Raw genomic sequence first — 115,343 nt, forward strand, 5'->3', positions numbered from 1 at the left:
GTGCTGAACGGCACCCAACAAATTTCTCTGAGATGTTTGCTAGTGGGCCAGTCCCCTGAGCCGATATTTCAAACACATAGAATGTGGTGGTCAGTTACTTGTGAGCATACCCGATTCGTTCAGGCAGCCTAATGGTAATAACACTACGTTCACCTTGGACCACGGGTTCAAGGGTTACAGCCTACGGCGGCATCTTGGAGACCTCTATCTAAGTTCTAAACATTAAGTGTTTTATAAATGCTTAATGTTTAGAATTTTTTTTATCTCTTTTTTATACCTCTTTATCCAATTTTTAACCTCTCTCTCTATTCTTACCTCTAAAGTGTGATAAATTGACTCGAGTGATATTTTTCTATTAACACCAACCATTTATTGATAGGCTAATAAATGACAAACGCCTCGCTTTTTCAACAAAGAGACCAAATCCGTAAAGTGGTTCGTCAAAAAAGGCGCTCACTCACCCCAGAGCAACAACAACTCGCCGCTCAACAACTCAGTGAACAGGTTCTTTCTCATCGCAAAATCAAAGATGCAAATACTATCGCTCTATTTCTCTCTTTTGATGGCGAAATTGATACAATACCGTTGATCTCACAATTATGGGGATTAAAAAAAACTGTTTGCCTACCTGTATTGCATCCTTTTCATCGTCACCAGTTACTCTTTTTGCGTTATACCACTGAAACTATTTTAGTCAGAAACCGCTTTAATATTTCAGAGCCACCATTAAATGTGAATGATGTTATTCCCATTACTGATATCGACATTATATTTACTCCTCTTGTTGCTTTTGATTCGTCAGGAGAACGACTAGGCATGGGAGGCGGTTTTTACGACAGAACATTAGAAAACTGGCAGCAAAAATCATTTTATCCAATGGGACTTGCACATACTTGCCAACAAGTAGAGCATCTTCCTGTAGCTGATTGGGATATACCATTACCTGAAATTATTACACCGGAAAAAATATGGCGTTTTTAATCTTAGGAATATATTCCTTTTAGTTATCTTTGTTTTTTTATATTAAAAATAAAATAAAAAATATTTAATACATCCCTTATGCACATAGTAATAAGAGGGATAAATTAAAAATGTCCAACAATAAAAATATAATAAAAAGTATTAACATCATTCTCATTTTAACAGGAAAGGAAACATTACCCTTAAAGTTAGAGCATAATAGCACCATAAAAGAATTAGAAAAAAAATATTCATTCAAGCTAAAAACAACAGAGATAAGGTTATTATTAAAAGAAAAAACAAATCAGCCAATTATTTTTTTAGATAAAAATAATAATTCTTTTGTTTTATTAAAAAACAATGAAAATAAACATCTAATATATAATATAGCAACTAAAAAAACAGAGGTATTAAACCATGAAAATCTAATCAAAAATTATATATCAAAATGCTACTTTCTTAAATTTAAAGAAAATAATCATTTTGATATTTCATGGTTTTATTCTGTTTTTTTAAAGTATAAAAGTACATTTAAAAATATTCTATTTTATTCATTAATTCTTCAATTATTAGCACTTGCATCCCCATTAGTTATGCAAGTTATTATGGATAAAGTAGTTATCCATCAGGCACTATCAACACTAGATGTTTTAATTATAGGATTAGTTTTTGTTGCTATTTCAGAAGGCGTATTAAAGGGCCTTAGAGAATATATTTATCATCATACAGCAAATAAAATTGATATGATGTTAAGCTTAAAGCTTACTCAACATCTATTTAAACTTCCTATTGGTTATTTTAAATCTCGTCAAACAGGAACTGTCGTAACAAGAATAAAAGAATTAGATATTGTTAGAGAATTTATTACTAACACACTATTAATCTTAGTTGTGGATTTTTCTTTTATATTTATTTTTATCTTTGCAATGTTCATTCTATCCTTTAAATTAACATTAATATTTCTTTCCACTATTCCTTGCTATTTTATCTTAGCCAAATTACTTGCACCTAGAATAGAACAAGCAGTTCAAAAGCTATATCAAAAATCGGCTATAAATACTGCTTTTTTAACTGAAAGCCTAAGTGGAATAGAAACTATAAAAAGTCTTTCTCTTGAACCTCGATTTACACAACAATGGAATAATCAAACGCATCAACTTACTAATGAAAATCTGAGGTTAAAGAAAATTGATAATATTTCTCATTATTTCATCACTTTTATCCATAAAATTACTACCGCTTTAATTTTATGGATAGGTGCTTATGAAGTTATTTCACTTTCAATGACAATAGGCCAGCTTATCGCCTTTAATATGTTACTTGGTCACTGCTTACAACCTCTTGGAAAAGCAATAGACATCTGGGGGAAATATATTAGAGTCAAAACTGCAATCTATAACTTACAAGATATTCTTAACATTCCTAAAGAACAAGCACAAACAACAGCGACAATACAATTAAAAGGCGAAATAATTTTTAATAGTGTTACTTTTTATTATAAAAATAATATGCCCCCTATTTTAAATAAAATTTCGCTTCATATTAAAAAAAATGAAATAGTAGCTATTATAGGTACATCAGGCTCTGGGAAAAGTACATTGGCCAAGATGATACCTAATCTTTATACACCACAATCAGGAAGTATTACAATTGATCATATTCCTATTTCACAACTTGATCCCGCAGTATTACGTCAGCAAATAGGTTACGTTTTACAAGAAAATTATTTATTTCATTTAAGTGTTTTTAACAATATTCGCTTATCTGTACCTAATGCCTCTTTAGAGAATGTTATTCATATTACTAAATTAGTCGGTGCTCATGAGTTTATTCTAAAGCTACCTTTTGGTTACGACACCATTATCGCAGAAGGAGGTGCATCATTATCTGGTGGACAGCGTCAACGTATTGCCATTGCAAGAGCTATTTTATCCAACCCTAAAATTTTAATTTTAGACGAAGCAACGAGTGCATTAGACGATGAATCTCAAGAAATTATTCAACAAAACACGCCTCTTATCGCTAAAGATAAAACAGTTTTAATTATTGCGCACCGTCTTTCAACAATTAAAAGCTGCCATCGAATTATTGTATTAAAAAAAGGCAAAATTATTGAAGAAGGAAAGCATGATGAACTAATAAAAAAACAAGGACATTACCAAAAAATTTGGCAACTTCAACAGGAAGGTTAATCATGAAATTAAACATTCGTTTCTTTAAAGAAATATTTTTAAAAAACAAAAAAAAGATGATAAATTATGATTTCTATCCAAATCATATTTCTATTATTGAAAAACCTTATTCTCCTTACATACGACATATTGCATTAACACTATCATTAAGTGTTATTATATTTATATTATGGTCTTATTTAGGAAAACTAGATATTCAAGCGCCAGCAACAGGAAAGTTGATTGTTTCGGGTTATTCTCAGCATATTCAAATTTATGAACATAGTCGTCTTGTCGCTATTCATGTAGAAAATGGACAATATGTTAATCAAGGAGCACCACTATTAACACTTGATATTTTGGGTATAGACGAGGAAATAAAAGGAATTGAAAATAAAATAAAAAATTTGTTAGCACTAAAAATTCGCTATCAAGCATTAAGTCAGAATACATCACCTCATTCTCTTTATCACTTTAATATATTGGATAAGCGTTCACAAAAAAATATTTTTTTAAGTTATAAAAAAGAGAAAGAAGAATATGAATCAAATATTAACCACATTAATTCAGATATAGAAATAAACCATAGAAATCAATCACACATCAAACAAGAACTATCATCACTAAATACATTAAAAATTAATATTGAAGAACGATTTAAAATTAGAACAACGCTCTACAATAAAAAAACAATCAGTAAAATGGAGTATTTAGAGAGCGAAAAAGAGCTACTTGATATAAATAAGCAAATAAAAACAAAATCATCAGAAATGACAATTTTAATTGGTCAAGAAAGACAACTTAATGAGTACTTAGAAAAAACAGAAAAACAAAAAGCATTAGAATGGCATGACAAATATAAACAATATGAAAGTGAAATAGTTATTTATAGACAAAATTTGAATCACTCTCAAAAACGTCAACAATTAAAATTTGTTCGCTCTCCAGTCGAAGGAACGGTTCAACAACTTTCAACTCATACATTGGGTGCTGTTTTACAACCCTCTCAAACTGTTATGGTTATTGTACCTAAAGAACAAAAGAATATTGCTGAAGTTAATATTCTTAATAAAGATATTGGTTTTATATATCCAGGGCAAAAAGCAATTATTAAACTAGATGCTTTTCCTTATACTCGATATGGCACAATTGAAGGAGAGATCATTAATATTGCTAAAGATTCTATTCAACATGAAGAGTTAGGCTTAGTTTACCCCGCTTTAATTGAGTTAAATAAACAATTCATTAATATAAATAATACTCAATATAAACTTACCGCTGGAATGTCTTTAGTTGCCGATATTATTATCGATCAACGCAGAATTATTGACTACTTACTGAGTCCTATTGAAGTGTATAAAAATGAATCTTTAAGAGAAAGATAATAGCAAATACAAAAAAATTAAAAATATAAAATAAACAGTCCATATAAAATAAACAAAACATAGAAAATTAGATATGAAAAAAGAGAATAAATATCACCAATCTATTCTAGATGGTTTGCTTTATGTTGCTAAAAAAAATAATGATAACTTTAATAAAAAACAAATTATGCATCTATTAGGCGAGAATAATAATTTAACTTATTGGAGCATTATTGAAGCTGCTGAATTTTTAAGCTTAAAGTGTGAGTTTTATTTATTTGATAGCGAAAATGATAAAGATATAACTAGCAATACACTTATAGAAATTAACAATTACTGGTATATTTTAAAAAAAAATAAAAATAATAAATTTATTATTACAGATCCTAAAAATGAAATAACCGAAGAGTTTATTATTAATGATAAAAAAATCTTTAACATATTAAAAACAATAAAAAAAGAAAAACAATTATTGACTAGATTTAATTTAAAATGGTTTATCCCTTCTTTATTAAGACAAAAAAACATATTATTATTAATATTTATCTTGTCCTGCTGCATTCAATTTTTTTCTTTAATTAGCCCTATTGTTTTTGAAAAATTTATTGATAAAGTATTAACAGGAAGGAACATTACCAATTTACATGTATTAGGATGTGTCTTGGTATTAATTGCGATCACAGAGCCTATTTATCTTCTTTTAAGAGATAAATTATATACTTTTGTTTCATGTAAATTAAATTCTGAGTTTTCAGGTAAGGCCTATCAACACCTTATTCGCCTTCCTAATCATTTTTTTAATCAACAACAATCTGGACAAATTATTTCTCGTCTTCAAGAATTAGCAAACATTCAGCAATTTATTACAGGCTCTGCATTTATGATGCTGCTTGATGTTATTTTTATTGTCATTTTTATTTCAGTTATGTTTTCTTATTCAACATTATTAACTTGGATAACATTAGGCTCGCTAGTTATTTATTTTTTTATTTGGTTTATTTTCGGCCCTATAATCCGCTATTGGACTGAAAAAGAATATAAAGCAAATTCAGATAACACTAGTTTATTAACTGAAGCGATTAATGGTATAGAAACAATTAAAATCACAGCGACAGAAAATTATTTTATTGAAAAATGGCAATATAGACTAGCTAATCATATTCTCTTTCGCTTTTCAGGTACTAAGAAAGCATTATTAGCGCAACAGCTCATTCTTACTATCCACAAAATCATGACTGCCATTATTTTATGGCATGGTGTGAAGTTAGTCATGGATATACAATTAACCATAGGAGAATTGATTGCCTTTAATATGTTTGCAGCACATATTACTCAACCTATTTTACGATTGGCTCAAGTTTGGCAAGATTTTCAACAAACGATTGTATCACTGCATCGAATTGGTGAAATTTTAAACTCACCAACGGAACACCAAAACCAAGGCTTAGCAACAATGCCTAGCATTGAAGGTGAAGTTATTTTTTCTCATGTTCGCTTTCGTTATTCCACCAATACTCCAGAGGTAATCGAAGATCTCTCATTATCAATTCCCGCAGGAAAATTTATTGGTATCACGGGGCCATCAGGCTCAGGAAAAAGTACTATCACTCGTTTAATTCAACGTTTTTATACACCACAGCACGGCCAAATTTATATTGATGGAATGGATCTCGCCATTGCAGATCCTCTATCTTTAAGACAAAGCATAAGTATTGTTTTACAAAATAGTTTTTTATTTAGTGGCTCTATTGCTGAAAATATTCGTTTAGCAAAACCTTATTGTTATGAAGAAGAGATATATAATGCAGCAAAACTAGCAGGTGCTTTAGATTTTATACAACAATTACCACAGCAATTTAATACTCAAGTAGGAGAAAGAGGAAGTAATTTGTCCGGTGGGCAACGTCAACGTATTGCATTAGCGAGAGCACTTTTAACTAATCCTCGTATTCTTATTCTAGATGAAGCGACATCAGCATTAGACTATGAATCTGAAGCCGAAATTCTAGCTAATCTACCTTTAATTTGTAAAAACAGAACCGTTATTAGTATTGCCCATCGCTTAAATACCTTATCACGTTCAGATTATATCTATGTTATAGAGAAAGGGCGAATACGAGAAGAAGGAACGCACTCAAATTTATTAAACAATCATGATCTCTATCGCCAATTATGGGATAAACAATTACGATAACTATTTGCTCTCAATTAAATTGAATATAACAACTAGAAAAAGGCTCAATAATTAAATTGAGCCTTTTTCTTATTAATTAACGCAAGCTATAAAAAAATAAAATTAATACAACATACGAGCACGAATAGTTCCCGGCAGTGCTTTAATTTTTTGTAACACTAATTCAGCTTGTGCTTTAGTTTGTGTTGTTATATCAATCACAACATAGCCAACATTACCCGATGTACGTAAATACTGCGCGGCAACGTTGATATTCTCTTCAGTAAAGACTTTATTAATGCTATTCATCATACCAGGACGGTTTTCATGAATATGCAGTAAACGGTTTACATCATCACCATGACTTGGTAATGAAACTTCAGGAAAATTAACTGCTGACAATGTAGAACCATTATCAGAGTATTTTGCTAGTTTACCCGCCACTTCATAACCAATATTCTCTTGTGCTTCTTGCGTTGAACCACCAATATGAGGCGTCAGAATTACATTATCAAATTGTATGAGTTCTGAAACAAAAGGATCATTTGGATCATTATTTGCACCCGGCTCTGATGGGAATACGTCAACGGCTGCACCCGATAAATGCTTAGATTCTAAAGCTTGAGCTAATGCCGGAATATCTACAACCGTACCGCGTGAAGCATTAATTAAAATAGAACCAGGCTTCATACGTTGAATTTCTTCATGACCAATCATGTTTTTTGTAGATGCGGTTTCTGGTACATGAAGGCTTACGATATCGCACATGTTTAGTAGCTCAGACAGGTGACGAATTTGTGTTGCATTACCTAAAGGTAGCTTGTTTTCGATATCATAAAAATAGACATCTAAACCAACACTCTCCGCTAGAATGCCTAACTGAGTGCCAATATGGCCATAACCAATGATACCTAGTTTTTTACCACGTGCTTCAAAACAACCTTTAGCTTGTTTATCCCAAACGCCGCGATGTGCTTTAGCATTTGCTTCTGGAATACGACGAAGTAAAAGTAATAACTCACCTAATACCATCTCAGCTACGGAACGAGTATTTGAGAATGGTGCATTAAAAACAGGAATACCGCGACGAGAAGCCGCATCTAAATCAACTTGGTTAGTCCCGATACAGAAACATCCAACAGCAACCAATTTTTCTGCTGCTGCAAAAATGTCTTCTGTTAAATGAGTACGAGAGCGAAGACCAACAAAACGAGCATCACGGATAGCTTCTTTTAATTCTTCGTCCGATAATGCACCTTTGTGATATTCAATATTGGTATAACCTGCCGCACGTAAATTTTCTACTGCACTTTGATGCACACCTTCCAATAGTAGAAACTTTATCTTTTCTTTTTCCAAAGATACTTTAACCATTTACCCTGCCCTATCGTTGTTACATTTATGAAAAACTCAATCCTGTTCCATCAACATAACAAAAATAGATTTTGTCGCAATACAACCGATTGCAACGATGGCAGAATAAGCGATAGATAAAGTGATTTTCTGCCGAGCAAAATGATTTTGACTAGGATAATGGCAGAATTTTAGGTAGCAATATAACTATCGTGTGATATATATCACTGTATTTAAGGTTTCTGAAATAATTTGAAAAAAATAGGTAGCTACTGCTACCTATTTTCTAAGGATTTACTTGATTGTTTTAACGCCTTGAGATGTTCCCATCAATACAATATCTGCACCACGATTAGCAAATAATCCTACAGTGACTACACCTGGGATGCTGTTTATTTTATTTTCTAACTCTATTGGATTAAGAATTGTTAAATTGTAAACGTCCAAAATGACATTACCATTGTCAGTAACAACATTTTCACGGTATTCAGGCAGGCCACCTAATTTAACTAATTCACGCGCAACAAAAGAGCGAGCCATTGGAATGACTTCAACAGGCAATGGGAATTTACCTAACACATCAACTTGTTTAGATTCATCAACGATACAGATAAAGGTTTTTGCTACACCAGCAATAATTTTTTCACGCGTTAATGCTGCGCCGCCGCCTTTAATCATTTGCATTTGATGGTTTATTTCATCAGCGCCATCAACATAAATATCTAAAGAGTCAACTTCATTACAATCAAAAACAGGAATGCCGTAGCTTTTCAGTTTTTCGGTTGATGCAACTGAACTTGAAACAGTACCTTCAATTTGACCTTTCATTGTTGCTAATGCATCAATAAAGTGTGAAGCCGTTGAACCAGTACCTACACCAACGATCATGCCGGGTTTTACATAATCAAGTGCTGCCCAACCTACCGCTTTTTTTAATTCATCCTGAGTCATTTAATAAAACCTTATTTATCACATTAATGGAATAAGAATAGCATATTGCATTGAAAACTAGCAGGAGACGTATCAAAAACTGAGAAGCAACATTTTAACTCATTACAACAAAAAATATGGCATAGTAGACAATAGAATATAAAATCTAAGAGAGTCTGTTAATGAAACGTCCTGATTATCGGGCACTACAAGCCCTTGATGCTGTCATTCGAGAGCGCGGTTTTGAACGAGCCGCGCAAAAGCTATGTATTACTCAATCTGCCGTTTCACAGCGTATCAAACAATTAGAAAATTTGTTTGGACAACCTTTACTTGTGCGTACCGTCCCACCTCAGCCTACAGAGCAAGGACAAAAATTATTAGCCCTATTACATCAAGTCGAATTGTTAGAAGAACAATGGTTAGGTGATGAAAACAGTGGTTCAACACCTCTTTTACTCTCTTTAGCGGTGAATGCGGATAGTTTAGCAACATGGTTGCTCCCAGCTTTACATCCTGTTTTAACGCAACTTCCGATTCGTTTAAATATTCAAGTTGAAGATGAAACCCGTACTCAGGAACGTTTAAGACGCGGTGAAGTTGTCGGCGCTATTAGTATCCAACCACAAGCATTACCGAGTTGTCTTGTGGATCAATTAGGAGCACTTGATTATTTATTTGTTGCCTCACCTGATTTCGCCCAACGCTATTTTGCCAATGGTGTAACCAAATCATCATTATTAAAAGCACCTGCGGTCGCTTTTGACCATCTTGATGATATGCATCAGGCCTTTTTACAACAAAATTTTGGCCTCTCCCCTGGCAGTGTTCCTTGCCACATCGTTAACTCTTCAGAAGCCTTTGTTCAATTAGCAAAACAGGGGTCAACTTGTTGTATGATCCCGCATTTGCAAATTTCAGATGAACTAAAAAATGGTGAACTCGTTGATTTAACACCGGGGCTTTGCCAACGCCGAATGCTCTATTGGCATCGTTTTGCACCAGAAAGTAGAACAATGAGAAAAGTGACTGATGCACTTATTGATTTTGGCCGTAAAGTATTAAAACAAGATGAAGAGTAAATAAATTTTATTTTATTCATAAAAAATGGGTTTCACTCGAGCAGGAAACCCATTTTTTTATCTATGGTTAACTATTATTTGTTAGGTTTCAATTCAAATACCACATCAACGTAGTCTTTAAACTCAATACTCTGTTGTTGATAAGTTTCTTGTACATCCGCAGGCGATTGTGCTTTTAATGCCATAGCATCCATTCGTACTTGTGCTATTGGATATGGCGTTGCTTCTGGTGCACGATAATTCACACTATAGACCGCGCCCAAATTTGCACCAAAACCCTTCGCCACTGAGCTTGCTTGTTCGATGGCATTTTTTATCGCAACTTCCCGTGCTTTTGTTTTGTATTGCTCTGGATTATTTACACCAAACTCAACATTATTAATCTCATTTAAACCAGCAGACAATGCGCCATCAAGCAGCGTGTTTAGTTGATCTAATTTTTTAATTTTTACATTAACTGTACGCGTTGCAGTGTAGCCATTAATCACTGAGCGTTCAGTTTTCTTATCATATTCATAATTTGGTTGAGTGCGGATATTTGCCGCATCAATATCCTCTTTCGCTACACCATTTTCTTTTAAGAAAGCAAAATATTTAGCAACGCGGTCATCAACTTGCTTTTTAGCCTGAGCGGCATCTTTTGCTCTTTCATTTACCTGAATATTTAATGTCGCCATATCAGGAGTCGCTTTAATAGTTGCATTACCCGATGTTGTAATATGTGGTCCTTCTGGCTCAGCTGCGGCTAGTGCAACTGAAGGTAATCCAACTGCCAACACGGATGCTAATACAATCGCTTTTAATTTCACAAGAACCTCCTGACAAGAGAATAAGTTACACCATCTTATGACGGATAAAATGAACATTAGCACATTTGTTGTAAAGATCTTTAAGATTGAAAGATAATTTTCCATCCCTGAGCTGCTAATTGCACAGCAATAAACCACATCACACAGCCAACAAAAAGATTAATAATGCGCTGAGATCGTGTTTTACTTAACACAGGTGAAAACCAAGCGGCTAATAATGCTAAAGCAAAAAACCAGCCAATCGATGCCATTATTGCCCCAAAAGTAAACCAGGGACGTAGTTCCGAGTTTAATTGACCACCAATACTGCCAATGACCACAAATGTATCGAGATAAACATGAGGATTAAGCCAAGTTACCGCCACTAAAGTGACAATTACACGCCAACGACTTTTTACCTGATTAGCCGTTTGAGTTAATTCAATTTCTTTTGAAAATGCCGTTTTAAATGCACTCCAGCCATACCACAATAAAAAAGCAACACCTCCCCACGTAATAATAAACATTAGGGTTTCAGATTGGCTGAGCAGTGCACTGCCGCCAAACACCCCAACTGTTATTAATACAACATCACTTAATGCGCATAAAAACGCACTCATCAAATGAAACTGTTTTTTGCTTCCTTGTTGCAAAACAAAGGCATTCTGGGCACCTATAGGTAAAATCATCGCAGCACTTAATATAAACCCCTGAAAAAAAGTCGTGAACATGCAAAATACCTTAATAATTATTCGTTTAATGTTTGCTGAATAATAAGTGGATTTTGGTATTAGAGGAAATGAATGATTCTTATTGATAATAAGAAAAACTAATAGGAATATTATTATTAGATATCACGAACAGCCAAGAATAATTAAGATGAAAGCACCAAGCTAATTAAAATAACAAAAGCAATGCTAAATATTGAAATCACATAAGGAAATATCAATAATAATGCCAATAAAAAGAATAATATCCGTAAGGATTTTTTAGGTGTTTGGCTTGAATACCAGATAAATACCAATACAAGAAAAAAAATGATATAGCTATTAATATGATTAAATATCGAAAATAAAAAATAAATAAAATCCACCATAACCCATAATCCTTTTTTTAGAGTGCTTTATTTTCTCCTTCTATTAAGATCTTATGATACAAAAAAGCCACGTTATTAACGTGGCTCTATCACATTTATTTTAGTGAGATTATTCTGCTTTAGCCGTCGCATTTTGTGGCTGATGCATATAGATATCCATTTGTGGGAATGGAATACCGATATTATGAGCATCTAATGTACGTTTAAAATCTTCCATTAAATCCCAATAAACAGGCCATGCATCACCATTTGTAGTCCAAACTCGTACCACAAAATTTAATGAAGAAGGTGCCATTTCATGAAGACGAATAGTCACACCTTTTTCATGCTGAATACGCTTATCTTTAGCAACAACATCGCCCAATACTTTCTTCACCGTATCAATATCAGCATCATAAGCGACGCCGACCATAATTTGTGTACGACGATCAGGCTCACGGCTTAAATTAATTACTTCACTGCTGATAATTTTGCTATTTGGAATAACAATAATGCGATCATCTGCTGAACGTAAGGTGGTTGAGAAAATCTGTACATCTTGAACCGTACCTTCTACAGCACCTATCATGACATATTCATCCGCCCGAATTGGACGGAAAATAACAATAAGCACGCCCGCTGCAAAGTTAGAAAGTGAACCTTGTAAAGCTAAACCAACCGCTAAACCAGCCGCACCTAATACCGCGATAACAGACGCAGTTTGTACACCTAATCGGCCTAATACTGCAATTAAAGTAAAAGCAATAACAGTATAACGCACTAATACAGACAAGAATGTTACTACCGTTGCATCGATATGACGCAACGTTAAGACTCTAGCAACACCTTTCCCAATCATTTTTGCCACAAACAAACCGACAAATAGGATCAGAAACGCTGCAATAATATTCACCGTATACTGAATAAAGAGGTCTTGATTTGCAACAAACCAACCTGTTGCTTCATCTAAACTACCCGGTAATTCATTCATTAGGCCACCTTTTTAAACTTAAAAACGTAATAACAAGAATAGCAATAGAGAGCATATTGTGGCAGATTTATTCTGAAAATATATAGTATTTGTTAATTTTTACTATTTTCCAGAATAAATAACCGATATTTTTGTAGCATTGTAGCAAAATCATCTAACCCACAAAATGAGATACTTTCGTTATCGTAATAGCTCATACCTTCTTCCATTTCATCAGTCTCAAAATGAAGAGTATTAGCTCTTATCATGATTTCTTCATCATCAATAAATAGGCTATATTCTTTTCCGATAAGCTCCCACTGCCTTTCGCTTCCTTTAACTGCATCCATCTCTTCCAAAATTTGGTCTATTTGGCTTATATCACCCTGAATTTCATCATTAAGCCAATAACCAATAGCTTCATGATCCATCGAAAAACGGGCAAAAATACCACCTGTTAAATCTCGCTGAAATTCATAATCCATGGTGTACGCCCCTTATTTAATTTATTTTTTTATAAAAAACATCTTATTCTTATTATGACAAAAATAATAACAAACGGGAGGTTTTATCCTCCCGTTTGTTCATATTAAATACGCTTAAAGCGAATAAATAAAAGTATTACACCGTTGTTTGAAAAATAACTTGGTCTGCTTTCTCTGTATATTGTTCTAGTTGATCAAAATTCAGATAACGATAAGTATCTTCAGCGGTTTCATCCACTTTATTCATAAAATCAAGGTATTCTTGTGGCTCTGGTAAACGACCTAATAAAGAGGCGACCGCAGCGAGTTCAGCAGAAGCTAAATACACGTTAGCGCCAGTACCTAAACGATTAGGGAAGTTACGTGTTGATGTAGAAACCACTGTTGCACCATCAGCAACACGCGCTTGGTTACCCATACATAATGAACAACCTGGTACTTCAATACGCGCACCACTCTTACCAAAGACGCTGTAATAGCCCTCTTCCGTTAATTGAGCCGCATCCATCTTAGTGGGTGGAGCTACCCATAAACGTGTTGGTAATTGACCTTTATGTTGATCTAACAGTTTCCCCGCAGCACGGAAGTGACCAATATTGGTCATACAAGAACCAATAAATACTTCATCAATTTTGCTATTTGCTACATCTGATAATAAACGCGCATCATCAGGATCATTGGGGGCACACAAAATTGGTTCTTTTATTTCATTTAAATCAATTTCGATAACTGCCGCATATTCTGCATCTGCATCAGCTTCTAATAACTGCGGATCGTTTAGCCAGTTTTCCATTGAAGTAATACGACGCTCGATAGTACGACGATCACCATAGCCTTCAGCAATCATCCATTTCAATAATGTTATGTTTGATTGTAAATATTCAATAATTGGAGCTTTATCTAACTTGATTGTACACCCAGCGGCAGAACGCTCCGCTGAAGCATCAGCTAATTCAAACGCTTGCTCTACTTTAAGCTCTGGCAGACCTTCAATTTCTAAAATACGTCCTGAGAAAATATTTTTCTTACCTTTTTTCTCAACTGTCAGTAAGCCGTCTTGGATAGCATAATAAGGAATAGCATGCACTAAATCACGTAATGTAACACCCGGCTGCATTTCGCCCTTAAAGCGTACCAGAACAGACTCTGGCATATCTAATGGCATTACCCCGGTTGCCGCAGCAAAAGCCACTAAACCAGAACCTGCTGGGAATGAGATACCAATAGGGAAACGAGTATGCGAGTCACCACCAGTACCCACGGTATCTGGTAATAACATACGGTTCAGCCATGAGTGAATAATGCCATCACCTGGGCGCAGAGAAACACCACCACGATTCATAATAAAATCAGGTAAGGTGTGATGTGTAGTCACATCCACGGGTTTTGGATAAGCTGCCGTATGACAAAATGATTGCATAACTAAATCAGCCGAGAAGCCAAGACACGCGAGATCTTTTAGTTCATCACGAGTCATTGGGCCGGTAGTATCTTGAGAACCAACCGAAGTCATTTTTGGCTCGCAATATTCGCCAGGGCGAATACCAGGGCGTCCACAAGCTCGACCAACCATTTTCTGCGCTAAAGAAAAACCACGGTTACTTGCTTCTACAGGTTTAGCATGGCGGAAAAGGGTACTTACTGGCAAACCTAATGATTCGCGTGCTTTAGACGTTAAACCACGACCAATAATCAGTGGAATACGGCCACCTGCACGAACTTCATCTACCAGCACATCGGTTTTCAGTTCAAAGTTTTCTAAGAGTTCATTCGTATTATGATCACGAATTTCCCCTTTGTATGGGTAAATATCAATCACATCACCCATATTTAATTTAGAAACATCAACCTCGATAGGTAATGCACCAGCATCTTCCATTGTATTAAAGAAGATAGGGGCAATTTTGCCACCTAGCACAACACCACCACCGCGTTTATTAGGAACGTAAGGAATATCATCCCCCATAAACCACAGCACTGAGTTAGTTGCGGACTTACGTGAAGAACCAGTACCAACAACATCACCGACATAAGCCAGAGGGAAGCCTTTTTTGTTTAACGCTTCAATTTGTTTGATTGGCCCGACATTACCCGGTTGATCAGGTTCGATACCTTCACGCGCATTTTTTAGCATTGCTAATGCATGTAATGGAATATCAGGTCGTGACCACGCATCTGGTGCTGGTGATAAGTCATCCGTGTTAGTTTCACCTGTTACTTTAAATACGGTAACAGTAATTTTTTCTGCTAATTCGGGGCGCTCTGTAAACCATTGCGCATCAGCCCAAGATTGCATAATTTGTTTAGCGTAGGTATTACCAGCTTTGGCTTTCTCTTCGACATCATAAAAGTTATCGAACATTAATAAAGTATGAGAAAGCGCTTTAGCCGCGATAGGCGCCAGTTTTTCATCATCCAGAGATTCAATTAAAGCATGAATATTATAGCCGCCTTGCATTGTACCTAATAATTCAACAGCTTTTTCTGGAGAGATAAGTGGTGATGAGGTTTCGCCTTTAGCAAGGGCTGTTAAAAAACCGGCTTTAACATAAGCAGCTTCATCAACACCAGGGGGAACGCGGTTAACAATAAGGTCTAGAAGGAACGCTTCTTCACCTTTAGGGGGATTTTTTAATAGCTCAACAAGTGCTGCTGTTTGTGTGGCATCGAGAGGTTTTGGAACGACACCTTCAGCTGCACGCTCTGCTACGTGCTTACGGTATTCTTCTAGCACGACTTTCTCCTCGCTTCTTTGTCATTTTGTATACCCGGCTGTCTGCACCCTATCTATTTTGGATGCCAGGTCAGAGGATCTTTTGCTCGCATAAAACTTAAGAGGTTGTGAAATTATGCCCAGCTAAGGGCTATCAGCATAGCAAATCTTCAACACGATGTTAATTCGTTCACATAAAAGTAACATTAATAAGATTCAAATATCTACTTATTCAGATTAAATCACTTAAACAAAATGTATAAGACGTATTTTTACCCAATTTTTTAGATAAAATACTATAAAGAATCTATGAAAATGAATAGAAATATACGATTTATGATAAAAATTATGCTTATGCTCGCAAAAATACCAATAATTGTATTAGTGTATGATGAAAATACACCTTTTATATAGATAGCAATGGCAATATATGCAATTAAAAAACATCTATTTAAGTCGGTAAAAATAAAAAATTTGATTTTAGAAAAAATAGATTAGGTATATTTAATAAAGAAAATAAAAACACCTTTATAATAAAGTATCTTATAGAATAAAAATAAAAATATTACTTTAAATTAATCAAATACATGGTTAAGAACAGTAGCGATTATAGATGTTCCTATTGCGACCAAAACCAAATCATTTCCTACAATCTTCCACTCATATCCTTGATAGTAAGGTAATTGATTTAACATATTTTGTGGAATGGTTTTTTTCATAATTCCAGGAGGAAGAGGCTTTCCTCGAACAAGATTTTTAGCAATTCCTGGTGGTAATGATTGATAACCAATAATATTATTTCTTACTGCTAAAGCTCTTGCCTCATTGTAGGTTAAAGAGACAGAAACAATACCATTACTATTAATTTTTATTTCAGATGAAAAACCATTGTCTTTGTTAAAAGATCTATCGTTATCACTTTGGTAATTTGATATTTTTTGATGACCTTTGCCATTTCCATTTCCATTTCCATTTCCATTTCCATTTCCATTTCCATGAGAAGGATTAGCTAAAGAATCTAAAGAAAATACCATCGTAAACAACAATAGAAAAAAACCGAAAAAAGATCGTTTGCGCATCATAGATATCATCCAAAGCTAAAAAGTTAATTTAAAATAGGAGAATCAGCGCCTAAGTACAACTTCTAATATTCCGATAATATGGCTGTTAAGCATATATAGCTAAAAAACATTTCATCTTATTTGAATGAATAAAAAAGAGCCAAGTTCCATCAAGAACTCAGCCCTTATTTTCAAACTACTTTAGTTATAAAGTCAGCTTATTTTTTCTTTTTCGCTTTTGGATTTGGCAGGTCAGTGATGCTACCTTCAAATACTTCCGCAGCCATACCGATTGATTCATACAGCGTTGGGTGAGCGTGGATAGTTAATGCGATATCTTCAGCATCACAACCCATTTCGATAGCCAGACCGATTTCACCTAACAATTCGCCACCGTTAGAACCGACAATTGCACCACCGATAACACGGTTAGATTCTTTGTCAAAAATCAGTTTAGTCATACCATCAGCGCAATCTGAAGCGATAGCACGGCCAGATGCCGCCCATGGGAAAGAGGCAACTTCATAGCTTACACCTTTCTCTTTTGCTTCTTTCTCTGTCATACCAACCCATGCAACTTCTGGTTCAGTATAAGCGATAGATGGAATAACTTTAGGATCGAAGTAATGTTTTTTGCCAGAGATAACTTCTGCTGCAACGTGACCTTCATGAACACCTTTGTGTGCCAGCATTGGTTGACCAACAATGTCACCGATAGCAAAGATGTGAGGTACATTTGTGCGCATTTGTTTATCAACATGGATAAAGCCGCGATCATCAACTTCAATACCCGCTTGACCCGCATCTAACAGTTTACCGTTAGGTACACGACCGATAGCAACTAAAACAGCATCATAACGTTGTGGTTCTGCTGGTGCTTTTTTGCCTTCCATCGTGACATAAATACCATCTTCTTTTGCTTCAACCGCAGTCACTTTGGTTTCTAGCATCAGGTTAAATTTCTTGCTGATACGTTTGGTAAATACTTTCACCACATCTTTATCAGCTGCTGGAATGACCTGATCAAACATTTCAACCACATCAATCTGAGAACCCAGAGCATGGTAAACAGTACCCATTTCCAGACCGATGATACCACCCCCCATGACCAGTAAACGCTCTGGTACATTTTTCAGTTCCAGCGCATCTGTTGAATCCCAAACGCGTGGGTCTTCATGTGGAATAAATGGTAATTCGATAGGACGAGAGCCTGCAGCAACGATAGCATTTTCAAACGTAATTGTTGTTGAGCCTTCAGCACCAGCAACAGATAAAGTATGAGAACCTGTAAATTTCGCTTCACCGTTAACAACAGTAACTTTACGGCCTTTGGCCATACCCGCTAAGCCACCCGTTAACTGAGAAATAACTTTGTCTTTCCAGATACGAATTTTATCGATATCTGTTTTTGGTGCACCAAAAACAACACCGTGTTCAGATAATGCTTTCGCTTCTTCGATAACTTTAGCAACGTGGAGTAACGCTTTAGAAGGGATACAACCCACGTTCAGACAAACACCACCCAGTGTAGAGTGACGTTCTACTAAAACTGTATCTAAACCTAAGTCAGCGCAACGGAACGCCGCGGAATAACCCGCAGGGCCTGCACCGAGAACCACTACCTGTGCTTTAATTTCAGTACTCATCGTGACCTCATTATTTATTTGTCCGGCGAGTCAGACGATAATCCATATTTAACACCGAGACTTACATACCGCATGCAGTTTACAGAAATGTTAATAAACTGAAAAGCGCTCTAACATGATGGATCTCACAACATACGATGTATGACTGTAAAATCCATCACTGCAATCAGAGAAACCGGCGCTAAGCACCGGTTTTAATGATTACATTACCAAACGACGTAAATCACTCATGTACTGATTAATCAGAGTGATGAATCGAGCACCATCAGCACCATCAATCACACGGTGATCGAAAGATAATGACATTGGTAAAATCAAGCGTGGTACGAATTCTTTACCGTTCCATACTGGTTTCATAGAAGAACGAGACAGCCCCATAATCGCAACTTCTGGTGCGTTTACGATAGGTGCAAAACCGGTTGTACCGATACCACCAAGGCTAGAAATGGTGAAACATCCGCCTTGCATATCAGCAGCAGTTAATTTACCTGCACGTGCTTTCTTAGAAACTTCTGCTAACTCATAAGACAGTTCGATAATGCCTTTTTTGTTAACATCTTTGAAAACAGGAACAACTAAACCATTTGGTGTATCTACAGCAATACCGATATTGATGTATTTTTTCAGGATCAGTTTCTGTCCATCTTCAGAGATAGAGCTATTAAAGCGTGGCATATCTGCCAATGCTTTTGCAGCTGCTTTCATCACGAAGACTAACGGCGTGATCTTAACATCTAGTTTTTTCTTCTCTGCTTCTTTATTTTGCTGTTTACGGAATTCTTCAACCTCAGTGATATCTGCTTCATCAAACAGATTAACGTGAGGGATCATTACCCAGTTACGGCTTAAGTTAGCACCAGAGATTTTCTGGATACGGCTTAATTCAACTTCTTCAATTTCACCAAACTTGCTGAAGTCAATTTTCGGCCAAGGCAACATACCTGGTAATCCGCCACCTGCATTTGCTGGCGCAGATTCAGCACGTTTAATTAATTCTTTCACGTAAGACTGAACATCTTCACGCAGAATACGACCTTTACGACCCGTACCTTTTACTTTCGCAAGGTTAACACCGAATTCACGTGCTAAGCGGCGAATAACAGGTGTTGCATGCACATAAGCATCGTTTTCAACGAATTCTTCTTTCGCGGCTGGTGCTGCTGCTTTTGCAGGTGCAGGAGTAGACGCAGCTGGCGCGGCTACTGGTGCTGGGGCTGCTTGAGCAACAGGTGCTGCACCGGCAACTTCAAAGGTCATAATCAGTGAGCCAGTTTTCACTTTATCGCCCACGGCAATTTTGATCTCTTTAACTACACCGGCAAATGGTGCAGGCACTTCCATAGAAGCTTTGTCACCTTCTACAGTGATCAGTGATTGTTCTTCAGAGATGGTATCACCTACTTTTACCATCACTTCCGTCACTTCAACTTCATCGCCACCGATATCAGGTACATTGACTTCTTTTACAGCAGACGCTGCTGGTGCAGATGCCGCAGGAGCAGGAGCCGCTGCTGAAGGCGCAGGTGCTGCTGCACCCGCAACTTCAAATACCATGATAAGAGAACCCGTGTTCACTTTATCACCTGTTGCGATTTTAATTTCTTTAACCACTCCAGCAAACGGTGCAGGGACTTCCATAGAGGCTTTGTCGCCTTCTACCGTAATCAGTGATTGTTCTTCAGCAACGCTGTCGCCTACTTTTACCATCACTTCGGTAACTTCAACTTCGTCGCCACCAATATCGGGTACATGTACTTCTTTTAATGCCGCCGCAGCAGCAGGAGCCGCTGCTGGTGCAGGTGCTGCTGCTTGAGCGGGTGCAGCTTGTGCTGAATCTTCTGCTTCAAAAATCATAATAAGAGAACCCGTCTGGACTTTATCGCCCACGGCAATTTTAATCTCTTTAACCACACCTGCTTGTGGTGATGGGACTTCCATAGAAGCTTTATCGCCTTCTACAGTGATTAAGGATTGCTCTTCCTCAATACGGTCGCCCACTTTCACCATCACTTCGGTAACTTCAACTTCATCAGCACCGATATCAGGGACTTTAATTTCAATAGACATTAACTTTACCTCTTACGCCAGACGTGGGTTTACTTTCTCAGGGTTGATGTTGTATTTATTGATTGCTTCTTCAACAATCTTCACATCAATCTCACCACGTTTAGCTAATTCACCTAATGCAGCAACAATCACATAAGAAGTATCAACTTCGAAGTGGTGACGCAGGTTTTCACGGCTATCAGAACGACCGAAACCATCTGTACCTAATACGCGGTAGTCATCAGCAGGAACATAAGTACGAACTTGTTCTGCAAACAGTTTCATATAGTCAGTAGAAGCAACCGCTGGTGCATCATTCATCACTTGAGCGATGTAAGGCACACGTGGCGTTTCAGATGGATGCAGCATATTCCAACGTTCACAATCTTGGCCATCACGAGCCAATTCAGTGAATGAGGTTACGCTATAAACATCAGAACCAATACCGTATTCAGCAGACAGGATTTGTGCAGCTTCACGTACATGGCGCAGAATAGAACCTGAACCCAGTAACTGTACTTTACCTTTCGCGCCTTCCAGTGATTCCAGTTTGTAGATACCTTTACGGATACCTTCTTCAACGCCTGCTGGCATTGCTGGCATATGGTAGTTTTCGTTCAGCGTTGTGATGTAGTAATAAACGTTTTCTTGTTTATCACCATACATACGTTCTAAACCATTTTGCATGATAACAGCAACTTCATAAGCGAATGCTGGATCATAAGAGATACAGTTAGGAATAGTCAGTGATTGAATATGGCTATGACCATCTTCGTGCTGTAGACCTTCACCGTTTAGTGTTGTACGACCAGAAGTACCGCCCACTAAGAAACCGCGTGCTTGTTGGTCACCTGCCGCCCAGCATAGGTCGCCAATACGTTGGAAACCAAACATTGAGTAGTAGATATAGAATGGGATCATTGGCAGATTGTTAGTGCTGTAAGATGTTGCAGCCGCTAACCAAGATGCGCCAGCACCCAGTTCGTTGATACCTTCTTGCAGAATTTGACCTTTAACGTCTTCTTTATAGTAAGCAACTTGCTCACGGTCTTGAGGCGTATATTGTTGGCCATTCGGGCTATAGATACCGATTTGACGGAACAGACCTTCCATACCAAAAGTACGCGCTTCATCCGCGATAATTGGTACTAAACGATCTTTAATTGATTTATTTTTTAACATTACGTTCAGTGCACGAACGAATGCAATAGTCGTAGAGATCTCTTTAGATTGCTCTTCCAGTAACTGGCTGAAATCTTCCAGTGTAGGGATATCCAGTTTTTCTTCAAAACGAGGACGACGAGCAGGCAGATAACCACCTAAATCCTGACGACGGGCATGCAGGTATTTATGTTCTTCAGAATCTTTATCAAAAGTGATATAAGGCAGGTCTTTGATTTGCTCATCTGCAACAGGAATGTTGAAACGATCACGGAAATGGTGAACGCCATCCATGTTCATTTTTTTCACTTGGTGAGCAATATTTTTACCTTCCGCCGTTTCACCCATACCATAACCTTTGATGGTTTGAGCTAAAATAACGGTTGGTTTGCCTTGAGTCTCTTTTGCTTTCTGGAATGCAGCAAAAACTTTCTTCGGATCGTGACCACCACGATTTAGTGCCCAAATCTCATCATCAGTCATATCTTTAACTAATGCAGCGGTTTCTGGGTAACGATTGAAGAAATGTTCACGAACGTAAGCACCGTCACGTGATTTAAATGTTTGGTAGTCACCATCCAGCGTTTCGTTCATTAACTGAACAAGCTTGCCTGAAGTGTCTTTGCGTAGCAGTTCGTCCCAACGGTCGCCCCACATCACTTTAATCACATTCCAGCCAGCACCTGCGAAGATGCCTTCTAGTTCATTAACAATTTTACCGTTACCAGTAACTGGGCCATCAAGACGCTGTAAGTTACAGTTAACAACGAAGCACAGGTTATCTAATTTTTCGCGTACTGCGATGGTGATTGCACCTTTAGATTCTGGCTCGTCCATTTCACCATCACCTAAGAACGCATACACAGTTTGTGCAGTTGTGTTTTTCAAGCCACGATGATTTAGATATTTCAGGAATTTAGCCTGATAAATAGCAGATAGCGGACCCAGACCCATAGAAACGGTTGGGAACTGCCAAAATTCTGGCATCAATTTAGGATGTGGGTAAGAAGATAAACCTTTACCACCAATCTCTTGACGGAAATTATTTAACTGTTCTTCAGTTAAACGCCCTTCTAAGAATGCACGAGCATAAATCCCTGGGGAGATGTGACCTTGGAAGTAAACTAAATCGCCGCCATCAGTTTCATTTTGAGCACGGAAGAAGTGGTTAAAGCAAACTTCATATAAAGTAGCAGAAGACTGGAATGATGCCATGTGTCCGCCGAGCTCTAAATCTTTTTTAGATGCACGCAGAACCATCATTACCGCATTCCAGCGAATAGCAGAACGGATACGACGCTCTAGCTCCAGATTGCCAGGGTAAGCGGGTTCATCTTCAACAGGAATAGTATTGATATAATCGCTATGAGCAGAGCCACCTAAAGCAATATTAAGTCCGCCATTACGGGCTTGTTTTAATACCTGATCAATCAGGAACTGCGCACGCTCAACACCTTCTTCACGGATGACCGAATCAATCGCTTGTAACCAATCGCGAGTTTCAATCGGATCCACGTCATTTTTCAGCATATCTGACATGGTGTATTCCTTATCTGTTATCTGTTTCTAATGGTTTTATGGGAGTCTATCTTCCCGTTATACCTATGGGATACGACGGGAAGATAGACCCTGCTGTTATTACCGCTACCCCTGAAAAATAGCAGGGAGATAGGTAGTACAGACTCAGCGGTCAGGATCTGTCCTACTAAAATAAATCAGGGTGTTGTTGGAGCCGGCGCAAAGAGCGCTCACGGCGAGTGTGTTCACGACTCATATCCAACAAAACATCCTCAATAAAGGCCAGATGGCGATGTGATGCTTCACGCGCAGCTTCTGGTTCTCTATTCATAATCGCCTGATAAATCTGTGTACGATGCTCACTTACAGCAATTAACATCTCTTTACGGGTATAAAGAAATTCAAAATTCTGGCGGATATTTTGCTCAAGCATGGGTACCATACAACGTAATAAATGAAGTAAAACAACGTTATGAGCAGCTTCCGTAACAATTAATTGGTATTGCAATACAGCTTCAGATTCAGCAGTTAAATCGCCTCTTTCATGGGCTTGAATAATCAAATCATGACTTGCTTTAATGCGAACAAGATCTTCATCAGTCCCTCGTAGCGCCGCATAATAAGCAGCAATGCCTTCAAGGGCATGACGAGTTTCTAATAGATCGAATTGAGATTCGGGATGTCCGCTGAGTAACTGGGCAAGAGGATCACTAAAGCTTTGCCAAAGGTTAAGTTGAACAAAAGTACCACCGCCTTGACGGCGCAGTAAAAAGCCTTTTGCTTCTAACTTTTGAATTGCTTCACGCAAAGAAGGGCGAGATACATCAAATTGTTTTGCCAGCTCACGCTCAGGCAGGAGTTTTTCTCCTGGGCGCAGAGTGCCTTCTAAAATAAGATGCTCAAGACGTTGTTCTATCACATCAGAAAGCTTAGGTTGGCGGATTTTAGTATAAGCCATATTGCTAGAAGCCATTATTGGATAACTATTACCTTAGTTATTGAGTTGTCAATTGGTAATACCAATTCAATGTAACGAGTAATAAAGTAACAAAGTATTCACTAACTGTCCATACAGTTGTTGAGCGAAATCATAAAAACCTGCAAAATTTAACAAATTATTTTAAAAATTCATCAAAATTGATAACTAGATCGCATAATATAAAAACGATAAAATTAATGATTTTTAACGTTTTTTAAACACATATTAAGTCAAGCTGAAGCGTAACAGCACTAGTATTTAGAATATAAATTCAATCTAAATGACTTTGCATTCAAAATAAGACCATTATTTTTCTAATAACGTTCGATAATAGGCCCAGTCAAAATGAGGTCCCGGATCTGTCTTTCTATTAGGAGCAACATCACTATGCCCTGTAATATTCTCTTTTATCTCTGGATAAAGTGAGATAAGTGCACAAGTCAGCCTAGCGAGCTTCTGATATTGCAACGAAGTAAAATCACAACTGTCTGTTCCTTCAAGCTCTATACCAATAGAAAAATCATTACATTTCTCTCTTCCTTTATATAAAGAAACACCCGCGTGCCACGCTCTATCAGTAAAAGGAACATATTGCACAACTTCCCCATCTCGTCGAATAAGGCAATGGGCAGAAACCCTTAGTTCACTAATCTCACTAAAGAAAGGGTGTTCAGTTTCAACAAGTGTATTGGTAAATAATTGGTCGATATAAGGTCCACCAAACTCACCAGGAGGTAAACTAATATTATGAACGATAAGTAAAGATGGAGTCTCGCCGTCGGGTCTTTTATCATGATTTGGTGATGGAACATGCCTTACTCCGACTAACCAACCTTGTTTAATTTCCACATTTATCCTCTTGATTGATGTTTACTTAGCTAAGTATTGATGATTTTTCTGGCTAACATTCGTCAATAAATGCGAATTTCCTCTCAATAATAATAGCTAATTCTGTATCACACCTTTTTCTTTGCGATATTTTACGCAAAGAAATACTTATCTATTCGTCAATAAAACACTTTTTTTTCATACTTCTGAAACCGACTTATTACGAAGGAACAGAATATGAACTCACCAAACTCTCACTCACTCAGTTATCACTCATCTGAGGTCGGTTTTACATTAATGGAGCTGATGATTGTCATCGCAATAATTTCAATTCTAAGCTCTGTTGCTATTCCCGCCTATCAAGGATATATACAAAAAGCAGCATTAACAGATGTCTTACAAACAATCTCACCTTATCGTTCAGCCGTGGAACTATGTCAATATGAAATGGGTCACTACAACACTTGTCAATCAGACTCCCCTTTTATGCCTAAGCAATTCCGCAGTCGTTATATTGATAATATCACTGTCGTTAATGGTGTCATTAGCACCAAAGGAAATGCTCAACTTAAAGGACTAACTATTATAATGGCACCGGAGAAAACAAGTACTCACTACTTAGCAGAATGGAAAACAACCTGCACTTCGAGCAATGAAATATTACAAAAACAGTGTACTGAAATACTCAAATCATATTAATACCTTCTTTATTACTTATTTTTTATACCGAAATAAAAATACAGTTACATTTTTTATTTAAAGTATCAGCACCTAGCCAATAGGGGTGATTAATGAATACAGCCCATACTGCAACAGAATTTATTGAACAATTATTACAAAAAAGTATTTCACAACGTGTTTCAGATTTACATTTTGAACCTCAAAGTGAGGGGTTTAGAATACGCGCAAGAATAGATAATCATTTATATCTATTTCCATCACCATCAAATAACTGTTCTGGTGAAATAATCACTCGTTTAAAAATACTTGCTGATTTAAATATTGCAGAAAAACGATTACCACAAGATGGACAATTTAATTGGTTTTATGATGAAAAATCTTATTCCATACGTATTGCAACATTACCTACACTTTATGGAGAAAAAGCCGTTTTACGATTAATAAATAATTTACAACAACCCGAACTAAATAAATTAGGTTTTCAGCCTGTGCATTTAGTTTTATTAAAAAAATATCTCACCTCACCACAAGGAATGATTTTAGTCACAGGTCCAACAGGAAGTGGAAAAACACTGACACTATATAGTTGTCTTCAATATTTAAATAAAGACAACCATAATATAAATAGCGTAGAAGATCCCATTGAATTACCGCTTGATGGCATCAATCAGACTCAAATTAGCGAAAAAGCAGGCATTACTTTTGCAACAATATTACGTGCATTATTACGCCAAGATCCCGATGTGATAATGGTGGGAGAAATAAGAGATCAACACACCGCTGAAATTGCAATTAAAGCAGCGCAAACAGGACATTTGGTATTATCTACACTTCATACTAACTCAACTCGTTCCACACTAATGAGGTTACATAACTTAGGTATTGCTGAAGACCTGATCTACAGTTGCGTAAATTTAATTATTTCGCAGCGATTAGTTCGCTGCTTATGCCAACATTGCAAAACTCGGTTGCCAGATAAACAAACCGTTCACTTAAGAGATAAAGTAATCTGTTTGCCTCATTGGCAAGCTAATGGTTGCCAATACTGTTTTTCAGGTTATATCGGCAGAACGGCTATTTATGATTGTCTTGAATTAGCAAAACAAAAAATACCTTCACCTTTTGCATTATTCAGTTCTGGTATTGAATTAATAAAACAAGGCATAACTTCGTTAGAGGAAGTTTATCAAGTTGTGGGGGATATTGAATGAAACTACAATATATCTACCAATATGATGCTTTCACTTACCAAGGAGAATACTGTTCAGGAAAACTCATAGCCACATCTAAACATGATGCGTTTATTAAAATGATGCAACAGCAAAAAACACCATTAAAAATTAAGTTATATAAAGCTATTTTATTAAAAGAAAGCGATAGCCAATATCGTATCCAACTACTAGAACAACTCTCTTTATTAATACATTCTGGTTTAGCACTATTACCTGCATTAACATTACTAAAAAATGAGTGTCGCTATCTTCATTGGCAATGTGTATTAGATGAGATTACTTATAATCTGGCTCAAGGTAGTACCTTTTCAAAACAGCTTTCTCTTTACCCTTTTTACTTTCCACCTTCATTAACTTATTTTATTTATATTGCTGAAGAGAGTGGAAAATTAGACGAAATTATAACATCACAAGCCTCTCAATTAAAAAGCCAAAAAGTACTTATCAATAAAACAAAAAAAGCTTTGAAATATCCCATTTTTTTAGTCTTTGTATTAATTATAACCACTACGATAATGCTACTTTATGTCCTTCCTGAATATCAATCATTATATAGCTCCTTTAATACTGACTTACCCTTAATCACATCTTTGCTTATTACTATATCTCAATGGATTATCAATAATAGCTTAATTATTATCAGCTTACTTATTTCTCTAATAATAAGTTATTACTGTGCACGAGTTTATTTTTTTTCATTTTATCTGGCAGAACAACAGTTACTTATTCGTACTCCCTATATAGGTATATTATTGAAGTACCATCAACTACAGCTTATTTTTCAAATATTGACGATCACACAACAAGCCGGGCTTCCATTATTAAAAGGATTAAACTTTATTACCGAACAACTTACCCATCCACTTTATCAACGCGCACTTTCTCAAATGATAGAACACGTTACTCAAGGAAAATCGTTAAGTTCATTTATGAAACATGAACCACTTTTCCCTCCAATTTGTCATCAATTTATTATTTCAGCAGAAAACTCAGGGCAACTACTCTTTTTTTGTCAAAAATTAAATGAGTGGTTTAATCATCAATTTGAAGAACGTCTAAATACACTAAATTCTTGGCTAGAACCTATATTAATGACAGTTATTGCTCTTATTGTTGGCACCCTAATTATTGCAATGTACCTTCCTATACTACAATTAGGTGATATTATAAGATAAACACAATGCTTATGAGCATTTAACAATATTATAACTTTTCATCTCGACTTATTGATTGTGGATAGTTCTGTTATCCTTCATGAGGTACAATTTCAGGGTAGCAGAAAATTACACATCACAATAACCGAATAAAACCCAAATATTGCGGGTATTATCTTGTGATAAAAACAAAATTAAGCTTTAGAATAACACCACGACGAGTAAATTTTCATTAATCAAAAATAGATAATTAGAATGACTTATACGGTTGCTCTTACAGGGGGAATTGGTAGCGGGAAAACCACCATTGCCAATGGATTTGCCTCTCTGGGTGTTCCTCTTGTTGATGCAGATATCATTGCCAGATTAGTGGTAGAACCCCATTCGCCCGGATTAACAGCAATACACCAGCATTTTGGGGAAACAATCCTACTACCCGATGGCACATTAAATCGTGCACTATTAAGGGATATTATTTTTAAACATAAAGAGGAAAAAGCATGGTTAAACCAGCTTCTTCACCCTCTAATACAGCAAGAGACACAAAAACAGATCCAACAAATCAAAGCACCCTATTTTATTTGGGTGGTTCCGTTACTTATTGAAAATAAACTGACTCACCTAGCAGATCGCGTTTTAGTTGTTGATGTGACTGAAGAAGAACAGATCACACGTACAATGCAACGTGACAACGTGAGTCGTGAACATGTACTTAATATTTTAACGGCACAAGCCAGCAGGCAAGAACGATTAGCCGCTGCTGATGACATTATTGATAATCATGATAATAATCAGAATATTACTGATGTGATTAAACAGCTTCATCAGCATTACTTAGAATTAGCTCACCAAGCGTTACAGGACAACTGCCATGAGTGATGACATCACAACAATCATCTTTGAACACCCTCTTAATGAAAAAATGCGTTCATGGCTTAGAATCGAAAATTCATTAACACAGATTAATAGCTATCATATTATTGATACTCTGCCTTCTGCGATGTCTTTTTTCCGTGCTATTTCAGAATTTATTGAAGTATTAGATCGTGGCGAAATTCGAGCTGAGCTATTAAAAGAACTAGAAAAACGACAAAAAAAATTACAACAATGGCTTTCATTTCCTAATGTCGATAAAGATATTGTTAGCCAAATAATTGAAGAACTTTCACAAAATGCTTCAATATTAAGTAAAGCTCCTCGTATTGGTCAGCATTTAAAACAAGATAAAATTATTAGTTTAGTCAAACAGCGTCTTAGTATTCCTGGTGGATGCTGTAGCTTTGATGTTCCCGCATTGCATTTATGGTTAAGTCTGCCTCAAACTGTTAGAGATGAAAAATTGCAAAACTGGATAATCGGCCTACAACCATTACAAAATGCATTAACTAGCTTACTCACACTTATTCGTCAATCTGATACCTTTAAGCCAGCACTTAGCCATCGTGGTTTTTACCAAGATAGCGCTGAAGACGCTGAGTTATTGCGATTAAAAGTGTTTATCGACCATCAGATTTACCCTCAAGTTTCGGGCCATAAAAACAGATATGCAGTTCGTTTTCTCCCTCTTGATAGCGAAAATGGCACTGTACCTCTAGAGCTACCTTTTGAGATAGCTTGTTGCTAACATTGTATTTATTAATTTTAGTAGCAATATATAGAACAAAAGAAATAGCCGATAGAATTCAGGAGAGATAATGAGCGAAGAATTAATTGTAAAATGCCCAACATGCCAGACAAACGTTGTTTGGAATGAAAACAGCCCTTATCGCCCTTTTTGTTGCAAGCGCTGTCAGTTAATTGATTTAGGTGAATGGGCAGATGAAGAAAAACGAATTCCAAGCCAAGGCGATATCAATGAAAGCGATGATTGGAGTGAGACGCCACCATCAGAGCAAGAGCCTAAATTATTTTAATCTAGAAAAAACAGCCACGACATAATGAGTGGCTGTTTTTATATAACAGAAAATAAACGCTTATTTCTGTAATAAAGCGACGATAGTGCGATTGGCAGGTGGAAAATCATCAGCATTTAAAGACACAATAGGTGCCCAACGCGACAACTGCCCTTCTTTTCCGTAAGGCTCATTTTTCCATTCTGTTACCAAGAAAAATGACAAAGTAATATGCCTATCTGGAAAATCATGCGCTACTGTATCAAGAAGGGTGCATTGTGTAACATCAATACCAATTTCTTCTTGTAATTCACGTAATAGCGCTTGTTCTGGTGTCTCGTTATCTTCTAATTTTCCACCTGGAAATTCCCAAAATCCTCCCATATGAGATTTCAAAGGACGCTGGGCAATAAAGACATTATTGTGTTTATCACAAATAACCCCCGCAGCAATATGTAGCTTTTTTTTATCCATCATCGACAACCTATTGAATAATACCGTATTTATAATATTTTACTTTATTATAACGTATATTCAATGGTGCTACTCTGGTTTTATTTTCCCTGATTTGAGTTCTTATTTAACGATAAATAGGCAGTAAATTAAATTGCGCCAGCGATTGACAAATAATACCAACAACACCAAAAGCAATAACTGCATAAATCAGCTTTTTACCACCCCATACTTTAAAGCCTGAGTTAGGAAACTTCTGTCGTGCTTTCAGTGCCATTACTGCCGGACAAATAATGGCCCATACACAAGCAGCAGTGCCTGCATACGCAATAGCAATTAAGAAACCATTAGGGAAAAATAGACATAATAGCAATGGAGGTGTAAAACAAAGCACACCTGATTTCAATCGCCCTGTTTTATTATCTTTAAATTTTAATGACGCTAAAATATAATCAAAAAGACCTATCGCGACACCTAAAAAAGAGCAAAAAACAGCACTAATAGAGAACCATAATAAAAATCCTTCAATATATTTACTATTTAATACCGTATAGAGTGAATCAATAAAGGCATCTAAGTTACCGCCTTTTTGGATAATAGTAATAAATTGTTCTCTCGGTAAATTACCCATAGTGCCAATCATCCAAAGTAAATAGATGACTAATGCTAACAAGCAACCAATGATACAACTCTTAACTACTTTTCTTTCGTTTTGATTATAAAGCTTATAAAGACTACAAACATTACCATGATATCCAAATGAGGTAATGGCATAAGGAATGATAATAAAAATAAAAGGATAAAGATATAATTGGCTTTTTCCTGCAAAAGTTGCACTAAATAATAAATCACCTTTTGCTTTAAAAAACAAACCCGAAAACGCTAATATAAATAATACTATCTTAATGAATAAGAAAATTGAGGTTAAACGGCTAGCACAAGCGCCACCCCACCATATTGTAGCACCAAGGGCTATCGTAAAAATAAAAAATATAGCTCTCAGATTAAAATTAATACCATATAACAGTGATGCTTCATAGATAATAGAACCCGCCGCAGAGATATAAGCATAGATCAATATATATAATACAAAGATCAATGAAGCATTGGCAATATAACAAGCCCACTTCGGTAATAACTCTTTGGATATATCAAAGTAATTTGTTCCTGCGCCATATTTAGAAATACATTCAAGAATATATATCCCCGAGTGGAACATAAAGAAACAAACAATAAACAATATAAATAGTGAGTTTATAAACCAAGCACCAGACATTATTGTTGGCAGGCTAAACATACCTGCACCTATCATAGCACCACCCAGAACAAATCCCCCTACAATAATTGAGGGTTCTTTATTTACTGAAGTATTTTCCATTATTTGTATCCCTTAAATATATAAGGATAGGGCTCTCGCATTGCACGAGAGCCATTATTTAATTGTGGATTATTACTTATTATTCGATAGGTTTTAATCTTGCAGTAAAGTGTCTTAATACAGGTGGTTCATATTCGAACTCTAGACCTTTAAGTGTTGCAAACTTCTCTTTTAACCCAATTAATGCATCAGCAATATAATCCATATGGTCATTGGTATAAACACGGCGTGCAATAGTTAAACGCATAAATTCCATATCAGCATGTTTTTGTTCACCCGTTGCAGGATCACGACCTAATAAGAATGAACCAATTTCTACCGCACGCACACCTGACTCCAGATAAAGTGCATTAATAACTGCTTGAGCAGGAAATTGATCACCCGGAATTTGCGGAACTAATTTTTTACAGTCAACGAAAACCGCATGCCCACCAGTAGGATATTGAATTGGAATACCCGCTTCACGTAAGCGATCACCTAAATACTTAACTTGACCAATACGATAGTGCAGATACTCTTCTTCAGTTCCTTCTTCTAAACCTTGTACCATTGCAGCCATATCACGACCAGCTAAACCACCATAGGTTACAAAGCCTTCCATGGGTACACAACGTTGTCTGGCTAAAGTAAATATCTCTTCATTATCACGAATAGCGACTAAACCACCGATATTTAATAATGGATCTTTTTTCGCTGACATTGTTAATGCATCAGCATATTTATACATATCAAAAATAACTTCTTTAATAGTGGCATTTTTATATTTAGGATCACGCGCTTTAATAAAATAAGCATTCTCACAAAAACGAGCTGAATCCATCACAACAAAAATACCGTGTTGTTTCGCTATTTCATAAACTTCTTTTAAATTACTCATAGAAACAGGCTGGCCGCCGGCACTATTACAAGTCACGGTTGATACAATAGCAACAATATTATCAGCACCGTGTTGTGCAATATTCTCTTTTAATTTTTTAATATCAAAATCGCCTTTCCAATCATCATAGGTTTCTGAATCGAAGGCTTTTTCAGTAACAATATTAATTGCTTTACAACCATTTAATTCTACGTGGGCAGCGGTTGTATCAAAGTGGAAGTTAGAAATAAAAACTGGGTTTTTCGCTTTTCCTTCTTTTTGTTTATATTTTAATAGCACAGGAAAAAGAATATTCTCAGCGCCACGACCTTGGTGAGCTGGAATAATATAATCATAATTAAAAAGTTCTTTTGCTTTATCTTTTAAATCATAATAGTTTCTTGAACCCGCATAGGCTTCATCACCTGTAATCATCGCTGCCCATTGATGATCACTCATTGCGTTAGTTCCAGAGTCAGTCAATAAATCAATATATACCGCGCTGCTTGGTAGTAAAAATGGGTTATATCCTGCTTCTTTTAATGCTGCTTCACGTTCTTCTCTTGAAGGAACTCGGATTTTTTCTACCATTTTAATACGGAACGGTTCTACGATTCTTTTAGCCATGATAATACCTTTAATATAAATTAAATAATAAATAAAGATTAAATAAAATAGTCTCTCCGTTTTAAATAAACGGAAAAGAATTATTAAATTAATTTAGATATGTATAGAAAAGGGATTATTTTTTAGGAAAGAAGAAGGCGAGTTCAGAGTCAATATTAAACCATTTCTTCAATCTGACGAAACCTCTTAATATTATCAATACATTAAATGATGAGAACATACTTTCACCCTTCTAGTCAGGAAATAGTACAATTTACACACTAGTTTATATAACAGTTAGCTTCGTTCAGTAATATAACAATAGTATAAATTGGATAATAATCACACTATTTAGTGTTTATTATAAATTAACGTGATCATCATCACTTACTTTAAATAATAATAAACTAATTTTTATTATTTAAAGTTTTTTTGATGAAGCATTATAATACTACATGTATATAAATAATTTATTTTTATTTTATTAAATAACTAAAATATTTTGCCCATTAAATCTAACTATGGTAAATAAATTGGGCTCCATTTATTTTCCATCAATTTATATGTTTAACAACCTTAAGTTTCACAATGATACTTTTATTCAATTTTAATAGATAAAAATTCAAAGTTTATTATTACCATGTTATAACATAAATAAACACACTCACAACAAATGAAAAGTCATTATCATATTAATTAAATTAAAATCTCTGTTAAAAGAACAATTCCATCTCCATAAAATATGCTAAAAAATTATGAGCATATAAAGTTCAACATTAACTTACCTCTAATAAAAACATCAAAAATAAAATCATATACATATAAATCAATATGTTATGTATTTCATCATAAAAATCCGCACTAATAATCAACATTATCATCTCAGCACATTTGATTTATGTCGATATTAAAAACCAAAATAATAAATAATTTATCTTTATTTCCTTAATTTTTAATTTCTTTTCATCTTAAGAGTAACAGGTGTTTATTATTTTAATTTTAAAGATAATATAAAAACATTAATTAATTCTTTTTATATTTAAGCAATATTATTTAATCTAAATTAATACCTTTATAATGAGGTAAAATGAGAAAAAAAGTTATTTTATTAACACTCTTAAGTGGATTTTCAACCAGTGGATTAACAGCAAATGATATTGGCTATATGGGTTCAATAAGTGAATCACGACGAGCATTGCAAGATAGTCAACGTGAAATTAATCAACTTATTGAACAAAACCGTTATCAACAACTTCAAGAAAATGCACTTGAAACCTCATCAACGCCCACACTTATAACTGAGTCAGATAATTGTCTGCCGATAAATGGTGTCTATATTCAAGGTATTACATTATTAAGTGAAACTGATCTCGATTCATTATCGTCTTTACCAGAACAGTGTATTAAAAGTGTTCATGTTAATCGTTTAGTTAAAGAACTAACACAGCATTATCTACAACGTGGCTATATCACAGCCCGAGTGCAATTTTTACGCCCTAATGAAAATCAAGAATTGGGTTTGTATGTTATTGAAGGCTTTGTTGAACGTATAGAAGGGAGTGATCGCGGTGTCAATACTACCCTCTTATTCCCTCGTATTGAAGGTCAACCACTCACTCTTTCAGTATTAGATCAAGGGCTTGATCAGGCAAATCGCCTGCAATCCAATAAAGTAAAACTGGATATATTACCCGGAACCCGATTGGGTGGTTCAGTTATTCAATTATCAAATCAACGCCAAACACCGTGGCATTTAAATGTATCTACAGATAACTATGGCCAAAAAAATTCGGGTCGTTGGTTAGTTCGTACTAATGCGAGTTTAGATAGCCCATTGGGGTTATCTGACTTTGTTAGTTTAAATGCCAACATCACAACGGATAATCCCAATACCCGTTTTAATCGCTCTTATACCCTACTTTACTCATTACCTTATGGTGCCTTTACTTTTAGTACCTTTGGCAGTTATTCAGAATATGAATTCCACCAGCAACTTCAAACGAGAACCGTACGTTTACATGGTGATACCACACAAATAGGGATAAGAGGCGATTACGTTCTATATCGCAACCAAAAACAGATAGATACCTTTAATATGCAGGTAACTCACAAGCGTATTCGTAACTATTTTAGCCAAATACGTCTTGATCTTAGTAGCCCTGCATTAACGACCGTTGAATTAGGGATCAACCATTTACACATCATCCCTAATGGGGTTGTGAGTGTTAATCTCAGCGCAGAAAAAGCCGTTAGTTGGTTTGGCGCTGATAGCTCTCCAAATATTGCCAATGGCAATAACAATGATTACCGCTTTACAAAAGTAAAGCTATTTGCCAATTGGCAGCAACGATTTTCAATGTTGGATTCTACATTTCTATTCAATAGTGTCGTTATTGGTCAGTACAGCCCCGACACTCTGCCTGGTGTTGAATGGCTGAGTTTGACAGATAAAAGCGCCATTAGAGGCTTTGATCAAAGCACTCTCTCTGGTGATAACGGCGGCTATTTACGTCATTCACTTTCTTATCCTTATCGCATTAACACCTTCGCAATCACACCTCGAATTGGCTTAGATGCTGGCCGTGTTCAACAACATGGCAATGTTGAAGGATGGCGAAGTGGTTATGGCATCAGTTCAGGTATTAATTTTCAGTATCGCCAAGCGCAATTAGATGTGGAGGTCGCCAAAGGCCATCTGCTCTATGCCCAATCAAATTCCAATAAAACCAAAGACCCTACTCAAGTGCTAGTTAGATTTTCATATTTATTTTGATTCACACTTATAGCAATAAATGGAGATAACTCAATGAAATCACAAAACTTCAAGCTTTCTCCTTCGGGTAGGCTTGCTGCATCTTTAGCGATAATTTTTGTATCACTAAATGCATATGCTGGCGGTATTATTCCAGACTCTGGTAATCAAGGACCAAATATTTCTTCGGTCAATGGTGGTACCCAAGTCATTAATATTGTCACACCTAACAACGAAGGTATTTCTCATAACCAATATCAAGATTTTAATGTTGGTAAACCTGGTGCTGTTTTTAACAATGCGTTAGAAGCGGGTCAATCTCAACTTGCGGGTCAATTAAATGCCAACAATAATTTAAATGGTCAAGCAGCATCGTTGATCCTCAACGAAGTCGTTAGCCGTAACCCTTCGTTTTTATTAGGCCAACAAGAAGTTTTTGGTATCGCCGCTGAATATGTTCTTTCTAACCCGAATGGTATCACTTGTGATGGTTGTGGGTTTATCAATACCAGTCGCTCTTCTTTAGTGGTTGGTAATCCACTCTTTGAAAATGGACATCTTTCTGGTTATAGCACACTCAACAATACCAATATGCTTTCTATTGGTAAAAATGGCTTAAATGCACCGGGTTTGTTAGATTTGATTGCTCCTCGTATTGATAGCAAAGGAAGAATAACGGCTGCTGAGATTTCTGCTTTAACAGGGCAAAATACTTTTTCTCAGCGTTTCGATATTCTCTCATCGCAAAAACCCACTTCAGCTTTAGATAGCTATTTCTTTGGTAGTATGCAATCAGGACGTATTCGAATTATCAATACGGCAGAAGGTAGTGGTGTTAAATTATCAGGGAAATTTATTGCGGATAATGAACTAAATTTCAGGGCAGATAATATCACCACTGATAGCCAAGTCCGCTATAACAATCACGATAAAGATGGTAGTGAGAACTATCAAAATTACCGTGGTGGTATCGCGGTAAACAATAGCGGCTCAAGTCAAACATTAACAAAAACTGAACTGAAAGGTAAAAATATCACGCTGGTTGCTAATAATAATAACCAGATTAAAGCCGCTGATTTAATGGGCGATGATATTTTACTGCAAGGTGCTAATTTAACCGTTGATGGCAAACAGCTTCAGCAAAAAGAGACCCATACTGATAATCGTTGGTTCTATTCTTGGCAATATGATGTCACTAATGAAAAAGAGCTCGTGCAACAAGTCGGTAGTCAAATTGATGCTAAAAATAATGCCACACTTACAGCGACTAAAGGTGATATCACTATTGAAGGCGCTAAAGTCAGCGCAGGTAACACACTCGCGATTAATGCCAATAAAGACATTAATATTAATGGGTTAGTAGAACAAGAAAACCGCAGTGAAAACGGCTATAAACGCAACCATACTTCTCGTTTAGAAACCGGAAGCTGGAGCAATAGTCAGCAAACTGAAACCTTAAAAGCAAGTGAGTTAAGCGCAGGTAAAACTCTTGGCTTAAATGCTGAAGGCTCGATTACTGCACAAGGTGCAAAACTTCACGCTAATGAGAATGTTGTTGTCAATGCAAAGGACAGCATTAATCTTAATGTTCAAAATACCAATAACGATAAAACCGTCACCGATAATCACGTTGTTTGGGGGGGAATTGGTGGAGGAAATAACAAAAATAACAACAATAAACAGGAAGTAAGCCACTCGACTGAGCTTACTGCTGATGGTCAATTAGTCTTAGCAGCCGATAATAGTGTCAAAATTACTGGTAGCCAAGTTAAGGGTAATCAAGGTGCCTTTGTCAAAACAACACAAGGCGATGTAGTTATTGATAATGCTATCAGTGAAACAATAACTAAAACCGATGAGCGTACTGGCACTGCCTTTAATATCACTAAAAACTCGCATAAAAATGAAACTAATCAGCAGCTATCGACAGGTAGTGAGTTAGTTTCTGATGCTGAACTAACAGTATTAAGTGGAAATAATATCAATGTTATCGGCAGCTTAATTAAGAGCGCTGATGAGTTAGGTATTCAATCTTTAGGCGATATTAATGTTCAGTCAGCTCAACAAGTAGCGACCACTCATGATGAAAAAACATCATTAGAAGTGACAGGACACGCTAAAGAAGTTGAAGACAAACAATATAGTGCAGGTTTTCATATCACTCATACTTCAAATAAAAGTGATACTAAAGAAACAGAACAAGTTGCTTCAACTATCAGCGGTGGGAGTGTCAGCGTTCAAGCAGATAAAGATGTTACCTTTACCGGTTCTGACCTTACTACAACGGCTGGTAATGCAACAGTTTCTGGCGATAACATCGCCTTTGTTTCTGCTGAAAATAAAAAACAATCTGACAGCACAGATACCACCATTTCTGGCGGTTTTAGCTATACCGGAGGTGTAGATAAAGTAGGAAGTAAAGCTGATTTCCAATATGACAAACAGCATACTGAAACCGATATAGTTAAAAATAAAGGCAGTGAAACGCATGTTGCGGGTGATTTAACGATTACTGCAAACAAAGATGTTACTCACCAAGGTGCAACGCATCACGTTGACGGTTCGTACAATGAATCGGGTGAAAATATCAATCACCTTGCTGTTAATGATCAAGCAACATCAAAAACTGACACACTAAATATTGGTGTTGATGTTGGTGTTAATTTGGATTATAGCGGTGTTACTCAACCGATTAAAAAAGCAGTAGAAGACGGTATTGAAACCGCTAAACCGGGTAACGATACGGATCCGAATAAAAAAATCACCGCTAAAGATGCCATTATGAATCTGGCTAATTTAGGTAATTTAGAAGCCCCTAATGTGGGTGTTGAAGTCGGTATTAAAGGCGGCGGTAGCGAGAAATCTCAAAGCGATAGCCAAGCAGTTTCTACTTCAATTACCGCCGGTAAAATCAATACCGATAGTAATAATACGCTGCATGATCAAGGTACTCAATATCAATCAACTCAAGGTGATATCTCACTGACAGCCAATTCTCATACCAGTGAAGCTGTTAGTAATCAGCACCAAGAGCGAGCTCATGAAACAACGGGTGGTGGCCAAGTTAGTGTTAGTACCAAAACAGGTACTGATGTCACTGTGGGCATTAAAGGTGAAGGTAAAACTAATGATAGCAGCTTAAGCATTACCAAAACCGAAGGTAGTCAGCTTAATTCTGCCGGTGGCATTAATATTAATGTACGTGAAGATGCCCATTATGAAGGGGCTAAATTTAATGCCGAAGGTGGAAAAACAGTTATTAATGCCGGTGGCGATTTAACCTTAGCTCAAGCAACAAATCAGCATTCTGAAAGTCAAGACAATGTAAATGGTAGTGTAAATCTAAAAGTGGGTACTACGCCAGATAGCAAAGATTATGGTGGCGGTTTTAAAGCCGGCGGAAATCATCATCAAAAAGATCAATCAACCGCACAAGCGAGTTCTGTTAATGGTTCACAAGGTGTCGAATTAAACTCAGGCCATAACCTGACTTTACAGGGCTCGTCATTAACCAGCGAACAAGATGTTTCATTAACAGCCAGTAATAAAGTTGATTTCCAAGCAACTGAGTCTCAACACACTGAAACAGGTAATAACTTATCCGGTGGCTTACAACTTGGTGGTGGCAAAAAAACCAGCGAGACCTCTTCGTCTATTAATGGCTTAGGTGGCGCTGAATTTGCTATTGGTAAACAAGATGAGAAAACCGTTTCGCTTGAAGGTGGTTCTATTAATAACCAAGGTGATTTAACCATCAATGGTAGTTCGGTTAATCTTCAAGGTACCCATGTTGATAGTAAAAATACTGCTCTAACATCACAATCCGGCGATACCTCAATTACATCTGCTCAGTCTAGTGATTATAAGAATAATTGGGGAACCGATATTTCCTTAAACGGAAAACAAACTAACACCACACCAAAAGAAGTAACAGAAGAGAAGCCCGCAACCGCTATCCATGATTTCGGCGGAAAAATCATGGTAAATGTTGAAGATCAACAAAAAACTTCACATCAAAATGCCACATTAGAAACAGGCACACTCACCATTAATAGTGATAAAAACCTCACGCTTTCTGGTGCAAATGTGTCTGCTGATAATATCACTGGTAATGTGGCTGGCGATTTAAATATTACTAGCCAAAAAGACAGTGATCGTCACGTTAATGTAGGTGTGAATATCGGCTATAATCACACCAATGATCCTGAATCTAGCAAAGTAGATAAAACGGCTAAAGCAGGTGGATCATTATTAGAAAATACCATTAAAGAGACTATTGATTCTGGTATTAAATCGGCGACAGATGTGATTTCTAATAAATACGATTCTGTATCAACAACCATCGCAGATAAAGCGGGTATTAGTGGTGAAACCAAAGCCAAGATAGATAACGGTGTTAATTATGTTGGTAACGGCATTAAAAATATCGTCACAGGTGCCGAAGGTCATACCGCTAATGCCGATATTAAAGTATCGCATATTGATAATGATTCAGTGACCCACACAACCACACTTAATAGCCAAAAAGATATTTCATTAAATGTGGGTGGCAACACCACACTAACCGGTGCTGAAATTCATAGTCGCCAAGGTGAAGTTGATTTGGGTGGTAGTAATGTTCAACTGAAGAATATTGAAGGCCATCAATATGAAGCTGGTGTAGATCTTGATTTAAAATCTTCTGCTATTGATTTAGTTAAACAACTTGCAGGTGGTGATCTTTCATTAAAATCACCCGTTAAAGTTAACGAAACAGTGAATACCAAATCTTCTATTTCTGAAAAGTAATAGATAACCAATAAAAGAGTAATGCCTATTCTTTTGTAAGCCAAACCCGCTTGTTAATCTAATAAGCGGGTTTTTTCGCTTTATTACTGAAAAAACGTTATTTGTCTATCATTTACACAGCACTAATCTATAAGCTAAACTTCAAATTCATTGTTATTGATATGATTTTTAATATAATTTTTTAAAATTTAATATTAAAACCCGCCAAAAAGAAAAAGTCGTTTAATCCTTGACCTTCCTCTAATGGTAAACCTTAAGCTTAATGCAATTACCCTATTTAAGAGGTGTGTTTACATGAATACTCATCCAACGTTGTCTTCTACAAATCGATTGAGTTTGCCTATCGAAGGTATGACTTGTGCTTCTTGTGTGGGTCGTGTCGAACGAGCACTCAACGCAGTACCAGAAATAACGACAGCAACAGTAAATCTTGCTACTGAACGTGCTGATATCGTATTTTCAAGTACATCAAATCCTATCGTCGCAGCACAAGCAATTGAGAAATCAGGCTACAAAGTGCCTGAAGAAATTACAGAGTTAGCAATAGAAGAGATGACTTGTGCCTCTTGTGTCGGGCGTGTTGAAAAAGCATTAGCACAAATTCCCGGTGTATTAGAAGCGAATGTAAATCTTGCAACCGAACGCGCTCGTGTGCGCTATCTTGCGGGTGCGGTATCCATTACTGATCTGGAAGTTGCCGTGGTACAAGCGGGTTATAAATCTCGTCGCTTATCTGATGATCCTACTAATACAAACGATGTAGGCGCACAACGTCGTGAGCAAGATGAGCGCTCATTACGACGTGCATTATTTACCGCAGCCATATTTACCTTACCCGTATTTATTATCGAAATGGGCTCACATTTTATTCCCGGCGTTCATCATTGGGTCACACAAACATTAGGACAGCAACTTAATTGGTATATCCAATTTGTTTTCGCCACTATTGTGATGTTTGGTCCTGGTTTACGATTCTTTCGTAAAGGGATCCCCGCATTATTGCGTGGTGCACCAGATATGAACTCTCTTGTATCGGTAGGTACTGCTGCGGCTTATGGGTATTCCATTGTATCTACTTTTATTCCTCACGTTTTGCCCACAGGTACAGCAAACGTCTATTTTGAAGCCGCAGTCGTTATTGTCACATTGATTTTATTAGGCAGAACACTCGAAGCTAAGGCGAAAGGAAATACATCTCAAGCGATTAAACGCCTAATCGGACTTCAAGCCAAGACGGCTCGAGTTGAGCGCAACGGCGAAACAATAGAGATCCCTCTTGATCAAGTTGTTATGGGAGATGTTATTTTTGTTCGCCCTGGCGAGAAAATTCCTGTTGATGGTGAAATTATAGATGGTCGTTCGTATGTTGATGAGAGCATGATAACTGGCGAACCTATTCCCGCATCTAAAAATATGGGCGATGAAGTCGTTGGTGGCACTATTAATAAAACCGGTGCATTTAGCTTTAAAGTCACCCAAATTGGTTCAAATACCGTACTTGCGCAAATCATTCGATTAGTTGAAGAAGCACAAGGCTCTAAACTTCCCATTCAGGCGCTGGTTGATAAAGTCACCATGTGGTTTGTTCCTGCGGTTATGTTAGGCGCTACCCTCACCTTCTTTATTTGGTTAGTTTTTGGCCCAGAACCCGCACTGACTTTTGCTCTGATTAATGCGGTCGCGGTGCTGATTATTGCTTGTCCTTGTGCGATGGGGCTTGCAACACCGACATCAATTATGGTCGGTACAGGTCGTGCTGCTGAATTAGGTATTCTTTTTCGTAAGGGCGAAGCACTACAAGCATTACGCGATGTCAATGTGATAGCTCTTGATAAAACCGGCACCTTAACTAAAGGTCGCCCAGAGTTAACCGATTTAGTTCCTGCAAAAGGTTTTGAATATACAGAAGTATTAAGCCTTGTTGCTGCTATCGAAACATACTCTGAGCACCCTATTGCACAAGCGATAGTAAGCGCAGCAAAAGAGCAAAACTTAACACTCGCAACCGTTGAAGATTTTAATTCTGTTCCCGGATTTGGTATCTCTGCAAAAGTGGCTGGTAGAGCCGTTTCAGTTGGCGCAGATCGCTTTATGAAACAACTTGGCTTAGACGTGACCAGTTTATTATCAACAGCCAAGCGCCTTGGCGAACAAGGAAAAAGCCCACTGTATGCTGCAATTGATGGTCGTTTAGCCGCAATTATTGCTGTCGCTGACCCAATTAAAGAAACAACACCTGAAGCAATTAAAGCATTACATGCGCTGGGATTAAAAGTAGCGATGATAACGGGTGATAATGAAGCAACAGCACGAGCAATTGCGCAGCAACTTGGTATTGATGAAATTGCTGCTGAAGTACTGCCCGATGGTAAAGTTGCAGCATTAAAACAGTTTCGTGATAAAGGTGCAAAAATCGCTTTCGTTGGTGATGGTATTAATGATGCGCCAGCACTGGCAGAAGCTGATGTCGGATTAGCAATCGGTACTGGTACAGATATTGCCATTGAAGCTGCCGATGTGGTGTTAATGTCGGGTGATTTGCGCGGTGTGGTTGATGCTATCGCTTTAAGCCAAGCGACTATCCGTAATATTAAGCAAAATCTGTTTTGGGCTTTCGCTTACAACGCCCTATTGATCCCCATTGCAGCGGGGATGCTTTACCCTATCAATGGCATGTTGCTCTCACCTATTTTCGCAGCAGCTGCGATGGCACTTTCTAGTGTTTTTGTATTAGGTAATGCACTGAGATTAAAACGTTTTCAAGCACCAATGAAAACCCAAGAGTAGATGATTCGTTTCGCGTTAGAACCAGAATTAATGATAACTCTGGTTCTATTTTATAACGCTATACTTATACACATAGAGCTTATACTTTAAGGGGAAAACATCATGAATATTGGTCAAGCTGCTAAGCTATCGGGCATTACCGCTAAAATGATCCGTTATTATGAGCAGATCGGTTTAATTTCTAAGGCGATTCGCACTGACTCAGGCTATCGACATTACACCGCTGATGATGTGGCTTGTTTTCGTTTTATTCGTCATGCGCGTGCTTTGGGGTTTTCTACAGAACAAATTTCAACACTGCTGTTGTTATGGAATAACGGCGAACGAGCCAGTGCGGATGTTAAACGCATCGCAATTTCCCATATTGAACAATTAAATAATAAAATTACTGAACTACAAAGAATGGCTAATACGTTAGAACATTTAGCAAAGAATTGCCAAGGTAACGGTAATCCCGATTGTTCCATTATTTCGGGGCTAATAGAACCCCAAGAAAGTAATGAAAAAAATATCCCTAAACACACTCTTTCACATCTTCGCTCAGCATTTTAAAGACTGTTTATATGATATAAAAAAACCGCTTACAAATAACAATGTAAGCGGTTTTTATTTTCAGCACAGTAGAATATTTATCTGCTACATCGCATTAATTAGAGTTTAAATTAACCTAATTGGCCGTGGCAATGTTTGAATTTTTTACCAGAACCACAAGGGCAAGGTTCATTACGTCCTACTTTTTTACCCGCGGCAACTTGGCCATCTACCGCTGACATTTGCGATTCTTTAGTCACTTCATGGCTTAATTGTTGCTGTTTAGCTAAGCGTTCAGCTTCTTCACGACGGCGACGTTCTAGCTCTTCAACTTCTTCTGGTAAACGAACTTGTACTTTGCTTAGTGTGCTAATCACTTCATATTTCAGTGATTCCAGCATGCTCGCAAACATAGCGAAAGACTCACGTTTGTATTCTTGTTTTGGATCTTTTTGCGCATAACCACGTAAGTGAATACCTTGGCGTAAATAGTCCATTGCAGCCAAGTGCTCTTTCCACAGCGTATCTAGCGTTTGTAACATCACGCCCTTTTCAAAGTTACGCATCATTTCAGGGCTAACGATCTCTTCTTTCGTTTTATAAACTTCGATAGATTTTTCTAAGATACGCTCACGTAATGTTTCTTCATGCAGCTCAGGCTCTTTATCCAACCACTCTTTGATTGGTAAATCTAAATCAAAGTCTTTTTGTAAACATGCAGTTAAGCCTTCAATATCCCACATTTCTTCCAGTGATTGAGGTGGAATATAGTTATCAATCATCGTCTTGAAGACATCTTCACGAATGCTATCGATAGTTTCACTAACATCTGCAACATCCAGTAATTCATTACGTTGCGTATAAATAGCACGACGTTGGTCATTTGCTACGTCATCATACTCAAGTAACTGTTTACGAATATCAAAGTTGCGGTTTTCTACTTTACGTTGCGCATTCGCTATCGCTTTAGTCACCCAAGGATGTTCAATTGCTTCAGTTTCATTCATCCCTAATTTACGCATCATGCCTGAGACTTTGTCTGAAGCAAAAATACGCATTAAGGAGTCTTCCATTGATAAATAGAAGCGAGAAGAACCTTCATCCCCTTGACGACCTGCACGACCACGCAGCTGGTTATCGATACGGCGTGATTCATGACGCTCTGTACCAATAATATGTAAACCACCAGAAGCTAATACTGCGTCATGACGCTCTTTCCATCTTGCTTTAATTTCTTCGATTTGTTCTTCAGTAGGATCTTCAAGTTTAGCAACTTCAGTCTGCCAACTCCCTCCTAACACGATATCGGTACCACGACCTGCCATGTTAGTTGCGATAGTCACCGCCGCAGGTAAACCTGCGTTTGCAATAATATCCGCTTCCATTGCGTGGAATTTCGCATTCAGCACGTTATGGTGAACATTAGCTTTTGTCAGCGCATTAGAAATTTCTTCTGATTTTTCTATCGAGATAGTACCAACCAGCACTGGCTGACCATTTTTAGTACGCTCACGAATATCTTCGATAATTGCAGCAAATTTACCTTGTTCATTCATATAAACTAAGTCAGGTAAATCTTTACGTACCATTGGGCGGTTAGTTGGAATAACAATAGTTTCTAATTTATAAATAGAGTTAAATTCAAATGCTTCGGTATCAGCAGTACCGGTCATCCCCGCTAATTTTTCATACAGGCGGAAATAGTTTTGGAAAGTAATAGAGGCGAGTGTTTGGTTTTCATTTTGAATTTTCACTCCTTCTTTAGCTTCTACCGCTTGATGTAAACCATCTGACCAACGACGGCCTTGCATTGTACGCCCAGTATGTTCGTCAACAATGATAACTTCACCATCTTTAACGATGTAGTCTACATCTTTAGTAAATAATGCATGTGCACGTAATGCAGCCGTAACGTGGTGCATTAACATGATATTTGCTGGAGAATAAAGTGATTCTCCTTCCTTCATCATGCCTTCATTAGCTAATAATTCTTCAATTTTAACCAGACCACGCTCAGTGATATTGACTTGGCGCGTTTTTTCATCAACAGAGAAATCACCTTCACCTTGGAAGGTATCTGAATCTTCTTTCTCTTGTGGAACTAAATGAGGAATGATTTTATTCATCTGCTTATACAGCTCAGAGCTATCTTCAGCAGGTCCTGAAATAATCAATGGTGTACGTGCTTCATCAATTAAGATGGAGTCGACCTCATCCACTAATGCATAATGCAGTTTACGTTGAACACGCTCTTCTGGGCTAAATGCCATATTGTCACGAAGGTAGTCAAAACCAAATTCGTTATTTGTACCGTAGGTAATATCCGCACCGTAAGCTTGACGCTTTGTTGGTGGGGCCATATTCGGTAAGTTAATCCCAACGCTTAGGCCTAAGAATTCAAATAAAGGGCGGTTATTTTCCGCATCACGCTGTGCAAGGTAGTCATTGACGGTAACAACGTGAACACCTTTACCTGAAAGCGCATTTAAGTAAGCAGGTAGTGTTGCGGTTAATGTTTTACCTTCACCAGTACGCATTTCTGCAATACAACGCTCATTGAGTACCATACCGCCAATAAGCTGTACGTCAAAGTGACGCATACCAAATACCCGTTTACTTGCTTCACGTACTGTTGCGAACGCTTCAGGCAGAATATCTTCTTCTTTTTCGCCGTTTTTCAGGCGCTCACGAAATTCTTGTGTTTTGGCTTGTAGCTCTTCATCAGTCAGCTTCTCAAATTCAGGTTCTAACTGATTGATTTGGTTAACTGCTTTACGCATACGACGGATAGAACGCTCATTACGGCTACCAAAAATTTTGGTTACAATTTTACCTAACATAAATAATTATTCTCAATTATGGCGTAGTAACGCCGAAAACAGCCTCTGTTTCTAATCATACAGAGAATTAATAAAGCGAATAAATTAAGCTGTTAAGTAAGGTCCGGCACGGATCCCGCGAATTTGAGCGAGCCATAATCCAGTTCGATAGGAAGGCGTTATTTGCGCTAACGTATAGGTTGATAAAGGCAAATAAGTGAGTGTAACAGGAGGTGCATCCGTCAATAATGCATACAGAGTATCAAGCATAACCTCTGCAACATTAGAAACAGGAGACGGTTCATCTTTGGCTTTTACCGTCAATTCAGGAGAGCTAATGGTAAATGCAAAAGATAACTGTCGTATTACATTTTTAACAGCGTGCTGCTGCCAATAATTAAAGGTGAAGGATGATGCAGGATTCTGTACACTTTGACGTAAGAATAAATTATCAAACGCAATAAGCGCCTGACTTTGGCGATTTTGAGATGATGGTGTATCAGTTTGTTGCGGATTTTCAGCATGGGCTGACAACAGCGAAGGCATTCCAATACCTGCTGCTACCATTCCTAGAAGCAGATGCGACCAAAAATATCGTCTGCCAAATTGTCGCCAAAAATTTATAATACTCATTAACCTTCGTTTCTTTTTTTATTGTTACTTATTTATTTTTATTGGAGTCAAAATCTATGCGGGATAGTTACCCACAATCATTGGAAAAAATTCTTAACGAACTTGAAGGTTCCAATAAAAGTACTCTACAACTTATCCAGCAACGTGCAACCGTTTTACTAAAATTAAACCGTGCCGTAATTGCACTTTTGCCTACCCCGTTACAAGATAAATGTCGGGTAGCTAATTATCGCAATGCTATTTTAATTATTGAAGTCATAAACGCAAGTTGGTTAACAAGATTGCGTTACGAAATTCCAGCTTTACTTTCAGCGTTGAGGCAAGAAATTTTACCATCCTTATCCTCAATAGACATCAAAATAAATCCTAGTTTCAGAACAAAAGAGGAAAAAAGACCTTTAATATCATCAATAAAAGAGCAAAACCCAAAAAACAGACGTCACTTGAGCTTAGAAAGCGCACAATCATTAAAGTATTTGGCTGAAAAAAGCCCGAAGAAATTAAGGGAAAAATTAGAACGGTTGGCTGCACTTGCCGGAGAGAGTACAAGTACAGCCAAAGATGACGTTAATTAGAAATAACTAACGTTCTTTCCTTTACAGAATTAAGCAAAAACTGCAGAAGGAGCTTTAAATGCCACAGGCATTTCAGCTTCGTCTTCAAATGTGACGAATTCCCATGCTGACTCTTTTGCTAATACAGCCTGTAGTAATTTATTATTTAACGCATGACCTGACTTAAACGCGGTGAATTCACCGATAATGTTATAGCCACACATAAATAAATCACCGATAGCATCTAGCATTTTGTGACGAACAAATTCATCTTCAAAACGCAAACCATCATCGTTGAGCACACGATAGTCATCAACAACGATAGCGCAATCGAAACTACCGCCTAAACACAACCCTTTAGATTGCAGGTATTCGATATCACGCATAAATCCAAAAGTACGAGCACGACTAATTTGACTCATAAAAGATTCAGCAGAGAAATCTAATTTATAACGCTGGGTGCTCGCATCAATAGCTGGATGGTTAAAGTCGATAGTAAAATCTAATTTAAATCCATTGTATGGACGCATTTCCGCCCATTTATCGCCATCTTCAACGCGTACAGTATCTTTAATACGGATGAATTTCTTCGCAGTACGAAGTTCTTCAATACCGGCATCAAGTAATAAGAAGACAAAAGGTGCTGCACTACCATCCATAATAGGGATTTCAGGCGCATTCACTTCAATTACAATATTATCAATGCCTAAACCAGCCAGTGCTGCATTTAAATGCTCAACGGTTGATATGCGCACATCGTCTTCGTTCACTAAGCAAGTACATAGCATTGTGTCACGAACTGATTTTGCGTCAGCTGGAAAATCCACCGGTGGATTTAAGTCAGTACGACGGTAGATGACCCCAGTGTTAGCAGGCGCCGGACGCATTGTAAGCGTAACTTTTTTACCCGTGTGGAGACCCACACCAGTTGCTTGTACAATTCGTTTTAATGTCCGTTGTTTGATCATCATTTTATCTCGCAATGTTATCCGTCCTACCAATCATTATACTTATAATTGGCAGGACAGTTTAGCACAAAAAGCGGAGATGCCAATCTTTTTGGCGATTAATCAGCCTGCTTTCTTAAGAAAGCAGGGATATCTAAATAATCCGGCTCTTTATTTGTCTGTGTAGATTGTTCGTTAACCGCTTTTGCTGCTGGCTTGCTTTCTTCAGTCGTTGCCGAAAAAGAAGACATGCTGTTTTGCATTTGCTGATAACGATTCTCCATTGCGTTTTGCTGATTTTGTTTGCTAGTCACGAGTGTGATTTCTGGACGTTTATCCATACCAATACCCGTTGCAACAACAGTTACACGCAATTCATCATTCATTTCTGGGTCAAGAGATGTACCAATAACCACGGTTGCGTTATCTGATGCAAATGCACGAATGGTGTTACCCACTGTCTCAAATTCATCTAAACGTAAGTCAAAACCAGCAGTAATATTGACCAGTACACCTCGAGCGCCAGAAAGATCGATATCTTCTAATAATGGACTCGAAATCGCCATTTCAGCGGCTTCTTCTGCGCGGTCTTCACCTTTCGCAGCGCCAGAACCCATCATGGCATAACCCATTTCTGACATCACAGTTCTTACGTCAGCAAAGTCGACGTTCATCAAACCAGGACGAGTGATCAGTTCAGCAATACCTTGAACTGCACCTTTTAGAACATCATTAGCAGCACCAAATGCATCTAATAATGAAATACCACGACCCAGAACTTTTAATAATTTATCATTCGGAATAGTGATTAATGAGTCAACATGCTTAGATAACTCGGTAATACCCTGCTCAGCAAACGCCATGCGCTTTTTGCCTTCAAAATTAAAAGGCTTAGTCACAACGGCTACGGTCAGAATACCCAAATCTCTTGCAACTTCTGCAACTACAGGGGCTGCACCAGTACCTGTACCACCACCCATTCCGGCAGCAATAAAGACCATGTCAGCGCCTTCAAGTGCGGCACGTAAAGCTTCGCGATCTTCTTCCGCAGCATTACGCCCCACTTCAGGATTAGCTCCTGCACCAAGGCCTTTCGTAATGGCGTTACCAATTTGGATGGTTTGTCCAACCGCTGTTTTACGTAACGCTTGAGCATCCGTATTGACTGCGAAGAAATCGACACCTTCAATACGCTCGCGAACCATGTGCTCAACCGCATTACCGCCGCCGCCGCCAACGCCGATGACTTTGATCACCGCATCGTTGGTTAATTCCATAGGTTCAAACATAATTTCTCTCCGTTTTGTGCCTTTTCAGGGCCGCTTGCTCAAACGACCTCTTTTTAAATTTGTCTGATTATCAAAACTCTCTTTTGAGCCAGCCAGTCAGTTTTTTTAACCAACCACTTACTGCCGAGCGTTTCTCGGTTTCTGTTTCCTCACCAAAGTGGGATTCTTTACCGTAATGCAAGAGCCCTACTGCTGTAGAATAGAAGGGATCCTGCGCATAATCTGTTAGCCCGGTAATATTTAACGGTTTACCGATCCGTACTTGCGTGTGGAAAACACGTTGAGCACACTCAACAAGTCCGTCAATCTGTGCAGCACCACCCGTCAGAACAATGCCTGCCGCTAAATGATGCTTAATCCCTTGCTGGCGTAACTGCTCCTGAACTTTCAAAATCTCTTCATTGACAAGATTAAGTAGTTCGGTATAGCGAGGTTCAATAACCTCAGCAAGGGTTTGTCGTTGCAGACTTCTTGGCGGTCTGCCTCCGACACTTGGAACTTCAACATTTTCATCTTTACCCACTAAGGATCCTAATGCACAACCATGACGCACCTTAATGGTTTCTGCGTCATTAGGTGGTGTACCAAATGCATAAGCGATATCACTTGTTACCACATTGCCAGCATAAGGGATCACCCGGGTGTGTCGTAATGCGCCACCAGTATAAATAGCGATATCCATTGTACCGCCACCAATATCGACAACACACACACCTAACTCACGTTCATCTTCAGTTAATACAGCGAAGCTTGAAGCCAGTCCTGCAAAAATCAGTTGATCCACTTTTAATCCACAGCGTTCAACTGCTTTAACAATATTCTTTGCCATATCGTTATGGCAGGTAATCAAATGCACTTTTGCTTGCATTCTTACGCCAGATAACCCAACAGGATTTTTAATTCCTTCTTGGTAATCAATAGCATATTCTTGAGGTATCACATGTAACACACGATGTTCATCTTTTACTTTGACTGATTTCGCGGTATGTACCACGCTATCTACATCGTCTTGTGTTACCTCTTCTTCTGAGATTGGCACCATTCCAATCTCATTTTGGCAACTGATGTGCTTGCCTGATAACGCCAAATATACTGAAGATATTTGACAATCGGCCATCAATTCAGCCTGATCTACCGCCCGCTGTACACACTTCACGACGGATTCGAGATCGTTAACGCCACCTTTATCCATGCCACGAGATGGACAACTACCCACCCCGATAATATTTACAACACCATCAGGCAGGATCTCACCGACAAGGGTGGCAACTTTGGCCGTACCAATCTCAAGACCAACTACTAATTTTCTGTCCGTCGCTTTGATCATTATTGTTCTGCCTTTGCCTTCATCGTGTCATCTGCCACGTCTTGTTTATTCATTTTCAAGTAGTAAAGGAGCCCACCCAACTGCACCACCACTGTCATAACGGAGATCAACATAATCAACCCGTTTATCTGTTTGCTGTTGCAGTATTGGATACAACTCAATAAAGCGAGCGATCCGTTTTTCGTTATCCTTACGACCTAATTCCAATCGTACATCATTGTCTAAAACTAACTGCCATCCTTGACGAGCAGACATTGCCGCCGCTTTCAAATTCAGATTATTTGCAAGAAGTTGATCTCTCATTGCAACATAACCTGATAACACTGTTTTCTCGCTTCCTTGTGGACCATATAACAAGGGGTAATTCCCTTGTGCTTCAAGTTCTACTGGTAAACTGAATATACGGCCATCTCTATCAAGAAAGTAAGTATCATTCCAACGGGTAAATGGCACATATTCTACCAGATGGATTTTAAGTTCATCAGGCCACTGTTTACGTACAGTGACTTGTCTTATCCAGGGCATACGTTCAATTTGTTGCTGAATGATATTCACATCCTGCGTCATAAATGTACCCGGCTGTCCTAAAGACAAAATAGCCTGACGTACATTGTCATTCGTTGTGTAATGCCGCTCTCCCGTTAGTACTAATTTGGAAATAGGGAGATGGTTTGCATCTTTCATCCAGTTAACGACTTGTATCGCACCCCAAATAATTGTTGCTATTACACATAAGAAAAAAACTAATCCCGATAAATAACTGCCATTACTTGGTCTGTCAGAATGCTGTTTCTCTTTGTGTTCTTTAATATTCAGCGCCGCTTGTGACATATCAACCCACTAATTCCTGAGCAACGTTTAAAGAAGAGAATCGCCCATTCTTTTGTCCGATATTCTCGCGATTAATACTTTTCCTACATATATATACTTTATGAACACCTTTAGGTTTGATAATTAAATCACTAAATTGTTCAATCTGTTGAGAATTATTTACTCTAAAAGAAGAAATAGCGAATTTTTCTTCGTTTTTCTTTCGTTTTAACTGAAATTTAATCTCAGTATGAGTTTGAGCAAGTGAATCTCTGTGCATTTTTTCGGCTGAAACAGTGTTAGCTTTTACATAACTCGCCATCAATTCAGTATGTTGATTAGCCATTTCACCATAAAAGATGCTCACTTGCTCAAACATCTGTCTTAATCCTCGCTTAAAGTAGGCTGAAATTTTGTTTCTGCTAAGCGACGCGCTATTTTACCAATATTTCCAGCACCTTGAACTAAAACAAGATCATTATCTGTTAATACACCTGCTAATATCGAAGTAATATTCTCCACATCAGAAACCCAAATAGGATCAAGCTTTCCACGATGACGAATCGTTCGACATAATGAACGGCTATCTGCACCAGTAATAGGCGTTTCTCCCGCGGCATAGACATCCGTTAATAATAAAATATCCACCTGATTGAGAACCGCCGCGAAGTCCTCATACAAATCCCGCGTACGAGTATAACGATGTGGTTGAAAAATCATTACCAGACGTTTATCTGGCCAACCTGCGCGAGCAGCTTTAATCGTGGCATCGACTTCTGTAGGATGATGGCCATAATCATCCACCAGCATAACTTCACCCGCCTGCCCATTCACATGTTCAAGGCCGTAATTACCTAAGAAATCAAAACGACGCCCAGTGCCTTGGAAGTTCAGTAAAGCAGCTAAAATATGTTCATCTGCAATACCTTCTTCTGTTGCTACAGCAACAGCCGCGGTTGCATTCAGTGCATTGTGGCGACCTGGTGCATTTAAAACCACTTGTATATCAGGCATATCTTCACGGCTTATAGTGAAAAATCCTTGAGCACCTTTTTGTTCATAATGTGTAATACGCACATCAGCATCATCACTAAAGCCATAAGTCGTAATATAACGCCCAACTTTAGGTAGGATGGAACGAATAACATCGTCATCAATACACATCACTGCTCTGCCATAAAACGGCAAATTGTGTAAAAAAGTAATAAACGTATCTTTAAGGTTGTCAAAATTACCGTGATACGTATCCATATGGTCAGCTTCGATATTAGTAACAACAGCAACCATAGGTTGTAAATGTAAAAACGATGCATCACTTTCATCTGCTTCTGCAATTAAATAGCGACTGCATCCTAAGCGAGCATGTGTTCCCGCCGATTTCACCAATCCCCCGTTAACAAACGTTGGATCTAATCCTGCTTGTGCATAAATATTAGAAATCATTGCTGTGGTTGTGGTTTTACCATGAGTACCGGCTATCGCCACACCATGACGATAACGCATTAACTCAGCCAACATTTCAGCTCGGCGAATAACCGGAATACGCGCCTCACGAGCAGCAATAATCTCTGGGTTTTCCGCACTAATCGCTGTAGAAACCACCACAACACTTGCACCACGAATATTTTCAGGGCGATGATTAAAATAAATTGTTGCACCTAATGCAACGAGTTGTTGTGTAACTGCATTAGGCGCTAAATCAGAACCGCTAATTTCATAGCCTTCATTAGCCAATACTTCAGCGATCCCCCCCATACCGGCACCACCGATACCAACAAAGTGAATGTGCCGAACCTTTCTCATTTCGGGCACAAAAGATCTTAATTTCGCCAGTTGTTGTGTATTCACTATTTACTTCTTCACTCTAAGTTAATGGTTACAAGTTACGTTTATTTTTTGGCCACTTCGATAATCACATTTGCTACACGCTCTGTGGCATCCGTAATCGCAACACTTTTTGCTTTTTCTGCCATCGTTAAAAGCTGTGGACGATCCCATGTTTTCAGGGTTTCAGCTATCACTTCTGGTGTTAAATCATTTTGCTCAATGATTTTTGCTGCCCCAGCTTTTTCTAATGGCAATGCGTTCCAATATTGTTGTCTATCTTTATGCTGAAAAGGAACAAAAATAGCGGGTAATCCCGCAGCTGCAATCTCACTGACTGTTAATGCCCCTGAACGACACACCACAACATCTGCCCATTGGTAAGCTTGCGCTATATCATCAATAAATTCAGTAACTTTATATTCAGATTTAACTGAATTTTTAGCTAATTCGTTCTGATAGCGCGTTTTTGTATCACTTTCGCCACCTTTTCCTGCTTGATGCCAAATTGTTACTCTTTCACCGAGTAAGCCAGCCACTACAGGCATAGTGTGATTTAAGATCCGAGCACCTTGGCTTCCACCAATAATTAAGACGCGGATTGCACCTGTTCTTTCTTTTAATCTTTCTATTGGCTGTTCAAGTGCTAGTACATCTTCACGCACGGGATTACCCACCACAGGCGCATTAGGAAATGCGCCCGGGAATGCTTGCAATACACGCTTAGCTATTTTTGATAACCAACGATTCGTTAACCCTGCAATGCCATTTTGTTCATGTAAAACGACAGGAACACCACTCATCCAAGCGGCAATACCACCGGGGCCGGAAACATATCCCCCCATGCCAAGAACAGCATCAGGTTGATAACGCTTGATAATGGCGCGAGCTTGAAAAATCGCTGTTATAATTCGTATTGGCGCCGCTAATAACGCCTTAATACCTTTGCCACGCAAACCAGAAATACGGATAAATTCAATCTCAATACCATGTTTTGGTACTAAATCTGCTTCCATTCTATCGGCAGTACCCAACCACCGAATTTCCCAACCTTGAGATTGGAGATAATGAGCAACTGCTAACCCAGGAAAGACATGCCCTCCGGTTCCGCCGGCCATCACCATTAATCGGCGTTTACGCTCGCTCATTTAGGACTCCTTACAAACGCCTGTGCTTGCGCTAGGCGTGTTTCATAATCAATACGTAACAACATTACGATGGCGGTTGACATAATAATCAGACTAGAGCCACCATAACTAATAAGAGGAAGGGTTAACCCTTTAGTTGGCAACATGCCTGCGGCAGCACCAACATTAACGAGTGTTTGGAAAGTAAACCAGATCCCAATAGAACAAGCTAAAAAGCCAGAAAAACGGTGATCAAGAACCAAAGCACGTCGCCCAATTTGCATCGCGCGAAAAGCGATGAAGAATACCATTAAAAGCACTAAAACCACACCGATATAACCAAGTTCTTCCGCAAGAATGGAGAAAATAAAGTCAGTGTGTGCTTCAGGTAAATACTCCAGCTTTTGCACTGAATTACCTAGCCCTTGTCCAAGAAAATCGCCCCGACCAAAAGCCATTAAAGATTGTGTAAGTTGGTAGCCACTACCAAAAGGATCATCCCAAGGTTCTAAGAAAGAAGTGATACGACGAACACGATAAGGTTCGACAATAATTAGCATCACAACAGCCGCAATTCCTGAACCAATAATGGCTAAAAACTGCCAAATTTTAGCGCCCGCTAAAAAAAGCAACGCAAGTGTTGTAACAAACAACACAACCACAGTACCTAAATCCGGTTGTAGTAACAGTAAAACTGCAAGTACTAACATCACGCCCATTGGTTTACAAAAACCCCAGAAATTGTTTCTAACTTCTTCGACTTTTCGTACCAAATAGCTTGATAAATAACAAAATAGTGCGAGTTTAGATAATTCTGCTGGCTGAAAATTTAATGGCCCTAAAGCTATCCAGCGTGATGCTCCATTAACGGAACTTCCCACAACAAGTACCACTAATAACAACAATATCGAACCAAATAACATCAAACTGCTATAACGCTGCCACACAGCCATTGGAATGCGCATAGTGACTAAGGAAAAGCAAAACGCGACAACGATGTAAATACCATCACGTTTAGCAAATAAGAAGGGGTCTTCTGCAAGACGTTGACCAACGGGCATCGATGCAGAAGTCACCATAACAAAACCAATCACGGCCAACCCGAAAGTAAACCAGAGCAAAGTGCGATCATAAGGAACAAATGCGGTGTTCTCAGTTTGATAACTGCCCACTAGCCACTGTTTTAATCTTCGCATGACGGGTAAGCGCATTAGCCAAGCTCCCTCGCTAAACGAGCAAATTCATCGCCTCGTTGTTCAAAACTACGAAACTGATCTAGGCTTGCACATGCAGGTGAAAGCAACACCATATCGCTAGATTTCACCTTAGGAGCTAATGCCCGCATCGCTTCTTCCATTGTTACAGTCAGTAAAGAGACATCAGGTCGTAAATTAGCAAGTGCTTGACCATCTTGCCCAAAGCAATAGAGGCGAACGTTATTACCACTGATATAAGGTAACAGGGCAGTAAAATCAGCTGATTTACCATCACCGCCTAATAACAGATGTAATGTGCCGTCTACTTCTAAACCTTTTAATGCCGCTTCAGTACTGCCTACATTGGTCGCTTTAGAGTCGTTAATCCAACGCACCCCTTGATGTGAATAGACCAACTGAAAACGATGAGCAAGCCCATGATATGTTTTTAAAACTTCAGTTGCAGCTTGGCGTGAAATCCCGACAGCATCAGCTAATGCTAATGCAGCAAGGGCATTCATATAATTATGCTGACCCGAAAGATACATTTGTGCAGTAGAAAGCAATTTTTCATCATGAACTTTCAATACTCGATTTGTATTATCTAACTGGTAATCACCTTTCCCAACACCAAAGCTGACACAGCGGGCATCTTTTCCTGCTAAAGGTAATGTTAAGGCATCATCTTCGTTGTAAACACACACTTTGGCATTTTTATATATATGTAATTTAGCTTCACGATATTGTTCTAATCCCAGCGGATAACGATTCATATGATCTTCGCTGATATTCAATACCGTTGCTGCTGCCGCTTTTAAGCTATAAGTCGTTTCTAACTGAAAACTAGAAAGCTCTAATACATAAAGATCATGAGGTTTAGTTAAGAGCGTTAACGCGGGCACACCAATATTACCGCCAACGCCAACACGGATACCATCTGCACTCGCCATTTCACCCACTAGCGTGGTGACCGTGCTTTTACCATTAGAGCCCGTTATCGCCACAATAGGTGCTTTTGCTTCACGGCAAAATAGTTCGATATCACCGACAATTTCAACGCCTAAATTAGCGGCTTCAGCTAACTCAGGTGTTGATAACGCAATACCGGGGCTGGAAACAATTAAATCAGCATCATTCAACCATGTTTGATGAAAACCACCCGTATGATACTCAACATCAGCAGGAAGCTTATCTAAGCCTCCTGGTTGTTTACGAGTATCAATAACTTTTGGTGTAACACCTTGGCGGATAAAAAAATCAACGCAAGAGAGACCGGTGATCCCAAGACCTACGATAACGACTTTTTTTCCCTGATAATCTGCCATTTTAACGTACCTTTAATGTAGCCAGACCAATAAGCACTAACATCAGTGAAATTATCCAAAAACGCACAATAACTCGCGGTTCAGGCCAGCCTTTTAATTCATAATGGTGATGAATAGGTGCCATTCTAAAAATACGCTGCCCGCGAAGTTTAAATGAACCAACCTGTAAAATAACAGACAGTGTTTCGACCACAAACACACCGCCCATAATCACTAATAAGAATTCTTGGCGTAATAACACCGCGATTGTACCTAATGCACCCCCCAACGCGAGGGAGCCAACATCGCCCATAAAAACTTGAGCAGGATAGGTATTAAACCAAAGGAAGCCAAGTCCGGCACCGACAATAGCCGTACAAACAATAACTAATTCACCGGCATGCATTAAGTAAGGAATTTTTAAGTAGCTAGCAAAATTCACGTTACCTGTTGCCCATGCAACTAAAGCAAAACCCGCGGCGACAAAGACTGTTGGCATAATAGCCAAACCATCTAAACCATCTGTTAAGTTAACTGCGTTACTGGTACCAACAATGACAAAATATGCCAACAAAATGTAAAGCATACCGAGCTGAGGCATGACATCTTTAAAGAAAGGGACGACTAACTGAGTCGCAGACGTATCTTTACCAATGGCATACATACTAAAAGCAACAACCAGTGCAAGTACTGATTGCCAGAAATATTTCCAGCGAGCAATTAAGCCCCGAGTATCTTTACGAACAACTTTACGATAGTCATCCACAAAACCGATAACACCATAACCAATTAACACAAGTAGTACGCACCAAACATAAGGGTTATCCAGTCTTGCCCATAACAGAGTAGAAACTGAGATAGAAAATAGGATCATAATCCCACCCATTGTGGGTGTGCCTCGTTTACTAAAATGCGATTCAGGCCCTTCATTACGAACAACCTGTCCTATTTGCATTTTTTGTAACCAAGCAATAAGGTGCGGCCCCATCCACAGCGCAATAATTAATGCCGTCAATAAGCCAACAATCGCCCTGAATGTCAGATAAGAAAAAACATTAAAAAATGTATGGTATTTAACCAAGTATTCGGCCAGCCAAACTAACATTCAAAGCACTCCTTTAATGCGTTCACGATATCTTCCATCGCGGAGCTTCGTGAACCTTTTACTAAAACTGAAACAACATCATGCTGCTGTAATAATGGGATTAATTGCGTAAGTAAGTCAGCTTTAAATGCAAAGTGCTGGCCACCTTGGCTTTCTTCACTAATAAAATGGCTGTGATGCCCAACGGTTAATACACTATCAATACCCGCTTTATGTGCAAAACGCCCCACATCACGGTGACATTTTTCTGAATCTTTACCTAGTTCAGCCATATCACCCGCGACGAAAATTTTATAACCCGGTAATTGAGATAAAACTTGTAAACCTGCAATCATCGAGCCATCGTTAGCGTTATAGGTATCATCTAACACTATTTTTCCCGTTGTTAATTCAACAGGATACAAACGCCCTGGTACCGCTTTTAGTATGGATAAACCCTGTTTTACACTCTCGAGTGTCGCCCCAACAGATAACGCTAATGCACTGGCTGCTAATGCGTTTGCAATATTATGGCGTCCCGGCAAAGGTAGCGTGATATCTACGCTGCCTTCTGGCGTATGGAGTATAAAATCGGTAGTAAGTTGATTGACAATAATATCGGTAGGATAAAAGTCGGCTTTACCTTGTGAAGATAATGAGAAGCTCCACTGAGTTTGGCGCTCATTTAAATGATGCTGCCAAAGTGTAATATCATTACTTTCACAGTTGAAAATAGCGGTACCTTGCGTTTTTAAGCCGGCGAATATTTCACCTTTTGCTTGAGCGATACCTTCAAGTGAGCCAAAACCTTCTATATGTGCAGAAAATAGGTTGTTTACCAGCGCGCTATCTGGTTTTACCATATCAACGGTATAAGCAATTTCGCCAATATGGTTAGCGCCCAATTCAATCACCGCAAAACGATGTTCTGGTGTTAACCGAAACAGCGTTAAAGGCACGCCGATATCGTTATTTAAGTTACCATGAGTATAAAGTGTTTCACCACAATGACGTAAAATAGACGCGGTCATCTCTTTTACTGAGGTTTTCCCCGAAGAGCCAGTAAGGGCAACTATTTTAGCATCACTTAATGAGCGGACATGTGCTGCAATAGCGCCCATTGCATGGTGCGTGTCTTTCACTATGACTTGTGGACAATCAACATCTATTTGACGATTGACTAAGACAGCAACAGCACCTTTTGCTTTAACATCAGCAATAAAATCATGTGCATCAAAACGCTCACCAGCTAACGCAATAAATAAACAATATGCTTCAATATTGCGGCTATCAGTTGAAATCGATTGAATGATCAGCTGATTAGCTTGGCTTTGTGTAATATTGCACAATCTACCGTTGGTCACTTGCGCTACCGTTTCTAAAGCGAGTGAGATCATGCTATCACCCCCAATAAACGAGCTACCGTTAAGCGGTCTGAGTAATCAAGACGGCGAGAACCCACCAATTGATAATCTTCATGACCTTTACCAGCAACCAAAACCATGTCATTTGCATCAGCTTGCATAATAACGTTAGTTACCGCTTCAGCGCGCCCTTCTATCGCTAATGCGCGCCCCGGATCCATTAAACCAGAAAGAATATCTTGAATGATGGCTTGAGGCTCTTCGCTACGAGGGTTGTCGTCAGTGATGACGACTTTATCAGCAAACTCTTCAGCAACAGCCCCCATTAATGGCCGCTTACCTTTATCTCTATCGCCGCCGCAGCCAAATACACACCATAATTTACCCGAGCAGTGTAAACGAGCAGCTTGCAGTGCTTTTTCTAATGCATCTGGTGTATGTGCATAATCGACAATAACAGTAGGACGATTTTCAGCACTGAAGACTTCCATTCGACCGCAAACTGGTGTTAATGCTGATGTCGCGTGAAGTACTTCATCTAATGGATAATCAAGAGCAAGAAGTGTGGCAAATGCACATAATAAATTACTCACATTAAACGCACCCATTAGTGGACTTTCAATTTCACCTTTGCCCCAGCTTGAAATAAAGTGAATTGTCGCGCCTTCATCATGATAATTAACCTCTGTTGCACGAACATAACGACCTTGCCAGCCCTGTGGCAATTTATTTTCCATGGTCACGGCAACGGCATCAGACAAACGTGATAACCATTTTTGCCCTACATTATCATCAGCATTAATGATTTTCTGCCCACTCTGATGAGTGGAAAATAACAACCATTTAGCTGCTTCATAATTTGTCATATCCCCATGATAATCAAGGTGATCACGGCTTAAATTGGTAAACACTGAAGCAACAAAAGGTAATGCACTGACACGGCCTTGTACTAATCCGTGAGATGACACTTCCATTGCGGTTAATGTCGCCCCTTGATTAAGTAGCTGCTGTAATTCTAATTGAATATCAACCGCAGAGCCGGTGGTATTCATTGCGGGTACAACGTTATTTAGTAACCCATTTCCTACCGTACCCATTACGGCACTGGTTTCGCCTAATCCTTGAGCCCACTGTGCTAACAATTGCGTTGTTGTTGTTTTTCCGTTAGTTCCAGTAACACCAATAAGTTTTAGTTTTTCAGCCGGTTGATGATAAAAATACCCAGCTAATTTAGATAATTCACGATTGAGATCTTGTATATAAATAACCGGTATACCATGGCTTTCTTTAATTTCACCATGCGAAGCAACATCTTGAGCTTCTGCCAACACGGCAGAAACGCCCTGAGCGATTGCTTGAGGAATATAGCGCCTACCGTCTGTTTCATGGCCTTTAATTGCCACAAAAAGATCACCGCAAGCCGCTTTGCGGCTATCGAGTGTCATTTCTTTAAGCGTTAATGACGGTGCTTGTATCCCTAGTGCCCCTAGAAGGTCACTTAAGTTAGGATCTGCCACTTGTATCCTCTTCTTTATTAATTATTAATTACAAATTCATTTTTATCGTCTGGCGTCAACGCATCTGGTTCTACGTTCATTGTACGTAAAACCGCGCCCATAATTGTGCCAAACACCGGTGCAGAAACTGCGCCCCCATAGTATTTACCCGCTTTGGGTTCATTAATAATGACCACTAAAGCAAAACGCGGGCGACTTGCTGGAGCAACACCTGCAGCATAAGAAATATATTGGTCGATATATTTTCCGTCAGGGCCTACTTTTTTTGCTGTCCCTGTTTTGATAGCAACGCGATAACCTTTAATTGAAGCTCTTACACCACCACCACCGGGCAGTGCTACGCTCTCCATCATATGAACAACTGTTTTCATCACAGGTTCAGGAAATACGCGAGTACCTGGTACAGGAGGATCAACTTTAGTTATTGATAATGGACGGTAAATACCAAAACTACCTATCGTTGCATAGACACGCGCTAACTGTAACGGCGTTACCATTAACCCATATCCAAATGAGAAGGTGGCCCTTTCAAGATCGGACCACCGTTGTTTTTTTATTGGAAATATGCCACTACTTTCACCAACTAGCCCCAAGTTAGTTGGTTTCCCAAGCCCAAATCGTGAATATACTTCCACTAATTCAGACGCAGGCATCGCTAACGCTAGGCGTGAAACACCAACGTTACTCGATTTCTGTAAAATTCCGGTTATCGATAATTCATGATACAACGCCACATCTTTTATTTGATGTCCACTGATACGATAAGGAACTGTATTAATTACACTATTTTCTTTAACGATATTATTTTGTAATGCGCTCATCACTACCATAGGTTTGACGGTAGAACCCGGCTCAAAAATATCGGTAATAGCGCGGTTACGCATTGAATCTTTAGGCGTACCCGCTAAGTTATTTGGGTTATAAGAAGGGCTATTAGCCATCGCTAATACTTCCCCTGTATTGACATCGACTAAAACCGCAGTCCCTGACTCTGCTTTATTTGCTATAACCGCATTTGTTAATTCACGATAAACAACTGACTGTAAGCGTTCATCAATACTCAGCATTAAGTTGTGCGCAGCTTGGCTATCGGTTTGAGCAATATTTTCAATAACCCGATTAAAACCATCTTTACGCACAACACGCTCACCAGGTGCGCCAGTTAGCCACTGATTAAAGCTTTTCTCAACACCTTCAATACCATCACCATCAATATTAGTTACACCAATGATGTGAGCAGTTACTTCGCCTGATGGATAGTAACGTTTAGATTCTTGGCGCATGTTAATGCCAGCAATTTTTAACTTACTGATGTAGTCACTAATCTCTGGATTAACTTGCCGAGCGAGGTAAATAAAACGAGCAGATGGTGTTGCTGCTATTTTTTGTTCGATTTGGTTAACTGGGATTTTTAATGCGTCAGCAAGTGCTAACCAACGGCTATCCGTCATATTTGGATTAGATTCTAAAACAACTTTAGGATCAGCCCAAATTGCATAAACTGGAACACTGACAGCAAGAGGACGCCCCATACGGTCACTGATCATACCACGTGCAGTAGGTACTTTTTGAACGCGTAAAGAACGCATATCCCCTTCTTTAATAAGGGGATCAGGATTAATAATTTGTAAATAGGCAACACGTATTAATAACGCAACCAAAGCGATTCCAATGCCGCTACAAAGCAACGCAAAACGCCAACTCACAAACCCTGTTTTTTCTTCAGGTTTGCGAAGTTTGGCATTTGACTTTGTCTTTGCTTTCGCTTTCGCTGAACGTGAAAATTTCATACTTGCCTTTATTATTTGGTTACAATAATGTTCTCTTTGGCTGGATCAACATGAACCATTCCCAATCGTTCACTTGAAAAGCGCTCAACACGGCTATGATCTGCCAACGCATTTTCTTCCAGAATAAGGTTCCGCCACTCGATATCCAGTACATTTTTTTCCAGCACTAAACGCTCTTTCTCTGCGGTAAGTAAGCGCGTTTTATGTGCAGTAGTGACGACATACACTGCCGAAATAATCACAGCCACTAATAAAATTAAAGGTAATTTGCCATGACGCAGTAAATCCTGCCCAATAACACCCGTTAGTGTGTGTCGTTCTGTAGACATTTATTCCTCTATACGCTGTGCTACACGTAATACAGAGCTCCGTGCCCGCGGGTTTTCTTCAACTTCAATACCTGTTGGCTTCATTTTATGTACACTTGATAAACGTGTACTGCCTAAAGCTTTAATTTGGTCTTGAGTCAATGGAATTCCTGCTGGAACTACTGGGCCTTTGCTTTCATCACGAATAAAACGTTTTACTAATCTATCTTCTAAAGAGTGAAAACTAATTACAGACAAACGCCCTTCAGGTGCTAAAACAGAAACAGCGCCTTTTAACGCTTTTGCTATTTCATCTAATTCACTGTTGATATAAATGCGAATAGCTTGAAAGCTTCGTGTTGCTGGATGTTTATGACGCTCTTTAACTGGGCTTGCATCGCTAATTAAATCAGCCAGCTGTTTTGTTCGAGTTAATGGTTCGTCTGTTTTATTACGAGCAACAATTGCACGCGCAATACGCTTAGCAAAACGTTCTTCACCAAAGGTTTTTAATACCCATGTGATGTCGTCTTCTTCTGCTTTCATCAACCATTGTGCAGCTGAAATCCCAGATGTCGGATCCATTCGCATATCAAGAGGCCCATCACGCATAAAAGAAAAACCGCGTTCAGGATCATCAAGTTGTGGTGACGAAACACCTAAATCCAGTAAAACACCATCAATTTTCCCTGCTAATCCCAGCTCAGTAACATAGTGTTCAATTTCTGAAAAAGGACCATGTATCACTGAGAATCGCGGATCTTTAATTTCGTTAGCAACTGCAATTGCTTGTGGGTCTCTATCAATAGCAATAAGGCGACCTGTTTCACCTAATTGAGATAAGATCAGACGAGAATGACCACCACGGCCAAATGTTCCGTCGATATAAATACCTGAAGGTTTAATATTCAGGCCATTAACTGCTTCATCCAGTAATACGCTGGTATGACTAAAATTATTTGTTGTCATTATTTAAAGTGATAAATCCAATAGTCGTGTCGATAACGGTTCCTGTGAGGTCTGCTCTGCCAAAATGTCTTCTTGGATCTGTTGATACCAGACCTGTTCATCCCACAATTCAAATTTATTGAATTGGCCGACTAGCATGACCTCTTTGGTTAGCCCCACATGCTGTCTAAGCGTGTTAGCTAACAAAAGGCGTCCTGCGCTATCCATCTGACATTCACTTGCATGTCCTAGTAATAATCGCTGAATACGACGTTCAGCAGGATTCATTGAAGAAAGTGCTGCCAGTTTTAATTCAATTTTTTCCCATTCAGGAAGTGTGTAAAGCAATAAACACGGCTGATTGAGATCAATGGTACAAACCATTTGACCTTCAGATATCTCACTCAGCGTTGTTCGATAACGGGAAGGAACTGTTATTCGCCCTTTGCTGTCAAGATTAACGAGAGTTGCACCACGAAACATACTCATTATCCTCAGCTTTGTAATTTACACCACATTGTCCCACAAATCCCCACAAATAGAGTTTACGGATGGTATGAAAACGTTGTCAAGCCAGATATAAGGAGCTTTATTTATATTTACAGTAAAATGATAAACAAACCGAAATGAGTAAAATATCGACAGAGAAAAAATCGGAAATATTAACATGATGATTAATATCGATTATTTTCTTTTTTAATCATTTAATCTCTAAAAATAATGATTATTAGTGATGAAAAACAAAAAAATCAGAAGAGAAAATCATAATGAGTAAAATATGATTTTAATAATAAAAATCTAATTTATTGCAGTTCATTTACCTTAAACCAACATAATAACCGGAGAATATTTTAATACGGGTAAATAAGATTTTGTTTGAAAAAATAATTCTATATCATGAAGATAGTAAAATTTTTTTATTCTCTTTAAAAAAAAACAAATAAGTAGTAATCTTTATTTAAGCAATATCACTTATGAAAAAGTTAAAATTTAATCCTTAAATCAAATTAAATGCCGTAAATAGTAAAAAAAGTCTTAAGATTAATCTCAAATTTTATTTTTTCTTGGCTACCCGACATTCTTTAACCAATAAACTCTCCCCGTTTTAATTTAATAAAACAGGGAGACTCTTAATAAGAACTATTAAGTATTATAAATAATGAGGCATAGATTAACGCGCTCTGCCTAAGCTACCACGGCGACATAAGTCACGGCGAATTCGAGTGATCCCGGCCTGTGGTTTTTGCTCTTCTTCAAGACTTGCTAAAACTAATTCCAACACACGTTCAGCAATATCACGATGGCGTTGAGCAACAGAAAGAACTGGACATTCTAAGAAGTCGAGTAACTCGTGATCACCAAAAGTAGCAATAACAAGTTGTGTAGGTAAACGGCCACTTCTTTGTAAAGTCACATCCATAACACCTTGTAACAACGCAAAAGACGTTGTAAATAGTGCATCAGGCATTGGATTGTTATTTAACCACTCTGAAAATGCAGCAGCAGCAGCTTCTCTTTCGTAGCTATTGGCATACAAATAAGTGACTTCTCTAGGGTCCTCCTTCCATACACTACGAAATCCTTGTTCACGCAAGAAACTCACAGATAATTCAGGTAGGGCACCTAAATAAAGTACGGATTCTGAAGGGAAAGCTTGTAACTCAGTTGCCAGCATTTTTGCATCTTCTAAATCATCACCAACAACACTGATAAAATGCTCGCTTTCTAATGCCCTATCAAGTGCAATAATCGGCAAAGCACGATTAGCCCAACGCTGATAAAAAGGATGTTCTGGTGGTAACGCAGTAGAGACAATAATGGCGTCGACTTGACGTTGTAGTAAATGTTCAACACAACGAATTTCATTGTCGGGCTGATCTTCTGAACAGGCGATCAATAACTGATAACCACGTTGGCGAGCTTGTCTTTCGAGATAATTAGCGATTCTTGTATAACTGGTATTTTCCAAATCAGGAATAACCAAACCAATAGAACGCGTGCGACCAGCGCGTAAGCCTGCCGCAACTGCATTCGGGTGGTAATTATGCTCTCTGACCACCGCCATCACTTTTTCAACAGTTTTGTCACTCACACGGTACTGTTTTGCTTTACCATTAATGACATAACTCGCCGTTGTTCGTGAAACACCAGCCAAGCGGGCGATTTCATCCAGTTTCACATTAACCTCTTTTAATTATTAAATGTGTTATTCATTACATTATTACTATGGTTTTCAGTCATCATACTGATCTGAGTTTGCATTTTAACACAATTTACTGATAAAACCGTATGCGTCAACGTTTCCGTTTATCTCTTTTATCAATTGCTATAGTTATTCTTATCAATCAAAAAAAGAGTTAATTAAGAAAAAAGCACCTTAAAGGTGCTTTTAATAACTGAGCAATTAGTCTTGATACATTAATTCAATTTCATTGCGATAACGTTCTGAAATAATTTTACGACGAAGTTTTAATGTTGGTGTTAATTCACCAGACTCCATCGTAAAACCTTCAGCAAGTAAGGTAAATCGTTTAACCTTATGAAAACTAGAAAAGTTTTTTTGCATTTCACGCAAGCGCTCGTCAAATAATTCTCTAATTTTAGTGTGACGTAATAATTCGATTCTATCGTGATATTTTAAATTCAATGCACGTGCATGGTCTTCAAGCGCATCAAAACAAGGCACGATCAACGCAGAAACAAATTTACGCGTGTCAGCAATAACAGCAATATGTTCGATAAAACGATCTTGCCCTAACGTACCTTCAATCATTTGAGGTGCAATATATTTACCATTTGATGTTTTCATCAAATCTTTTAAGCGTTCGGTAATAAATAGCGAGCCGTCTTTATCTAATGCCCCCGCATCACCTGTACGAAGCCAGCCATCATCGGTGAAAGCAGCCTGTGTATCTTCAGGTTTGTTAAAATACCCTTTCATTACAATACTGCCGCGCACTTGAATTTCGTTTTCTTCACCAATGCGAACATCAATACCGGGCAAGGGTGTACCGATAGATCCTAGTTTATATTTACCTTCTTCCCAGCATGAAACTGTAGCGCAAGTTTCTGTCATGCCGTAGCCGTATTTGATATTAATGCCAGTGGCTAAGAAGAAACGAATAACAGCATCATCTAAACGCGCGCCCGCAGCAGGTAGAAAACGAACTCGACCGCCAAGAATATCACGTAGTGGTTTCAGTACTTTCTTATCAGCGAAGCGATAGCAAAAACGAGAAATGAAATTAGGGCGACGTTGACTTAACTCTGCTTCCCGCTGTTTTTCACCCTGTTTAATTGACCATTTAAAGATAAATTGGCGCAATACAGATGCTTGAGAAACTTTATCTTGAATCGCACTATAAACTTTTTCGTAAAAACGAGGAACGGCACACATTACTGTAGGTTTCACAGCACTCATTGCTTCTCTAACAGCGTGAGTATCTGTTAAATATACGTTTATAGCACCTGTATGCATCACATAGAAGCTCCATGCTCTTTCAAAAACATGGGATAACGGCAAAAAGCACAATGAAACATCTTTATCAGATAAAGAAAGGCGTTCATCGTGTAAATAAAGCTGAGAAGCGAGGTTGGTGTAGTCTAACATCACTCCTTTGGGTTCACCTGTTGTACCTGAGGTATAAATCAAAGTGAAAAGATCGTCTAAGCAGCTCTCATCAATACGCTGTTGTAATACAGCATCATATTGAGAATGTGAGCCTTCCAATAAGCTTTCTAGGTAACATGAAGAGGAACCTGCGTTTAAAATTACATCAGAATTAAACACAATAATATGTTCGAGTTGAGGACATAAATCTAATAATTCAGAAACAATGTCATATTGTTTTTGGTCACCAACAAAAAGAATACGAACTTTTGCATCATTTAAAATATATGCGGCTTGCTCAACGCTACTCGTTGCATAAAGCGGAACAGTAACAGCGCGCAGCTGCAATGAAGCAATATCAGCCAACGACCAATCTATTGTATTTTGAGAAAAAATACCTATGTTTTCTTGAACTTCAACGCCCATCTCAAGTAAAGCATTTGAGAGTGCGCGCGTTTTTTTTTCAACCGATGCCCATGACATTTCAATATCTTGTTTAGCATCCCATTGACGATAAGCAATGTTGTTTCCGCTGTGTAAAAATTGCATCTGCAATCTTTTAATTATATGATAATCATCAAGATTATTATTAGTTATCATAATTTTCCTGCTATTTATGGAAAAGCGAGAGGTTAATGTGGCAGAAAGTAGAAAAACATTTTTCTACATTTTCAGCTTACACCTGTTCGCTGACTCGAATAAAAGTCTAAGTGATCCATAAAAATAAAGGAATCCAATTTTACATAAATTTGTAAAATTGTGAGTTATGAAAAGTTTTGCCAATGAAAACTATCTCATTACAGTCAGTAAAATAAATAACGACTTGATTATCTATCCTCATAAACGCAAAAACAAAAAACAACAATAAAAACAATAAATAACAAATTAAAATCAATAAATATCTAAGATGAGAATAAAAAATAATTGAATAAAACAGAGGAAAAAAACGGAAGATATAGATTAACGTTATATGATTAAGTAAATCACGTAGAAGCAATGGGCAAAAATAGTGACAGCAATCCAATGGGTCTTATCAACAGCATAAAACATACTTTTGGTTATTAGCAAAGGCTAACAATACCTGCCACTATTTCTGCATAATTAGCATAGAATACTAATTATGAGTGAAATCACACTCTAGTTTTGACAAACTTCACTGAGCAAATCTTTCATCCACAAATGACCTTTGTCACGTGCAGTGGACTCATGCCAAATAAGGTAACATGGGCGCTTAGTTTGTTCCCATGGTAACGACACAGCTTTAATATCAAGTTGTTGTGAATAACATTCCACTAACCATTTTGGTGCGATAGCGACTAAACATGTTTTAGAAACAATATTTAGTACACTATTTAAATCAGTCCCTTGATAAGTAATTAAATCCTCAAATTCTGTTCCTTTATAATAACAAGAGCTAAACGAACCAATATCCCCCAAAGAAACAATAGAGTGATGCTCTTTTAATAACATCTCTTCGGTTACACTCTCTTTAATACGAGGATGCTTATTTGATACAGCCAAAACAACTTCATCATTAAATAATGGGTGTGAATGAAATTCCATTTTATCAAATTGTTTATAATTAATGAAAAACTCTACTTCTTGGTATTTTAATTGATGTTCTATATTTTCGTTTAAATAAGAATTAATATTAACCGTAATATTAGGTGTTTGTTCTTTTATTTTTTCAACTATTTTGGGTGCTAGTTTTATATCAATTGGGCTACATATTGATAAATTAAATATTCGATCACTTTTTTCAGGTTCAAATCCGGCCCCTGGTAATTCATTATGAACAAGTTGTAATGCTTGGCGAACTGGGCCAAAAAGTTGTTTAGCTCTTAATGTAGGTTGGATACCTCGTCCATAACGAACAAATAATTCGTCATTAAACATAACCTTGAGTCTAGATACCGCATTACTTACTGCTGGTTGAGACATGCCAAGAACTTGAGCAGCACGTGTCACATTCTGCATTTGCATAACAGCATCAAATACCGTTAATAAATTAAGATCAACATTGCGTAAATGCATATCTGCTGACTCTTTACTGGTAACTGTTGCTGATGTGTAATCCGTCATTTTTTACTCCACTATGTTAGCATAATGGCTATTTAAATATCATTAATAATTAATTATAAAATCAATATTAAAAATATATAAAACCAAACCATTAGTTTAACTATTTATTAAAATTTATTATTCATCGTCCATGCATAGAACTAAACATATAAAATATTTTGCCAACCGATAAATTACCTTGGATATAATTATAGAAAAAATAACATTATAATTACATGTAGAGAATGATTATATAAACATATATTACAACCTGTTTTATCTTCTGCCTTGCAAATAATAAAACAAAGCATGATAAAAATCATAATAAAATGATACATTTTGCTAACTTAAATAAAAAACCTTAATTCATAAAAATATGTGATACAACTAATTTTATGCTTACATTCAAAATGTTGTCCTGACTTATTGTTTGATCATCTCTTCATATCGATTGGTTTTTCACTTATTTATCTGATTAAAAAAAAAGCAAACATTTGTTTAATTTTTTATTTCACTCCTTTTGAAACACTATGCAGAATATTAACCTAATCAATGAATCCGAGATAGATATAATCATTTATAAAAATTTAGATATTAGCCAATACCACTAAGAATTTTATATGAATACAGTCTAAGTAGTGATTTAATAAATTCCAATGCTTGACATATTTATTGGTATCTAGTATCAATAAATACAGATTATTGAGAACTTATCTAAGGATGTTTCATGTTGAACGCAATTTTACTATCAAGCCTACTACTACTCGCAATTATTATGCGCGGTTGGCTTATGGGTAAAAGATGAAACAAACCTGCCCTTAGAGAGAAACCCGCGCTAGTCGCGGGTTTTTTTATACCAGGGAGAGCGCAAAAAATTAAATAAAAAGAAAGGAACAGATTATGAGCAACAACGTTATTATTTTTGATACTACCTTACGTGATGGTGAACAAGCCTTGCAGGCTAGCTTGAATGTAAAAGAGAAATTACAAATTGCTTATGCATTAGAGCGTTTAGGTGTCGATATCATTGAGGCTGGTTTTCCTGTTTCTTCTCCTGGTGATTTTGAGTCAGTGCAAACTATTGCTCGCGAAATTAAAAATAGCCGTATTTGTGCCTTAGCACGTTGTGTTGATAACGATATTGATGTTGCAGCAGAGTCTTTAAAAATTGCCGATGCATTTCGTATCCACGTATTTTTAGCAACCTCAGCATTGCACGCTGAACATAAATTGAAAAAATCATTTGATGACATTATTGAAATGGGAATGCGTTCAATTAAACGGGCTCGCCGCTATACCGACGATGTTGAGTTTTCTTGTGAAGATGCAGGCAGAACGCATATTGATAATTTATGTCGTATTGTTGAAAGTGCTATCAATGCAGGTGCTACCACCATCAATATACCTGACACTGTAGGCTATACCACGCCTTACCAATTTGGCGGCATTATCACTAACTTATTCGAACGCGTACCTAATATCGATAAAGCGATCATTTCTGTTCATTGTCATGATGACTTAGGCATGGCAGTGGCTAACTCAATTACTGCGGTTCAAGCAGGAGCCAGACAAGTTGAAGGCACAATTAACGGATTAGGCGAGCGAGCAGGAAATTGTGCATTAGAAGAAGTAATAATGGCAATAAAAGTTCGTGAGCAAATGATGAATGTTCAAACGGGTATTAATCACAAAGAAATATATCGTACTAGTCAATTAGTCAGCCAATTATGCAACACACCAATTCATGCAAATAAATCCATAGTTGGCACAAATGCATTTGCACATTCATCAGGAATTCACCAAGACGGTGTACTGAAAAATCGTGAAACCTACGAAATTATGACACCAGAATCCATTGGCTTAAAAGAAGTACAATTAAATTTAACCTCTCGCTCTGGTCGAGCAGCGGTGAAACATCGTATGGAAGAAATGGGCTATCGTGAAGCTGATTATAATTTAGATAACTTGTATGCCGCATTTTTACGCTTAGCTGATAAAAAAGGCCAAGTTTTTGATTATGACTTAGAAGCGTTAGCTTTTATGGGGCAACAACAACAAGAACCTGAACAGTTTGTAATGAATTATTTTAATACTCAATCAGGTTCATCAACGATTGCAACAGCAAGCGTTAGCATTACATGTGGAACCGATGAAATCACTGAAGCCGCAACAGGAAATGGCCCCGTAGATGCAGTTTACCAAGCAATATCTCGCGCAACAGGTTATCCATTACAGTTAGTTTCTTATCAATTAACGGCAAAAGGTGAAGGAAGAGATGCCTTAGGACAAGTAGATATTGTTGTCGAATATCAAGGCCGAAAATTTCATGGCATGGGATTAGAAACAGATATAGTCGGATCATCAGCCAATGCCATGATGCATGTTATCAATAGTATTTGGCGCTCAGAGCAAGTCGAAATAGAAAAACGCAAACAACATACAACACAACAAGAAGCGGTTTAATTATGTCAAAAAATTATCATATTGCAGTATTACCCGGAGATGGTATTGGCCCTGAAGTTATGGCTCAGGCAAAAAAAGTGATGAATGCAATAAGTGAGCGTTTTTCACTGAAAATCACGACAAAAGAATACGATATCGGTGGTATTGCCATTGATAATCACGGCACACCGCTGCCAATAGATACCTTAACAGGTTGCGAGCAAGCTGATGCGATTTTATTTGGTTCAGTTGGCGGCCCTAAATGGGAACATTTACCCGCTAACGAACAACCCGAGCGTGGTGCATTATTACCTTTGCGTAAACATTTTAAATTGTTCTGCAATTTGCGCCCAGCTCGCTTATATGAAGGCTTAGAAGCTTATTGTCCTTTACGAGCGGATATCGCACAGCGCGGATTCGATATTTTATGTGTCCGTGAATTGACCGGTGGAATTTATTTTGGCCAACCTAAAGGTCGTAAAGGTGAAGGCGCTGAAGAACACGCTTTTGATACTGAAATTTATTACCGCTATGAAATTGAGCGTATTGCACGTTTTGCTTTCGAATCAGCACGTAAACGTCGCAATAAAGTCACCTCAATTGATAAAGCCAACGTGTTACAAAGCTCTATTTTATGGCGTGAAGTGGTTACAGAAATAGCAAAAGAATACGCTGATGTTGAAGTGCAACATATGTATATCGACAACGCAACAATGCAGATGATCAAAGATCCATCTCAGTTTGATGTCGTGCTGTGTTCCAATATTTTTGGCGATATTTTATCTGATGAATGCGCCATGATCACAGGTTCGATGGGAATGTTACCTTCTGCGAGTGTAAACGAAGAGCGCTTTGGGTTATACGAGCCTGCTGGCGGTTCAGCACCCGATATAGCGGGCAAAGATATTGCTAATCCTATTGCGCAAATATTATCTGCTGCGTTGTTACTGCGTTACAGCTTTAATGAAGATAAAGCCGCACAAGCTATTGAAGATGCAATTACTCAAGTATTAGCCAAAGGCTATCGCACTGCGGATTTAGCCGGTGATGGACAAGCAATAACAACGACTCAAATGGGTGATTACATCGCTCAATATATTCGTGAAGGGGCATAACATGGGAAAAACATTATATCAAAAAATCTATGATGCACATGTTGTCAGAGAAGTGAATGATGAAACACCGATTTTGTATATCGACAGACACTTAGTGCATGAAGTGACATCACCACAAGCTTTTGATGGATTGAGAACAAAAGGTCGCCCTGTTCGTCAACCAAATAAAACCTTTGCAACGATGGATCATAATGTCTCAACACAAACAAAAGACATCAATGCTTGTGGTGATATGGCACGAATTCAAATGCAAGAGTTAATGAAGAACTGCCAAGAATTTGGTGTGACCTTATACGACTTAAATCACCCATTGCAAGGTATTGTGCATGTTATGGGACCAGAGCAAGGATTAACCTTACCGGGCATGACGATTGTTTGTGGCGACTCACATACCGCGACGCATGGTGCATTTGGATCATTAGCTTTTGGTATTGGTACATCTGAAGTTGAACACGTATTAGCCACACAAACCTTAAAACAATCTCGAGCCAAAACCTTAAAAATTGAAGTAAAAGGCAAAGCCGCGGCTGGTATTACGGCAAAAGATATCGTTTTAGCGATTATTGGGAAATTAGGTAGCGCAGGTGGTACGGGTTATATCGTTGAATTTGCTGGCGAAGCGATTGAAGCCTTAAGTATGGAAGGCCGAATGACCTTATGTAATATGGCAATTGAAATGGGTGCCAAAGCAGGTTTAGTTGCTCCTGATGACACCACATTTGACTATTTAAAAGGACGTCAATTTGCCCCCAAAGATCAATCCTGGAATGAGGCAGTCGCTTACTGGCGTACCTTAAAATCTGACGATGATGCACAATTTGATGCCACAATAACCTTAGATGCCGCAGATATCGCACCACAAGTCACTTGGGGAACCAATCCAGGTCAAGTTATTGCCATTGACCAAATAGTGCCTTTATTAAACAGTTTTAATGACCCTGTTGAGCGTGCATCAGCAGAAAAAGCACTTACGTATATGGGGTTAAATGAAGGCGTTAATTTAACGGATATCACAATTGATAAAGTCTTTATTGGCTCTTGCACTAACTCACGGATTGAAGATTTACGTGCTGCCGCTGAAATTGCTAAAGGACATAAAGTTGCCTCTCATGTTCAAGCAATTGTGGTTCCAGGTTCAGGTCCAGTAAAAGCACAAGCTGAGGCCGAAGGCTTAGATAAAATCTTTATTGAGGCTGGTTTTGAATGGCGTTTGCCAGGCTGTTCAATGTGTTTAGCTATGAACAATGACAGATTAAATCCCGGTGAACGCTGTGCTTCCACCAGCAATCGTAACTTTGAAGGCCGTCAAGGGCGCGGGGGCAGGACACACTTAGTCAGTCCAGCAATGGCCGCAGCTGCTGCTATTAATGGTCATTTTGCTGATATTCGCACTTTTACCGTGGCATCTTAAAGGAGAACACCATGAATAAATTTACTCAACATACGGGTATTGCCGTTCCTTTAGATGCAGCAAATGTCGATACCGATGCTATTATCCCCAAACAATTTTTGCAGAAAGTAACACGCACAGGATTTGGTAAACACTTATTTAATGACTGGCGATTTTTAGATGATGAAGGCACACAACCTGATCCCGCGTTTATTCTGAATAAGCCCGTTTATCAAGGCGCTTCTATTTTATTAGCCCGTGAAAATTTCGGCTGTGGTTCTTCTCGTGAACACGCGCCTTGGGCATTAACCGATTATGGTTTTCATGCGGTTATTGCCCCTAGCTTTGCCGATATTTTTTATGGTAATGCCTTTAATAATCAATTATTACCCGTCAAATTAACGGATGATGAAATAGACCAATTATTTGTTTGGGTAAAAAATAATGCGGGCGCATCTATAACCGTTGATTTAGTTGCTCAAGAAGTAAGAGCTGGTGAATTATGTTTTTCATTTGAAATAGATACATTTCGTCGCCATTGCATGATTGAAGGATTAGATAGCATTGGTTTAACACTGCAACACCAAGATGATATAAGTGCTTATGAAACGAAACAGCCTGCATTTATGCAGTAATTAAACTGAAATTTACACCTTCTTCTACTTTCTGTGATGTTTAAACTTTGCCATTCTTGCCGTAAATTCGTTTACGGCTTTTTCATTTAAATAAAAACTACTGCCGATATTAAAAAATAAAAAAGCCAGTAATTAATTATTACTGGCCGGCAATCACCGAATGCTCAAATGGGGGAGTCTGTCAGAATTCACAATTTTGAATCACTAACAAGAGAGCTAACTTTAAACACAGTTATTATCCGTCTAATATAAGGAAATTAAAATTGATCACTTTAGCAAGGGATTTCCTCTTTTATGACTTCACCCCGTTTAGAGTCACAATTTATCCGTCTATGGCAAGCGTTTCAGGGAAAAGCGACTGAAACAACATTACAACAACTTGCAGAGACACTGCACTGTACGCGTCGCCATGTACGCTCTTTATTAAATAAGATGCAAGAAATAGGTTGGATAAGCTGGCAAGCAGAAGTCGGTCGAGGTAAAAAATCCACCTTAATTTTTCATTCAAACGCCTTAGAAATTCAACAAAATCGTGCAGAAAGATTAATTGAAGAGAACGATATTGAAAAACTTGTCGCCCTAATGGGAGATAAAGACTCAGTACGACAAATGGTGCTAGCTCAAATTGAAAAAAGCTTTCATCCGGGACAGCAGCTATTACGCATTATTTACTATCGCCCTTTCTATAATTTATTACCTGGCACACCATTAAGACGCTCAGAGCTGCATTTAATGAGTCAAATATTTAATTCCTTGGTTCATTTAAAAGAGGAAAATGGGGAAGTAGAGGCAGAATTAGCACATCATTGGCAAATGATAACAGAGCAACATTGGCGATTTTATTTACGCCCCGCTATCTATTTTCATCATGGCCGAGAATTAACGCTGGAAGATATTAGCACCTCATTACTTCGCATGAAGCAATGTAATCCACTTTATGCGCATATCGAATACATCTCATCACCTCAACCTTATGTGCTCGATATTTTTTTAACCACAGCGGATAAGCAATTTGCAACCTTATTAGGTAGCCCCCAAGCGGTTATTTTACCTCAAGAATGGGAAACATTACCTTCTTTTGCACAACATCCTATTGGCACAGGGGCTTATCAGATTATTGCTAATGATAAACATAAGCTGCAAATCAAAGCGTTTAATCGCTATTTTGGACTAAGGGCTTTATTAGATGAAATAGATATTTGGGTTGTACCTCAACTAAATAATAAAATGGTCTGCTCAACCATTCATTTAACGGATGACGATACCAACAAAGACTCATTAGAGAGCCGTAAAGAAGAAGGATGCTATTTTCTGCTTTATGACGGCCGTTCTACATTATGCCAACAAACAGAGATCAGAGAATGGCTTAGCAGCGTATTAACGCCTGTAAATATGCTAAGCCATTGCGATCCTTTTTATCAGCGACACTGGTCACCCGCTTATGGTTTATTGCTACATTGGCATCACAGTAAACTTATTCGACAGCATCCAAAACCAGCGTCATTAACCAAACTCACTCTCACGCTTTATAAAGAGCATCACGAATACAGCACAATAGCTGATTTAATTAAAAGTATTTTATCGGAATATGATATTGAATTAGAGATCCGCCTTATCGATTACGATCAATGGTATTATGGCAATGCTGAAAGTGACATTTGGCTAGCCACTGTAAATTTTTATAAACCTCTTGAATTCTCTATTTTTGCAGCGCTCTATGAACTTCCTTTATTTCATCGGTGTTTAGGTTCTTCTTTTACACAAGAGCTAGAACAATGGCACCAAAAAACATTACCTCTTGAAGAATGGTGTAGACAGCTGACGCAAGATATTTGGTTATATCCTTTATTTCATCATTTACTTGAATTACAAGGACAGAGAACTATTCGTGGCGTCAAAATGAATACTTTTGGTTGGTTTGATTTTAAATCGGCATGGTTTACACCAGACATAGAGACTAATCTATCAAAATAAGATATTTAACTTTAGATTGGTGATTAAACGCTCACTTATTGGTGTTAATTCACAGAAAACACCAAAGTTATAAACACCAACACAGATGCCCAGGGGATTTATTCACTTTTTCTGTGGATATCTATGTGAAAAAGAGTGAGATAATCAGGGTATAGTTTTATCACTATAAAAAAAATTGCTATAACAAAAATAAAAATATCACTTATAATTCAAATTAATAGCCATTTTATTATGCCTATTTCAACGATAGGATAAATCGATAAAAAGAGAGCGCACCTCAAATCGTACAAAAAACAACCACAGGCTGTTTTATCCACAGGTTATGCTGGTAAGTTAGCCTAAATAGGATAATTTTGAGGAAAATATGCAAAAGTCAAGGCTGTAAATCAGAACAGTGATCTCACTTTTGCAGAGTTATCCCATAAAGCTGTGGATAACCTAGTGCACAAGCCTGTTTATGAATTTGGGATAACAGTGAACAACATTTTAAACTTAAATATTGATGATGTGATTAAGCCTAAAAAATGATGATATATCATGCTATTATGATTTAAATAAATTACCCTAACAGACATTATCAACAGGCTCTTTTTTTCTGTTTGTTTTTCATACAACAAGATAAGCACAATGTTTAGATCACCTCTACCACCTGAAAATGAACACGTTTTACTTGAAAGAGCGCAAGCCCTTGCGGGTTATACATTTGGTGAACTTGCCGCTTATGCTCAACTGCCTATTCCTGCTGATTTAAAGCGAGATAAAGGCTGGGTTGGAATGCTGCTAGAATATTATTTAGGTGCAAATGCAGGTAGTAAACCAGAACAAGATTTCAGTGATATTGGTATTGAATTAAAAACGATCCCTATTGATAGGTTTGGCATGCCACTAGAAACCACTTTCGTTTGCGTTGCCGCATTAACGGGAAATAGTGGCATCACATGGGAAAATAGCCATGTGAAACATAAGCTCTCAAGAGTGTTGTGGGTACCCGTTGAAGGAGAAAGGGAAATCCCTTTATCACAACGTAGAGTAGCCTCACCGCTGCTCTGGAGCCCAAATAGCAGCGAAGAAGAGTTACTACGCCATGATTGGGAAGAGCTAATGGATATGATAGTACTGGGTAAAGTAGAAAGTATTACCGCACGCCACGGACAAGTGCTGCAAATCCGCCCAAAAGCGGCTAATAGCAAAGCACTAACAGAAGCAATAGGTGAAGATGGCCAACGCATAATGACGTTACCCAGAGGGTTTTATTTGAAGAAGAACTTCACTGCCCCTCTTATTGCCCGCTATTTTCAGCTTTAATTACTATAAAGTTATATAACGATAGCGCTAAATAAATAGACTGCATATGAAAATGCCCTATGTAATGTAAAGAGGATCACACAGGGCATTGAAAAATAGTAAGAATATATTTTATAAGAAATTAACGATAAACAATACCGCCATCGGTTAATATGGCTTGTCCAGTAATATAATCTGCATCATCGCTTGATAAGAAAGCCACCAATGCAGCCACATCCTCTGGTGTTTGAGCTCGACCTAATGCAATACCTTCAACATATTTTTTATATGTTTCGCCTTTTGGCGTTCCTGTAATTTCAGAGAAACGCTCATCAATTTCTACCCACATATCAGTACCAACAATACCTGGGCAATAGGCATTTACTGTAATACCGGCACTTGCATATTCTTTTGCTGCGGCTTGTGTTAATGCACGTACAGCAAATTTAGTCGCAGAATAAACACCTAACATTGCAAAGCCATCGTGACCCGCAATAGAAGATGCATTAATAATTTTACCTTTATGACCAAGCGCTTTAAATTTCTCGGATGCAGCTTGGATCCCCCACATCACACCATTAACGTTGATTTTAAAGATCCTATCCATATCGTCTGGTGTAACATCTGCAAGTGGTTTTACTTGAGCAATACCTGCGTTGTTAATCATAACATCAAAGCCACCTAAAGCTTTTTCTGCATGTTCAACAGCAGCAAAAACCTCATCACGCTGACTAATATCTGCAGCAAATGTGGTCGTTTTACGTCCTAATGCTTCAATCTCTTTTGCAACACCCGCTAATTTATCTGCTTTTAAGTCAACCAAAGCAATATCAGCACCTTCTTTTGCTAGACGCAATGCAATACCACGACCAATTCCCTGAGCAGCGCCTGTAACTAAAATTACCTTACCATTCAAAGCCATTGTCTTTCTCCTGATTTATTACAGATGAAAAAGCTCTTCCAAAAAAGAACTTTACTATGACTCCACAGTAACAACTTACGTTACAGGTTACAAAATAACGATCTTTCACTAGCGAAATGAAATCCACAATAAATCATGCTGTAAATAATTATCAATTAGAGTAACTGTTCAAAAAAAGGGAAAATTAGCGAAAAAAGAGAGAAAAGGAAATATAAGCTCGGTGAATGCAGGTTAGCAAAAAATGCTTAAGTTATTTATTCTAACAATAAAAAAGCGATGCCCAATAAAAACATCGCCTAGTCATTATTTCATCAACAATAATTACTTTTTAGTCGCTTGCAGATAGAGCATATCTAATGCAATAGTCGCCCCAGCTAATGCCGTAATATCGGATTGGTCATAAGCCGGTGAGACTTCAACTAAGTCCATTCCTACAATATTCAGTGGCTGTAATGCACGCAATATTTTCAATGCTTTATCGGTTGTTAATCCACCCACAACTGGCGTGCCAGTCCCTGGTGCGAAAGCAGGATCAAGACAATCGATATCGAATGTCAGATAAACAGGAAGATCGCCAACAATAGTTTTGATCTGATTAACGAGATCATCAACACCACGATCATTGACTTGTGCTGCATCTAATACCGTAAAACCATTATCGCTATCATGATCAGTACGAATACCAATTTGAACAGAATGATTAGGATCAATAAGCCCTTCATTTGGTGCATGGAAGAACATAGTCCCGTGATCGAATTTACTACCGTTACCATAAGTATCGGTATGTGCATCGAAATGCACTAATGCCATTTTACCAAAATGTTTTGCGTGAGCACGCAATAGTGGCAATGTAACAAAGTGGTCACCACCAAATGTTAAGCATTTTTTACCCGCGGCTAATAGTTTCTCAGTATGAGCTTGTAATTTGTCACTCATATCTTGTGCATCACCGAAGTTAAAAACTAAATCACCACAGTCAACAACACTTAAGCGCTCGCGCATATCAAAATCCCATGGCCAGCGATTACCTTCCCACGCTAAATTCGTTGAAATTTGACGAATAGCACCAGGGCCATGACGCGTTCCTGCACGACCTGATGTTGCCATATCAAAAGGAACACCGGTAATAACCCAATCAGCATCACTGCTGTAAGGTTGAAAATTCAGTGGAAAACGTAAAAAACCGAATGCATTAGAGATCAACGAATTATCAGTCTCATTACCTAACGTACTATTTTTCATGCTTTTGCCTCTATTGCTTATTCAAAACAAGCAACAATAAATCAATATGATAGATAGAAAGTGATGCACTAAGCACCACTTTTGCATTGGGAAGTTAAGCGCTTACTCTTCTTCTTCCAGATACGTATAACCGTATAAACCACTTTCAAACTCAGTTAAAAACTGCTCTTGCAGTGCTTCATCTAACCGTGCATTTTTTACTTGAGTACGGAAACGTTCTAATAATACTGCTGGATTAAGTTTCACATACTGAAGCATATCAGCAACGGTATCGCCTTCTTCGCTTAGCTGATAAGTCAGATTTCCTCGCTCATCAAGATAAACGTCAACAGCGGCCGTATCACCAAACAAGTTATGCATATTGCCCAAAATTTCCTGATAAGCCCCGACCATAAAAAAGCCAATCATTGGTGGATATTCTGGATCATACGCTGGCATTGGCATGGTTGTTTCTACGCCATCACCATCAACATAGTGATCGATAATACCATCAGAGTCACAAGTGATATCCAGCAATACTGCTCGACGATCTAATGGTTTATCTAAACCTTCGATAGGTAAAACGGGGAATAACTGATCAATACCCCATGCATCAGGTAACGATTGAAAAAGTGAGAAGTTTACATAGAACTTATCTGACATACGTTCTTGTAATTCATCAATTATCGGACGATGCGCTCGATTACTCGGATCCAAATCATATTGAATATGGCGACAAATATTCAAATAAAGCTCTTCTGCCCATGCACGCTCAGTCAGGCTTAGCATGCCGTGGACATATTGTGTATGCACATCATGCAGATCTAATTGGCTATCGTGTAACCATTCACGTAATGAACGGCTATGTCCTTTGGTTTGCATCTCTTCCCATGTTTCCCAAAGGCTAGCGATAGGTCTTGATGCATCTTCTTCAGGTGGGGTGATTGCCGTAAATTCATTACGCTCAACACCAATCACATTAGAAATTAATACGGTATGATGTGCGGTTAAAGCACGGCCTGATTCAGTAATAACAGTTGGATGTGGTAATTCATTCTCATCACACGCATCCCCAATAGCCCAAATAACATTATTGGCGTATTCATTAAGGCCATAATTTACAGAACAATCAGATTGCGAACGTGTGCCTTCATAGTCCACACCTAAACCACCGCCCACATCAAAATATTGAATATTCACACCTAATTTATGCAACTCGACATAAAAACGCGCTGATTCACGCACACCGGTTGCGATATCGCGAATATTTGCCATTTGTGAACCCAAATGGAAATGTAATAACTGCAAACTATCTATGCGACCCGCTTGGCGTAAAGTATCAATTAATTGCAATACTTGAGTTGCGGCCAAACCAAATTTTGATTTTTCGCCACCACTTGCTTGCCATTTACCCGAGCCTTGAGAAGCTAGACGAGCACGAACTCCTAAACGAGGAATAACTTCTAAACGTTCGGCTTCTTCTAAAACCATTTTTATCTCAGACATTTTCTCAATAACTAAGAAAACTTTATGTCCGAGTTTTTCACCAGTAAGTGCTAAACGAATATATTCGCGGTCTTTATAACCATTACACACAATCACCGAACTTGTCATATTGGCATGAGCAAGCACTGCCATAAGCTCAGCTTTAGAACCCGCTTCTAAGCCTAACGGTTCACCGGCATTAATCAGTGATTCAATAACACGGCGCTGCTGATTAACTTTAATAGGATAAACTAAAAAGTAATCGCCTTTATAACCATAAGCTTCACGTGCGCGATGAAACGCAGCATTAATAGAACGCAAGCGATGCTGTAAAATTTGAGGAAAGCAGAAAAGTGCAGGAAGGCGCATATGGGAATACTCTTCTTGTACTTGCTTCACTAATTCTGTTAAGTCCAAAGTTGCCTCAGGAACATCAGGATTAGGGCAAACACTAATATTTCCCCGATTATTCGCTAAATAGTACCCACCACCCCAATATGTGATGTTATAGGTCTGCTGCATCTTGCGAGCGATGTTATCATTCATGACATTCTCCTTAGGGAGTATGAGTTTATACCGTGCCTGTCACTATAGTAGTCAATAATCTCACGAATAACTGAAACAACTGATAAATAACAGTAGGAAGTAATGACTCACTATATATTTTTATATGATTATCCAGCATATAGCAGGACATAATAATAGTAGAAAGTTATCGGGCTAACCTATAAGAAGTTAACACAATCACCTATTGGCAAGTAACAGACAACTTCGCTCTAAGGAAAAAGAGCTCAGAGAGGAAATTACTCTAAACATACTACGGGCATAGTATTGACGAGTACTATTTTGGTTTTTGAATAAACTAACCTGTAGACAATGGATCATTACCCATTCACTCCACACATGGCTTAAGGCTATAAGCCATTTCCCTAACAGAGAAACAGGATCTCAGATAATCCTGCGGTTTACACTGTGTTCAGATTTCACAGTAACCGCGAGTTTATACCTGTAGTTTATCAAAAATGCAAAAGCAAAATGCATGAAAGTGACTTTTTTCTTCTTTTCTATTTTTTATTGGCAATAAAATATCGTGTAACAAAAAATAAGATTAACTATTTGATTCTCCTTCATCCCTATAATTGATTAAAAAAAACTGGAATTAAAGAGGAAACAGTCCTAAAATGGACGTCTAGATGTTAAAACATCCATCCTTAAATCATTCGTATCGTATTAAGGTAACGAAATATAATGACTACACATCTTTTTACTTCTGAATCAGTATCAGAAGGTCATCCAGATAAAATTGCGGATCAGATTTCTGATGCCGTATTGGATGCTATTTTAGAACAAGATCCAAAAGCTCGTGTTGCCTGCGAAACTTATGTTAAAACAGGTATGGTAATGGTAGGCGGAGAAATTACCACTAAAGCTTGGGTCGATATCGAAGAAATCACACGCAATACTGTTCGTGAAATCGGCTACACCAGCTCTGATATGGGCTTTGATGCTAATTCCTGCGCAGTTATCAGTGCCATTGGCAAACAATCGCCGGATATCAACCAAGGTGTTGACCGCGCTGATCCTCTAGAGCAAGGCGCTGGTGACCAAGGCTTAATGTTTGGTTACGCAACTAACGAAACTGATGTTTTAATGCCAGCTCCTATTACTTATGCTCACCGTTTAGTTCAACGCCAAGCACAAGTCCGTAAAGCAGGAACATTACCTTGGCTACGTCCTGATGCAAAAAGCCAAATTACATTCCAATACGACAACAACAAAATTGTTGGTATTGATGCAGTTGTTTTATCAACTCAGCATTCTGAAGATATTACTCAAGAAGCACTGCATGAAGCTGTAATGGAAGAAATAATCAAACCTGTTCTTCCTGTAGAATGGTTAAATGGGCAAACCAAATACTTTATCAACCCAACAGGCCGCTTTGTTATTGGTGGACCAATGGGTGACTGTGGTTTAACAGGTCGTAAAATTATCGTTGATACTTACGGCGGTATGGCTCGTCACGGTGGTGGAGCATTCTCGGGTAAAGATCCTTCTAAAGTAGACCGCTCTGCGGCTTATGCTGCACGTTATGTTGCTAAAAATATTGTTGCGGCAGGTTTAGCTGATCGTTGTGAAATTCAAGTGTCTTACGCTATCGGTGTTGCTGAGCCAACCTCCATCATGGTAGAAACTTTTGGCACTGAAAAAATTCCAACAGCACAACTTATCCTGTTAGTACGTGAATTCTTTGATTTACGCCCTTATGGTTTAATTCAAATGCTTGATTTGCTGCACCCTATCTACCAAAAAACCGCAGCTTATGGTCACTTTGGTCGCTCTGAATTCCCTTGGGAAGCAACAGATAAAGCAGAAATCTTACGTGAAGCAGCGGGTTTAAAATAATAACCAGTAAACTGTTTTAACTAAGTAATATCACAAAAAACTGCATCCTTTCTGATGCAGTTTTTTTATATTTATTATCTCAGATTTTTTGCTATAGAAAAAACCGCAATCATATTGGAGCTCGCATAAAGAGGTAAGAATATAGCGGCATAAATAACTAAACACGGCACACTAAATCATGCGTTAATTGTATTGATATTAATTGTATTTACGTTATTTATTTGATTGCTGGAATAACGATTTAGATTTGCCCTCTCATCTACTTATTCCTTATGCAGACTTTAAATAAATAATGAGAGGCAGATACCCCCCATTATTTCATTTCTATAATGCGATTATGCGCTTTTACGAAATAATCCGACGAGTAGCCAACCCGCTATCATAGCCAGCACAAATAAACCACCTTGATGAAACCCTGCTCCCGCTAATACCAATCCAGGGCCAGGACAAATACCCGCAAGCCCCCAGCCAATACCAAATAACACACTACCGATAACCAAAGGCTTATCTATTACTGAATTGGTTGGTATCGCCATAGTGCAAGCTAATAAGCTTTTTTGGCGATATCGAGCGAATTGGTAGCTAATAATACTGACACTAAGACCCACACCCATAATAACGAATAAAGAAGGATCCCAATTTCCTGTAATATCAAGAAATGCAAGGATTTTCTGTGGATCACTCATACCGCCCACAATTAATCCTGCACTAAATAATAAGCCACTAAGAAAGGCAACGAATTTAGTCATTTCATTCACTTCCTATAACATGGCGTAGAAGATAAACGGTGATAAATGCGGTTGCCATAAAAACCAAAACAGCAACAATAGAGCGACGCGATAATCGCGCTAAACCACAAATACCATGACCACTTGTACAACCATTAGCCAAACGAGTACCTACACCCACCAGCAATCCGGCAATGACTAACATCCAAGGAGAAGCTTCAATAACAGGGGTCAGTGGTTTATCCCACAAATAAAACAGCGAAGGTGCAATCAACATGCCTAATAAAAATGCCCACCGCCAACCATTTCCTTGTTGATTAGTTGATAAAACACCACCTAAAATACCGCTTATTCCAGCAATACGACCATTAAAAAGTAATAATATTGCCGCTGCTAGACCTATCATAAGTCCACCTATTGCCGCACTAAGTGGCGTAAAGTGAACCCAGTCAATACTCATAATTTAGCCTACTATAGGACAATAAAGCTGATAAAGCGTATTGAGCAACACCAACACTTTTTCATCAGCAATAGAATAAAAGATACGTTTTCCATCACGACGAGTCTCCACAAGTCCTTCGTTACGTAAAACGGTAAGCTGTTGAGAAAGCGTTGGCTGACGAATGCCTAAACTCTCTTCTAATTCACTTACACTTTTTTCTCCCTGACTCAATTGGCACAATAAAAGTAAACGGTCGCCATTTCCCAGCGTTTTAAGCATGGTAGAGGCCTCATTAGCCGCTAATTTCATTGCATCCAATAAATCAGGTTGAACTCGTTGTGTCATGGTAAACTCCATAATCAATATACTTTTTAATAATATGTTAATTTATATATTGTGCAAGTTTTCTTTTTATTGCGTGTTTTTATAAGGCACTATATGCTCTGTAACATGAAAACTGTCAGAGTCCCTATCGCCTTAGTGCAAAATGTTATGCGAACATTGCGTGAAAAGTTGCAGCAGGCCAATCAGTATCTTAATACAAATTACCCAGAACCCGCTCTACATTATAACCAGAGAGGAACTATTGCAGGCAGTGCCTATTATGCAAATTGGGAAATTCGCATTAATCCTACATTATTGATTGAAAATAAACAGAATTTTATTGAAGAAGTTATTCCTCATGAATTAGCACACTTATTAGTAAACCGACATTTTGGCCGAGTTGCCCCTCATGGAAAGGAATGGAAATGGATGATGGAAACGGTTTTACAGGTTCCAGCAAAGCGAACACATCATTTTGATGTAAGCAATGTAAAAGCCAAAACCTTTACTTATACTTGTCAATGTGAAGAACCACACCGTTTAACACTTCGCCGTCATAATAAAGTGCAGCGTGGTGAAACTGAATATCGCTGCCGTCGTTGCCAAGAAATTCTAAAATTTACGACCACTTAATATCACCCTGTAACTCAAAAATTCCTTACTCCTAATCCTCATTTTCCACTGGTATAAACCCTATATTTTATTTTCTCCCCAGCTTCATATTGATTAGTCGCATTTAATTTATTTAGTAAGATAAAGTACGTAAATATTGTTGTTCTAACATGATAAAAAAAGGAATATAAAAAGGCTTTGGTATGGTATCGAATAGTATTTTGATTAAAAATAAATCGTTTTTATTTTGTAGTTGTGACATATCGGTAAGAAATAATGATAACGTTAAGATCCGAGCATATTGTGATTAAAAAAATAAAGCAGTTTAATTTTAAGATAATGGCATGATAAAAATCAGTATAGATAAAATAATAGTAAATTTATCAACTAAAGATACACAAAAAACAACTCAAAATTATGACAATTAAGTCAATAAATAGCGTTTTGATACATTGATATTTGATTATATTTTATTGAAAGGCTTATTTATTTTACTTGCTATATCTTTGATTTAAATAATCACTTCCAGCTCAATATTACAAATTTACTATAATTTTTTTAAACATAGCTTTTATTTATTTTCTTATGAACTCAGTAAGCACTAGCTATAATTATATTAATAAAAAAATTTTATTCATTATGTTTTATCGTTACCCCCTGGGTTATTTTATGTTTAAGATGCCACCGCAACTTAAATTGACTAAAATACTAAAAAATCGGCGATATAATTAATATCGCCGACTCTATTGAAGGATTCGATTTGTTGCTGCTTTAAGCAAACTCACTCATCACATGCGATGCGATTTCAAAGTAAATAATAAGACCTGTTCCATCAATTAATGTGGCAATAAAAGGTGCTGATACAACAGCAGGGTCAACCCCTAAGCGTTTTAACACCATTGGAATAACCGAAGAAACAACAGCACTCCAAACTGTAATTGAAACTAGAGTTAAACCAACAACAATCATCACTTCCATGCCGACACCTAAGAACCATGCTCGCACAAAGCCGGCAATTCCCATCGTTAGTGCGACCATAATTGACGTCGTTATTTCTTTTCTTAATACTGACCAAACATTGCGTAAGCTAACTTCACCTAATGCCATAGCTCGTACTAATGTTGAGGTGATTTGCGTACCACTGTTTCCGCCAGTACCAATTAATAACGGAATAAAAAACGCTAAAGAAATCGCTGCTTCTAGTCTATCTTCAAAAGCATGTAATACTGTGCTGGTATAGGCTTCTGCCACAAATAACATCAATAACCAAACAACACGCTTACGCCATAAAGTCACTGGACTTGTATCTAAATAAGGCTGATCTAATGGCGATGTTGCACCTTGCATTTGAGCATCTAGTGTATTTTCATCTTCAATCAATTCAGCAATATCTTGAGGACGCAATACACCCACTAATTTACCAAAATGCATCACTGGCACGCTATCTAAACCACTATGGCTTATTAGCTGATAAACATCGTGTCTATTTTGCTCTGGTGATACTGAAAAAAAAGTTTGACGCATAATATCAGACACAAATAAGTCATTCGCAGCGGTTAGCAATGATTTAACCGGTAAAACCCCATTAAGATAATTATCTTTATCAACCACATAAAGATAAGTTGGGATTAATTCATCTTTTAAATCATTAACAAGCTGTGCTTTCACATTTTCAACAGAGTCTGCAATAGAAACTGCAATATAAGACTGGCTCATATAGGCGCTAACAGTCGCATCGTCTTTTAAACGGTTGTATTGATCTTGTGTTGATTTATTTTGAGGTGTGTTTAAGGATGCATCTGCAACTAATACAGCATCCATTTTATTTTGAGTGGTGAATTTCATTGTTGTGGTTCCCTATTACTGTTTGTGTTTAGCAAATCAGTTCTCCATAGGGGCGAAACCAGAAGCGAGAATGCAAAAGCTATCTACACGTCTCGGTTTTAGCACTATACAACGTATCCAATGAATACAGGAAGTTACATGGGGATATACCTTCGGTCGATATATCCTGTCCTAATCTTGGGCGTCTCTCGACGTCGTCAGATCAGTAACCTATGTTTGTATAGGAGCCTCGCCTAACGAGATACTGCACTTTTCTTGCGAATGCGGCGCGCATTATAACCAGCCACAATATAATGAAAAGCACCATAGCGATTCTGTTTAAGTTCTATTGATAAAATACATGATAAAAACATTCAGAATGAAATTGAATGACAAGATATCATTAAAAATAAATATAAAAATACCACGAAGATTAATATCGTGGTTTACTAAATAATCTGTTTATTAATTGATTATTTAAATGCTAATTTTTGTACTTTGATTTGTTCCGCTTGTAGAAATATCTCTTTTACTGTTTTACCATCTAAAGATTGACACATTTTTTGCGTAATAAGATCTGCATTTTTATTACGGCCTGCAACAACAAGATCATTAAAGTTAATATCATTTAGCATTGCTAATTCTAGCGCTTCATCAAAGCGCTCTTGTTCATCTAAAGGCAGCGAGTTACGCATTTCAACTATCGATATTCGTAGTGACTCAACGTTAGAGCCATCAAGGGTTTGAGATTTTTCACAGCCAGAAAGCATGACACCAAACAAACAAATAAATAACATTTTTTTCATATATCCCCCCTTTCCCTATCGATAAATTAAATCATAGCAGAATGTTTATAAGGAAACTGCCTATAACCTAAAATATATTTTTATATTGTCGTTACTTTCATGCTTTTATTATATTGAATAAATAAACATCAAACCGCTAATATAAAAATACCTCAGTATTGTCCTGATGATATCAACATTTAATTGAGGGAATAGACACAAAAAACCCTGTTAATATATTAACAGGGTAAAAAAAGAGAACAAAAAAGAAAGAAGGAAGGCAATAATAGAATATTAAGCAAGCTCAATATCCCCTTTTAAACGACAGCTACAGGCTAAAACATAGCCTTGAGCTATCTCTTCAGGTGTTAATGTACTGGTGCTAGTAACATCATAGTCGCCACTAATAATGCGCGTTTTACAACTACCACATACACCTGCGCGGCAAGCAGCAAAAACAGGAACACTGTTATCTTCCATCGCCGATAATAACGATACGCCAACAGGTACTTTAATTTGTGATAATGGATGACGAATAGTCATGGTAAGTTGTTCATTGTCATCGACACAAACAGGTTCGTCACCAAAACGTTCCATAAAGATATTCTCAGCAGGTACACCAAGATTTCTTGCAAAACGTCCTGTATCTTCCATATAACTATTTGGGCCACAACACATAACGGTGCGACTCGCAATATCAGGTACTAATGCAGCTAATTTTTCTTGAGAAATACGACCACTAAATAACCCTTTATTATCTGGTAATTTAGACATCATAATAAAATTGAGATTGTAAGGATAAGCGTTCGCTAATTCCGTCCATTCTTGCTCAAAAATAAACTGACTTTGTTCACGGATATTAAAAATAACGGTAATATCTGCTTTAGGTTGATTATTTAACAACCAACGTGTCATCGACATAACAGGTGTTACACCACATCCAGCCGCTAACATTAAATAACGCGCACCTTCTTTACCCGCACAAGTGAACTCGCCTTGCGCATCCGATAACCAAAGATAATCACCTACTTTTACCTTCGAAGTTAACCATCCTGAACCCACACCATTTTCTAAACGACGAACGGTTAAGGTAATAAAAGGGCTTAGTCCTGGTGAAGATGAAATGGTATAAGCACGTAATGTTTCATCACTATTATTGATACTCACCAATGCAAATTGACCCGGCTTATAAGAATAAAAGTCATGATTAATTAAATTCAGCGTCCACACTTCAGGGGTTTCCTGATTAATAGAGTGAACTTGCATACGATTAGGACAAAGAGATGTTGGCATCGTCATGGATATTGATTCCTCACCGAAGCCCGTAGGCTTCGGCAATGATGATGAATTAAAACGTTAAGCAGAAAGAATATCTTTAAGATCTTGTTCTGGCGTGGTGATAGAGCGCATACCAAATTTTTCATTTAACACTGCCAACAGATTATCTGTTAAGAACGCAGGTGCAGTTGGCCCGGTATAAATATTTTTGACGCCCAATGAAAGTAGAGTTAACAAAATGACTATCGCTTTTTGTTCAAACCATGACAAAATCAAGGACAGTGGTAAATCATTCACACCACAACCCAGTTTCTCAGCTAAGTGAACCGCTAGCATAATCGCAGAGTAAGCATCGTTACACTGACCCACATCAAGTAAGCGTGGTAAGCCTTCTAATGTGCCAAAATCTAATTTATTGAAACGATATTTACCACAAGCTAATGTCATAATTAAACAATCTTGTGGAATTTCTCTAGCTAAGTCAGTGTAATAACTACGTTCACCACGACTACCATCACACCCCCCCACTAAAAATACATGGCGCAGTTTTTTCTGTGATACCAAATCAATCACAGTATCAGCCGCATTTAACAGGGTTTGACGGCCAAAACCAACAGTAATTAAGTGTTCAATTTCATCATAAGGGAAACCTTCTAATGACTGAGCTTGTTCAATCATTGCTGAAAAATCATCATCAGTAATGTGTTTCACCCCAGGCCAACCTACAATACTGCGCGTCCAAATACGGTCGCCATAGTTACCAACATTAGGGTCGATAATACAGTTAGAGGTCATCAACACCGGGCCTGGAAATTTAGCGAATTCGACTTGCTGATTTTGCCAGCCACTACCGTAGTTACCCACTAAATGTTTATATTTTTTCAGTTCAGGGTAACCATGAGCTGGCAGCATTTCGCCATGCGTGTAAATGTTAATGCCCTTGCCTTCAGTTTGCTCAAGTAACATCTGTAAATCTTTGAGATCATGGCCAGAAATCAGAATGGCTTTACCTGCAACAGGGCGTACATTGACAGTAACCGGCACTGGGTTGCCATAAGCATCAGTTTCCCCTTTATCCAGTATCGCCATTATACGGAAGTTCATTTGGCCAATACCCATCGCATTTTCTAATAATTCATTCATGTCAGCGGGATCAGTACCTAACCACGCCATATAGCGGTGATACTCTGCATAAATTTCATTATCGTACTGACCTAAAACATGTGCGTGCTCCATATAAGCAGCAGCACCTTTTAAGCCATAAAGGCAAAGCATACGTAAACCATGAAGATCTTCACCAATTTCAGCTTTATCACCATTGAGAGCAAAACGCTGTGCTTGTTTTTGCAAACTCACAAGGTCAGTGCCTTCTAATTGAATTTCAGCTCTTGGGTTCGTCACTTGGATCGCTGCATTTTTAGCTAATGTGCGCGCTTTTAAACTTTCACGAAAATAAATCGCTTCTTTGGCATAACCAACAATACGATCAGAATCGAAATTTACGTTAGTTAATGTAGAGAAAAAGGCAAGAGGAGCAAAACTGTCTACATCATGATCGATAATATCCACACTACGAGCAGCAAGTGCCCATGCAGAAAGACCTTCTAATACTGCAACCAATAAATCTTGTAAGTCAGATGTTTCGGCTGTTTTACCGCACATACCTTGTGCGTAGGCACAACCATTGCCTACAGGGGTTTTCATTGTTTGTTCACATTGCACACAATACATATCGCATTCCTTCTAAATAGAGATAACGCTTTTTTTTTATAAATTGCATTTAATATACAACATAAGAATACGCCATTTTTATAAGAGGAGAAGTGCAAAATTAAACAATCTGAACGTTGTTTGATCTAACGCAAATTCTTACCTATTGCTTGATATCGTTTTTTCACACCTCTTGGTTTCGCTTAAATCAATCAAGTTTGTAAAACCAAGAAGTGATTTCCATTAACTCATAAGAAGATAAATAGAAAAGAAAAATTAAAGCTTTAGAAAGGGAGAGTGAGCTATTTAATTGAAAATTAGTAATAAAAACACGACTCGAGCTATATCACTTTTTATTATAAAAGTAATTTCGATTATTATTTTTTATAGTTAATATCACCTATCGCATTAATAGCTAATCAAATTACTTCAATTGATATATTTTATTAGCATGAGCATAACAAGATGTATTAAATAAAACTGATGATGCTCACCCCCTACACTGGAGATTAAAAATGATTAAATTAAATAATGTTCCACCACAATTTCGTCCTCTTGAAAGTTACAAAATGTTAATTGGAGGAGAATGGGTATCCAGTACATCGCAAAAAACAACTAAAACCTATAGTCCAGCCACAGGCGAACTTATCAGTGAATATCCGTCAGGTAGTGCTGAAGATGTAGAACATGCCGTAAGTGCTGCGCGGAATGCATTCAAAACATGGAGCAAAAGCTCACCAGCAGAACGTCAAGCTCTACTATTAAAAATCGCTGATAGATTAGAACAAGAACAAGAACGCTTCGCTTGGATTGAATCACTCGATAATGGTAAACCACTCAATGAGTCGAAAAACATAGATTTACCTGCCTCTATTGACCATTTTCGATATTTTGCAGGCGTGATACGCTCTCATACCGATGAAAGTGCCGTCCTAGACGAAAATACCATTAGCCTTGTTATTCGCGAGCCTATTGGTGTTGTCGGACAAATTATTCCGTGGAACTTTCCTCTATTGATGGCAGCATGGAAATTAGCACCCGCTATCGCTGCTGGTGATACGGTTGTTATCAATCCAGCGACATTAACATCGCTTTCATTATTAGAGCTAGGTCGTATTTTAAATGAAATATTACCCGCTGGTGTGATCAATATTGTCACAGGGCGCGGATCTGTCGTAGGACAAGCTATTTTAGAACATCAAGATATTGATAAACTGGCATTTACCGGCTCAACCAATGTGGGTTACACCGTTGCTGCTGCTGCTGCAAAAAAAATGGTACCAGCCACACTTGAACTTGGTGGTAAATCAGCCAATATTGTTTTCCCTGATGCCAATATGAAAAAAGCAGTTAAATATTCAGCGCTTGCAATATTAATGAACCAAGGACAAGCCTGTGAATCTGGCTCTCGTTTGTTCTTACATAAAGATATTCATGATGAATTTTTGAAAGCATTAAAAACTGAGTTTGAGAGTATCCGCGTCGGTGATCCTCTTGACCCAAATACACAAATGGGAACTCAAGTTAGCCAAGACCAAATGGATACCATTTTAGGTTATGTTGAGTTAGCTAAAAAAGAAGGCGCTACCGTTTTAACGGGAGGTGAACGTATTACAGGTGAAGGTTATGACGATGGTTTCTTTATTCGTCCAACTATCATTATTAATGCCACCAACCAAATGCGTGTTGCACGTGAAGAAATCTTCGGACCTGTTTTATGTGTTATTCCATTTGATAACGAAGAAGAAGTTATTGATATGGCTAATGACTCTGAATACGGATTAGGTGGTGGTGTGTGGACTCAAGATATCAATCGCGCACTACGAGTTGCTAAAGCAGTAAGAACAGGACGTATGTGGGTTAACACTTATCATGAGCTGCCAGCCCATGCTCCATTTGGGGGATATAAAAAATCAGGCTTAGGTCGTGAAACTCATAAAATGATGCTAGATGCTTATAGCCAAGTAAAAAATATCTTTATCAGTATGAAAGAATAATCTATCTCCATTTTAAAATTCTAATAAATATAATATCTATACTCATCTCTTTCGCCTTCTCCCCAGAAGGCTTTTTTTATCTATTTTTTCTGATAAAAATATAAAAAAGTGGTATGCCTTTTTTAATTGACCATACCACTTTCTATTATGTTGTGTTTTAATCTTAATTGAGTAAGAACGATTTACTCCGGTTCAACCTCATTTTTTAGTTTTGAATTTGCATCTTTATTTATTTCAATATCATTAGCATTAACGTCTTTGATATATTCTTTTGTTAACCGATACACTACCGGGCTAAGCAATGCTAACGCAATTAAATTGGGTATAGCCATCATTGCATTTAATGTATCCGCTAATAACCAAACAAACTCTAATGATTGTGTTGCACCAATAGGTAAAGCGATTAACCACGCAATACGAAATGGCAAAATAGCTTTTGGACCAAAGAGATATTGCACACATTTTTCACCGTAAAAACTCCAACCTAAAATAGTTGTAAATGCAAAAATCGCTAAAGCTATAGCCACAATATAATTACCACCGGGAATAGCGACCGAAAAAGAGGCTGCTGTTAATGTCGCGCCACTTTGTCCTGTTAGCCATTGCCCCGTAATCACAATTGTTAATCCCGTAACAGAACAAACAATAATGGTATCGATAAAAGTCCCCAACATCGCAATCAAACCTTGGCGAATTGGGTTTTGCGTTTTAGCAGTAGCATGAGCGATTGGTGCACTTCCAAGGCCTGCCTCATTAGAGAAAACACCTCTGGCCACACCAAAACGAATTGCAGCCCAAACTGCCGCACCTGCAAAACCACCTTGCGCAGCAACTGGGGTAAATGCCGATTTTACAATAAGAACAAAAGCATCAGGGATCGCCGTTACATTCATGGCCAACACCACGATGCCGGCACCAAAATAACCCACGGTCATAAAGGGAACTAACTTTCCAGCTACATCAGCAATACGCTTAATTCCACCAATTAATACCGCACCAACTAAAACAACTAATACCGCAGCTGTCACTGTTGTAGAAATACCAAAGTTACTTTGTAATACATCAGCAACGGAATTCGCTTGTACGGTATTTCCAATACCGAATCCAGCAAAACTACCAAAAATGGCAAATAGCGTACCTAACCATACCCAATTTTTACCTAAACCATTTTTGATGTAATACATTGGGCCACCAACATAGTTGCCGTTTTTATCGACTTCACGAAAACGCACAGCTAATACGGCTTCTGAATATTTTGTTGCCATTCCCACTAAAGCCGTCATCCACATCCAAAATAGTGCACCAGGTCCACCAAGAACAACCGCCGTTGCTACACCTGCGATATTTCCAGTACCTATCGTTGCAGAAAGCGCCGTCATTAAGGCATTAAAAGGTGATATTTGTCCTTCACCTCGTTTGTCATTTTTTTCAAAAAGTAATTTAAACCCAGTTCCTAACTTTCTAATTGGTAAAAAAGAAAGCCTAATCTGCATAAAAAGCCCAATGCCGAGAATACCAACAAGCATTGGTACTCCCCACACCACGCCATTAATAGCGCTCAACATATCTGTAATAAAATCCATAAGTTACCCTTTTAGTCTAAATGTTATAAAAATATTTCTTTTTTGTTATCAATTAAACTTAAGATGAAAAAAGGGAAATATGCTAGAAAAAATACTGACTTAATCTAAGAATGATTGGGTTATGTGATTAATATCACCTCATTATTAAATTGCGCTATCATTACACTCATCACCAAAACTCATAAAGCCAAATTATGTACAAACGAAAAATTTTAAAACAATCAATAAATGCTCAGCGCTTTAATCTACTAAAAAAAGCCAAAGAAACTAATTTGGCACCGATTAAAGTACTTATTCTCTCAGCTATCGTCGGCACACTGGCTGGATTTGTCGGCGTATTATTTGAAAAAAGTGTGAACTGGGTTATTCATTTAAGACAAGAAGAATTAAAAAGCGCATTTACTAATCCTTATCTATTAGGAATAGTAACTTTGTTATTTTCAGCAATATTAGCAATGCTAGGTTACTATTTAGTAAAGAAATTCTCGCCTGAATCAGGAGGGTCTGGTATTCCTGAAATTGAAGGCGCAATGATAGATGTACGCCCTGTTCGTTGGTGGCGAGTATTACCCGTAAAATTTTTCGCAAGTATCGGCACACTAGGTTCGGGCATGGTATTAGGCCGAGAAGGTCCTACGGTGCAAATAGGTGCTAATATTGGCCAATTTATTAACGATATATCACGTATAAAAGATACCGAATCTCGCCATACTTTACTGGCAACAGGAGCTGCCGCAGGGTTAACAGCTGCATTTAATGCACCACTTGCGGGTATTTTATTTATTATTGAAGAAATGCGTCCTCAGTTTAAATATAGTCTTATCTCAATCAAAGCCGTATTTATTGGCGTTATTATGTCATGTATTGTTTTTCGTCTTTTTAATGGCGAAGGCGGTATAATTCACATAGGACAATTTTCCTCTGCACCTTTAAATACATTATGGCTCTATCTTGTATTAGGCATGTTCTTTGGTTTTATTGGTGTTATTTTCAGCCGATTACTATTTTATGCTCAAGCTCGATTTCAACACTTTTACCAAGATAAAATATCACGGTTTGTATTAACCGGTGGGATAATTGGGGGGCTTTGTGGTGTATTAGCTCTTGTTATTCCTGAAATAACAGGTGGTGGTTTTAGTCTTATTCCAGCGCTAAGTGGCGGTCAATATTCACTTGTGGCACTATTAATCTTCTTCGTATTACGCACTATTACATCTATTATTAGTTTTGCTTCTGGAGCACCGGGGGGAATTTTTGCCCCAACATTAGCCTTAGGAACGCTCTTTGGCAGTGCATTCGGATTAACAGCAACAATACTCTTTCCTGAGTATCAAATTGAAATTGGTACTTTTGCTATCGCCGGTATGGGTGCTTTATTTGCCGCGACAGTAAGAGCTCCTCTAACAGGGATCGTATTAGTGCTAGAAATGACCGACAACTATCAGCTTATCTTACCCATGATTATTACCTGCCTTGGTGCAACCATGCTGGCTCAATTACTTGGTGGTCGCCCTATTTATACGGTACTACTTGAAAAGATCTTACAAAAAAATAAAGACTATCAAAATAATGAAGAGTGCGAAAAAGCACCAACACCGACACAAAAATAAGCGATTTAAACTCCTGTATATAACTAAAAAAATGCACCCAATACTTATGGTGGGTGCATTCAATTTTATAAATTAAAACCACAGTAGCTTATTATCTAATCAAGGAGTTATTTTTTACGTGCAATTAAAGTCGCAAAGTTAAGCCCAACACGATCACCATTAGCGTCTGTTTTATGAAGATGCCCTGGGTTTTCATTATATTTAATAACTTCCCAATCCTTATAATAATCGGCTAATTCACCTTGGCGTAAAAAGGTTTTAAATGGAATTTCGCTAGGATCGCTATTTGGTGTTTCAACCGGGCAAACAATCACATTAATACCATTGTTATTTGTGCATTCCTGCATATTTCTAATAATAGCTTCGATTCGTTCACGCTGACAAAACATCAATACAACAGTTGAAATAATAATATCGTATTTTTCTGTTAATGAAGCTTCGTTAATATCATATAAACCACTTTTTACTACCAAACCTGTTTTAGCTTTAACTGTTTCTATCGCATCAATATGAGAAGCATTAATATCTAATGCTGTAACATCATAACCTTGAGATGCTAAATAAAAGCTATTACGTCCCCTGCCGGCACCTAAATCTAATACTTTACAAGGCTGCGTAAAAGTAGACATATAACGTACTTCAGAATGCGGTAATGAGAGATCATTTTCTTTAAATAGCTTATCTTCAGGCACACATAAAAAAGAGAGTTGGCAACGAACATCATCACTTGCTTTATCAATTTTATGCCATTGTTGAGGTTGAATTAAAGGAGGTTGGTGCACGCTATCGCAATCAACTGATATTTCTGAACCATCATCATTAAACACTACAAATGTCATAGTACCTTGTAATACCTTCATTTGGGCATAAGTGCCTTCTTTCGTATTATGGCGATCTAACAACATTAACGGTATTGATGTACGAGTCCATTCAGGCATCGTTTTATAACTAACAAGTTCCATAATCCAACCCCACTTAAGATGTATTTTATATACATCTTATGATAATCATTATCTTTCGTAAAGACGGCTTTATTAAAATTACGATTTTAAATATTTATTTAGCAATAGATCGGTTACATCTGCCGATGATATAGATTCACCACATAAGACTTTCATCATAATTTCTTTTCCTAACGATGCTAAAGAAAATAGCATATCAGGCCGTAACCGACTGATTTTTTCTCTATTTTCATCCTGATTTATAATTGTTATTAATTTTGCATGAACATCAGGACACTCTTGAATCGTTAATAATATAAATGTATTTTCCGCATCACTTTCTGATAACGTGGCAACCCAACTTGCTTTAGCAATATTAGCAGCAAGCAAAGTTTTGGTATTTGTAGGATCACCTTCAATAACGCTCGCTTGCTCATCATAGAATGATGAACTCTTATCAGAACAAATAGCAATAACAGGCTTGCCCTGTTCTCTTAACCCTTTTTCTAATTGTGAAGCTAATGCTGATGATCCAATAATAATAAAATGATTATGCATCTTAGCGATCCTTTTCTTAACAATATCGCGCGTTCCTCGAGCAAGAAATCCCATTACATAAACGATTGAAGTGGTAAAAACGGTAATACCTAAAATAACAACCGTCAGTGTAAATACTCTAGCATTGGTGCTAAGTGGAACAATATCGCCAAATCCTAGCGTCGTCATACAAACAATAGAAAAATAAAATGCATCCATCAATGTTGTAATATGAGGCTTAAATTCGTTGCCAATATAAAGGCTACCTAGCATTGAGAATAACAGTAAAGAAATAATACAAATAAACGCAACAAAGCCAGCACTAGTTAAACTATGATGGGGAAACGCTCGCCAGCTAATTAATAACCCGACCGCTAATGCTAAAGAGAAATAGGCCTGCAAACCGATTTGCTGATAAACAGCAATATCTAAAAAAATAATGGTCGCCAATAAAATTAAAGACACACACCACGCTATTCTTGCGCCAAGATACATAAATATTGAAAGAAGTATCAAAGCGCAAGCCAGCATCACTTTAGGGATATCAAGTAGTTTTAATACCCCCAAAGATTTTAGCCATTGAGAAAAACCATGTAATTCCCAATCGAGATAAACACCTCGAGCTAACAATATGGAATAAATAATAAATATGCCATTAAAAATAAGTAATAAAGACATCACTTTGCGAGTTAATGTCGATGTTTCTATAAAATGTAATATCTCAGATAATTTCATATTTTAGCTATCATCATGGCTTATTAATCATTCAACGGGATATTATCTAATCCCTTAAATTCAAAAGGTTTCGCAGGTTGAAATTTATCTGTTGCGTTAGCAGAATAAATCACCGACTGTTCCTCTCCTAAAGGCAACATCATCACCTTTCCACTCTCTTTTGAAAAATCAATTTTCTTTAAATCAACCCAAAAGGTATTTGGCGATAAGGCAGATTCAAAGAAATAGAGCTGATTTTTATGGTCAGCCACTGTACGCCAACGAGTTGAGGAAATTTCAGGTGATTCTACTGTGCTCAAACCATAAGGAACAGAAACATTTCTTATTACACCAAAAACACTTGCTAGCGATTTTTGGCTCGATTGCGCTTTAGGAATAGCATTAACATAAAACGAAGCTCGAGCGAAACGATCCGATGCACGATTTGTTCCTGGCAACATTACAGTGCCGCCAATTTGTTGCCAATAGCTATTTAACGCTAATTGTTCTGAAAATATCGGTGAATTTGTCATTACTTGATATTCACGGCTATGGTGAATCACTTGTTTACCGTCAATATATTCAATAATAGCGCTATCACCACTCGCATCTGAAAGTGATAAATGTAAAGTCGCCATTCTGTTTTGGTCTGGTAAATTATCGGTAACAACAATAAAAGGCTCATCTTTTAATGTATTAACGGCTTCTTCCACCGTAGCAAAATTATCTAAAACATATTGTGCCCAAGCTGAAATAGAAATAGCGGGTTTATTTTTAGAATAAGTAGGGTATTCAGATTCAGCTAACCACAGTAAATTTGCAACTAAACCTTTTTCATTCATTCCATCTGTCGTTGATATATCAAAACCAGAAGCAATTACGCTGCCGTATTTTGACACCCACTTAACAGAGTTATCTCCAACTTCACCTGAACGTTCCATTCCTTGAGGAAATATCCATAAATTAGTGCCGATCTCATATTTCCAATCCATTGAACGAGCTGTGATAATTTGATTATTATCACCAAGATAAACTACTCGAGTACAAGCATCAGCTTGTTGTGCACTACTAAGAAAAAAGCTAGAAATAATCAGTGTACTCAAAAAAGTATGTCGTAATTTCTTCATCATAAACTCTTTTTATTAAATAAATGGATTGGATTGATAACGATTTTCTCTGTTTTATCCCTTTTCATTCCACTTAAAAAGATAGAAATACTCATAACACGTATTTTGCATCTTTATAAGATAAGAAATATCACCTAAGTATAAGACAATTAGTCTATTTTGCGCATAAAAAAACCGATGCTAATAGGCATCGGTTTATAAATCATGTAGGGAATTAGTATAAAATGAAAAACTAATTAGCCTTTTTTACACCTTCAACAGAAATAATTAATTCTGCTTCTTGAGATTTAGGGCCTAAGTCTGATTTAAAATTAAACTCTTTTAAATTCACTTTACCCGTTGCTTCAAAACCAGCGCGATAGCCTTTCCAAGGGTCAGTTCCTTCACCAATTAATTTTGCATTTAATGAAATTGGTTTAGTCACACCATTTAATGTTAAATCGCCAGTAACAACATAATTCTCACCATTACGAGAAACATTTGTTGAAACAAATTTAGCTTCAGGATATTTGCTCGTATTAAAGAAATCAGCACTACGTAAATGTTTATCACGTTCTGCATGATTAGTGTCTAAGCTACCGGTTTTAATAACAACATCAACTTTATCTTTAGACGGATCTTCTTTGTCATAGCTAAATGTACCATCAAAATCTTTAAATGTGCCATATAACCAGCTATAACCTAAATGCTGAATACGAAACTGAACAAAAGCATGTTGACCTTGTTTATCAATCTCATAGTCGGCAGCTAATGCTGAACTTGCATTAAATAACAATGCGCTCGCAGTTAAACCTAATAGTGCTTTCTTAAACATTCTTCTCTCCATAATATGTAGTTATAAATTAATTATTTATTTCGTATTCCTAACATTCTTTTTAACGTTACATCTTTATCTACAAAATGATGTTTCAGCGCACCAGCGGCATGTAATAGCGATAATAAAACAACCGCCCAAGCTAAATAAAGATGAACATCACCCGCTAAATCAGCTTGCTCTCCCTGCCCCATAAAAATAGCAGGAACAGAAAACCAATCAAATACTGATATAGCTTGACCATCAGCAGTTGAAATTAAATAACCACTAATAACAATTGAAAATAAAATTAAATATAAAAGCATATGGACAATATGCGCACTTATACGAGTCAATTTACTATAACTAGATAAAGCCTTTGGTGGTGGAGAAACCCAGCGCCACACAGCTCGGATAATTAGGATAATAAATAAAATAATACCAATACTTTTATGTATTTCCGGTGCTGAATGATACCAACCATCGTAATAACCTAGTGTTACCATCCATAAACCAAGGGCAAACATGCCATAGACCGTTAGCGCTGTCCCCCAGTGTAAAAGGAGCGACAAGTGCCCATAGCGATTAGTGGTATTTCGCCATTGCATAATAATTTCCAACTTAATTTATTCATTAACAATATGTTATCTATATTAGTCGATTAAGCACAAAATGTTAGTCTATTTTTCAACAAATTATTTGTCTATCTTTATCAATAATAATCAATAAGTAACAATACCTTATTAGTCACCTTGTTTATTAACCCATATTATTTTTGATTATAATATATAATTAAAAAATAAATGCCCATGTCGGATTATTAATTAAAAATAAAAATTTATCATTAACAATTTAATGTTTACTTTATTTAATAGAGAATAAAGAATAAAGAATGGAAAATGGAAAATGGAAAATGGAAAATGGAAAATGGAAAAAACATACTCTTCAAGAATAAAAATATTAAAAATAAATTTCATTATTATCTATTTATTCTAAAAATAGCACTCTTTATTACCCTAAGTTAAATAAAAACAAGTAAGCAAAATATAAAAATCAACAGAGGTAAAGTAAAAAATACTGATAACCAGCGCATTTCACGTACAACACCAAAAATAATACCTATGCAGCAAACAATAAAAATAATCGGGATCACTTCTGAGTAGTGATCATGAAAATAGTGCATTAAAAAACCAATCCATGATTCGTCGTTATACATACTCTGCACATCACCCAATAATATTAAATTTAAATTAAGATAGTGATAAATTACTATTATTAGATGATAAGGCAAGTGTCATATCACAAATATCAACCATCACGCACAAAGATGTTAAAATATCTTATAACTGAAGCAACCCTTAAATTAACAGATAAAAATAAAATATTAAGTTAAATTTAATGAAATAGACAACACTGCAACTTAAATAAATAGATTTCATTATGAAATAAAACAATAAAATTAATTTAACATTAAAAAATGAAATAATAATTTCATTTAAATAAAAACAGAAAAAATAATTTCAATTAGTGATAATAATTTTATAAATAAAAAAATAAAATAGAGGTTTAAACATCAAATAATTACCTTTAGTAATTCCATTTATTTAAATTCGACCATTTATTTAATTTTAATTACTATTAGCTAAAAACATTCAACTCACCTTAAAAAAACATTACAATTAGAGTAGTATTTTTATTGAGGGCACTATGTCTACTGCAACAAATCTGAATGAACTACAGGAACAAGTTCGCTCCCGCTATAATGGATTAAGTAAAAGGCTACAGCAGGTTGCACATTATCTAGTTGATAATAAAAACAGTGTGGCATTTGATACAATTGCTACCCTTGCAGATAAAGCAAATGTTCCTCCATCGACATTAATTCGTTTTGCTAACGCATTTCATTTCAACGGATTCAATGAAATGAAACAATTATTTCAGCATCATTTGATGAATGAAATGGTAAACGAAAATGAAAATTTAACTTATAAACACCAATATAAAGAGGATCCTCCTAATCTGAATGAGCCAGCATCTATTTTGCAAGAGTTTGCACAGGCAAATAGCCACTCATTGCAACAATTGGCAAATCAAACCAATAGGGAAATGCTGAATAAAACATTACAACTGCTTGAATATGCAGAGACTATCTATATTTGTGGTTTTCACCACTCATTTAGTGCGGCTAGCTATTTCTTTCATGCGCTTTCCCACATCCCTTGTGAGACTGTTTTCGTTAACAGCCTTGGTGGAATGTATCGAGAGCAAATCAGAAATATTACCCACCGAGATGTACTTTTTGGTATTCACTTTCATCCGTATTCAGATGAAATGCAAAAAATGTGCGAAATTGCAGCATATAAAGAAGCAAAACAAATTATTATTACTGATAGTCCAATAAGCCCATTAGCCAGCTTAAGCGATGTTTGCTTAACGGTGAAAGAAGCTCAAATAAAAACCTTTCGTTCACAAACTTCTACGATGTGTTTATTACAAGCTATTTCTGTTGCTTTTGCATTTAGAAAGAAACATTAATATCTCTCAACATAAAGCTGCGTCTTATAAGGATGCAGCATTTATAATTTAACATTTAATAAAAAACTGATTTAATACAAATAAAACTATAATTATATAATTTTACTGATAATAATTTTTAAGACTTTTTTTGATATGTTTTATTTGTGCTAAAAACAGGATCGTTTAATATTACTCCACCTCTGTTATATTATTTACAGGATTAAATTAAATGATATTTAAAAAGTTAGTTTTATTATCTATTTTATTTTTATCTTTCTCTTATTCAAACACTTCGTTATCAGATAATACACCATTAATAGAAAATAATATTCCTGGTTTTAATTTAGGCGATAATAGTCAAGCATCAGGTAATCAATCTATCGCAATAGGTGTAGATAGCAAAGCTCAAAATACGCGAGCTATTGCCATTGGCTATAATGCATTAGCAACGGAAGAAAATACAGTCTCATTTGGAAACATTGAAAATAAACACACTTCACGATTAGTTAATATCAGTGAAGGAAAAAATAATACTGATGCCGTTAACTTTGCTCAAGCTAAAAAGCTGGTTGATAAAAATAAAATAGCAACAAACAATACCATTAATCAGCTAAAGAGAACGGTCAATACAGATATCAGTAATCTCAAAACCCATTTTAATGATTTTGATAATTATTATAGAAAAAGACAGGTTGAAATCACAGATTCAATTGCAAATTTAGACAAAGAAATTATCGCGTTAGAAAAAAAAGTATTTGCTGGCATAGCTTCATCAGTTGCAATGACTAGTATTCCTTATCTTGCTCATCACACTTTAAGTGGCGGAATTGGTATTAGCAATTATCGGACAGGTACAGCAATTGCTGGCGGTATTCAATATAGGCCAAATGATAATATTTCATTTAGATTAAATTCATCGCTGAATAGCGAAAAGGACATTATTATTGGAGGCGGGCTTGCTTTAGGTTGGTGAAAAATTAATAACAGCTTAAATATAAAAGTAATGGCAGTAGTAACTCATTATTACTGCCAAGTAGCAGAATGATTAAAAATAAAAATTACAAAAAAAAGAGAACTCATTTTAAACACAAATAAATATATGTTATACATTACTAACTATAAATATAACTTATATTAAGGTGTAAAATGGATTATATCATTAGAAAAATGAGCTATGACGATCTCAATGCTGTTACACGTTTATTACAAGCTAATGCTGAGTCTCAGCAAGGTGGTTTATATGGGGAATACCCGTTAAATAAAGTTGAAGCAATGTATCAAAGTAGTACGAATGCGGTCGTTGCGCTTGTTAAGCGAAATATTATCGCTGTTGTTTTCAGCTTTCCGGTTACCTCTTTTTCGCTACCACCTATTGCACAAGAAATTAACCGTCGTTTTCCTGATATCACACAGAATAATTGGTTCTATGGTCCGGTTTGTATAGATAAAAATCACAGAGGAAAAACATTACTACAAGATCTTTATCAATTTATCTGTGCATTACATGGTGGGCACCCTGTTGCTTTTATTAATGAAGATAACACTCGCTCTTTAGCTGCACATAGAAAAATAGGTATGTATCAAGCGGCACAATTTGAATTTCAAAATAAATTGTGGTGGATAATGCGTGGACAATGAAAGCAAACGAAAGATAAATTACTTTATTTTATATCAATTCATCTAAATGAGAATACTTCGCGACAAGTCTAATTTTTGCAAACGATGTCACACTTTCACACCAAACCAATAAAATCAACAACATAGAATATTTAACAAAAATTTTATCTATTCTTAAGATAATTTTAATCTTCTTTTTCCTACCTATTTGCTTACAAAACGACACCATTATGTGATCTTCCTTTCAATTCTTGATCTTTCGTTAACTTACTTTTTTATCTTATACAAAAGTATAAATAAGATGAAAGACACCAATTCGAAAGTAAACGTAAAATAGGAGGAAGCAATGACTGTTTCCCGCAGAACTTTTATCAAAGGACTCGCAGCTAGCGGTGCAGCAATGTCTGTTTCTACACCTGTTCTTGCTAATTCAGGGGATGTTGCAGCTAAACCAAACTCACGACCTGCAGATGCACCGAACTTATTAATTATTTTCCCAGATGAAATGCGAGCCCATGCTTTGCAGTTTATGGGAGAAGACCCATCGATCACACCTAATCTTAATAAATTTGCGAAACAAGCCAAAGTAATGACACAAATGGCTTCTAACTACCCATTATGCTCGCCATTTAGGGGGATGTTTATGACAGGGCAATATCCTGTTCGCAATGGCATTACAGGTAATGCACATGATTACGGTGGAAAAGTTGGGATTGATTTATCTCCTTACGCTAAATGTTGGTCTGATGTTTTAAAATCATTAGATTACAGTACTGGTTATATTGGTAAATGGCATCTTGATGCCCCTTATGAGCCATTTATTCAAAGCTACAATAATCCAATGGAAGGCCGTTATTGGAATGAATGGGCAGCACCAGATCGTCGTCATGGCTTTGATTTCTGGTACTCCTACGGCACTTATGATTTACATATGAAACCTATGTATTGGGCAAACGATACCCCGCGTGACAAGCCGATATATATTGATCAATGGGGACCAGAACATGAAGCCGACATGGCTGTTAAATTCCTCAAAAATGAGAATGGTCAGTTTCGTGATAATTCAAAACCATTTGCACTAGTGGTTTCAATGAATCCGCCGCACTCCCCTTATGATCAAGTTCCTAAAAAATATCTCGAAGCTTATCAAGGAAAAACATCAAAAGAGCTAAATACTCGGCCAAATGTAAAATGGGATACTGAATATCAAGAAGGCTATGGTCCTCAATATTTTAAAGAATACATGGCAATGGTTAACGGTGTTGATGAGCAATTTGGTCGTATCGTTAATGAACTTGAACAACAAGGATTAGCTGATAATACGCTGGTTGTTTTCTTCTCTGATCACGGCAGTTGTTTAGGAGCTAATGGGCAAGCAACAAAAAATAATCCTTATGAAGAATCGATGCGCGTACCCATGATGTTTCGTCTACCAGGTAAAATTAAACCTGGTTCAGATGATGCATTAATGTCAGCACCTGATATTTATCCAACAATCCTTGGCTTATTAGGTTTATCAGCATGGATCCCTGATTCAGTAGAAGGCAGTAATTTAGCAGACCGAGTGATTACAGGTAAAGGCGACACAGCAAACTCTCAACTTTATCTCTTTATTCCTTATGGTGAACCATCTTTCGGTAAAAGAGGCGTGAGAACTAAAACGCATACTTTAGTCATTGATAGACAAGATGGACAACCACTGAAATATACTTTGTATGACAACGTTAATGATCCTTACCAAATGAAAAACGTTGCAGATAATAATAAGCCTCTTATTGAAAAACTTATAAAAGAAGAATTAACCCCTTGGCTAGAAAAAACAGGAGACTCTTGGCGCCCATCTGAGTTTATTACGGCGACAACGAATAAATTAAATAAAACAATATCAACATGTAAATAAAAATAATAAAAATATCTGCGCCATTAATTTATGGCGCTATATATAAACCCGATTCGCTTACCTAAATACTCCTTTTCATTATAAAAGGAGAAGAATGTCTTATAACTAAAATACGACAAGACAGCGAATAAAGAATTGGATACACACCATGAACAAACTTCGTATTGCTCTTTTTTTACCTCTTATTGGCTTAGGTTTAACTTCTTTTCATTCTCATGCAGCAAATGTTAATGCCATGTTTTCTTGGGAATCTGCTGATTACGATACGCCAAATAACTATGCTGGTTATCGTGTAGATTTCAATATAAACCCAGATAAATCTAACTGGTATTTTGATGTTGGTTTTCGTCAACGTGAACATGATAATAAAAACCGCTATCAGCGTTATGATTTACAAGGTAGTTATCGTTTTAAATTAAATAATGGTTGGATCCAACCGGGTTTAAAAGTTCGTCAGGATATTACAAATTATGATAATGGTAGCCGTTTAACCATAGATTTTTATGAATCAAAAACAAACTATCAATTCCCAATTAATAAAGATTGGTTTTTAACTGGTAGTATTTTGTTTGGCCTACAAAAGAAAGAAGATAAAAAGAGTAATGGCGTCACTAATACCGATTATTTAGGCTGGGAAATCGAGCCAGGTATTCGTTATTTTATTACACCAAATATTAATACTACCGTCGCTTATTTTGATGGTGGAAAACAAGCAATACGACATGCTGAATACGATACTAAAGAAACAAATCATAACCAACAATTACGTATGTATGTTAACTGGACAACACCAATAGGACTTATTGTTTCACCTTCAGTACGTAAATCTATTTTCGGAAAAATAGAAGACAGAACAAATAAAGGGGAATATCTCGATAAAGATATGACTCGTTATACATTACAAATGGCCTATCAAATTAGTCCTCAATGGCGATTAATGACCGAATATTATAATGAGCGTGTTGAAAACCAGAATAATGGCAGTAAATCGACTCAGAATTATTACAAAATTTCATTCCGAGCGACGTTCTAATAATTAAAATTATTTATGGAGTTATATTGTGAAAAATAAAAAATTACTATTTCTGAGCGCTGCTGTTTTTTCTGCTATTTATAGTTCAGCATGGGCAGCTGATTGTGATCCTACTTTAAACCTTTGTGAAACAGTTAATATTAATAATGGAAGTAATGCTCAAATAAATAAAGACGTTACTGTCTCTCAAGGTGATGGTGTTGTATTTAATGCCTCGTCAACAGAATATAAAGCTCAAGCAATTACTAAAAACATTACAGTTACAGGGGATGGAGCAAATGCAATTAAAATTAATCAAGGTGCATCCTTCAGCAGTAACATTAATTTAAATGGTTCAAATATTACCAGTGAAAATGGCACTGCTATTCTTGTTGAAGGTGATTTTCCTAAACGAGGGACTGGTGTTTATATTCGCGATAGTGCAATTATTCGTGGTAAAACGGCCGCTATTGATTTTAGAACATTAAAAACAGGCTTTCGTAGTGATGTTAATGGCGAGATCCACGGTAATATATTAGGAAATAATCACGCTGATACTAAAATTAACTTTGCTTATCAAGGTGGTGCTCAAAATGCTTTATTTGATGGTTACCAAATTACGGGGGTTCCTTTAATTGAAAACCACGGTAATTTAACTATTCAAGGTAAAGATAAAACCATCCATTGGGAAGGTAATTTTATAAATAAAGAAAATAGCCAGCTTATTTTCCGCCTTGATGATAATACCAATACCGACATAGCAATTCTTCAAGTAGAGGGTGATGTTACTTTTAAAAAAGGTAGCCAAGCTAAACTTGATTTTAAAGGTACTAGTGTTGAAAACATTATTAATAAAGATATCGTTTTAATTTCCTCAAACGCTGACATTAAAGATGAAGCTGGAATTACTGTTACAGATGCAAATACAATTACACCTGATATTTCGCCTTTATTAGAAAAAACAGACTCATGGTTAGAAACAACACCACCTAATATTAGCGGTGGCGTAAGTGGTAATCAATTAGTTGCTCGTTATGGTATTAGCTACGAAGGCGGTAATAATTTTATTAGTGCAGCTGAACGTGGTAATGCCAGTGAAAATGGATTAGCTGCCGCTAATTTTGTTATTCCAACTGTACTTAATGAATTTAATAATACCCGTAACCAAGTTTCAGACGAAGCATTAAGTTTATTAGTTGCCGCAGGTAGTGATGATAATAATATTGCTGCATTATCCGACGAACTAGCCCCAATTGCTGATGGCAGTGATATTCAAGCGGGATTAATCATGGTTGAAGATATGCGTAATAATATTAACCATCGTTATTTGCGTTATGATAATCAATTACCTATTGAAGAAAGAGAAACGGGCTGGAATAGCTGGGCAAATATGCTATATGGCTATGGTACTCAAAGTAAGCAAAAGGGTATTAACGGTTATAAAACTTACCGTACTGGTATTCAAATCGGTACAGATTACGAAATTAATCAAGATGCTCTTATTGGTGTTTCTTTTGCTTATAACTATGCCAAATCAGATGCTAAACAGCGCAGTGCTAGTAAAGAAATTAATCACTTTGAATTTATGCCTTACCTCGGTTGGTATAGTGACACATTATTCGTAAACGGTAATTTAAATATTGGTTATTACACCGTTGATAGTGAACGTGAAATTGGTACAAATACTGGCTGGCAAGGTAATACCAAAGCAAAAGGTAATTATTCTGGTGTGCAATTAGGTTATCAGATTAATGCGGGTACTTATTTTGACTTCGATTTTATTCATATTAAACCGATGCTCACCTATCAATACCAATGGTTAAATATTGATTCATGGGAAGAAACAGGCTCGGCGTTATCAATGAGAACTTATGGTCAACGCTACGCTGTTAATCAATTAGGTGGTTCTGTTTCTTTCTGGAATAGCTATAAAACAGGTTATGGCAAATTAACACCAACATTAAATATTGCCTACTACAAAGCATTAGGCGGCAATAACAATATTAATCAACGCCACAGTTTGACTTATTTTAATACTGCTGGAAGTACTTTTGACACTACAGGCAATAGCGTCGGTGGTGATGTTATTAATGCGGAATTAGGCGCAAATATTGATATCTCAAACTCATTAAATTTGGGTACAACCATGGGGTATCAACGTTATGACAAATTCAACGAAGGACGCGTAGGCTTTACTGTTAGCCAACGTTTCTAAGAGGAAAATATAATGCCGATATTTCGTTTTACTGTATTAGCCATAACACTGGGACTTTTATCTGCTCCTTATTATAGTGCTATTGCAGCAACTAATAGCCCTGCATTTAACCCAGATAATCTGATGCGGTCAGAAATCTATCACTTTGCACAGAATAATCCTCTGGCTGATTTTACTGCCGAAAACGGATCTAAGCTTTTATTATCAGATAAGCGGAGCATCATGGGGGATAAGTCATTACTGTGGAAATGGCAAGGTGGAAGTAGTTTTATTTTGCATAAAAAAATACTTATTCCCACCGATAAAGAAGCGTCAAAGGCATGGGGGCGCGCATCTACCCCCGTACTATCATTTTGGATTTACAATGAAAAACCGGTAAAAGGCTACCTTACCGTTGATTTAGGTGAAAAACTAAATGCTATTAATGATGCGCAAGGAGGCTTTAAAGTAAAACTCGATTTTACAGGTTGGCGAGCTGTAGGTATCTCTCTAAATAACGATCTTGAAAATAGAGAAATGTCACTTAATGCAATACAAACTTCAACCGACAGTGGCCAAGATACTATTGGTCGCTCTTTAGGGACTAAAGTAGATAGTATTCGCTTTAAGGCCCCCTCTAATATTAGCCAAGGTGAATTCTATATTGATCGTATTATGTTTTCAGTGGATGACGCTCGTTATCAATGGTCAGATAATCAAGTAAAAACTCGCTTATCAGAACCAGAAATTCTGTTTCATACTGTTCAACCACAGCTTGCGGTGACTCCTGAAAATTTGGCGGCAGTTAATCTTATTCGCCAACGTTTAATTAATGAGTTTGTTGGTGGAGAAAAAGAAACCAACCTCGCTTTAGAAGAAAATACGCTTAAATTAAAAAGTGATTTTGATGCGTTAAAAATCCATCGTTTAGCTGATGGCTCGTTACAAGGTCGACATTTAATTACTGACAAACAAACTATTATTTATCAACCTGAACATTTAAATATCCAAGATAAACAACTGTTTGATAATTACGTTATTCTGGGTAACTACACTACCTTAATGTTTAATATTAGTCGTGCCTATGTGCTTGAAAAAGATCCAGCGCAAAAAGTACAATTAAAGCAGATGTATTTATTAATGACCGAACATTTGCTTGATCAAGGTTTTGTCGATGGCAGTGCTTTAGTCACAACTCACCACTGGGGATATAGTTCACGTTGGTGGTATATCTCAACATTACTTATGTCTGATGCATTAAAAGAAGCAAATTTACAAACTCAAGTTTATGATTCATTACTTTGGTATTCACGAGAGTTTAAAAGCAGCTTTGATATGAAAGTAGGAGCTGATAGCTCAGACTTAGATTATTTCAATACCTTATCGCGTCAACATCTCGCTCTATTACTGCTTGAGCCCGACGATCACAAACGCATCAATCTTATTAATACATTTAGCCACTACATTACTGGTGCATTAACCCAAGTACCACCGGGTGGTAAGGATGGTTTGCGCCCTGATGGTACTGCGTGGCGACACGAAGGTAACTATCCAGGCTACTCTTTCCCTGCCTTTAAAAATGCATCTCAGCTGATTTATCTACTACGTGGCACACCTTTTGCTGTAGGTGAAAGTGGCTGGAATAATTTGAAAAAAGCGATGGTTTCAGCATGGATTTATAGCAACCCTGAAGTAGGATTACCATTAGCTGGACGGCATCCTTTTAATTCTCCATCATTAAAATCTATTGCTCAGGGATACTATTGGTTAGCGATGTCATCCCCCTCTTCGCCAGACAAGACACTAGCCTCTATTTACCTTGCAATTAATGATAAAACGCAAAGTGAGTCTCGCGCTATTTTTGGTGAAAATATTACACCGGCGACACTTCCTCAAGGCTTTTATGCTTTTAATGGCGGTGCTTTTGGTATTCATCGCTGGCAAGATAAAATGGTGACATTAAAAGCCTATAACACCAATGTTTGGTCATCTGAAATCTATCATAAAGATAACCGCTATGGCCGTTATCAAAGCCACGGTGTTGCTCAAATTGTTCGTAATGGCGACCAGCTGTCACAAGGCTATCAACAAGAAGGTTGGGACTGGAATAGAATGCCAGGTGCAACTACCCTTCATCTTTCTCTTCAAGAGCTAGATAGCCCCAAACCTCATACGTTAATGCAACGTGGAGAACGCGGATTTAGTGGTACTTCAGCGCTTGAAGGCAAATATGGCATGATGGCGTTTGACTTACTTTATCCTGCAAACCTAGAACGTTTTGATCCGCATTTCACGGCTAAAAAAACCGTTCTTGCTGCTGATAATCATCTTATTTTTATCGGCAGTGATATTAATAGCGGTGATAGCAATAAGAATGTGGAAACAACTTTATTCCAGCATGCCATTACACCAACATTAAATACAATTTGGATTAATGGACAGAAAATAGAAACTTTCCCTTATCAAGCCACATTAAAACAAGGTGATTGGATAATTGATAGCAATGGAAATGGCTATTTAATTACTCAAGCAGAAAAAGTAAATATCAGCCGACAACACCAAACCTCAGCTGAAAATAAAAACCGCACACCAACGCAGGGGAATTTTAGTTCAGCATGGATTGATCACAGTACTCAGCCTAAAAATTCAAGTTATGAATATATGGTTTTCCTTGACGCCACACCTGAAAAGATGACTCAATTAGCCCAGAAATTCCGTGATAGCAATGGGTTATATCAAGTTATTCGTAAAGATAAAGATGTACATATTATTTACGATAAACTTAGCGACGTCACTGGATATGCATTTTATCAACCAACAGTCGTTGAAGATAAATGGATCAAAAAAACCGATCAACCTTCAATTATTATGACGCAACAAAAAGGCAATGCACTTGTCGTTAGCGCTGTTACACCCGATTTAAATATGACGCGTCAAAAGGCAGCAACGCCAGTAACAATTAATGTGACAATTAATGGAAAGTGGCAATCAATTGATAAAAATAGTGACGTAATAAGTAAAGTTTCAGGTGATAACACAGAACTCATCTTTACCAGCTATTTTGGTATTCCACAGGAAATTAATCTCTCTCCTCTTCCTTAATTAAATTAAAAGGAACGCACTGCCGTTCCTTTTTTTATTTATTGCAGGACATCTTATTATGCTAATAAAAAATACCTTAGCGAGCGCAATAACATTTAGCCTCTGCTTATCTTTACCCGCATTTGCTTTACCTTCTTTATCACATGAAACCTTTGGTGATATCTATCTTTTTGAAGATGAAATGCCAAATACCATAACAA

General features: G+C 37.4%; 89 protein-coding genes, 1 other RNA gene and 1 riboswitch (1 of these 91 only partly in view). Of the genes, 35 read left to right on the forward strand and 55 right to left on the reverse strand.

The window, feature by feature from the left end:
* Positions 1-21: 21 nt before the first annotated feature.
* The 5 genes from ssrS to M997_RS13900 all read left to right on the forward strand — a co-directional run bounded on the left by ssrS (position 22) and on the right by M997_RS13900 (position 6,689).
* Positions 22-205, forward strand: a non-coding RNA gene (ssrS, locus tag M997_RS13880) — 6S RNA.
* Positions 206-387: 182 nt separating this feature from the next.
* Positions 388-981, forward strand: a complete 594-nt coding sequence (locus M997_RS13885; RefSeq protein ID WP_064720703.1) for a 5-formyltetrahydrofolate cyclo-ligase — start codon at positions 388-390, stop codon at positions 979-981.
* A 110-nt stretch (positions 982-1,091) separates the two neighbouring features.
* Entirely contained in the window at positions 1,092-3,152 is a 2,061-nt protein-coding gene (locus M997_RS13890; RefSeq protein WP_064720704.1) for a peptidase domain-containing ABC transporter, read from the forward strand.
* A 2-nt stretch (positions 3,153-3,154) separates the two neighbouring features.
* Entirely contained in the window at positions 3,155-4,516 is a 1,362-nt protein-coding gene (locus tag M997_RS13895) for an HlyD family type I secretion periplasmic adaptor subunit (RefSeq protein WP_064720705.1), read from the forward strand.
* 73 nt (positions 4,517-4,589) lie between these two features.
* Complete coding sequence (locus M997_RS13900) at positions 4,590-6,689, forward strand: type I secretion system permease/ATPase (protein ID WP_064720706.1); 2,100 nt, start codon at positions 4,590-4,592, stop codon at positions 6,687-6,689.
* Between the two features lie 102 nt (positions 6,690-6,791).
* Here M997_RS13900 and serA read toward each other — a convergent pair whose 3' ends face one another.
* Positions 6,792-8,042 (reverse strand): phosphoglycerate dehydrogenase, encoded by a 1,251-nt coding sequence (serA, locus tag M997_RS13905; protein WP_064720707.1) that lies wholly within the window; start codon positions 8,040-8,042, stop codon positions 6,792-6,794.
* Between the two features lie 273 nt (positions 8,043-8,315).
* Positions 8,316-8,972 carry a ribose-5-phosphate isomerase RpiA gene (rpiA, locus tag M997_RS13910; protein WP_064720708.1) on the reverse strand — a complete coding sequence of 219 codons (657 nt, stop codon included), beginning with the start codon at positions 8,970-8,972 and terminating at the stop codon, positions 8,316-8,318.
* Positions 8,973-9,133: 161 nt separating this feature from the next.
* Here rpiA and M997_RS13915 point away from each other — a divergent pair, with 161 nt between their 5' ends.
* On the forward strand, positions 9,134-10,033 hold the full coding sequence (locus M997_RS13915) for a LysR family transcriptional regulator ArgP (protein ID WP_064720709.1): 900 nt from the start codon (positions 9,134-9,136) through the stop codon (positions 10,031-10,033).
* Between the two features lie 74 nt (positions 10,034-10,107).
* Here M997_RS13915 and M997_RS13920 read toward each other — a convergent pair whose 3' ends face one another.
* From M997_RS13920 to ampD, 11 genes are all read right to left on the reverse strand, one after another.
* Complete coding sequence (locus M997_RS13920; RefSeq protein WP_064720710.1) at positions 10,108-10,842, reverse strand: oxidative stress defense protein; 735 nt, start codon at positions 10,840-10,842, stop codon at positions 10,108-10,110.
* Positions 10,843-10,922: 80 nt separating this feature from the next.
* Positions 10,923-11,552: an arginine exporter ArgO gene (gene argO, locus M997_RS13925; protein ID WP_064720711.1), complete on the reverse strand. Its 630-nt coding sequence runs from the start codon at positions 11,550-11,552 to the stop codon at positions 10,923-10,925.
* A gap of 474 nt (positions 11,553-12,026) precedes the next feature.
* Positions 12,027-12,887, reverse strand: a complete 861-nt coding sequence (gene mscS, locus M997_RS13930; RefSeq protein WP_064720712.1) for a small-conductance mechanosensitive channel MscS — start codon at positions 12,885-12,887, stop codon at positions 12,027-12,029.
* A 92-nt stretch (positions 12,888-12,979) separates the two neighbouring features.
* Positions 12,980-13,351: a YacL family protein gene (locus tag M997_RS13935; protein WP_064720713.1), complete on the reverse strand. Its 372-nt coding sequence runs from the start codon at positions 13,349-13,351 to the stop codon at positions 12,980-12,982.
* Between the two features lie 136 nt (positions 13,352-13,487).
* Positions 13,488-16,085, reverse strand: a complete 2,598-nt coding sequence (gene acnB / locus M997_RS13940; protein WP_064720714.1) for a bifunctional aconitate hydratase 2/2-methylisocitrate dehydratase — start codon at positions 16,083-16,085, stop codon at positions 13,488-13,490.
* A 554-nt stretch (positions 16,086-16,639) separates the two neighbouring features.
* Positions 16,640-17,146, reverse strand: a complete 507-nt coding sequence (locus tag M997_RS13945; RefSeq protein ID WP_064720715.1) for an anti-virulence regulator CigR family protein — start codon at positions 17,144-17,146, stop codon at positions 16,640-16,642.
* Between the two features lie 197 nt (positions 17,147-17,343).
* A complete protein-coding gene (lpdA, locus tag M997_RS13950) occupies positions 17,344-18,771 on the reverse strand; it encodes a dihydrolipoyl dehydrogenase (RefSeq protein WP_064720716.1) in 1,428 nt (475 codons plus the stop codon).
* A 201-nt stretch (positions 18,772-18,972) separates the two neighbouring features.
* Entirely contained in the window at positions 18,973-20,838 is a 1,866-nt protein-coding gene (gene aceF / locus M997_RS13955; protein ID WP_064720717.1) for a pyruvate dehydrogenase complex dihydrolipoyllysine-residue acetyltransferase, read from the reverse strand.
* A 12-nt stretch (positions 20,839-20,850) separates the two neighbouring features.
* A complete protein-coding gene (gene aceE, locus M997_RS13960) occupies positions 20,851-23,517 on the reverse strand; it encodes a pyruvate dehydrogenase (acetyl-transferring), homodimeric type (protein ID WP_064720718.1) in 2,667 nt (888 codons plus the stop codon).
* 166 nt (positions 23,518-23,683) lie between these two features.
* Positions 23,684-24,454: a pyruvate dehydrogenase complex transcriptional repressor PdhR gene (pdhR, locus tag M997_RS13965; RefSeq protein ID WP_064720818.1), complete on the reverse strand. Its 771-nt coding sequence runs from the start codon at positions 24,452-24,454 to the stop codon at positions 23,684-23,686.
* A gap of 327 nt (positions 24,455-24,781) precedes the next feature.
* Complete coding sequence (gene ampD / locus M997_RS13970; protein WP_064720719.1) at positions 24,782-25,324, reverse strand: 1,6-anhydro-N-acetylmuramyl-L-alanine amidase AmpD; 543 nt, start codon at positions 25,322-25,324, stop codon at positions 24,782-24,784.
* A 216-nt stretch (positions 25,325-25,540) separates the two neighbouring features.
* Between ampD and ppdD the strand changes: the two genes are divergently transcribed.
* The 6 genes from ppdD to yacG all read left to right on the forward strand — a co-directional run bounded on the left by ppdD (position 25,541) and on the right by yacG (position 30,283).
* On the forward strand, positions 25,541-26,002 hold the full coding sequence (gene ppdD / locus M997_RS13975) for a prepilin peptidase-dependent pilin (protein ID WP_064720720.1): 462 nt from the start codon (positions 25,541-25,543) through the stop codon (positions 26,000-26,002).
* Between the two features lie 92 nt (positions 26,003-26,094).
* The gene (locus M997_RS13980) at positions 26,095-27,195 is read left to right on the forward strand and encodes an ATPase, T2SS/T4P/T4SS family (RefSeq protein WP_064720721.1); all 1,101 of its coding nucleotides are present in this window, start codon (positions 26,095-26,097) and stop codon (positions 27,193-27,195) included.
* Positions 27,192-28,391: a type II secretion system F family protein gene (locus M997_RS13985; protein ID WP_064720722.1), complete on the forward strand. Its 1,200-nt coding sequence runs from the start codon at positions 27,192-27,194 to the stop codon at positions 28,389-28,391. The genes M997_RS13980 and M997_RS13985 overlap by 4 nt, the downstream gene beginning before the upstream one ends.
* 234 nt (positions 28,392-28,625) lie before the next feature.
* A complete protein-coding gene (gene coaE / locus M997_RS13990; protein ID WP_064720723.1) occupies positions 28,626-29,249 on the forward strand; it encodes a dephospho-CoA kinase in 624 nt (207 codons plus the stop codon).
* A complete protein-coding gene (gene zapD / locus M997_RS13995) occupies positions 29,242-29,994 on the forward strand; it encodes a cell division protein ZapD (protein ID WP_064720724.1) in 753 nt (250 codons plus the stop codon). Before coaE ends, zapD begins: the two co-directional genes overlap by 8 nt.
* A gap of 70 nt (positions 29,995-30,064) precedes the next feature.
* Positions 30,065-30,283: a DNA gyrase inhibitor YacG gene (gene yacG, locus M997_RS14000; protein ID WP_064720725.1), complete on the forward strand. Its 219-nt coding sequence runs from the start codon at positions 30,065-30,067 to the stop codon at positions 30,281-30,283.
* Between the two features lie 60 nt (positions 30,284-30,343).
* Here yacG and mutT read toward each other — a convergent pair whose 3' ends face one another.
* From mutT to tnaC, 4 genes are all read right to left on the reverse strand, one after another.
* Entirely contained in the window at positions 30,344-30,736 is a 393-nt protein-coding gene (mutT, locus tag M997_RS14005; protein WP_064720726.1) for an 8-oxo-dGTP diphosphatase MutT, read from the reverse strand.
* Positions 30,737-30,842: 106 nt separating this feature from the next.
* The gene (locus M997_RS14010) at positions 30,843-32,093 is read right to left on the reverse strand and encodes an aromatic amino acid transporter (protein ID WP_064720727.1); all 1,251 of its coding nucleotides are present in this window, start codon (positions 32,091-32,093) and stop codon (positions 30,843-30,845) included.
* Between the two features lie 79 nt (positions 32,094-32,172).
* Positions 32,173-33,576, reverse strand: coding sequence for a tryptophanase (locus M997_RS14015; protein WP_064720728.1), 1,404 nt, complete (start codon positions 33,574-33,576; stop codon positions 32,173-32,175).
* A 115-nt stretch (positions 33,577-33,691) separates the two neighbouring features.
* Entirely contained in the window at positions 33,692-33,796 is a 105-nt protein-coding gene (tnaC, locus tag M997_RS17945; RefSeq protein WP_074379364.1) for a tryptophanase leader peptide, read from the reverse strand.
* 846 nt (positions 33,797-34,642) lie between these two features.
* Between tnaC and M997_RS14020 the strand changes: the two genes are divergently transcribed.
* The 4 genes from M997_RS14020 (at position 34,643) to cueR (ending at position 44,434) form a co-directional block, all read left to right on the forward strand.
* Positions 34,643-36,328, forward strand: a complete 1,686-nt coding sequence (locus M997_RS14020) for a ShlB/FhaC/HecB family hemolysin secretion/activation protein (protein WP_064720729.1) — start codon at positions 34,643-34,645, stop codon at positions 36,326-36,328.
* A 33-nt stretch (positions 36,329-36,361) separates the two neighbouring features.
* Positions 36,362-41,095, forward strand: a complete 4,734-nt coding sequence (gene hpmA / locus M997_RS14025) for a calcium-independent hemolysin HpmA (RefSeq protein WP_064720730.1) — start codon at positions 36,362-36,364, stop codon at positions 41,093-41,095.
* A gap of 294 nt (positions 41,096-41,389) precedes the next feature.
* On the forward strand, positions 41,390-43,882 hold the full coding sequence (locus tag M997_RS14030; protein WP_064720731.1) for a heavy metal translocating P-type ATPase: 2,493 nt from the start codon (positions 41,390-41,392) through the stop codon (positions 43,880-43,882).
* A 102-nt stretch (positions 43,883-43,984) separates the two neighbouring features.
* On the forward strand, positions 43,985-44,434 hold the full coding sequence (gene cueR, locus M997_RS14035; protein WP_064720732.1) for a Cu(I)-responsive transcriptional regulator: 450 nt from the start codon (positions 43,985-43,987) through the stop codon (positions 44,432-44,434).
* Between the two features lie 110 nt (positions 44,435-44,544).
* Here cueR and secA read toward each other — a convergent pair whose 3' ends face one another.
* Positions 44,545-47,253, reverse strand: coding sequence for a preprotein translocase subunit SecA (gene secA, locus M997_RS14040; protein ID WP_064720733.1), 2,709 nt, complete (start codon positions 47,251-47,253; stop codon positions 44,545-44,547).
* A gap of 84 nt (positions 47,254-47,337) precedes the next feature.
* Entirely contained in the window at positions 47,338-47,865 is a 528-nt protein-coding gene (gene secM / locus M997_RS14045) for a secA translation cis-regulator SecM (protein WP_064720734.1), read from the reverse strand.
* 56 nt (positions 47,866-47,921) lie between these two features.
* Between secM and M997_RS14050 the strand changes: the two genes are divergently transcribed.
* On the forward strand, positions 47,922-48,440 hold the full coding sequence (locus M997_RS14050) for a DUF721 domain-containing protein (RefSeq protein WP_064720735.1): 519 nt from the start codon (positions 47,922-47,924) through the stop codon (positions 48,438-48,440).
* Between the two features lie 29 nt (positions 48,441-48,469).
* Here M997_RS14050 and lpxC read toward each other — a convergent pair whose 3' ends face one another.
* The 19 genes from lpxC to leuO all read right to left on the reverse strand — a co-directional run bounded on the left by lpxC (position 48,470) and on the right by leuO (position 70,946).
* Positions 48,470-49,387, reverse strand: a complete 918-nt coding sequence (lpxC, locus tag M997_RS14055; protein ID WP_064720819.1) for a UDP-3-O-acyl-N-acetylglucosamine deacetylase — start codon at positions 49,385-49,387, stop codon at positions 48,470-48,472.
* A 98-nt stretch (positions 49,388-49,485) separates the two neighbouring features.
* Positions 49,486-50,655 (reverse strand): cell division protein FtsZ, encoded by a 1,170-nt coding sequence (ftsZ, locus tag M997_RS14060; RefSeq protein ID WP_064720736.1) that lies wholly within the window; start codon positions 50,653-50,655, stop codon positions 49,486-49,488.
* Between the two features lie 70 nt (positions 50,656-50,725).
* A complete protein-coding gene (ftsA, locus tag M997_RS14065) occupies positions 50,726-51,982 on the reverse strand; it encodes a cell division protein FtsA (RefSeq protein WP_064720737.1) in 1,257 nt (418 codons plus the stop codon).
* A 45-nt stretch (positions 51,983-52,027) separates the two neighbouring features.
* Complete coding sequence (gene ftsQ / locus M997_RS14070) at positions 52,028-52,813, reverse strand: cell division protein FtsQ (RefSeq protein WP_064720738.1); 786 nt, start codon at positions 52,811-52,813, stop codon at positions 52,028-52,030.
* Between the two features lies 1 nt (position 52,814).
* On the reverse strand, positions 52,815-53,171 hold the full coding sequence (locus M997_RS14075; protein ID WP_064720739.1) for a hypothetical protein: 357 nt from the start codon (positions 53,169-53,171) through the stop codon (positions 52,815-52,817).
* A gap of 5 nt (positions 53,172-53,176) precedes the next feature.
* Positions 53,177-54,640 carry a UDP-N-acetylmuramate--L-alanine ligase gene (gene murC / locus M997_RS14080; protein ID WP_064720740.1) on the reverse strand — a complete coding sequence of 488 codons (1,464 nt, stop codon included), beginning with the start codon at positions 54,638-54,640 and terminating at the stop codon, positions 53,177-53,179.
* Between the two features lie 41 nt (positions 54,641-54,681).
* Positions 54,682-55,764 carry an undecaprenyldiphospho-muramoylpentapeptide beta-N-acetylglucosaminyltransferase gene (murG, locus tag M997_RS14085; RefSeq protein ID WP_064720741.1) on the reverse strand — a complete coding sequence of 361 codons (1,083 nt, stop codon included), beginning with the start codon at positions 55,762-55,764 and terminating at the stop codon, positions 54,682-54,684.
* Entirely contained in the window at positions 55,761-56,954 is a 1,194-nt protein-coding gene (ftsW, locus tag M997_RS14090; RefSeq protein ID WP_064720742.1) for a cell division protein FtsW, read from the reverse strand. Before ftsW ends, murG begins: the two co-directional genes overlap by 4 nt.
* Positions 56,954-58,264: a UDP-N-acetylmuramoyl-L-alanine--D-glutamate ligase gene (gene murD / locus M997_RS14095; protein WP_064720743.1), complete on the reverse strand. Its 1,311-nt coding sequence runs from the start codon at positions 58,262-58,264 to the stop codon at positions 56,954-56,956. Before murD ends, ftsW begins: the two co-directional genes overlap by 1 nt.
* Position 58,265: 1 nt before the next feature.
* The gene (gene mraY, locus M997_RS14100) at positions 58,266-59,348 is read right to left on the reverse strand and encodes a phospho-N-acetylmuramoyl-pentapeptide-transferase (protein ID WP_064720744.1); all 1,083 of its coding nucleotides are present in this window, start codon (positions 59,346-59,348) and stop codon (positions 58,266-58,268) included.
* On the reverse strand, positions 59,342-60,724 hold the full coding sequence (gene murF, locus M997_RS14105) for a UDP-N-acetylmuramoyl-tripeptide--D-alanyl-D-alanine ligase (protein ID WP_064720745.1): 1,383 nt from the start codon (positions 60,722-60,724) through the stop codon (positions 59,342-59,344). Before murF ends, mraY begins: the two co-directional genes overlap by 7 nt.
* The gene (murE, locus tag M997_RS14110) at positions 60,721-62,208 is read right to left on the reverse strand and encodes a UDP-N-acetylmuramoyl-L-alanyl-D-glutamate--2,6-diaminopimelate ligase (protein WP_064720746.1); all 1,488 of its coding nucleotides are present in this window, start codon (positions 62,206-62,208) and stop codon (positions 60,721-60,723) included. Before murE ends, murF begins: the two co-directional genes overlap by 4 nt.
* Before the next feature lie 17 nt (positions 62,209-62,225).
* A complete protein-coding gene (ftsI, locus tag M997_RS14115; RefSeq protein WP_064720747.1) occupies positions 62,226-63,998 on the reverse strand; it encodes a peptidoglycan glycosyltransferase FtsI in 1,773 nt (590 codons plus the stop codon).
* Positions 63,999-64,009: 11 nt separating this feature from the next.
* Complete coding sequence (gene ftsL, locus M997_RS14120) at positions 64,010-64,327, reverse strand: cell division protein FtsL (RefSeq protein WP_064720748.1); 318 nt, start codon at positions 64,325-64,327, stop codon at positions 64,010-64,012.
* The gene (gene rsmH / locus M997_RS14125) at positions 64,328-65,275 is read right to left on the reverse strand and encodes a 16S rRNA (cytosine(1402)-N(4))-methyltransferase RsmH (RefSeq protein WP_064720749.1); all 948 of its coding nucleotides are present in this window, start codon (positions 65,273-65,275) and stop codon (positions 64,328-64,330) included. It abuts the gene before it with no gap.
* A gap of 3 nt (positions 65,276-65,278) precedes the next feature.
* Positions 65,279-65,737 (reverse strand): division/cell wall cluster transcriptional repressor MraZ, encoded by a 459-nt coding sequence (mraZ, locus tag M997_RS14130; RefSeq protein WP_064720750.1) that lies wholly within the window; start codon positions 65,735-65,737, stop codon positions 65,279-65,281.
* Positions 65,738-66,425: 688 nt separating this feature from the next.
* Positions 66,426-67,433, reverse strand: a complete 1,008-nt coding sequence (cra, locus tag M997_RS14135; protein WP_064720751.1) for a catabolite repressor/activator — start codon at positions 67,431-67,433, stop codon at positions 66,426-66,428.
* A gap of 225 nt (positions 67,434-67,658) precedes the next feature.
* Positions 67,659-69,464 carry an AMP-dependent synthetase/ligase gene (locus tag M997_RS14140; RefSeq protein ID WP_064720752.1) on the reverse strand — a complete coding sequence of 602 codons (1,806 nt, stop codon included), beginning with the start codon at positions 69,462-69,464 and terminating at the stop codon, positions 67,659-67,661.
* Positions 69,465-70,001: 537 nt separating this feature from the next.
* Positions 70,002-70,946 (reverse strand): transcriptional regulator LeuO, encoded by a 945-nt coding sequence (gene leuO / locus M997_RS14145; RefSeq protein ID WP_064720753.1) that lies wholly within the window; start codon positions 70,944-70,946, stop codon positions 70,002-70,004.
* Positions 70,947-71,825: 879 nt separating this feature from the next.
* On the opposite strand from leuO, the gene leuA reads away from it, so the two are divergent.
* From leuA to mutH, 6 genes are all read left to right on the forward strand, one after another.
* Entirely contained in the window at positions 71,826-73,388 is a 1,563-nt protein-coding gene (leuA, locus tag M997_RS14150) for a 2-isopropylmalate synthase (RefSeq protein ID WP_064720754.1), read from the forward strand.
* A gap of 2 nt (positions 73,389-73,390) precedes the next feature.
* A complete protein-coding gene (leuB, locus tag M997_RS14155; RefSeq protein ID WP_064720755.1) occupies positions 73,391-74,482 on the forward strand; it encodes a 3-isopropylmalate dehydrogenase in 1,092 nt (363 codons plus the stop codon).
* A 1-nt stretch (position 74,483) separates the two neighbouring features.
* Positions 74,484-75,893, forward strand: coding sequence for a 3-isopropylmalate dehydratase large subunit (gene leuC / locus M997_RS14160; RefSeq protein WP_064720756.1), 1,410 nt, complete (start codon positions 74,484-74,486; stop codon positions 75,891-75,893).
* 11 nt (positions 75,894-75,904) lie between these two features.
* Positions 75,905-76,507 carry a 3-isopropylmalate dehydratase small subunit gene (leuD, locus tag M997_RS14165; protein WP_064720757.1) on the forward strand — a complete coding sequence of 201 codons (603 nt, stop codon included), beginning with the start codon at positions 75,905-75,907 and terminating at the stop codon, positions 76,505-76,507.
* 294 nt (positions 76,508-76,801) lie between these two features.
* The gene (gene sgrR / locus M997_RS14170) at positions 76,802-78,481 is read left to right on the forward strand and encodes an HTH-type transcriptional regulator SgrR (protein ID WP_064720758.1); all 1,680 of its coding nucleotides are present in this window, start codon (positions 76,802-76,804) and stop codon (positions 78,479-78,481) included.
* 627 nt (positions 78,482-79,108) lie between these two features.
* A complete protein-coding gene (gene mutH, locus M997_RS14175; protein WP_064720759.1) occupies positions 79,109-79,786 on the forward strand; it encodes a DNA mismatch repair endonuclease MutH in 678 nt (225 codons plus the stop codon).
* Between the two features lie 121 nt (positions 79,787-79,907).
* Here mutH and M997_RS14180 read toward each other — a convergent pair whose 3' ends face one another.
* The 3 genes from M997_RS14180 to speA all read right to left on the reverse strand — a co-directional run bounded on the left by M997_RS14180 (position 79,908) and on the right by speA (position 83,939).
* Positions 79,908-80,687 carry an acetoin reductase gene (locus tag M997_RS14180; RefSeq protein ID WP_064720760.1) on the reverse strand — a complete coding sequence of 260 codons (780 nt, stop codon included), beginning with the start codon at positions 80,685-80,687 and terminating at the stop codon, positions 79,908-79,910.
* A gap of 321 nt (positions 80,688-81,008) precedes the next feature.
* The gene (gene speB / locus M997_RS14185) at positions 81,009-81,929 is read right to left on the reverse strand and encodes an agmatinase (RefSeq protein ID WP_064720761.1); all 921 of its coding nucleotides are present in this window, start codon (positions 81,927-81,929) and stop codon (positions 81,009-81,011) included.
* Between the two features lie 102 nt (positions 81,930-82,031).
* Entirely contained in the window at positions 82,032-83,939 is a 1,908-nt protein-coding gene (gene speA, locus M997_RS14190) for a biosynthetic arginine decarboxylase (protein WP_064720762.1), read from the reverse strand.
* A 702-nt stretch (positions 83,940-84,641) separates the two neighbouring features.
* On the opposite strand from speA, the gene metK reads away from it, so the two are divergent.
* The gene (metK, locus tag M997_RS14195) at positions 84,642-85,796 is read left to right on the forward strand and encodes a methionine adenosyltransferase (protein WP_064720763.1); all 1,155 of its coding nucleotides are present in this window, start codon (positions 84,642-84,644) and stop codon (positions 85,794-85,796) included.
* A 335-nt stretch (positions 85,797-86,131) separates the two neighbouring features.
* On the opposite strand, the gene M997_RS14200 is transcribed toward metK, so the two are convergent.
* From M997_RS14200 to M997_RS14210, 3 genes are read right to left on the reverse strand one after another with little or no spacing between them, the layout of a single operon-like run.
* Positions 86,132-86,545 (reverse strand): DUF6691 family protein, encoded by a 414-nt coding sequence (locus M997_RS14200; RefSeq protein WP_064720764.1) that lies wholly within the window; start codon positions 86,543-86,545, stop codon positions 86,132-86,134.
* A gap of 1 nt (position 86,546) precedes the next feature.
* The gene (locus M997_RS14205) at positions 86,547-86,984 is read right to left on the reverse strand and encodes a YeeE/YedE family protein (RefSeq protein WP_064720765.1); all 438 of its coding nucleotides are present in this window, start codon (positions 86,982-86,984) and stop codon (positions 86,547-86,549) included.
* Positions 86,985-86,987: 3 nt separating this feature from the next.
* The gene (locus M997_RS14210) at positions 86,988-87,311 is read right to left on the reverse strand and encodes an ArsR/SmtB family transcription factor (RefSeq protein WP_064720766.1); all 324 of its coding nucleotides are present in this window, start codon (positions 87,309-87,311) and stop codon (positions 86,988-86,990) included.
* Positions 87,312-87,416: 105 nt separating this feature from the next.
* Between M997_RS14210 and M997_RS14215 the strand changes: the two genes are divergently transcribed.
* The gene (locus tag M997_RS14215) at positions 87,417-87,923 is read left to right on the forward strand and encodes a SprT family zinc-dependent metalloprotease (RefSeq protein WP_156510826.1); all 507 of its coding nucleotides are present in this window, start codon (positions 87,417-87,419) and stop codon (positions 87,921-87,923) included.
* A gap of 750 nt (positions 87,924-88,673) precedes the next feature.
* On the opposite strand, the gene mgtE is transcribed toward M997_RS14215, so the two are convergent.
* The 4 genes from mgtE to hcp all read right to left on the reverse strand — a co-directional run bounded on the left by mgtE (position 88,674) and on the right by hcp (position 93,520).
* Complete coding sequence (gene mgtE / locus M997_RS14220) at positions 88,674-89,747, reverse strand: magnesium transporter (protein ID WP_064720768.1); 1,074 nt, start codon at positions 89,745-89,747, stop codon at positions 88,674-88,676.
* 76 nt (positions 89,748-89,823) lie between these two features.
* Positions 89,824-89,995: riboswitch (M-box (ykoK) riboswitch) on the reverse strand.
* 204 nt (positions 89,996-90,199) lie between these two features.
* Positions 90,200-90,532, reverse strand: a complete 333-nt coding sequence (locus M997_RS14225; protein ID WP_064720769.1) for a DUF6694 family lipoprotein — start codon at positions 90,530-90,532, stop codon at positions 90,200-90,202.
* A 273-nt stretch (positions 90,533-90,805) separates the two neighbouring features.
* On the reverse strand, positions 90,806-91,810 hold the full coding sequence (gene hcr, locus M997_RS14230) for an NADH oxidoreductase (RefSeq protein ID WP_064720770.1): 1,005 nt from the start codon (positions 91,808-91,810) through the stop codon (positions 90,806-90,808).
* Between the two features lie 57 nt (positions 91,811-91,867).
* On the reverse strand, positions 91,868-93,520 hold the full coding sequence (gene hcp / locus M997_RS14235) for a hydroxylamine reductase (protein ID WP_064720771.1): 1,653 nt from the start codon (positions 93,518-93,520) through the stop codon (positions 91,868-91,870).
* 494 nt (positions 93,521-94,014) lie between these two features.
* On the opposite strand from hcp, the gene M997_RS14240 reads away from it, so the two are divergent.
* Positions 94,015-95,496 (forward strand): aldehyde dehydrogenase family protein, encoded by a 1,482-nt coding sequence (locus M997_RS14240; protein WP_064720772.1) that lies wholly within the window; start codon positions 94,015-94,017, stop codon positions 95,494-95,496.
* A gap of 182 nt (positions 95,497-95,678) precedes the next feature.
* Here the strand turns inward: M997_RS14240 and M997_RS14245 are convergent, their stop codons facing one another.
* Positions 95,679-97,079 carry an alanine/glycine:cation symporter family protein gene (locus tag M997_RS14245; protein WP_064720773.1) on the reverse strand — a complete coding sequence of 467 codons (1,401 nt, stop codon included), beginning with the start codon at positions 97,077-97,079 and terminating at the stop codon, positions 95,679-95,681.
* A 194-nt stretch (positions 97,080-97,273) separates the two neighbouring features.
* Between M997_RS14245 and clcA the strand changes: the two genes are divergently transcribed.
* On the forward strand, positions 97,274-98,689 hold the full coding sequence (gene clcA / locus M997_RS14250) for a H(+)/Cl(-) exchange transporter ClcA (protein WP_064720774.1): 1,416 nt from the start codon (positions 97,274-97,276) through the stop codon (positions 98,687-98,689).
* 107 nt (positions 98,690-98,796) lie between these two features.
* Here the strand turns inward: clcA and tehB are convergent, their stop codons facing one another.
* The 6 genes from tehB to M997_RS14280 form a co-directional block, all read right to left on the reverse strand.
* Positions 98,797-99,651 carry an SAM-dependent methyltransferase TehB gene (gene tehB / locus M997_RS14255; protein WP_064720775.1) on the reverse strand — a complete coding sequence of 285 codons (855 nt, stop codon included), beginning with the start codon at positions 99,649-99,651 and terminating at the stop codon, positions 98,797-98,799.
* 78 nt (positions 99,652-99,729) lie between these two features.
* Entirely contained in the window at positions 99,730-100,902 is a 1,173-nt protein-coding gene (locus M997_RS14260; RefSeq protein ID WP_064720776.1) for an NAD-binding protein, read from the reverse strand.
* A gap of 23 nt (positions 100,903-100,925) precedes the next feature.
* The gene (locus M997_RS14265; protein WP_064720777.1) at positions 100,926-102,011 is read right to left on the reverse strand and encodes a linear amide C-N hydrolase; all 1,086 of its coding nucleotides are present in this window, start codon (positions 102,009-102,011) and stop codon (positions 100,926-100,928) included.
* Between the two features lie 229 nt (positions 102,012-102,240).
* Positions 102,241-102,822 (reverse strand): YceI family protein, encoded by a 582-nt coding sequence (locus M997_RS14270; protein WP_064720778.1) that lies wholly within the window; start codon positions 102,820-102,822, stop codon positions 102,241-102,243.
* A 32-nt stretch (positions 102,823-102,854) separates the two neighbouring features.
* Entirely contained in the window at positions 102,855-103,409 is a 555-nt protein-coding gene (locus tag M997_RS14275) for a cytochrome b (protein WP_064720779.1), read from the reverse strand.
* Between the two features lie 413 nt (positions 103,410-103,822).
* Positions 103,823-104,017, reverse strand: coding sequence for a hypothetical protein (locus tag M997_RS14280; RefSeq protein WP_064720780.1), 195 nt, complete (start codon positions 104,015-104,017; stop codon positions 103,823-103,825).
* Between the two features lie 491 nt (positions 104,018-104,508).
* On the opposite strand from M997_RS14280, the gene M997_RS14285 reads away from it, so the two are divergent.
* The 8 genes from M997_RS14285 to M997_RS14325 form a co-directional block, all read left to right on the forward strand.
* Positions 104,509-105,336 (forward strand): MurR/RpiR family transcriptional regulator, encoded by an 828-nt coding sequence (locus M997_RS14285; RefSeq protein WP_064720781.1) that lies wholly within the window; start codon positions 104,509-104,511, stop codon positions 105,334-105,336.
* A 211-nt stretch (positions 105,337-105,547) separates the two neighbouring features.
* Entirely contained in the window at positions 105,548-106,291 is a 744-nt protein-coding gene (locus M997_RS14290; RefSeq protein ID WP_064720782.1) for a YadA-like family protein, read from the forward strand.
* Positions 106,292-106,464: 173 nt separating this feature from the next.
* Positions 106,465-106,956: a hypothetical protein gene (locus M997_RS14295; protein ID WP_064720783.1), complete on the forward strand. Its 492-nt coding sequence runs from the start codon at positions 106,465-106,467 to the stop codon at positions 106,954-106,956.
* Between the two features lie 325 nt (positions 106,957-107,281).
* A complete protein-coding gene (locus tag M997_RS14305) occupies positions 107,282-108,835 on the forward strand; it encodes a sulfatase-like hydrolase/transferase (RefSeq protein WP_064720785.1) in 1,554 nt (517 codons plus the stop codon).
* A 148-nt stretch (positions 108,836-108,983) separates the two neighbouring features.
* Entirely contained in the window at positions 108,984-109,868 is an 885-nt protein-coding gene (locus tag M997_RS14310) for a hypothetical protein (protein ID WP_064720786.1), read from the forward strand.
* 28 nt (positions 109,869-109,896) lie between these two features.
* Positions 109,897-112,062, forward strand: a complete 2,166-nt coding sequence (locus M997_RS14315; protein WP_064720787.1) for an autotransporter family protein — start codon at positions 109,897-109,899, stop codon at positions 112,060-112,062.
* A 12-nt stretch (positions 112,063-112,074) separates the two neighbouring features.
* Positions 112,075-115,143, forward strand: coding sequence for a chondroitinase family polysaccharide lyase (locus M997_RS14320; protein WP_064720788.1), 3,069 nt, complete (start codon positions 112,075-112,077; stop codon positions 115,141-115,143).
* A 58-nt stretch (positions 115,144-115,201) separates the two neighbouring features.
* Positions 115,202-115,343, forward strand: partial view of a chondroitinase family polysaccharide lyase gene (locus M997_RS14325; protein WP_064720789.1) — the beginning only. 2,900 nt of this gene lie beyond the right edge of the window; the window shows 142 of its 3,042 coding nt (coding positions 1-142); its start codon is at positions 115,202-115,204; the stop codon falls past the right edge of the window.

The organism is Proteus hauseri ATCC 700826 (assembly GCF_001654965.1).
In the GTDB taxonomy this organism is placed as follows: domain Bacteria; phylum Pseudomonadota; class Gammaproteobacteria; order Enterobacterales; family Enterobacteriaceae; genus Proteus; species Proteus hauseri.

Bases quoted from the DNA above. Each gene is read 5' to 3' on its own strand.
- M997_RS13885 (WP_064720703.1), top strand. From the start codon at position 388: ATGACAAACGCCTCGCTTTTTCAACAAAGAGACCAAATCCGTAAAGTG.
- M997_RS13890 (WP_064720704.1), top strand. From the start codon at position 1,092: ATGTCCAACAATAAAAATATAATAAAAAGTATTAACATCATTCTCATT.
- M997_RS13895 (WP_064720705.1), top strand. From the start codon at position 3,155: ATGAAATTAAACATTCGTTTCTTTAAAGAAATATTTTTAAAAAACAAA.
- M997_RS13900 (WP_064720706.1), top strand. From the start codon at position 4,590: ATGAAAAAAGAGAATAAATATCACCAATCTATTCTAGATGGTTTGCTT.
- serA (WP_064720707.1), bottom strand. From the start codon at position 8,042: ATGGTTAAAGTATCTTTGGAAAAAGAAAAGATAAAGTTTCTACTATTG.
- rpiA (WP_064720708.1), bottom strand. From the start codon at position 8,972: ATGACTCAGGATGAATTAAAAAAAGCGGTAGGTTGGGCAGCACTTGAT.
- M997_RS13915 (WP_064720709.1), top strand. From the start codon at position 9,134: ATGAAACGTCCTGATTATCGGGCACTACAAGCCCTTGATGCTGTCATT.
- argO (WP_064720711.1), bottom strand. From the start codon at position 11,552: ATGTTCACGACTTTTTTTCAGGGGTTTATATTAAGTGCTGCGATGATT.
- mscS (WP_064720712.1), bottom strand. From the start codon at position 12,887: ATGAATGAATTACCGGGTAGTTTAGATGAAGCAACAGGTTGGTTTGTT.
- M997_RS13935 (WP_064720713.1), bottom strand. From the start codon at position 13,351: ATGGATTATGAATTTCAGCGAGATTTAACAGGTGGTATTTTTGCCCGT.
- M997_RS13945 (WP_064720715.1), bottom strand. From the start codon at position 17,146: ATGATGCGCAAACGATCTTTTTTCGGTTTTTTTCTATTGTTGTTTACG.
- lpdA (WP_064720716.1), bottom strand. From the start codon at position 18,771: ATGAGTACTGAAATTAAAGCACAGGTAGTGGTTCTCGGTGCAGGCCCT.
- aceF (WP_064720717.1), bottom strand. From the start codon at position 20,838: ATGTCTATTGAAATTAAAGTCCCTGATATCGGTGCTGATGAAGTTGAA.
- aceE (WP_064720718.1), bottom strand. From the start codon at position 23,517: ATGTCAGATATGCTGAAAAATGACGTGGATCCGATTGAAACTCGCGAT.
- pdhR (WP_064720818.1), bottom strand. From the start codon at position 24,454: ATGGCTTATACTAAAATCCGCCAACCTAAGCTTTCTGATGTGATAGAA.
- ppdD (WP_064720720.1), top strand. From the start codon at position 25,541: ATGAACTCACCAAACTCTCACTCACTCAGTTATCACTCATCTGAGGTC.
- M997_RS13980 (WP_064720721.1), top strand. From the start codon at position 26,095: ATGAATACAGCCCATACTGCAACAGAATTTATTGAACAATTATTACAA.
- M997_RS13985 (WP_064720722.1), top strand. From the start codon at position 27,192: ATGAAACTACAATATATCTACCAATATGATGCTTTCACTTACCAAGGA.
- coaE (WP_064720723.1), top strand. From the start codon at position 28,626: ATGACTTATACGGTTGCTCTTACAGGGGGAATTGGTAGCGGGAAAACC.
- zapD (WP_064720724.1), top strand. From the start codon at position 29,242: ATGAGTGATGACATCACAACAATCATCTTTGAACACCCTCTTAATGAA.
- yacG (WP_064720725.1), top strand. From the start codon at position 30,065: ATGAGCGAAGAATTAATTGTAAAATGCCCAACATGCCAGACAAACGTT.
- mutT (WP_064720726.1), bottom strand. From the start codon at position 30,736: ATGGATAAAAAAAAGCTACATATTGCTGCGGGGGTTATTTGTGATAAA.
- M997_RS14010 (WP_064720727.1), bottom strand. From the start codon at position 32,093: ATGGAAAATACTTCAGTAAATAAAGAACCCTCAATTATTGTAGGGGGA.
- M997_RS14015 (WP_064720728.1), bottom strand. From the start codon at position 33,576: ATGGCTAAAAGAATCGTAGAACCGTTCCGTATTAAAATGGTAGAAAAA.
- tnaC (WP_074379364.1), bottom strand. From the start codon at position 33,796: ATGTTCTCATCATTTAATGTATTGATAATATTAAGAGGTTTCGTCAGA.
- M997_RS14020 (WP_064720729.1), top strand. From the start codon at position 34,643: ATGAGAAAAAAAGTTATTTTATTAACACTCTTAAGTGGATTTTCAACC.
- hpmA (WP_064720730.1), top strand. From the start codon at position 36,362: ATGAAATCACAAAACTTCAAGCTTTCTCCTTCGGGTAGGCTTGCTGCA.
- M997_RS14030 (WP_064720731.1), top strand. From the start codon at position 41,390: ATGAATACTCATCCAACGTTGTCTTCTACAAATCGATTGAGTTTGCCT.
- cueR (WP_064720732.1), top strand. From the start codon at position 43,985: ATGAATATTGGTCAAGCTGCTAAGCTATCGGGCATTACCGCTAAAATG.
- secA (WP_064720733.1), bottom strand. From the start codon at position 47,253: ATGTTAGGTAAAATTGTAACCAAAATTTTTGGTAGCCGTAATGAGCGT.
- secM (WP_064720734.1), bottom strand. From the start codon at position 47,865: ATGAGTATTATAAATTTTTGGCGACAATTTGGCAGACGATATTTTTGG.
- M997_RS14050 (WP_064720735.1), top strand. From the start codon at position 47,922: ATGCGGGATAGTTACCCACAATCATTGGAAAAAATTCTTAACGAACTT.
- lpxC (WP_064720819.1), bottom strand. From the start codon at position 49,387: ATGATCAAACAACGGACATTAAAACGAATTGTACAAGCAACTGGTGTG.
- ftsZ (WP_064720736.1), bottom strand. From the start codon at position 50,655: ATGTTTGAACCTATGGAATTAACCAACGATGCGGTGATCAAAGTCATC.
- ftsA (WP_064720737.1), bottom strand. From the start codon at position 51,982: ATGATCAAAGCGACGGACAGAAAATTAGTAGTTGGTCTTGAGATTGGT.
- ftsQ (WP_064720738.1), bottom strand. From the start codon at position 52,813: ATGTCACAAGCGGCGCTGAATATTAAAGAACACAAAGAGAAACAGCAT.
- M997_RS14075 (WP_064720739.1), bottom strand. From the start codon at position 53,171: ATGTTTGAGCAAGTGAGCATCTTTTATGGTGAAATGGCTAATCAACAT.
- murG (WP_064720741.1), bottom strand. From the start codon at position 55,764: ATGAGCGAGCGTAAACGCCGATTAATGGTGATGGCCGGCGGAACCGGA.
- ftsW (WP_064720742.1), bottom strand. From the start codon at position 56,954: ATGCGCTTACCCGTCATGCGAAGATTAAAACAGTGGCTAGTGGGCAGT.
- murD (WP_064720743.1), bottom strand. From the start codon at position 58,264: ATGGCAGATTATCAGGGAAAAAAAGTCGTTATCGTAGGTCTTGGGATC.
- mraY (WP_064720744.1), bottom strand. From the start codon at position 59,348: ATGTTAGTTTGGCTGGCCGAATACTTGGTTAAATACCATACATTTTTT.
- murF (WP_064720745.1), bottom strand. From the start codon at position 60,724: ATGATCTCACTCGCTTTAGAAACGGTAGCGCAAGTGACCAACGGTAGA.
- ftsI (WP_064720747.1), bottom strand. From the start codon at position 63,998: ATGAAATTTTCACGTTCAGCGAAAGCGAAAGCAAAGACAAAGTCAAAT.
- ftsL (WP_064720748.1), bottom strand. From the start codon at position 64,327: ATGTCTACAGAACGACACACACTAACGGGTGTTATTGGGCAGGATTTA.
- rsmH (WP_064720749.1), bottom strand. From the start codon at position 65,275: ATGACAACAAATAATTTTAGTCATACCAGCGTATTACTGGATGAAGCA.
- mraZ (WP_064720750.1), bottom strand. From the start codon at position 65,737: ATGTTTCGTGGTGCAACTCTCGTTAATCTTGACAGCAAAGGGCGAATA.
- M997_RS14140 (WP_064720752.1), bottom strand. From the start codon at position 69,464: ATGATAACTAATAATAATCTTGATGATTATCATATAATTAAAAGATTG.
- leuO (WP_064720753.1), bottom strand. From the start codon at position 70,946: ATGACGGATTACACATCAGCAACAGTTACCAGTAAAGAGTCAGCAGAT.
- leuA (WP_064720754.1), top strand. From the start codon at position 71,826: ATGAGCAACAACGTTATTATTTTTGATACTACCTTACGTGATGGTGAA.
- leuB (WP_064720755.1), top strand. From the start codon at position 73,391: ATGTCAAAAAATTATCATATTGCAGTATTACCCGGAGATGGTATTGGC.
- leuC (WP_064720756.1), top strand. From the start codon at position 74,484: ATGGGAAAAACATTATATCAAAAAATCTATGATGCACATGTTGTCAGA.
- leuD (WP_064720757.1), top strand. From the start codon at position 75,905: ATGAATAAATTTACTCAACATACGGGTATTGCCGTTCCTTTAGATGCA.
- sgrR (WP_064720758.1), top strand. From the start codon at position 76,802: ATGACTTCACCCCGTTTAGAGTCACAATTTATCCGTCTATGGCAAGCG.
- mutH (WP_064720759.1), top strand. From the start codon at position 79,109: ATGTTTAGATCACCTCTACCACCTGAAAATGAACACGTTTTACTTGAA.
- M997_RS14180 (WP_064720760.1), bottom strand. From the start codon at position 80,687: ATGGCTTTGAATGGTAAGGTAATTTTAGTTACAGGCGCTGCTCAGGGA.
- speB (WP_064720761.1), bottom strand. From the start codon at position 81,929: ATGAAAAATAGTACGTTAGGTAATGAGACTGATAATTCGTTGATCTCT.
- speA (WP_064720762.1), bottom strand. From the start codon at position 83,939: ATGAATGATAACATCGCTCGCAAGATGCAGCAGACCTATAACATCACA.
- metK (WP_064720763.1), top strand. From the start codon at position 84,642: ATGACTACACATCTTTTTACTTCTGAATCAGTATCAGAAGGTCATCCA.
- M997_RS14200 (WP_064720764.1), bottom strand. From the start codon at position 86,545: ATGACTAAATTCGTTGCCTTTCTTAGTGGCTTATTATTTAGTGCAGGA.
- M997_RS14205 (WP_064720765.1), bottom strand. From the start codon at position 86,984: ATGAGTATTGACTGGGTTCACTTTACGCCACTTAGTGCGGCAATAGGT.
- M997_RS14210 (WP_064720766.1), bottom strand. From the start codon at position 87,311: ATGACACAACGAGTTCAACCTGATTTATTGGATGCAATGAAATTAGCG.
- M997_RS14215 (WP_156510826.1), top strand. From the start codon at position 87,417: ATGAAAACTGTCAGAGTCCCTATCGCCTTAGTGCAAAATGTTATGCGA.
- mgtE (WP_064720768.1), bottom strand. From the start codon at position 89,747: ATGAAATTCACCACTCAAAATAAAATGGATGCTGTATTAGTTGCAGAT.
- M997_RS14225 (WP_064720769.1), bottom strand. From the start codon at position 90,532: ATGAAAAAAATGTTATTTATTTGTTTGTTTGGTGTCATGCTTTCTGGC.
- hcr (WP_064720770.1), bottom strand. From the start codon at position 91,810: ATGACGATGCCAACATCTCTTTGTCCTAATCGTATGCAAGTTCACTCT.
- hcp (WP_064720771.1), bottom strand. From the start codon at position 93,520: ATGTATTGTGTGCAATGTGAACAAACAATGAAAACCCCTGTAGGCAAT.
- M997_RS14240 (WP_064720772.1), top strand. From the start codon at position 94,015: ATGATTAAATTAAATAATGTTCCACCACAATTTCGTCCTCTTGAAAGT.
- M997_RS14245 (WP_064720773.1), bottom strand. From the start codon at position 97,079: ATGGATTTTATTACAGATATGTTGAGCGCTATTAATGGCGTGGTGTGG.
- clcA (WP_064720774.1), top strand. From the start codon at position 97,274: ATGTACAAACGAAAAATTTTAAAACAATCAATAAATGCTCAGCGCTTT.
- tehB (WP_064720775.1), bottom strand. From the start codon at position 99,651: ATGGAACTTGTTAGTTATAAAACGATGCCTGAATGGACTCGTACATCA.
- M997_RS14260 (WP_064720776.1), bottom strand. From the start codon at position 100,902: ATGAAATTATCTGAGATATTACATTTTATAGAAACATCGACATTAACT.
- M997_RS14265 (WP_064720777.1), bottom strand. From the start codon at position 102,011: ATGATGAAGAAATTACGACATACTTTTTTGAGTACACTGATTATTTCT.
- M997_RS14270 (WP_064720778.1), bottom strand. From the start codon at position 102,822: ATGTTTAAGAAAGCACTATTAGGTTTAACTGCGAGCGCATTGTTATTT.
- M997_RS14275 (WP_064720779.1), bottom strand. From the start codon at position 103,409: ATGCAATGGCGAAATACCACTAATCGCTATGGGCACTTGTCGCTCCTT.
- M997_RS14280 (WP_064720780.1), bottom strand. From the start codon at position 104,017: ATGTATAACGACGAATCATGGATTGGTTTTTTAATGCACTATTTTCAT.
- M997_RS14285 (WP_064720781.1), top strand. From the start codon at position 104,509: ATGTCTACTGCAACAAATCTGAATGAACTACAGGAACAAGTTCGCTCC.
- M997_RS14290 (WP_064720782.1), top strand. From the start codon at position 105,548: ATGATATTTAAAAAGTTAGTTTTATTATCTATTTTATTTTTATCTTTC.
- M997_RS14295 (WP_064720783.1), top strand. From the start codon at position 106,465: ATGGATTATATCATTAGAAAAATGAGCTATGACGATCTCAATGCTGTT.
- M997_RS14305 (WP_064720785.1), top strand. From the start codon at position 107,282: ATGACTGTTTCCCGCAGAACTTTTATCAAAGGACTCGCAGCTAGCGGT.
- M997_RS14310 (WP_064720786.1), top strand. From the start codon at position 108,984: ATGAACAAACTTCGTATTGCTCTTTTTTTACCTCTTATTGGCTTAGGT.
- M997_RS14320 (WP_064720788.1), top strand. From the start codon at position 112,075: ATGCCGATATTTCGTTTTACTGTATTAGCCATAACACTGGGACTTTTA.